Consider the following 113,186-nt stretch of genomic DNA (forward strand, 5'->3'; position numbering starts at 1 on the left):
CGCTGGCCGGCGCAGGCCAGTCCGGCGTCAGCCAGTTCATCCGACGAATGCCTCGCGATCCTGCTTGAGCAGGGTCAGCAACCACACCAGATCTTCCGGAAGCGGCGATTCCCAGCTCATGCGTTCACCGGTGGTCGGGTGATCCAGCTCGAGGAACCGCGCGTGCAGGGCCTGACGCGGGAAGTGCTTTAGGGATTCGACCATGGTCTGGCTCGCGGCCGGCGGAATGCGGAAACGACCGCCGTACGCCGGATCGCCGACCAGCGGGAAGTTAATGTGTGCCATATGTACGCGAATCTGGTGAGTGCGACCGGTTTCCAGCTTCACCCGTACATGGGTGTGGGAACGGAAGCGCTCCAGCACGCGGTAGTGGCTGACGGCAGGCTTGCCACCTTCCATCACCGCCATGCGCTGACGCTGCTGGCCGTGGCGGCCGATCGGGGCGTTGATCTTGCCGCCGGCGGTGACCACGCCGATCACGATGCACTCGTAGATCCGGCTGACGCTGCGGCTTTGCAGCTGGGCGACCAGTTTGGTCTGCGCCTGAATGGTCTTGGCCACCACCATCAGACCGGTGGTGTCCTTGTCCAGACGATGCACGATACCGGCGCGCGGGACATTGATGATGTCCGGCACGTGGTGCAGCAAGGCGTTGAGCAAGGTGCCATCAGCGTGACCGGCGGCCGGGTGCACCACCAGGCCGGCAGGCTTGTTGATCACCAGAATGTCGTCGTCTTCATAGACGATGTCGAGTTCGATGTCCTGGGCGACCCATTCACCCTGGGCCTCCTGCTCGGCAGTCAGCTCAAGGATGGCACCGCCATGAACGATGTCGCGCGGGCGGATGACCGCCCCGTCCACAGTCAGGCGACCTTCTTTGATCCAGGCGGAAAGGCGCGAGCGCGAGTGCTCGGCGAAGAGTTGGGCGGCGACTTGATCGAGGCGTTGGCCGCCCAATTCGGACGGCACCTCTGCGCGAAGTTCAATTTTATCGGACATGCTCGGACTGGGCGTCGGCTACAGCCTTTGGTTTCGGCTGCGCGCTTGTGGTTAAATACGGCGTCTTTTGCCCCGGGGCTTTTCAACGGGGCGCTCATCATAACAGGACGGCCCCGCCCAAGACAGCGGCCGTCATAGGGACGCAAGCCGCCATGCAAGTGAAACACCTGCTGCTGATCGCCATCCTCGCATTGACCGCTGCTTGCTCATCGAAGGAAGTCGTAGACGAAAACCTGAGTGAAGCCGAGCTGTACCAGCAGGCTCAACAGGACCTGGATAACAACAGCTACACCAGCGCCACAGCCAAGCTGAAGGCCCTGGAGTCGCGTTATCCGTTCGGTCGCTATGCCGATCAGGCGCAGTTGGAGCTGATCTACGCCAACTACAAGAACGCCGAGCCGGAAGCTGCAAAGTCCGCTGCCGAGCGTTTCATTCGTCTGCATCCGCAGCACCCGAACGTGGATTACGCCTACTACCTGAAGGGCCTGACTTCGTTCGACCAGGACGTCGGCCTGCTGGCGCGCTTCCTGCCGCTGGACATGACCAAGCGTGACCCGGGTGCCGCTCGTGACTCCTACAACGAGTTCGCCCAGCTGACCAGCCGCTACCCGAACAGCCGCTACGCGCCGGACGCCAAGCAGCGCATGATCTACCTGCGCAACCTGCTGGCCGCCTACGAAATCCATGTGGCCGACTACTACCTGACCCGTCAGGCTTATGTCGCCGCTGCCAACCGTGGTCGTTATGTAGTGGAAAACTTCCAGGAAACCCCATCGGTCGGTGACGGCCTGGCGGTGATGACCGAAGCCTATCAGCGTCTGCATCTGGACGAACTGGCGGCCACCAGCCTGGAAACCCTGAAGCTCAACTACCCGAACCATCCGAGCCTGCAGGACGGCCAGTTCGTACCTCGCGTTGCCGAAGCAGACAACCGCTCGTTCCTGAGCAAGGCCACGCTGGGCCTGATCGAATCCCGTCCGCCGCTGCCGCCGGGAGAAACCCGCGCCAACCAGGACGTGCAGAAACAGTTCCAGGATGCGAAAGACGCGATCCCGAACGAGCTCAAGCCGAAAGACGAAAACGGCGACGTGATCGAAGAGCCGGAACCGGAGTCGAGCGACAGCGATCGTTCCATCTTCAGCTACCTGACCTTCGGTCTGTTCGACTGATCACGTCGGTGATGCCAAAAAGGGAGATCTTCGGATCTCCCTTTTTATTGCGGCGTGTGATTGGGCTGTGCGCTCGTCGGGTCCTTGGCTAAACTGCCGAATCATTAGCCGAAAAGCCGCCCATCATGCTTCGTTTACTGTTCTGGATTGCCTTGATCGCCGCCGCTGTCTGGTTGTGGCGCAAATTCAATTCCCCCGCCTCGTCCGCCCGATCACCTCGCGAACAGGATGCCGCGCCGATGGTGCGTTGCGCCCATTGCGGCGTGCACCTGCCCCGCGACCGCGCGCTGAATCTTCAACAACAGTGGTATTGCAGCCAGGCTCACCTTGAGCAAGGCCCAGGCTCCAGTGAGCGCTGAGGCCGACAACGCCGACAGCAAACAGGCCCAGCGACTGCTGCGCCTCTATCATCTGTACCGTTTGAGTGTCGGCATCACCCTGGTGTTGCTGATCTCCAGCAACATGGACAACCGCCTGCTGAACTCGACCAACGACGAGTGGCTGCGCAATGGCAGCTGGTTGTACCTGGTGCTGAACATCCTGCTGGTGGTGTTCCTCGAGAACATCCGCCGCCCCGCCCAGTTGTTCGGCCTGGCACTGGTCGACATCCTGCTGCTGTGTGGCGTGTTCTATGCGGCCGGCGGCGTGGCCAGCGCGATCGGCAACCTGCTGATCGTCTCGGTGGCCATCAGCAACACCTTGCTGCGACGACGTATCGGTTTGCTGATCGCCGCCATCGCCACCCTCGGCATCGTCGGGCTCAGCTTTCTGCTGAGTTTCAGCCATCCCCTGAGCGCCAACGATTATCTCCAGGCCGGCACACTCGGCGCCCTGTGCTTCGCAGCGTCATTGCTGGTGCAAGGATTGATGCGCCGTCTGGAGGTCAGCGAGAACCTGGCCGAGCAGCGCGCCAGCGAAGTCGTTGGGCTCGAAACCCTCAACGCGCTGATCCTGCAACGCATGCGCACCGGCATTCTGGTGCTCGACGAACAGCGCCGGGTGCAACTGGCCAACCACAGCGCCAAGACCCTGCTGGGCCAGACACACCTTGAAGGCGAGTTGATCGACGAGCACTCGAGCGCATTGGTCGAGCGCCTGCAACTGTGGCTGAACAACCCGACGCTGCGCCCGCAAAGCCTGAAGATCGGCGGCAACGGTGTGGAGCTGCAACCGAGCTTCATTGCCCTGGAACAGAGTCCGAACCGCCAGACCCTGGTATTTCTCGAAGACCTCGCACAGATCGCCCAGCAGGCCCAGCAATTGAAACTCGCCGCGCTGGGCCGGCTGACCGCCGGTATCGCCCATGAAATCCGCAATCCGCTGGGGGCCATCAGTCATGCCGCGCAGCTGTTGCGGGAGTCCGAGGAACTCGACGGCGCGGATCGGCGTCTGACGCAGATCATTCAAGACCACTCCCAACGCATGAACCGAGTCATCGAAAACGTCCTGCAACTGTCCCGCCGCCAGCAGAGCGCACCGCAACGGCTGGATCTCAAGCCGTGGCTGGAGCAGTTCGTCAACGAGAGCCGCGAACAGGCCGGCGAGCGCCAGCACATTCACCTGCACATCGGTCCGGGGGACTTTCGCACGCTGATGGATCCTGGCCAGCTCACACAGATTCTCGACAATCTGTTACGCAACGGCTGGCGCCATAGCGCCCTTTTGCACGATCCGGCCGAGGTCTGGCTGACGCTGCTGATCGACCCCGAAAGCACGCTGGCCGTGCTCGAGGTGCAGGACAATGGCCCTGGCGTGCCGCTGGATCAGCAGGCTCACCTGTTCGAACCGTTTTTTACCACCAGCAGCCAGGGCACCGGCCTTGGGCTTTATCTGTCCCGTGAGCTGTGCGAAAGCAATCAAGCGCGCCTAGACTTCAAATCACGCCAAGGCGGCGGCTGCTTTCGCATCACCTTTGCTCACGGACGGAAACAAAGTTGAACACGAGCCCACGGCAAAAAATCCTCATCGTCGACGACGAGCCGGATATCCGCGAACTCCTGGAAATCACCCTGGGACGGATGAAACTCGACACCTTCAGCGCACGCAATCTCGCAGAAGCTCAGGCGCTGCTGCATCGCGAAACCTTCGCTCTGTGCCTGACCGACATGCGCCTGCCCGACGGCACCGGCCTGGAGCTGGTGCAGCACATTCAGCAACGTTATCCACAACTGCCGGTCGCGATGATCACCGCCTACGGCAGCCTGGAAACGGCGATCAACGCTCTGAAGGCCGGGGCCTTCGACTTCCTGACCAAACCGGTGGACCTGACGCGCCTGCGCGAGCTGGTCGGCTCGGCGTTGCGCATGCCGGCGCCGGGCAATGTCTGCACTTCGATCGACCGGCGGTTGCTTGGCGACTCACCGCCGATGCGCAACTTGCGCAAACAGATCGACAAACTGGCCCGCAGCCAGGCACCGGTCTATATCAGCGGCGAGTCCGGCAGCGGCAAGGAGCTGGTGGCCCGTCTGATTCATGAACAGGGCCCGCGCGCCAGCCAGCCGTTTGTGCCGGTGAACTGTGGGGCGATTCCTTCAGAGTTGATGGAAAGCGAATTTTTCGGCCATCGCAAAGGCAGTTTCAGCGGCGCAGTGGAGGATAAACCGGGGCTGTTCCAGGCGGCCCATGGCGGCACGCTGTTTCTCGATGAAGTGGCGGATCTGCCGCTGCCGATGCAGGTCAAGCTGCTGCGGGCGATCCAGGAAAAAGCCGTGCGCAGCGTCGGCGGCCAGCAGGAAACCGTGGTCGATGTGCGCATCCTCTGTGCGACGCACAAGGACCTCGACGCGGAAGTGGCTGCCGAGCGTTTTCGTCAGGACCTGTATTACCGGCTGAACGTGATCGAGTTGCGTGTACCGTCTCTGCGCGAGCGTCGCGAGGACATCGAAGCGCTGGCCGGCCATATGCTCAAGCGCCTGGCCAGTGGCACCGGGCAACCGGCGGCACGGCTCCATCCTCATGCCCTTGAAGCGCTGAAAAACTACCGTTTCCCTGGCAACGTGAGGGAACTGGAGAACGTGCTTGAGCGGGCGCACACCCTGTGTGAAAACCGCATGATCGAGGCCGAAGATCTACGTCTGATCGAAGGCAACGGCACCGCCGAAGGCGGTATTGCCGATCTCACCCAGATCGACAACCTCGAAGACTATCTTGAGAGCGTAGAGCGCAAACTGATTTTGCAGGCGCTGGAGGAAACCCGCTGGAATCGCACGGCGGCGGCGCAGCGGTTGAGTCTGTCGTTTCGGTCGATGCGCTACAGGCTCAAGAAGCTGGGCCTGGACTGAAGCCCGCTCCCACAGGTGTGGGAGCGGGTTTGCCCGCGAAGGCGATTATCAGTCGCCGGAAGAAAAACCGACTAGATCCGTCCGGCCGGTGCATACGGCGCTGGATCAATGATCGGCGCACGGCCCAGCATTACGTCGGCAAACAACTGACAGGACGCCGGCGCCAGCACCAGCCCATTGCGGTAATGCCCGCAGTTCAGCCACAGACCGTCAAACCCCGGAACCCGGCCAATGTATGGAATCCCTTCGGGTGAACCCGGTCGCAGCCCGGCCCAATGCCCCACCACTTCAGCCTCCACCAGCGCCGGCAACAACTCGACTGCCGATACCTTTAGGCTTTCCAGCGCGTTGTCAGTCGGGGTCTTGTCGAAGCCTTCGTGCTCCAGCGTGCTGCCGATCAGAATGTGTCCGTCACGGCGCGGAATCGCGTAGCGCCCCTTGGCCAGCACCATGCTCGGCAGGAAATCCGCCGCACACTTGTAGAGAATCATCTGGCCCTTGACCGGCTCCACTGGCAGCGAAAGATTCAGAGTCTTGAGCAATTCGCCGCTCCACGCGCCCGCCGTCAACACGATCTGATCGCCAGCGATCACACCGGTGGAAGTCTGCACGCCCACCACCCGTTCGCCTTCACGGACAAACCCGCTGACTTCGCACTGCTCGTGAATCGTTACATTCGGCAGCGCCTGCAACGCCGCTTTCAAAGACTTCACCAGTCGTGGATTGCGCACGTTGGCCACATCGGCCATATAGATCGCCCGGGAAAAACCACCACCGAGCACCGGCACCGCATCATGCGCCGCCGAGATATCCACAGCCCGCAACGGGCGGTTTTCCCGCGCAGCCCACGCCAACGCTTCGGCTTCGTCATCCAGATCCAGCCAGTACAGGCCGGTGGTGTGCACTTCGGGATCGACCCCGGTATCGGCAAAAAGTCGCTCGCCCAGCTGTGGATAAAAATCCTGCGACCAGTGCGCCAGTGCGGTGACGGCCGGGCTGTAGCGCCACGGGTACAGCGGAGACACGATACCGCCGCCGGCCCAGGACGATTCCTGGCCGACGTTCGAACGATCCAGCAGCACCACGCTGCCGACCTCGGAGGCGAGGTTGTACGCAGTGAGCAGGCCAATCACCCCGCCACCGACAATCACCACTTGCTGTTGCCTGGTCATGTTTGATCCAACCGTAAAAAAGACAGTGGGCGCAAAAGGCGCCCGAAATAATGCGGCTCAGCGGCCCCAGCAATCCTTGGTGGTCAGCCCGGTGGTCGCGTTGTTCATGCTTCTGACGCCAGTGTTGGTGAGGGTGAAATCCCCGCACTTGTCAGTGGCCATCGCCGTGCCGGTCTTGCGGGTCGCCGTCAGCAGGAAGGTCTGATCGGTGATCGTCGGCGTGATGGTGTAGAAATCGTTGCCGGTGCTCAACCCGGTGACACCGGTGTAGACGTTGTTCTTCGAATAGAAGCGCTCGAGGATCTGTGCCTGTTCCGACAAGTTGCTGACCACGTCGGCGCGGCGGCCCTTCTTCACATATTCGGTGAGGCTCGGATAGCCGATGGTGATGACGATACCGATGATCGCAATCACGATCATGATTTCGATCAGGGTGAAACCTCGGTTGGATCTGCGCATGCCTCGAACTCTCACTTACTGTATTTGTCGCCACATTATGCGACGGCTGCCGCCGCCGCCCTTTTCCACCAGGGTGGTGATGCCGCCACTGGAGTCGGTCTCGATCTTGCGTGTTGCACCGTTGACGATGGCGTTCAGGGTCGGGATACCGCCGGTGAACACCACGCCACTGGAGATCGTGTCGTTGCTGTCGACCACGCCATCGGCGTTGGTGTCGAGCACGGCGTAGTTGAGCATCTTACCGCTGAACGCATCGAGTTCGATCAGTTTGCCGGTACCGAAACTGGAACACGGGTCAGTGGTATCGACACTGGCCGTGGTGAACACAATACGCCCAAGCACCAGACTGGCCTGATTGATCACCCGTTCGCCGGTCAATGCGTTGTTGTACACCAGTGGCAGGTACCAGCCCTTCTCCGCCGGATAAGTCGTGTCGTTCTGGCTGGTGGTGACAAACTGCCCGGAACTGCCGGAGAACACGCCGGTAATCGCCTGAGCCTGCAAACTGCTGACCGTGATCTGGCCCGATCCGCCATCGGCATCCCACACCGAATAGAACGCCTGCAAATCCTTGTTGGTCTTGTCGGCGGTTTCGTTGAATTTACCGGTGCCGACGAAAATCTGTTTGCCGCCCAGAGCGTTGTCCGCCAGCAACGGCTGCGCGGTGATCGGCTGAGTTGCCCCGCCGGCCGTGGTGAACAGCGGCTTGCCGGAAAACGCCACGCCCCAACTGTCGGAAGCAGTGGCGCTCAGGTCGAACTTCCACAACCGTCCCTTCAAGTCACCGCCATACGCGGCTTGCACCACGTTCTGCGAATTGACCCGCAGCTTCACCGAGGACAAGCCATTGTTGGTTTCCGTACTGTCGATGACGATTTTCCTGATCAGCGAACCATCGCGAACATCCAGCACATACAGCGCCGCCACCCCGGAGTTGCTGCCGTAACCGTTGGCAATGAACGCCGCCCAGCGACCATCGGCCAAGCGTGCCACTTCCGGACGGGCATAGGCGTAACCCAGATCATTGAAAGCGTTGGAAGTGCTGGCGGCTGCCGGCGCGCTGACCTCCCACAAGGCGCGGATCACGTTGCCCGCCGAGGCGTCGAACAGCTGAAGCCCGTAGAAAGTCTTGCCACCGGCACCCGTACCGCCTATGGCCAGGGTTTTCCAGACCGTGCCGAATTGGGCATCGAATACACCGAGCTGACCATCCACCAGAAACTTGTGGCTGACGCCGTTGACGTAGTTCGGATCGGCAATCAGACGCAACGAGGGCAATACGCTGGACGGCATGTAGGCATAGCGCCGGGTACCGTTGGCCGAGTTGATGACGCTGACAAAACCGTCGTTAGCGTTCACCACCAGGCTGGCGTTCATGTTCGCAGCCTTGGTGGTCAGATAGGTGCTGTAGGTGGTGTCGCCGGCCAGATCGGAAGCGGTTTTTTCCGTGGGCGAAGCCAGTACAAGTGGCGAGTTGATGATGTCCCCAAGCAACACACTGCGCACTTTGAGCCCGGTCTTGTTGGTGCCCTTGCTCCATTCGACCAGGTCGATACCGCTGATGCCGGTGGGCAAACCCTGACTGAGAACAGTCTGCTGGGCCGGGGAGAAGTTGCCATAGGCCAGCGTTATCGCCGTGTTGCTCAGGGAATTCCACGACTGGTAGGTCGGCGCGGTGGCGCCAGGCACGATGGCGGTATCGGTGGTCCACTGCACGGCCGAGGTATTGACCGCCCCGGCGGAGGTAAAGCCAAACGACTTGATCGTGCCGCGCCAATCCTTCGGGTCATAGGTGGTCTGGTAAAAACTGCTGCTACTGGTCAGCGTGGTGCCGCTGGTCACACCCGCACCGCCGGAACCCGCCTTGGAGGTGATATCACTCAACGCCGAAGACAATGCGGCATTCAAACCGGCGCTGTCGGTCGCCTGGTAGTAGCGGCCCTGTCCGTAATCGGCGGCGTCCGAGAGCATGTCGTTGGAAGCGGTAAAACCCACGGTGTAGGTATTCATGTACTGCCGGGGAAAATCCACCGCATTCCAGCTCTTGCCCGCCGCGTCGGTTCCGGAGAAACGCATATCGATGTCGAAGGCGAACTTGGCGATATCGTCCAGATACAGCGTATCGCCCTCCCCGTCCCCGTTCAGATTGTTCCCGTCATTGTTGATGCCGTCCCAGTTCGGCAGGCGACTGCCGCCGAGCGGGTCGTTGCTCGGAAAGGTGCGGTCGTAAGTCGGCAGGCCGTCGGTGATAACCACCCCGTAGTTTTTCTGGCAGCGGTACTGGATCGGGCTGGTGTAAGTGCTCGGCGTGCTGTTGTAGTACGGCGCCATCCCGCGCATGTAGCGGGTGATTTCGTAATAGGTCTCGGCCAGAGGCGTGTTGGCCACCGCGTTCAGGCCGTTGATCGAGGAAATCAGTGCGTTGTAGTTGGTGTCAGCCTGAGCCTGGGTCACGCTACCGCTGACCGGTGACAGGTCGCTGATGGAGCGCGCAATGAAACCTCCATTGCCGGGGTTGTTGCTGGTGGCCGGGTTGAAGGTCGCCAGCCCCATGCGCAGGTTGCGGTTGCTGGTGACCAGTGCAGTGGAAACATTGCGCGCCACGTTGATCCGGTAATCGTTGGGAATCGCCCCGGTGGTGAAGTCGCGCGTGCCGTTGCTGATCGCCAGCCCGACCACATAGGAAATGTAATCGGCCGAATAGCGGGTGTTGCCGCTGCCTACCGGATCCGGCAATTTCAGGCAGAGTGGCGTCAGGCTGTTGTTGTAGAAGGCATAGGCGCCGCCGGAGCAGCCGGAGGTCGGCAGGCTCGACAGGAAGATCGTATCGCCGGTGATGGCAGTTGAGCTCAGGCACAGGCCGATGACCGCGTTGCACTGCCGGGCTGCCGTGCGATCCACGGTCGGATCAAAACCCGTCGCATAGATGATGCTGTTCATGCTGCCCGAGTCGTCGATCATCAACATCACGTTCGGCGGCACAGCCGCCGCGCTCAACAGCGGCGAATCGGACGGTGTAAAGGCATACGCCGGTGCAGTCAGATAAAGCCCGGTCAGCATGCCGAGCAACAGCGACAGCCATTTGAAGCGTCGCTCAGTACTTCGCATAGACACTCTCCACCACACTGCGCGAAGTGCCGGCGATGCCGACGGCCGTGACCCGGTACAAGGTCGCCGAAGTGTTGCTCGGCACGTTTACCGCCGTCAGGGTCGTGCCGATGTTCTGTACTCCGTAAAACCCGCTGCCGGCGGCGATCCAGGTCACGCCCGACGTGGAGTTGAGCCCCGCCGCACTGACCACCGAGGATTCCGCCGGTGGCGCACATTGGGTGGTGCTGGCGCACACTGCCAGCGTGTAGCCGTCCAGTTGCACCGCACTTTCGCCGATGCGCAGCGCCGCCTCGGCAGTCTGGAACGATTGATTGCGCAGGCTTACGCTGCCGGCCATTTTTTCCTGCAGGTTGGCACTCTGCATCGATGACAGGCCGATCACCGTCAGGAGCAGCAGAAACACCAGGCTGACCAGCAACACCATGCCGTCCTGGGACCGTCGCCGATGGAGAGAAACGTTCATCGCTCGCCCCTCACTGCAAGCGGTTGCGCAAGGCGGCAACCACGTTGAAGGTTTGATTGCGGACCCGATTGTTCGGATCAGTGAGGGTCAGGCTCAGGCGCACGCTGCGGATCCGCGCCGGATCACCGGGGTTGGCACTGTAGGTGGATGCCGCGACATCGGTTGCGGAACTCGCCAGACCGAACATCACAGTGAACGCACCGACGTTATTCACCAGCACTTGCTGGGCCGGATTACCGCTGCCGGTGCCCATCAGAATCTGGTTGTTGCTGAAGCTGTAGATCAACCGACGGATCGGAAACGCGATCTGCCCCGTCGCCGCAGCCCGTGCGCCGGTATAAGCGGTGGCGCTGTTGCGGCAATCGGACACCACGGTCCAGGTCGGCGTCCCGCCTGCACTGCCGACATCAGCCGTGACCAGGGTCAGCTTGAGATTGGCGTTGTCCCAGCTGATCGGCGCGATCTGAGCCGCCGTGAAATCCCCCGCCGAGCTGGAATCGGTAATCGTGCCCAGGCAACCGAACATGCCCACCATGCGCAGTTCCTGAATCATCTTGCTCAGCACGAACCGCGCATCTTCCTGCATGGCGGCCGCGCTGTTCTGGCTGACGTAGGTGTTTTTCGCCGCCAGAAAGATCTGCACCACGCCGAGCACCACGATCAGCCCCAGCGCCAGGGCCACCAGCATTTCGATCAGACCGAAACCCAGATTATGACGTTTCATGGCGCGCCCACCGGATCTACCGCGGCGCGACTGGTCAGGACAAAGCTGCGGGGCGCACTGGACGTATTGGCGGCGCGCGCGTCATTCCAGGTGATGGTGATGGTGTACACACGTTGATTGAGGGTGATGCTGCCGGTGGCGGTCGGGCCGCCGAAATTGACGATGTTGGTGGTGAAGTCGTAGAGATCCTGATCCCGGGCGACACTCAGGTTGCCCGTGGTGGGGGGTGTGACGGTGTAGTCGGCGCCCGAGTTGGCGCGGATCCGGTCCATCATGTCGTAGGCGATGAAACTCGCCTGGCTGGTCATCCGCGAGCTGTCGGTGTACTTCAGCGCATTGAGCTGAACCGCTGCCGCGCCCAGCAAACCGACCGTCAGAATCAACAACGCGACCAGCACTTCGATCAGCGTCATGCCCTCCTGTGCGTGCTTGCTCCCTGCCCTCATCCGCAACTTCCACCCAATTGAATTCTTCCGTTCAGACACACGTTCAGCGTCCTGCTTTGCGTTCCCAGCACGTAACTGATGACGACTGCCGTGGACGGCGCCGCCAGCCCGCCCAGATTGTTGAAATCCAGCGCGGTCACTCCAGAGGGTAGCGTCAGAGTCGCGCCGCTGCTCATCGCTGGAACAACCCGCAATACATTGGCCGAAGTGCCAGTACTGTCGTAGACCGCCAGCTCGCCGGCCCAGACGTTGCCGCCGGCACTCGGTCGCAAGCGGGTGGTGGTACCCCGGTTGATCGCCTCGAGCCTCGCGTAATTGAGGGCCCGTTGCAGGTCGCCGACTTCGGTGTCGGCCTTGCTGCCCTGCACCGAACGGGTGAACGCCGGCACCGCCATCGTGATCAGGATTACAAACACCGCGAGCGCCACCAGCAGCTCGATCAGCGTGAAACCTTTTGTACGATGATCCATCGATGCCCTCCGTTGCCGTCGGCTATACCTGTACAAACCTAGAACATTCGACCGGCATGCGCCGGTTGATTTACTGCGAACGGCGCACGGACTGCGTCGCTGTGCACAATCCAGGGAGGACGCGCACATGCCGCAACAGGGTTTCAGTCTGGTCGAACTGCTTATGGGACTGGCGATCGGCGCAATTGTTCTGTCGCTGGTCGGTCCGGCGCTGGCGGACTTCACCGAGTCAAACCGGCGCCAGCAGGCCGCACAGTCTTTGCTCGACGGCATCCGTAATGCCCGGACAATGGCCATCACGCGCAATCAGAGTGTGGTGATTCACGGCATCAACGGTGATTGGGGCCAGGGCTGGCGGATCATTCTGGATATCAGCGGAAAAGGGGCCGAAGACGCCGATAATCCATTGCTGATAGAGCAGGCGAGTGATGGAAAGATACCGATTGTCGGCAACTGGCTGGTGAGCCGGTACATACGTTTCAGTAGCCTGGGCCAGCCACTGGTGCCGGACCGGAAGTTTCAGGCGGGGACATTGCACCTGTGCTCGGCTCGCGAGCCGGTCAGCCAGCTCCAGGTGGTGCTGGCGGCAACCGGTCGCGTTCGCCTGACCAGCCAAAAGGCCGAACAGGCGCTGTGCCGAAAGGATAAAGCGATCAGATCGAGCGAACGCGCAGCTCTTTAGGCATCGAGAACGTGATGTTCTCCTCACGCCCGGCCAGCTCGTCGGCACCGGTGGCGCCCCAGGCCTGCAACTGCTGGATCACGCCACGCACCAGGACTTCCGGGGCAGAGGCGCCGGCGGTGATGCCGATGCGCTCGACACCGTCGAACCAGCTCTTTTGCAGGTCTTCGGCGCCATCGATCAGATAGGCCGGAGTGGCCATGCGTTCGGCCAGCTCACGCAGGCGGTTGGAGTTGGAGCTGTTCGGGCTGCCCACGACCAACACCACGTCGCATTCGTCCGCCAGTTGCTTGACAGCATCCTGACGGTTTTGAGTGGCGTAGCAGATATCGTCCTTGCGCGGCCCGCCAATGGCAGGGAAACGCGTACGCAATGCGTCGATCACTCGGCTGGTGTCATCCATGGACAGCGTGGTCTGGGTGACAAAGGCGAGTTTTTCGGGATTGCGCACCTGCAATTCGGCGACATCCTTCTCGTCTTCAACGAGGTAGATCGCGCCGCCATTGCTGGCGTCGTACTGGCCCATGGTGCCTTCGACTTCCGGGTGACCGGCGTGGCCGATCAGGATGCATTCACGGCCGTCGCGGCTGTATTTCGCGACTTCGATGTGCACCTTGGTCACCAGCGGACAGGTGGCGTCGAACACTTTCAGGCCACGGCCGGCGGCTTCGCTACGCACGGCTTGCGAGACGCCGTGGGCACTGAAGATCACGATGACGTCGTCCGGTACCTGATCCAGCTCCTCGACGAAGATCGCGCCACGACTGCGCAGGTCCTCGACCACAAACTTGTTGTGCACCACTTCATGACGCACATAGATCGGCGGCCCGAAAACCTCAAGGGCGCGGTTGACGATTTCGATCGCCCGGTCCACGCCGGCGCAGAAGCCACGGGGGTTGGCGAGTTTGATTTGCATGCTGTGCCTCGTGTCTTGCGCGCAAGAAATAGCGAAAACGTTGAAAAGCTAATGGGGTAGCGACGATTCGATTTGCTCGCGAAAGCGGTGTTTCAGACAACGTTTATGTTGAATGTCAGTCAGCATTCGCGAGCAAGCCGGCTCCCACAGGGATTCTGCTGTGTGACTCAGAGCGCTTTGACGTTGATGATCTCGACTTCAAAGGTCAGCGTCTTGCCAGCCAGCGGATGATTGAAGTCAACGGTCACTTGCGCGTCGTCGAACTCTTTCACCACACCCGGCAGCTCAGTATTGGCCGCATCGTTGAAGATCACCAGCAGCCCCGGCGACAGCTCCATGTCCACGAACTGCGAACGCGGGATGATCTGTACGTTTTGCGGGTTCGGCTGGCCGAAGGCGTTTTCCGGCTCGACGGTCAGCGTACGCTTGTCGCCGGCCTTGAAACCGAACAGCGCCGCCTCGAAGCCCGGCAGCAGGTTGCCATCGCCGACCTTGAAGGTCGCCGGAGCCTTGTCGAAGGTGCTGTCGACCGTGTCGCCGTTCTCCAGGCGCAATGCAAAGTGCAAAGTGACTTCCGTGTTCTGGCCGATGCGTTGCTCAGCCAATACCTGTTCAGTCATGAACGGCTTCTCCGGTTTTTTTACTTTTGAACATGTCCAGTGCCAGCATCACCGCGCCAACGGTAATCGCGCTGTCGGCGAAGTTGAACGCCGGGAAGTACCAGCGGTTCTGCCAATGCACCAGAATGAAGTCGATCACATGGCCCAGGGCAATGCGGTCATACAGGTTGCCCAGTGCGCCGCCCAGCACCAGCGCCAGCGCAATGGCCAGCCAGGTTTCGTTGCGGCCCAGGCGCTTGAGCCAGACCACCAGCACCGCACTGACCACCACCGCGATCAGGGCAAACAACCAGCGCTGCCAGCCGGAGCTGTCAGCCAGAAAGCTGAACGCAGCGCCGGTGTTGTAGGCCAGTGTCCAGCTGAAGTAATCAGGGATGATCACGATCTGCTGGAACATCTCGAGCTTGCCTTCGAAGTAAAACTTGCTGGCCTGGTCGATGACCAGAACCAGCAAGCTCAACCAGAGCCAGCTCAGCCGTCCGAAACGGCCAACGGCATTAGGCATAGTGACGAACCTCGCCGGCGCCATCGATGTTGTCCACGCAACGGCCGCAGATTTCCGGATGCTCCGGGTTCACGCCGACATCTTCACGGCAGTGCCAGCATCGGGCGCATTTCGGGAAGGCGGATTTGACGATCTTCAGCTTCAGGCCGCTGACTTCGGTGGCCACAGCATCGGCCGGAGCCTGCACGAACGGCGCAACAGTGGCCGTCGAGGTGATCAGGACGAAGCGCAGCTCATTGCTCAGCTTGGCCAGGTCGGCGGTCAGCGCGTCTTCGGCGAACAGCGTCACTTCGGCTTGCAGGTTGCCACCGACGGCCTTGGCCGCGCGCTGGATTTCCATCTCTTTGTTGACCGCCACCTTCACTTCCATGATGCGATCCCAGTACTCGCGACCCAGCTCGAAGCCTTCCGGCAGCTCGGTCAGGCCTTCGTACCAGGTGTTGAGCATCACCGACTCGTTGCGCTCGCCCGGCAGGTATTGCCACAGCTCGTCGGCGGTGAACGCCAGGATCGGCGCGATCCAGCGCACCAGCGCTTCGGAGATGTGGAACAGCGCGGTCTGGCAAGAACGACGGGCCTTGCTGTCGGCGCCGGTGGTGTACTGGCGGTCCTTGATGATGTCCAGATAGAAACCACCCAGCTCCTGCACGCAGAAGTTGTGGATCTTCGAGTAGACGTTCCAGAAACGGTATTCGCCGTAGTGCTCTTGCAGCTCGCGCTGCAGCAGCAGGGTACGGTCCACCGCCCAGCGATCCAGCGCCAGCATGTCTTCGGCCGGCAGCAGGTCAGTGGCCGGGTTGAAACCGGTCAGGTTGGAAAGCAGGAAACGCGCGGTGTTACGAATACGACGATAGGCGTCCGCGCTGCGCTGCAGGATCTGCTCGGACACGGCCATTTCGCCCGAGTAATCGGTCGAAGCGACCCACAGACGCATGATGTCGGCGCCCAGGGTGTCGTTGACTTTCTGCGGCGCGATCACGTTGCCCAGGGACTTGGACATCTTGCGACCGGACTCGTCCACGGTGAAGCCGTGGGTCAGCAGCTCGCGATACGGCGCGTGGTTGTCGATGGCGCAACCGGTCAGCAGGGACGAGTGGAACCAGCCACGGTGCTGGTCCGAACCTTCCAGATACAGGTCGGCACGCGGGCCGGTCTCGTGGCCCATCGGGTGTGAACCGCGCAGGACGTGCCAGTGCGTGGTGCCCGAGTCGAACCAGACGTCGAGGGTGTCGCTGATCTTGTCGTACTGCGGCGCTTCATCGCCCAGCAGTTCGGCAGCGTCGAGTTTGAACCAGGCTTCGATGCCTTCGACTTCAACGCGCTTGGCGACCTCTTCCATCAGTTCGACGGTGCGTGGGTGCAGCTCGCCGCTTTCCTTGTTCAGGAAGAACGGGATCGGCACACCCCAGTTACGCTGACGGGAGATGCACCAGTCCGGACGGTTGGCGATCATCGAGTGCAGCCGCGCCTGGCCCCAGGCCGGTACGAACTTGGTGTCTTCGATGGCTTTGAGCGAGCGCTGGCGCAGGGTGTCGCCGGACACCGGCTCCTTGTCCATGCCGATGAACCACTGCGCGGTGGCGCGGTAGATCAGCGGGGTCTTGTGGCGCCAGCAGTGCATGTAGCTGTGTTCGATGACGGTGGTGTGCATCAGCGCACCGACTTCGGTCAGTTTGTCGATGATGGCCGGGTTGGCCTTCCAGATGAACTGACCGCCGAAGAACTCCAGCGACGGCACGTAAACGCCGTTGCTCTGTACCGGGTTGAGGATTTCGTCGTTGACCATGCCGTATTTCTTGCAAGTCACGAAGTCGTCCACACCGTAAGCCGGGGCGGAGTGAACCACGCCGGTGCCGGCGCCCAGTTCCACGTAGTCGGCCAGATACACTGGCGACAGACGGTCGTAGAACGGGTGACGGAAGTTGATCAGTTCCAGCGCCGAACCCGGCGCAGTGGCCAGAATGGTGCCTTCGACGCCGTAACGGGTCAGGCAGGACTCGACCAGCTCTTCAGCCAGCACCAGCAGCTTGTCGCCGATGTCGACCAGCGCGTAGGTGAATTCCGGGTGAACGTTGAGTGCCTGGTTGGCCGGGATGGTCCACGGGGTGGTGGTCCAGATCACGATCGAGGCAGGTTTGCTCAGCGATGGCAGACCGAACGCGGCGGCCAGTTTGGCTTCGTCAGCGATCGGGAACGCCACGTCGATGGTCGAGGATTTCTTGTTCTCGTACTCGACTTCCGCTTCGGCCAGGGCCGATCCGCAATCGAAGCACCAGTTCACCGGCTTCAGACCCTTGAACACGAAACCGCCCTTGACGATTTCGGCGAGGGCGCGGATTTCACCGGCCTCGTTCTTGAAGTCCATGGTCTTGTACGGGTTGGCGAAGTCGCCCAGCACGCCGAGACGGATGAATTCGGACTTTTGCCCTTCGATCTGCTCGGTGGCATAGGCACGGCACAGTTCGCGGGTCTTGTCCGCGCCCAGGTTCTTGCCGTGGGTCACTTCAACCTTGTGCTCGATCGGCAGGCCATGGCAGTCCCAGCCAGGGACATACGGCGCATCGAAGCCCGACAGGGTCTTCGAGCGGATGATCATGTCCTTGAGAATCTTGTTCAGTGCGTGACCGATATGGATCGTACCGTTGGCGTACGGAGGGCCGTCGTGCAGGACGAACTTCGGACGATCCTTGCCAATCTCGCGCAACTTTCCGTACAGGCCAATACTGTCCCAGCGCTGCAGGATCTGCGGTTCGCGCTGTGGCAGGCCGGCCTTCATTGGGAAGGCGGTGTCCGGAAGGTTTAACGTGGCTTTATAGTCGGTCATTTAAGGCTCTTCATTAGCGATGGGCGCTAGGTGCGGCTAGTGCACGGGCGGCGGCGACATCCGCGCTGATCGCCGTTTTCAATGCCTCCAGGGAGGCGAAACGCTGCTCTTCACGCAGCTTCTGGTGGAAAACCACCGTCAGACGCCGGTCATACAGATCGCCGGCAAAATCTAAAAGATGGACTTCAAGGTGGGCCTTGCCATCACCTTGCACCGTGGGCCGTACGCCGATATTGGCGACGCCGGGCCAGGTCTTGCCGTCGATATCCACATCGACCAGGTAAACCCCTGTGATCGGCACGCGACGGCGTTTCAGTTGAATGTTCGCCGTGGGCGTACCCAACTGGCGGGCCAGTTTCTGGCCATGCAGCACGCGACCGGCAATCCGGTACGGGCGGCCAAGCAAGCGTTCGGCCAGAGCAAAATCGGCGGCGGCCAACGCGTTGCGCACCTGGGTGCTGCTGACACGAATCCCGTCCAGCTCGACGGTTTGCGCGGCTTCCACGGTAAAACCGTGAACCTGCCCGGCCTGCAGCAGAAAATCGAAATCGCCGAGGCGGTCGCAACCGAAGCGGAAATCGTCGCCGACTTCCAGATGCTGCACGCCGAGACCATCAACGAGGATGGTGTCGACGAATTCACTGGCGCTGAGCTTGCTCAAGCGCTGGTTGAACGCCAGGCACAAGACCCGGTCGACACCCTCGGCGGCCAGCAATTGCAGCTTGTCGCGCAACCGGGCCAGACGCGCCGGCGCGGTCTCCGGAGCAAAGAATTCCCGTGGCTGTGGCTCGAAAATCACCACGCAGCTGGGCACGCCCAACTCAAGCGCACGCTCACGCAGTCGGGCCAGAATGGCCTGGTGACCACGGTGAACACCGTCAAAGTTGCCAATAGTGGCGACGCAGCCCCGATGCTGGGGGCGCAGATTGTGGAGGCCTCGAACCAGCTGCATAACGCGCTTCTTGCTCATAAAGTGGCCGATTATAACCACACCCGACGGCCGACGACAGGCAACACCGTAACCCAAAGTGATCGAGCCGACAAAACTGCCGGCTCACGCCCGTCTTTCAAGGGTGAAACCTCAGCTCAACGCCTTGCGATTGAAGTCGCGCAGGCGGAAACCGAGCAGCAGCAACATGCCGAAATAAGCCACCACACCGGCAACCACCAAGGCACCCAGGCGCAGAAAGCGCTCCAGCATGTGGCCCTGATCCCACGCGGGCATGAAATGCATGCCGATCAACAGCACCACCGACATCACTGCCACCGCGACCAACAGCTTGAAACCGAATTTCAGCCAGCCCGGTTGCGGTAGATACATCTGCTGCTTGCGCAGTTGATAGAACAGCAGCCCGGCGTTCAGGCAGGCACCGGCGCTGATCGCCAGTGCCAGACCGGCATGGGCCAGCGGACCGATCAGCACCAGGTTGAACAGTTGAGTAACGACCAGGGTGAAGATTGCGATTTTTACCGGGGTACGGATGTTCTGTTGCGCATAAAAGCCCGGTGCCAGAACTTTGATCACGATAATCCCCAACAGACCGACAGAATAGGCAATGAGCGCCCGCTGGGTCATCTCCGCGTCAAACCCGCTGAACTGGCCGTACTGGAACAGCGAAACGGTCAACGGCTCGGCCAGAATCCCCAGCGCCAGCGCGCAAGGCAGCACCAGCACGAAGCACAGGCGCAGGCCCCAGTCGAGAATCCGCGAATATTCGTGGCGATCCTTGCTGGCGTAGGTCTTGGCCAGTGTCGGCAGCAGGATCGTGCCCAGCGCCACACCGAGCACACCGGACGGCAATTCCATCAAACGGTCGGCGTAATACATCCACGATACCGAGCCGGCTACCAGGAACGAGGCGAAGATAGTGTTGATGATCAGTGAAATCTGGCTGACCGAGACGCCGATGATCGCCGGCAACATCTGCTTCATCACCCGCCAGACGCCGGTATCACGCAGGTTCAGGCGCGGCAGCACCAACATGCCGATCTTTTTCAGATGCGGCAGTTGATAGAGCAACTGCGCCAGACCACCGACCAACACCGCCCAGCCAAGGGCCATGACCGGTGGATCGAAATAAGGTGTCAGAAACAGCGAAAATACGATCATGCTGACGTTGAGCAGGGTCGGCACGAACGCCGGCACCGAGAAACGGTTCCAGGTATTGAGGATCGCCCCCGCCAGCGAAGACAGGGAGATCAGCAATATATAAGGGAAGGTCACTCGCAGCAGGTCGGAGGTCAGCTGGAATTTCTCCGGCGTATCGGTGAAACCCGGCGCCGTGGCCCAGATCACCCAGGGCGCGGCAATCATGCCCAGCGCGGTGACCAGCGCCAGTACGAGTGTCAGCAGGCCGGAAACGTAAGCAATAAAGGTGCGGGTCGCCTCTTCGCCCTTCTGGCTTTTGTATTCGGCCAGGATCGGCACAAAAGCCTGGGAAAACGCCCCCTCGGCGAAAATCCTGCGCAGCAGATTGGGCAGTTTGAAGGCGATGAAGAAGGCATCGGTCGCCATTCCGGCGCCGAAGGTGCGGGCGATGAGCGTGTCGCGAACAAACCCGAGAATCCGGGAAAGCATCGTGATAGAGCTGACGGCGGCCAACGATTTGAGCAGATTCATTGAAGGAATGTGTGCCTGTCGATAAACAGCAGGCGAATAACGCGCCCACTTGTGCGATACTCCGCGCCGCAACAGCACAGAGCCAAAGCTCGCGAGTTTACAGGTCACACGCCGGAAAGAAATATCCCGTCGCACCACGCCTACCACTTAGCGGAACGTTTCAAGCGCCCTTGACAAGACTTCAACTCATCGGCATGATTCGCGGCCTATTTTGTTTGCTATTTCCTAAAAAGTCTTTCGAGGAGCTCGACGGTGGCCAACTCACCTTCCGCCAAAAAACGTGCAAAACAGGCTGAGAAGCGTCGCAGCCACAACGCCAGCCTGCGTTCCATGGTTCGTACCTACATCAAGAATGTAGTTAAAGCCATCGACGCAAAAGACGCTGAAAAAGCTCAAGCTGCATACGTTCTGGCTGTGCCAGTTATCGACCGCATGGCCGATAAAGGCATCATCCACAAGAACAAGGCTGCTCGTCATAAGAGCCGTCTGAATGGCCACGTCAAGGCACTGAAAGAAGCTGCCTAAGCGACGTAGTCATTAAAAAACCGACCTCAGGGTCGGTTTTTTATTGCCTGCGATTTGCCCCCACTCCAGCAAAACACAGGCAAAAAAAGAGGAGCCAGCCGGCTCCTCTTTGTTTACGCGCGATTAATGAGCCGCCGCCCACGGCAGAATCGGGATCGCCGTCACCGCATTCTGCGGACTGCCTTCGATCAGACGATCGCTGTAGACCAGATACACCAGCGTGTTGCGCTTCTTGTCGAGGAAACGCACCACCTGCATGGTCTTGAACACCAGCGAAGTGCGCTCCTTGAACACCTCTTCACCATCCTTCAACTCACCCTTGAAGTTGATCGGACCGACCTGACGGCAGGCAATGGACGCCTCGGCACGATCCTCGGCCAGACCCAACCCACCCTTCACGCCACCTGTCTTGGCGCGCGACAGGTAGCAGGTCACACCCTCAACCTTCGGATCATCGAATGCCTCGACCACGATCCGGTCGTTCGGGCCGACAAATTTGAACACCGTCGACACCTGACCGATTTCCTCGGCCGAGGCCAGCAATGGCAGCGCCATCAACAAGCCCAACAATCCTTTTGCCATGCGCATCGCGTTTTCCTTACACCAGAATCAGATTGTCACGGTGAACCAGTTCCGGCTCAGCCATGTAACCCAGCAAACCGACAATCGCATCCGACGACTGACCGATGATTTTTTGTGCTTCCAGCGCGCTGTAGTTGGCCAGGCCACGGGCAATCTCACGCCCGTCCGGCGCCACGCAAACCACCATTTCGCCACGACGGAAGCTGCCCTGAACCAGCTTGACACCGACCGGCAGCAAACTTTTATTGCCTTGGGACAAAGCGGAAACCGCGCCATCATCCAGCACCAGCGTGCCGCGGGTTTGCAGATGACCGGCCAGCCACTGCTTGCGCGCCGCGAGCATGCCGCGCTCGGGCGACAGCAACGTACCAATCCGCTCACCCGCCTTCAGACGGTCAAGCACACGCTCCAGACGCCCGCCAACAATGATGGTGTGCGCCCCGGAACGCGCCGCCAGCCGCGCCGCACGCAGCTTGGTCTGCATGCCGCCACGACCCAGCGCACCGCCAGTGCCGCCCGCCACTGCATCCAGCGTCGGATCATCGGCGCGCGCTTCGTAGATCAGCTGGGCGTCCGGATTATTGCGCGGATCGGCGTCAAACATGCCGTCGCGATCCGTCAGGATCACCAGCAGATCAGCCTCGACCAGGTTTGCCACCAGCGCTGCGAGCGTGTCGTTATCACCGAAGCGAATTTCATCGGTAACCACGGTGTCGTTCTCGTTGATCACCGGAATGACTTTCAGCTCGACCAGCGCACGCAAGGTGCTGCGGGCGTTCAGGTAGCGCTTGCGATCGGACAGGTCGTCGTGAGTCAGGAGAATCTGCGCAGTGTGCCGACCATGCTCGGCAAAGCTCGACTCCCAGGCTTGCACCAGACCCATCTGACCGATGGCTGCAGCAGCCTGGAGCTCGTGCATCGCACTGGGTCGAGCGGTCCAGCCGAGGCGACTCATGCCCGCCGCTACTGCCCCGGAGGACACCAGCACCAGTTCGACGCCAGCCTCATGCAGAGCCACCATCTGCTCGACCCAGACACCCATTGCTGCGCGATCCAGCCCCTTGCCATCCGCCGTCAGCAAAGCGCTGCCGATCTTCACGACCCAACGCTGCGCACCTGTCACCTTGCTCCGCATCATCTTCAACCTTAGCTTGAGGGCAGCGCGACCTGACACTGCCCGTAACGTTATTCGTGGTTCTTCGTGACCAACAATCGATTTCCGGATACTAAAACGCCGCTCGATTGAGCGGCGCTTAAGTTTACTGCAACGAATCAGTCACGCACGTAAATGATTTCCGGACCGTCTTCGTCATCCACATCTTCTTCGTCCCAATCATCCTCGCCGATGTCATGGACCGACTTCACGCCGCTGCGACGCAGGGCACGCTTGTCATCCAGCGCCTGCAACTGGGCACGGGCTTCGTCTTCGATGCGCTGATCGAGATCAGCCAGTTCTTCCTTGTAGGCCGGGTCATTGGCCAGACGATCGGCACGATCTTCCAGGTAACGCATGATGTCGCGCGTCAGGCGCTCGGTGCCTTCTTTGGCGATGGCCGAAATCACGTAGACCGGACCCTCCCATTGCAGGCGCTCAACGATTTCCTTGACGCGCTCTTCGTGCTCCTCCTCGAGGATCTGGTCGCACTTGTTCAGCACCAGCCAGCGATCACGCTCCGCCAGGGACGGGCTGAACTTGATCAGCTCGTTGACGATCACTTCAGCAGCGTCCGGCGCACTGCTTTCATCCAGCGGCGCCATGTCCACGAGATGCAGCAACAGACGGGTACGCGCCAGGTGCTTGAGGAAACGGATCCCCAGGCCGGCACCATCGGAAGCGCCTTCGATCAGACCCGGGATATCGGCGATGACGAAGCTTTTCCAGCGATCGACACTGACCACACCCAGGTTTGGCACCAGCGTAGTGAACGGGTAATCGGCAACTTTCGGCTTGGCAGCCGAAACCGAACGGATAAAGGTACTTTTACCGGCATTCGGCAGACCCAGCAGGCCGACGTCAGCCAGAACTTTCATTTCCAGTTTCAGGTCGCGCTGCTCGCCCGGCTTGCCCGGGGTCGTCTGACGCGGCGCACGGTTGGTACTGGATTTGAAACGGGTATTGCCCAGACCGTGCCAGCCACCCTGAACCACCATCAGCTTCTGACCGGATTTGGTCAGGTCGCCGATGACTTCCTGGGTAGCCGAGTCGATGATCGTGGTGCCAACCGGCACGCGCAGGATCAGGTCTTCGCCCTTCTTGCCGGTGCAGTCGGTGCTGCCACCGTTGGAACCGCGCTCAGCCTCGAAGTGACGGGTGTAACGGTAATCCACCAAGGTGTTGAGGTTTTCGTCGGCCATCATGAAGATGGAACCGCCGTCGCCACCGTCACCACCGTTCGGGCCACCATTTTCAATGAATTTTTCCCGACGGAAACTCATGCAACCATTGCCGCCGTCGCCAGCTTTTACGCGGATCGATACTTCATCAACAAACTTCATAACCAACGCCTCTCGCCGTACGGACGAGCCGAAAAACAATCAAGACATAAGACTCTTGCAAAAATGAGCGCAGCGACCCCAAACCACGACCTGCATCGCACGCCGGCAGCCCATACAAACAGCTTTGCAAGAGACTCACCCCACAAACGAAAAAGCCCCGTCGCAAGACAGGGCTTCTCCAGCACTCTCGCAGTTAGGCTGCGACAACGCTCACGTAACGACGACCGAAGGCGCCTTTTACTTCAAACTTGATCACGCCTTCGATTTTCGCGAAGAGGGTGTGATCTTTACCCATGCCAACGCCGTAGCCAGCGTGGAATTGGGTGCCGCGCTGACGAACGATGATGTTGCCGGCCTTGATGACCTGGCCGCCATACATCTTCACGCCAAGGCGTTTGGCTTCTGAGTCGCGACCGTTACGGGTACTACCACCAGCTTTTTTGTGTGCCATGAGTTCAATTCTCCTAGTGAGGAATTAGGCTGTATTAAGCCTGAATACCGGTGATTTTGATCTCGGTGAACCACTGGCGGTGGCCCATACGCTTCATGTGGTGCTTACGGCGACGGAACTTGATGATGCGGACTTTATCGTGACGACCTTGGGAGATCACTTCAGCCTTGACGGTTGCGCCAGCAACAACAGGTGCGCCGATGTTCACGTCGTCGCCATTGGCGACCAACAGAACGCGGTCAAAAGTCACGGATTCGCCAGTAGCGACTTCCAGTTTTTCGATCTTCAGGTATTCACCTTCAGCGACCTTGTATTGCTTACCGCCGGTAACGATTACTGCGTACATGGTATTTCTCCGATAATCCTGCTCACCCAGCTCTTTATAAGAAGAGGTATTGGCTGGCATGGCTGCATGGGGCTGGAACGGCCCAAGTGCAATTGCGTAAGGCAGGTGCTGCCCAGGAAGTTCAGGGTGCGCGATTGTACGCAAGCCTTCGAAGTCATGCAAGGGGCCGTCCATCGCGCCTTGACAGGCCCGGACGTGGGTCCTAGCATGCCGCGCAACCCTTCTGGAGCACCTGTCGCTGATGCAACCCCAAGCTTTCTACCGCGCGGTGGCGGACGATTTTAGCGCCGTCGACGGCATCATCAAGAAGCAGCTGACTTCCCGAGTGCCGCTGGTATCGAAAATCGGCGATTACATCACGTCGGCCGGCGGCAAACGCCTGCGTCCTTTATTGGTGCTGCTGTGTGGCAAGGCCCTGGGTCGCGAAGGCGACGACATGCGCCTGCTGGCTGCCACCATTGAATTCCTGCACACCGCCACCCTGCTGCATGACGACGTGGTCGACATGTCCGGCATGCGCCGTGGCCGCTCCACCGCCAACGCCATGTGGGGCAACGCCCCGAGCGTACTGGTCGGCGACTTCCTGTACTCGCGCTCGTTCGAAATGATGGTCGAACTGGGTTCGATGCCGGTGATGAAGATCCTGTCCCAGGCCACGCGCATCATCGCCGAAGGCGAAGTGCTGCAGCTGTCCAAGGTTCGCGATGCCAGCACCACCGAAGAAACCTACATGGAAGTCATCCGCGGCAAGACCGCGATGCTCTTCGAAGCCTCGACCCACAGCGCCGCGGCGCTGGCAGGTGCCACCGCCGAGCAGAGCGAAGCCCTGCGCACCTTCGGCGATCACCTGGGCGTGGCGTTCCAGCTGGTAGATGACCTGCTCGACTACAAGGGCGACGCCGAAACCCTGGGCAAGAACGTCGGTGACGATCTGGCGGAAGGCAAGCCGACCCTGCCGCTGATCTACACCATGCGCGAAGGCACGCCAGAGCAAGCCGCACTGGTACGCCAGGCGATCCAGAAAGGTGGGATCGAAGACCTGGAAAGCATCCGCATCGCCGTGGAAGCGTCCGGTTCGCTGGAATACACCGCGCAACTGGCCCGCGATTACGTGGCCCGTGCGATCAAGTGCCTCGACGCGCTGCCGGCCAGCGAATACCGCGATGCACTGGTTGAACTGAGCGAGTTCGCGGTCGCCCGCACGCACTGATCAGCATCGCGTCATCAAAAAACCGCAGCCTCCGATGGAGCCTGCGGTTTTTTGTTGCCTGCCATCGGCGGCTAAAACCCTATACAATGTGCGACTTTTAGCGATCCCCTCTCCAAGGAGCCTTAGTGAGCACGTTGCCACCCTGCCCGAAATGCAATTCCGAATACACCTACGAAGACGGCACCCAGCTGGTGTGCCCGGAGTGCGCCCACGAGTGGTCTGCCGGCGGTGAAGCCGAAGTGGCGTCCGATGATGCCGTGAAGAAAGATTCGGTCGGTAACGTCCTGCAGGACGGCGACACCATCACCGTGATCAAGGACCTGAAGGTCAAGGGCACCTCCCTGGTGGTCAAGGTCGGCACCAAGGTCAAGAACATCCGCCTGTGCGATGGCGATCACGACATCGACTGCAAGATCGACGGCATCGGCCCGATGAAACTCAAATCCGAGTTTGTCAGAAAAGTCTGAGTTTGCTGTCTTCCATCCCGCGCCCGCCGTGGGATGGAGCTTCACCCTCCCCCACGATCCCCAACAAATCCTCGCAATAGCCAAACGCCAGCCGTTTTGACCTTACGCAATCTTTACCCGCAAAAAATCACAAACCGCCAATAGGCACTTGCTATTTGACGAATAAGAATTATTCTCATTGAAACCTTTCAATGGAGATGAGACCCATGACTTATTTGATCGACGCCTGGCTGGATCGCCCGCACCCGTACCTCAGGATCCTGCATAGGGAAACCGGTGAGGTCTGCGCCGTACTGGAAGAAGAAGCCCTGCACGAATTGCAGGATCAAGGGGATCTGGACGTCAACGGCCTGAGTTCCAGCGAGCCATTGGTGCTCAAGGAGCTGGTGCGCAATCTGTTCCTGTTCTGCTATGCCCGGGCCTTGCGCCCGACCAGTGAACTGCACAACAAGATCGAAGTATGAGAACGGCGAAGAAACCCTGCACAAGCCACGCTTGTGCAGGGTAACGGGGGTTACAGAACGTCGAGCAGCTCGACGTCGAACACCAGAACGCTGTGCGGCGGGATGCTGCCAACGCCTTGAGCGCCGTAAGCCAGTTCGCTCGGCACGTACAGACGCCATTTGCTGCCGGCATTCATCAGTTGCAGGGCTTCGGTCCAGCCAGCGATAACGCCACCCACCGGGAATTCAGCCGGCTGGCCACGCTCGTAGGAGCTGTCGAATACAGTGCCGTCGATCAGCGTGCCGTGGTAGTGAGTACGCACGGTGTCTTCACGGGATGGCTTGGCGCCTTCACCCTGAGTCAGCACTTCGAATTGCAGACCGGAAGCCAGCGTGGTGATGCCGTCTTTCTTGGCGTTTTCAGCCAGGAACGCACGGCCTTCACCAGCGGCGGCTTCAGCCTTGGCAGCGGCTTCGGCTTGCATGATCTCGCGGATCACTTTGAAGCTGGCGGACAGCTCTTCCTGACCCACGCGGCTTGGCTTGCCGGCGAAGGCGTCAGTCAGACCGGCCAGGATGGCGTCCAGGCTGACACCCGGTGGCGGGTTGTCGCGCAGCTGGTCACCCAGTTGACGGCCGATGCCGTAGCTGACGCGGGTTTCGTCGGTGGACAGATTTACTTCGGACATGACACTGCTCCGCTGTGCGGACGGCCTCAGGACATGCCGTGCGTACACAGCGCGTCCCGGCGCGCCCGGAACCAAAAGGGCGAGCAGACTAGCACAGATGTTCCGGCATTGATCAGGCCCCAGGGCCTACAGCGCGGATCGCCAGGCCAGCGGCACCTTCAGGCTTTCTTCGGCACTGGCGCCAAGACCGCACATTTCATCGTGCACCGAGGTGTGCACCAGGTTGAACGGCAGCACCGGCAAGTCATGCAGCACATCCCGGGCATGCTCGACCGAACGCAGCGTCAGCATTTTCCCCTGTGCATCGCTCAGCGGGTACGCCGCGCCATGCATCCGGGCTTCGAGCAGATAGATTCCGCCTTCCATGGAGATCAGATTCAGTTCGTCGACCTTTCTGGCGACGGCAAACGCATTCAACTCTTGCAGGTTCATGAACGCACCTCATGCGGTGGCGAGCCTTGAGACCTACAGGGATATGCCTCGGCGCCACAAAGCACAAGCCACAAACGACACCGCCCGTCTGTTTCGCAACAAACGGGCGGTTTTGTTACAGCAATCGTCAGCTCATCAGTGCTTGGTGAGCTTGTCCAGGTAACCCATGGCAAACGCCGAGACCACGAAGGTCATGTGGATGATCACGTACCACATCAGGTGCTCGGGATCGACGTTCTTGGCGTCCATGAAGATCCGCAGCAGGTGGATCGAGGAGATTGCCACGATCGACGCCGCCACTTTCATCTTCAGCGACGAGGAGTCCATGGTGCCCAGCCAGCTGAGCTTCTCTTTGCCTTCATCGATGTTCAGTTCGGACACGAAGTTCTCGTAGCCGGAAATCATCACCATCACCAGCAAGCCGCCGACCAGCGCCATGTCGATCAACGACAGCAGCACCAGAATCAGCTCGGACTCGGCCATGGAGAAAACGTTGGGAATGACATGAAACACTTCCTGGAAGAATTTCAATGCCAGCGCCAGCAGCCCGAGGGACAGCCCGATGTAGATCGGCGCCAGCAGCCAGCGCGTGGCGTACATTGCATTTTCGATAAAGCGTTCCATTGACTCTCACACAAGAAGGGTTGAAATCGGCGGCGAGTATACCAGCCGCCCATGACAGCCAGAAACCGCCCGGAAATCCGCCACCTGCGTGTGTGTGTCAAAGTTTTTCTGCTAGTGTCCAAACCATTGACAGCCCAGCGACAGTGGACAGGACGACTGGAAAATGGATGTGCGATTGCCGATAACGACTGCCGGAATTTGCTTCGCCCTGTGGCTTGGCGGATGTTCGCCCGGCGATGAAAAGCATGCCGTCAGCCTTGAAGAAAAGACCGCCCAGTTCGAGCAATCGCTGGACGCCATCACCGATCCGAAACTCAAGGACGCCGTGACCGAACTCGGCGGTTCGCTGTTGCTGCTCGAACGCGCACAACAGAAGCTCGACAACAAACCGCCCCGGACCGAATACGGCGAAGACGCCCTCGGCGTACTCCGGCACTACCCGACACCCCAGGCACTGGTCGACACGTTCATCAATGGCCTGTTTGTGTTGCACAAGGATTCCAGCTCCGATTACCTCACCGATCTGCAACCGGTGTTCCCTTTCGTGCTCAACATCCCCGGCGGCTTTCTGTTCCCCCATGGCGTGGAATGGCAATCGGTAACCCTGAGCAACAAACGGGTCATTGCCTATCAGCCTGAATGGTCGGAAACCGATCCTGGCATTCAGCTGAGCCCGTCCAGCTCCAACGTCACCAATCCCGATGACCTGACCGTTACCTACCCGTTTATCGAAGGGTTGAATGTCGACAAGAAGAATCTGCCGCGCCCGGTCAGCCTGCAAGGCCAGGTAGAAGTCATCGCCCCGAAACGCCTGCACAGTTTCAATCTGGATAAAAAGGACGTCGGCCAGACCCGCTCCGACGGCAACCTCAGCGTGACCTTGCTGAAACTGGACACGCACTACGCCGAACTGGAGTTCAGCAACCAGTTGCCGCTCGCCCCGGAAGTCGCCAACACCCGGCTCAATCCGTTGATCGTCCAGGCCCGCGACTCGACGGGCCAGTATCTGGTGCGTGCCGGCGCCATCAACGAAAACCCCGAACAGGTGGCGTTCTACCAAAAGCAGCTGGCTTATCTGCAACAGCAGAAAGCCTGGAGCGAGGCGCTGGAAAAAAAACTGGACGATGAACAACGGGCCTTTGAGCAACAGCACCCGCGCCACTACAACAAGGTGTACTTCAACGGCCCGATCGACACCCTTGAAGTCAGCCTGCTGGATTTTTCCGAAGCGACCGTCACCCGCAAGGCGCTGGATCTGCCCGTGCGCGAGTTCGATCCGCACACCACGGAAAAAACCGTGCAGCCGCTCGACCTGCCGATCACCGTCTACGACGACCAGGCGCCCGACTGGCTCAAGGGTGCATCCCTGACAGAAGAACAGCTGAAAAGCGGCGTTCATATCCGCCAATCGGTCGAAGAACCAAGCGCCGCGCGCATCGAGTTCGACCACCGCAAAACCTTCAATGATGAAATGCTCGGCGACGACTTCAGCCCCGGCGAAAGCCCGGTGACGTTTTTCACTGAAAAACACAACGGCAAACTCGACGAGCCCATCGAACTGCCGCCCGAGGCATACCAGGTCGATCCGCTACAGGCGACCATCACCTACGACCTGAATCTGTTCCCGGAAACCCCGGCGATTGCCGTCGGCTCGATGCCGTTGTTCCTGGCCACAGTGGACAAAAAGGCTTATGAAGCCAAGGCCCTGCCCAAAGGTCTGGAAATCAGGAACAACGCCTTGGTGGTGGATTTGAAGCGATTCCCCGCCAACGAATGGCGATTCTTCGTCAAGGACGACAGCGGTCATTACCTGAAGCAGATTCTGTCGGTCAGTCACGACGCGAGCGCGGAAGGGCCGGCGTTATTCGGCGTGCATTATTTCTACGGCCATCCGACGCACGTGGAAACCTACCAGCGAACCGACCTCACCACCGTGCAATACGGCTTCGAGGTCAAACTCGACAAAGCGCAGACCCAGGGCGCAGCGCCCTGATCGGCACCGTTGATCGACGCTAATGGTCGAAAGTGCCGATGCTGCGTCCGCGTCCACCATTGATCTGTCGCAACTGCGCCTGCAGATGCAACGACCAGATCTGTGGATCATTGGCCAGTTCATAGCCGTGCATCGTCAGGCTTTCAACGATGGTGTCGAGAATCGACTCGGCGGCGATCGGCCCGTGAAACGGGCCCTGAGCCTTGATGGCGGAAGGTTGTTCACCGGCCATGCCGGCGGCGAAGAGCAGCGTCCACATGCCGTTATCGCCGGCCAACGGCTTGATGGCGCATTCGATACGGGTCACAAGACCCAGGCATTGACGGGTGAGGCAGAGGTTGCGCGACATGGCGGCGACCCTCGGTAAAGCCGGTGTTCAGCCCTTGCTGAAGAGCTGTTTCGATCCAGTGATACTGTCGATGTCCTTGAGCAGAGAATAGAAGAAAAGTCCGGCGCGCAAGCCGCACAGAACCAGAAGGCGCCGAATGGTCATTGTGTGAATATTGACGCCAGAGTGATGGCACTTTTGCTCGAAACTCATCCAAAACAAATGTGGGAGCGAGCTTGCTCGCGAAAGCGTTTTATCAGGCAACGTATTCGTAGACTGGCAGGACGCCTTCGCGAGCAAGCTCGCTCCCGCAGGGAACAACAGTAACGAGATCAGGCCGGTTTTGCCTCCGCCAGCGCCTCCTGCGCCAGTTCCTTCTCGGCCTCTTTCAGATCGTCTTCGCTGATCATCTCGGCAATCACTCGCAGGCGCTCCACCACCCGCGCATTGACGCTGCCTTCGGGGAATTCGCCTTCCTCGTTCGGCTCACCGGCCGGCTCGCCCACCAGCAGGCTCAACGCTTCATCGGCCTGACGCACCGCGTAAACGTGGAACTGCCCGGCACGCACCGCCGCCAACACCTTCTCGTCGAGCATCAGCGTGGCGACGTTGGCCTGCGGAATGATCGCACCCTGCTCGCCCGTCAAACCGCGCGCTTCGCAGAGACGGAAGAAGCCTTCGATCTTCTCGTTGACCCCGCCCACCGCCTGCACCTCACCGAACTGGTTGATCGACCCGGTGATCGCGAAGCACTGCTTGAGCGGGGTTTTCGACAACGCCGAAATCAGCGTGCACGCCTCGCCCAGCGACGCACTGTCGCCATCGACGTAGCCGTAGGATTGCTCCAGCGCGATGCTCGCGGAAATCGCCAGCGGGAATTCCTGTGCATAACGGCTGCCCAGATACCCGGTGAGAATCATCACGCCCTTGGAGTGGATCGGCTGACCGAGGTTGACCTCGCGCTCGATGTCGACGATGCCGCTGCCGCCCGGGTACACCGTGGCGGAAATCCGCGCCGGCACACCGAACGCCGAGTCGCCGACTTCAAGCACGGTCAAACCGTTGCATTTGCCGACCGCCGCGCCGTCGGTGTCGATCAGAATGATCCCCGCCAGCATGTCGTCGAGAATCCGCGCCGAGACACGACCGGTGCGGGTGGCCTTGGCCTTGAGCGCACGCTCGATGTGGCCGGCGTCGGTCATTTCATCGTTGGCCAGATGCCGGATGAAATCCGCCTCGCTGACCAGCTGGAACAGATCGCCGATCCGCGCCGACAAACGCCCCTGATGCTCGGCCAGGCGCGCACTGTAGGTCGCCAGACGCGCCACCGCGTCGGCGGTCAGCGGCGCCATGCCTTCTTCCGAAGTACGGGTTTTCAGCAACTGGGCGAACTGCTCCAGGCTTTCGTCGACCATCGGGATGTCTTCGTCGAAGTCCACCAGAACGCGGAACATCTCCTGGAAATCCGGATCGAGGTCTTGCAGCGTGTAATACAGCTGGCGCGCACCGATGATGATCACTTTGACCTGCAACGGAATGTGCTGCGGGTTGAGCGTCATGGTGGCGAAACGGCCCATTTCGCCCAGCGGCGACTCCATCTTCAGCTTGCGCGATTGCAGGGCGCGCTTGAGCGCATCCCATACGAACGGCTCGCCGAGCATTTTTTCTGCTTCAAGGATCAGGAAACCGCCATTGGCGCGGTGCAACGCACCCGGACGCAACTGGCGATAGGTGGTGTAGAGCGCGCCCTGATCGGTGGTGTATTCGATGCGACCGAACAGGTTTTCGTAGGTCGGATGCGGTTCGAACACCACCGGCGCACCGCCGCTGGCCGGATGACCGACCACCAGACTCGGCGCGTATTGCTCTTCCAGCAGCTTGCGCGCGACCGCGTCGGTCTTGCTGTCATCGACCAGTTGCTCGACCACGGTTTTCAGCAGATACACCTGCATCGCTTGCAGGTAACCACAGACGGCAGCGTTTTCCGCGTACTTTTCCGACAGCGGTGCGAGCAAGGGCTGCAAGGCCAGGGTGATGGTTTCTTCGTTGAGCTGACGCAGCTGGTTGTTCGACTCGCGCTTCCATTGCGGCAGGCTGGCGAGTTCTTCGTTCAGACGCTCTTCAAGGCTGGAAATATCGTCGTGAAAGCGTTCGCGCTCGGCTTCCGGCAACTGGGCGAATTCAGCTTCATCCAGCGCCTTGCCTTCGAGCATCGGGGTGAAAGCGATGTTGCTGCTGTCGCGATACAGGGCGACGTCTTTTTCCAGGGCCAGGCGCTCGATGACGTCCAGTGCCTTGTCGTAGCGCTGGTTGAAGGCGCGATCGATGGCGCTCTTCTTCTGCTGGTAGGACGGGTGCTCGAAAACCGCAGGAAAGGTCGCCAGCAGGTTGTCGATCAGGCCGTTGATATCGCCGATGAACGCAGCGGCGCTGCCGGACGGCAACTCCAGGGCGCGAGGTTCGCGCGGCTCATCGAAATTGTTGACGTAGACCCAGTCCGCCGGGGTCTGCAGGCGTTTGCCTTCGGCTTTCAGGTAGCGTTTGACGAACGAGAAACGGCCGGTGCCGGGCTCGCCCATGACGAATACGTTGTAACCGGGGCGTGGCATGGCCACACCGAACTGCAAGGCTTCGACCGCACGTTCCTGGCCAAGCACACCGCGAAAGGGCTCCAGATCATTGGTGGTAGTGAAGCTGAACTGTTCAGCGGAAAACGGACGGGTCAGCGCTTCGGGCGCTAGACGCAAGCTGGCAGCAACAGGATCAGGCATCGGGCTTCCTTAACAATCAGGCGGGGCAGATAGCGGCATTCTGGCGCTGCCCGTGCCCCACTGGCAAGGCGCGCCACACCACAAAGCATAGACAACCGGCCTGCCTGCACTCGGGCCCCGCCAAACCGGGGTTTATTCCAAATATTGTGCAAAAACTCACGGAACCCTCGGAACGTGCCTAAACTCCAAACTGCGCGGCTGGAACTAATACCGGCCCACTGGCTTCGTCTGGATCTGTTTCGTACAGAGCTTGGGGGCCAGAACCCTGTCCATTGGTATGCACATAAAGAGAACAAAGCTATGAAACGGATTCTTCTCGGTACTCTCTTCACCGCTGTATCCATCAACGCGATGGCGCAAGCTCCAGGGGGCCCGGATTGCGGTTGGGGCAACATGCTGTTCGAAGGTCAGCGTGGCACCCCGGCTCACTTCCTGGCATCCACCACCAACGGCACCTCCGGCAACGCCACCTTCGGCATGACGTCCGGCACCAACGGTTGCTCCACCAACGCTTCGCTGACCTACGGCGGCAAATCCTGGTTTGCCATGAATGGCATGATGAACGAGCTGTCCGAAGACATGGCAAAAGGCAACGGCGAAGCGCTGACGACCTATGCCGTGGTACTGGGCGTGGCGCCGGAAGACCGTGCGCACTTCGCCGCCGTCACTCACGAGCACTTCCAGCAGATCTTCAGCAAGGCTGACGTGACCGCCGAAGACGTGCATACCAACACCCTGGCCGTCCTGAAGGCAGACCCACGTCTGGCCAAGTACGCGACTCAGGCTTAAGCTCGACCCACCCGCTTCCTTCGGGAAGCGGGTTTTATTTTTTCGGCCCGCCCTCCTTGGGTCTTTGTTTCTTTCGACTTAAGTTGCCATTTATGCTCAAACGCCTTGCCTGGCTGGCGCTGTGTGTCTGCGCCCCGCTGTCCGCCGCGCCCCACATCGACCCTCAACGTTTGCAGCAACTGGCCAACGACCGTTTCTGGATTTCCCTCGGTCATTACGAAACCGCCAAACTCGGTGGCTGGCGCAGCTACGTCAGCGACAAAAAATTCTTCCTCGCCCCCGATGGCAACAAACACCCCGACCATGAACTGGCGGCCACCGTACAAGCGCTGTACGCCCCCGCCAGTCTCGGTGAGCAACACGCCCAGTGCGTCTACCCGGCGCGCACGCGCTGGCTGAAAGACCAGCTCAACCTGACCGACCTGCCGACGCCGGACTGCGCCGAATTCAAGAAGTGGTTCAAGGACGTCTCGCCCCACAGCGCGGTGATGATTTTCCCGGCGGCCTACCTCAACAGCCCGTCGTCGATGTTCGGCCACACCCTGCTGCGCATCGACCAGGCCGACGTGCAAAGCGACAAGACCTCGCTGCTCAGCTACGCGATCAACTTCGGCGCCTACATCGAAGGCTCGGACAACAGCATTCTTTACGCCTGGAAAGGCTTGATGGGTGGTTATCCGGGGCTGTTCGCGCTGGTGCCCTACCAGGAAAAACTCTCGGAATACCGCAGCCTGGAAAACCGCGACCTGTGGGAATACCAGCTCAATCTGACGCAAGTCGAAACCGCGCGGATGGTCGAACACGTGTGGGAATTGAAGCAGATCCAGTTCGACTATTTCTTCTTCGATGAAAACTGCTCCTATCGCCTGCTCGAACTGTTGCAGGTGGCGCGCCCGAGTCTGCGCCTGACCGAACAATTCCCGCTGACCGCGATCCCCACCGACACCGTCAAAGCGGTGAAGGAAGCCGGGCTGGTCGAGCACATTGAATATCGTCCGTCCCGCGAGCGCGAACTGCTCAGCCGTGCCGCCCCCCTGAGCGGCGAGGAACAGGAATGGGTGCTGAAAGTCAGCGCCGATCAACAGCAATTGCAGGATCCGACCTTCAAGGCCCTGCCCCGGGATCGCCAAGCGCTGATCATCGACGCGGCGTATCGGCTGGAACGCTACCGCGCCAACGGCCAGGAACGTGATCCGCAGCGGGCGCAGCGCAGTTTCGAATTGCTGCGGGCGATCAACAAGAACCCGGCGCCGGAGCTGCAAATTCCGCAACCGGGCCTGCCCGAAGACGGCCACGAATCGCGCACCTGGCAGGCAGGTCTCGGCACTCGCGGTGACCGCGCGTTCGGCGAGTACGGCTTGCGCATGGCCTATCACGACCTCAACGACAACGCCGAGAGTTTCCCCCTCGGCGCGCAGATCGAAATCCTGCAAATGAAGCTGCGCCAGTACGAAGGCAATCACTGGCAATTCCAGCAACTGGATCTGGCGACCATCCGCTCGCTGACGCCGCGCAACGCGCTGTTGCAGCCGCTGTCGTGGCAAGTCACCGGGGGTCTTGAACGTGTGCCGGGCAAGCATGACGACGAAACCCTGGTCAGCCACGTCAACGGTGGCGGTGGCGGAACCTGGGCGCTGGGTGACGATGTGCTGGGGTTCGCCCTCGGCACCGTGCGCGTCGAACACAACAATGATTTCGCCGAGTTCGTTTCTCCCGCAGGCGGTTTCAATACCGGCGTGTTGTGGAAGAACCCGCTGGGCAATCTCAGCGTGGAGGCCAAAGGCGATTACTTCTTCAATGGTGAAGTGCGCCGTAGCCTGAGTCTGAATCAGCAATGGGAGTTGTCGCGCAACCTCGGCCTGCGCCTGAGTGCCCAGCGTGAATTCAGCCACCTGGCCACACCGGAGACCGAGGTGATGCTGGAAGTGAAGTGGTATCACTACTGATCCCGAACATTTCCCTGAACCTGTGGGAGCGGGCTTGCCCGCGAATGATCAGTCAACAGAGATGTTGAGTCTGATGGCCTCATCGCGGGCAAGCCCGCTCCCACAGGGATCTCCACTGGTTAACGAATTACTTACAGGCCTTTCACCAAAGCCCGACGAATCATCTTCTAGACTTTCCCCATAAGCCGGAAAACCGGCCCGGGAGAGTGTGATGTGGCGGTGTGCGGTTTTTGCGGGTGTGTTGCTGTTGTTGGGTGGCTGTCAGAGCACCCACGAAGATTTGATTGCCAAGGGTTATCCACCGGCGTTCGCCGACGGTTTCGATGACGGTTGCATCAGCGGTCGTCAGGCGGCCGGTTCGATCAGCGGCGAGTTTCGCAAGAACGTGCCGCGTTATCTCAAGGACAAGCAATACGCCGAAGGCTGGAGCGACGGCTTCCGGCAGTGTCAGGCAATGCTGGAAAACAAGGATCGCGAACAGTATCGCAACGAGCACTGGGACGAACGCGAGCGCGCCTGGCAGCAGGAAAAGGATCAGGGTGCCGCGCGGGCTTATCGTTCGCAGTAGGTCGTTTCCAGACATCCGGCGAAACCTTTTGCCTGCGACCATGGCCCAACGGCTACAACAGGAGCCCATCATGAGTCGCGCTTTCGTCAACGAAGAGAACGCCGCTGCGCAAGCCGATCAGCCGGTCGAACGGCAGGTCAGCACCCAGCCCAATTACGTCACGCCGCAAGGGTTTGCCCAGTTGCAGGCCAAAGTCGCCGAACTGCAAACCCTGCACGCCGAAGAGGCCGCCAGGAGCGAACAGGCCGACAAGCAGCGACTGGCCGACCTCGAACGGGATTTGCGTTATTTCAATCAACGGGTCGCCAGCGCACAGGTCGCGCCCGTCCCGACCTCGACCGACAAAGTGCAGATCGGCAGTTGGGTGACCTACGCCGACGAACACAACACCGAGCGTCGGGTGCAATTGGTCGGCGAAGATCAGGCCGATGCGGCCAACGGCCTGATCAACTGGGCCTCACCGCTGGGCCGTGCGCTGCTTGGCGCGCGGCTCAACGACGAAGTGCTGTGGCAGCGCCCGGCCGGCGATCAACTGATTGAAGTGATCCGCATCGAGCGCTCGTGAACCCCGTTGCTTAAACCACGCCCTGGGCGAGCATCGCGTCGGCGACTTTGACGAAGCCGGCGATGTTCGCGCCTTTGACGTAGTTGATCCGGCCGTTTTCCTCACCGTAATGCACGCAGGCGTGGTGGATCGACTGCATGATCCCGTGCAGCTTGCTGTCCACTTCGCCACCCGTCCACAGCAGGCGCATGGCGTTCTGCGACATCTCCAGCCCACTGACCGCCACGCCGCCGGCATTGGAGGCCTTGCCCGGCGCGAACAGAATGCCGGCCTCGATAAAGATATCCACAGCCTCAAGAGTGGTCGGCATGTTCGCGCCCTCGGCCACGCAGGTGCAGCCGTTGCGCAACAATGTGCGGGCGGATTCGGCGTCGAGTTCGTTCTGGGTGGCGCAAGGCAGCGCGATGTCGCACGGCAGCGACCATGGCAGCTGACCGGCACGGAACTCCAGGCCGAAGGCGCAAGCCAGTTCGCTGATCCGCCCGCGCTTGACGTTCTTCAGTTCCAGCAGCGCCAGCCATTGCTCTTCGCTCAGGCCGGCCTCGCAGTACAGCGTGCCCTCGGAGTCGGACAGGGAAATCACTTTGCCGCCCAGATCCATCACTTTGCGAGCCGCGTACTGCGCAACGTTGCCGGAACCGGAGATCGCCACGCGCTTGCCTTCAACGGTTTGCTCGCGGCGCTTGAGCATTTCCTCGGCGAAGTACACGCAACCGAAACCGGTGGCTTCAGGGCGAATCAGGCTTCCGCCATAGGTCATGCCTTTGCCGGTCAGCACGCTGGTGAACTGATTGCTCAGGCGCTTGTACTGACCGAACAGAAAACCGATCTCCCGCGCACCGACACCGATGTCGCCGGCCGGCACGTCCACGTCGGCACCGATGTGGCGATACAGCTCGCTCATGAACGCCTGGCAAAAACGCATGACCTCGGCGTCGCTCTTGCCCTTCGGATCGAAGTCCGAACCGCCCTTGCCACCACCCATCGGCAGCGAGGTCAGGGAGTTCTTGAAGGTCTGTTCGAAGGCGAGGAATTTCAGTACGCCCAGGTTCACCGAAGGATGGAAACGCAAGCCGCCCTTGTACGGGCCGATGGCGCTGTTCATCTGGATGCGGAAACCGCGATTGACCTGGACCTTGCCTTGATCGTCGACCCACGACACCCGGAAAACCACCGCCCGCTCCGGCTCGCAGATGCGTTCCAGAATTCCCGAGGTCAGATAGTGCGGATTGGCTTCGAGAAACGGCCACAGGCTGCGCAGGACTTCTTCGACAGCCTGGTGGAATTCGGGTTGATCCGGATCGCGTCTTTTCAGACGGGCGAGGAAGGATTCGACGGATTCGATCATGGGAAAAGTCTCGGCAAATTTGTTGTCGTTGGAGGAGATTGAGCCGGACTGTAACAAACGACATGTACACAGCAACAGACAAAAATGTCGCATTTATGAAAACAAATAGTACACACGCTATAAAACAGTCTGCATTGCAGGCAAAAAAAAGCGGAGCCCGAAGGCTCCGCTTTTTCATGCAACCAACCTGTAATCAGGCCAGTTTCTTGTGGCGTACCCGGTGTGGCTGGGCCGCTGCTTCGCCGAGGCGCTTTTTGCGATCGGCTTCGTACTCGGTGTAGTTGCCTTCGAAGAACACCGCTTGCGAGTCGTCTTCGTACGCCAGGATGTGAGTCGCGACGCGGTCAAGGAACCACCGATCGTGAGAGATCACAATGGCGGCGCCCGGGAAGTCCAGCAGGGCTTCTTCCAGGGAACGCAGGGTTTCAACGTCGAGGTCGTTGGACGGTTCGTCGAGCAGCAGGACGTTGCCGCCCTCCTTCAGGGTCAGCGCCAGGTGCAGACGACCGCGCTCACCACCGGACAGGTCCTTGACGAACTTCTGCTGGTCGCCGCCCTTGAAGTTGAAGCGACCGACGTAAGTACGCGACGGGATCTCGTAGTTGCCGATGCGAATCTGGTCGGAACCGTCGGAGATCTGCTGGAACACGGTCTTGCTGCCGTCCAGGTCTTCGCGGCTCTGATCCACGCAGGCCAGTTGCACGGTTTCGCCGATCTCGATGCTGCCGGAGTCCGGCGTTTCCTTGCCCATCAGCATGCGGAACAGGGTCGACTTACCGGCACCGTTACCGCCGATCACGCCAACGATGGCGCCTTTAGGCATCGAAAACGACAGGTTGTCGATCAACACGCGATCGCCGTAGCCCTTGGTGACGTTCTTGAATTCGATGACCTTGTCACCCAGGCGCGGACCGGCAGGGATGTAGATCTCGTTGGTTTCCGAACGCTTCTGGAATTCCTGCGACTGCATTTCTTCGAAGCGTTGCAGACGAGCCTTGGATTTGGACTGACGGGCCTTGGCGCCTTTGCGCACCCACTCCAGTTCTTCCTTCATGGCTTTTTCGTGAGCCGATTGCTGCTTGGATTCCTGGGCCAGACGCTCGGACTTGGCTTCCAGCCAACCCGAGTAGTTGCCCTCGTAAGGAATGCCCGCGCCGCGGTCGAGTTCCAGAATCCAGCCGGCGACGTTGTCCAGGAAGTAACGGTCGTGCGTGATCGCGACCACAGTGCCCGGGAAGTCGTGCAGGAAGTGTTCGAGCCACGCAACGGAGTCGGCATCCAGGTGGTTGGTCGGTTCGTCGAGCAGCAGCATGTCCGGGGCGGACAGCAGCAGACGGCACAGGGCCACACGACGCTTTTCACCACCGGACAGGTGCTCGACCCTGGCGTCCCAGGCCGGCAGACGCAGCGCATCGGCGGCGACTTCCAGTTGACGCTCCAGGTTGTGACCATCGCTGGCCTGCAGGATCGCTTCGAGCTTGGCCTGTTCGGCGGCCAGCTTGTCGAAGTCGGCATCCGGGTCGGCGTAGGCAGCGTAGACCTCGTCCAGACGCGCTTGCGCATCCTTGATCACGCTGACCGCTTCCTCGACCACTTCACGTACGGTCTTGGTCGGATCCAGTTGCGGCTCTTGCGGCAGGTAACCGATGTTCAGTTCCGGCATCGGGCGCGCTTCGCCTTCGAACTCGGTGTCGACGCCGGCCATGATTTTCAGCAGCGTGGATTTACCCGAACCGTTGAGGCCGAGTACGCCGATCTTGGCGCCGGGGAAGAAAGACAGCGAAATGTTTTTCAGGATTTCCCGCTTCGGCGGAACAACTTTGCCCAGCCGATGCATGGTGAAGACGTATTGAGCCATGGAGAACCTTGGGTCAGTGACTGATGAATGATTGGAGCGCAGGCGATGCCCGGCCAGACCGATGCGCGTCGTTCACTTGACCACTTGATGGCCATCAATGCGTGCGCGCGGAAAAAGTCTGAGTCTAGGAGCTGGGCCAGACGCTGTTAAAACGTAACGAGCGAAGGAAAGACAAGGCGGAAACAGGCGAGGACGCGGAGTTTACGGGTTGTAAATGAGCAGTCCGAGCCTGTTTTCAACGCAGTATTTCCGAGCGCAGTAGTTTTAACAGTGTCTGGGCTCCCGCGTAACCGGCAAAGCTACCTTAATGACAGAAGGCAGTCCAGCCGAGTGGGGCTGGCACTTCGCCACAACTCAAGGCATGCTAGCCGCCCCTTGGGCGTCCGGCTTATAGTGCACGTCGCGCCAGTCCAGCCAGACCGCAGGATTACAGCTTGTCCAACGTCACTCCGCCAGCCTCTGTGAGCAGCACCCAACCGGCGCCCGGCTCGCCCCTGCGCGGAACATTGAAAGGCGCGCTGGCGACACTGGTGCTGATGCTGCTGGCGCTGCTGTTCTGGCAGTTGCTCGATCAACTGCACGAAACCCAGAAAAACCAGCGCCAGTACACCATCGACTACACCGCCGACCTCGCCGCTCAGGTCAGCCTGAACATGGCGCTGAACGCGCAGATCGCCCTCAATCTGCTACCGATCGTCGAACAGCCCCAGTCGGCCGACGAACAGCAGGCGCTGCTGCGCAAGCTTCAGCAATCGTTGCCCGACCTGCGCAGCCTCGCGCTGCTCACCCCGTCCGGAAAAATCCTCAGCGACAGCGCCACCGACAGCCACGACGCCGATTACCTCAGCGATCTGGTGCGCCGCAGCCGCGCTCAAGCCCATTATTTCAGTAACGCCGACGACGGTTCGGTAGTGCATCTGTTACTGCATCAGGCCAGCGGCAGCACGCGCGGTTACTGGGCGCTGCGCCTGACGCCGACCTTCTTCGACGCGCTGACCAAACAGGGCGACAGCGGTATCCGCCCGTTGTGGCTGGTGGAAAACCGCGTCAATCATCAGATCATCAGCCGTGACAAAGCCCTGCCGTCCACCAAGACCAGCACCCTGACCCCGGACGATCTGGCCAACAGCGTGCTGACCGTGCCGCTGAGCAGCAGCGACTGGCAACTGCGTGGCCTGTTCGACCGCCAGCATGTGCTCGAACAACTGCTGCCGGCATTCATCGGCAAATGCCTGCTGGGCCTGGCGCTCTCGCTGCTGCCGTTTATCGCATTGCTCAACATGCGTCGCCGCCAGCGCCAGGTGCATGAAGGGCGTCGGCGTTATCAGGATATTTTCGAAGGCACCGGCGTGGCGTTGTGCGTGCTCGATCTTTCGGGGCTCAAGCAGGTTTTCGAGAAAGCCCAGATCCAGACCAGCGACCAGCTCAAGGCCTGGCTCGACCAGCCGGCGCAGCGCCAGCAATTGCTCCACGAATTGCGGGTCACCGAGGTCAACCAGGTCGCGTTGCAACTGCTCAACGTCAATTCTTGCGATCACGCCTGGCAACTGTTGATCGACGGCCAGCCGCACAGTCAGTGCGCCATCGGCAATCAGGTACTCGACGCCGTGCTTCAGCAGCAAAAGCAGCTGGAACTGGAAATCAAACTGCCGGACATCAATGGCCGCGACCAGCACCTGTGGCTGGTGCTGCGCCTGCCTGAGGAGCAGCACGATTACAAAGCCGTGATCCTGAGCATCAACGACATTACCAGCCGCAAGCTGATCGAGCTGTCGCTGCTGGAGCGCGAAGGTTTCTGGTCGGACGTGGTGCGCACCGTGCCGGATCATCTGTACGTGCAGGATGTGATCAGCCAGCGGATGATTTTCAGCAATCACCACCTCGGCCAGACCCTCGGTTACAACCGCACCGAACTGCATCAGATGGGCGAGTACTTCTGGGAAATCCTCCTGCACCCGGAAGACGCCGACTATTACCACCGCTCGCGGCAGATGCAGCGTCACGCCGGTTACAGCCAGTTGTTGCAATGCCAGCTGCGCTTCCGTCATCGCGACGGCAAGTGGCGGCGTTTCGACATTCGCGAACAGGCGCTGGCGCGGGACAAGCACGATCAGGTCACGCGGATCATCGGCGTGGCCAAGGACATCACCGAGCAGATCGAAGCCAGCGAATCGTTGCGCGACAGCGAGCAGCGTTACCGGATGCTCGCCGAAAGCATCAGCGACGTGATTTTCTCCACCGACAGCAAACTCTCGCTGAATTACGTCAGCCCGTCGGTGCAGGCGGTGCTGGGCTATGACGCCGAATGGATTTTCCAGAACGGCTGGCAATCGACCATCGCTAACCCGCAGCAATTGAGCGGCATCTATCTCCTGATGGATCGGGTCAGCAAAGCGTTGGGCAAACCCGAGCAACTGGTGATTTTGCGTAGCCAGGTGCAGACCCAGTTGTTCCTGTTCGACTGCCTGCGCGCCGATGGCCGCAAGATCCCGATCGAACTGCGTCTGGTGCTGGTGTGGGACGAGCACGGTGCGTTCGAAGGCGTGCTCGGGGTCGGTCGCGACATCAGCCAGCAGCGCCGCGCCGAAAAAGACCTGCGCATGGCGGCCACGGTATTCGAGCACTCGACCTCGGCGATCCTGATCACCGACCCGGCCGGCTATATCGTCCAGGCCAACGAGGCGTTCAGTCGGGTCAGCGGTTACGCGGTGAGCGAGGTGCTCGACCAGTTGCCGAACATGCTGACCGTCGACGAACAGCAGGACGCGCACCTGCGCTACGTGCTCAAGCAGTTGCATCAGCACAGCACCTGGGAAGGCGAAGTCTGGCTCAAGCGCCGCAACGGCGAGCATTACCCGGCATGGGTGGGCATCACCGCCGTGCTCGACGACGAGGGCGACCTGGCCAGTTACGTGTGCTTCTTCAGCGACATCAGCGAGCGCAAGGCCAGCGAGCAGCGGATTCACCGCCTCGCCTACTACGACGCCCTGACCCACCTGCCGAACCGCACGCTGTTCCAGGATCGGCTGCACACCGCGCTGCAATCGGCCGAACGGCAGAAGTCGTGGGTGGTGCTGATGTTCCTCGACCTCGACCGTTTCAAACCGATCAACGACTCCCTGGGTCACGCGGCCGGCGACCGCATGCTCAAGGACATGGCGACACGGTTGCTGGCCTGTGTCGACGATGACGACACCGTGGCGCGGATGGGTGGCGACGAATTCACCCTGCTGCTGCAACATCGCTCCAGCCGCGAGATGGCGCTGAACCGTGCAATCCACGTGGCCGAGCAGATTCTCGCGAGCCTCGTTCGGCCATTCGTGCTCGAAGGTCGCGAGTTCTTCGTCACCGCCAGTATCGGCATCGCCCTGAGCCCGCAGGACGGCAACGAACTCAGCCAGCTCATGAAGAACGCCGACACCGCGATGTATCACGCCAAGGAGCGCGGCAAGAACAACTTCCAGTTCTATCAGGCCGACATGAACGCCAGTGCGCTGGAGCGTCTGGAACTGGAAAGCGATCTGCGCCACGCCCTCGAGCAAAACGAATTCGTGCTGTATTACCAGCCGCAGTTCAGCGGCGACGGCAAACGCCTGACCGGTGCCGAAGCCCTGCTGCGCTGGCGTCATCCGCGTCGCGGGCTGGTGCCGCCGGGAGATTTCATTCCGGTGCTCGAAGAACTCGGGCTGGTGGTGGACGTCGGCGACTGGGTGATCAGCGAGGCCTGCCGCCAGCTCAAGACCTGGCATCAGAGCCGCGTGCGCGTGCCGAAGGTTTCGGTGAACATTTCCGCCCGGCAGTTCTCCGACGGCCAGCTCGGTACGCGGATCGCCACGATTCTCAAGGAAACCGGCCTGCCGCCGGCGTGCCTTGAACTGGAGCTGACCGAAAGTATCCTGATGCGCGAAGTCAGCGAGGCGATGCAGATCCTTGCCGGTCTGAAGAACCTCGGCCTGAGCATCGCGGTCGACGACTTCGGCACCGGTTACTCGTCGCTGAACTACCTCAAGCAATTCCCGATCGACGTGCTGAAGATCGACCGCACCTTCGTCGACGGACTGCCGTCCGGCGAGCAGGACGCGCAGATTGCCCGGGCGATCATCGCCATGGCTCACAGCCTGAATCTGGCGGTGATCGCCGAGGGTGTGGAAACCCATGAACAACTGGACTTCCTGCGCGAGCATGGCTGCGACGAGGTTCAGGGCTATCTGTTCGGACGGCCGATGCCGGCGGGACGGTTCGAGGCGCAGTTCAGCAATGATGCGCTGTTCATGTTCGACTGAAGATCAGCGGCGCGATCTTCGCGAGCAAGCTCGCTTCCACAGGGATTGATGTCGATCACAAAATCGCGGGCCGGCCTCGGTTACTGTGCGACCCGGCTGGTCAGCGAAAAGGCCGGCACGGACGCCACATATCTGGTCATGAACGCCACTTGTCTGCGACATGATGTCGTTTCATATGCCATCCAAAACCCGTTGGGTTAGAATGCCCCCCTTTTCTGCCCCCGATCCTTGAGGACCGCCATGTTCAGCCGTGATTTGACTATTGCCAAGTACGACGCCGATCTTTTTGCCGCCATGGAGCAAGAAGCCCGGCGCCAGGAAGAACACATCGAGCTGATCGCTTCGGAGAACTACACCAGCCCAGCGGTGATGGAAGCTCAAGGCTCGGTTTTGACCAACAAATACGCCGAAGGCTACCCGGGCAAGCGCTACTACGGTGGTTGCGAGTACGTCGACGTTGTCGAGCAACTGGCCATCGACCGCGCCAAGGAACTGTTCGGCGCCGACTACGCCAACGTTCAGCCGCACGCCGGTTCCCAGGCCAACGCCGCTGTTTACCTGGCCCTGCTGTCGGCCGGCGACACCATCCTGGGCATGAGCCTGGCGCACGGCGGTCACCTGACCCACGGCGCCAGCGTTTCCTCCTCCGGCAAGCTGTACAACGCCATCCAGTACGGCATCGACGCCAACGGCCTGATCGACTACGACGAAGTCGAACGCCTGGCTGTAGAACACAAGCCAAAAATGATCGTGGCCGGTTTCTCTGCCTACTCCCAGGTTCTGGACTTCCCGCGCTTCCGCGCCATCGCCGACAAGGTTGGCGCCTACCTGTTCGTCGACATGGCTCACGTGGCCGGTCTGGTCGCCGCTGGCGTCTACCCGAACCCGGTTCCGTTCGCTGACGTCGTGACCACCACCACCCACAAGACCCTGCGCGGTCCACGTGGTGGCCTGATCCTGGCCAAGGCCAACGCCGACATCGAGAAGAAGCTGAACTCCGCGGTATTCCCGGGCGCCCAGGGTGGCCCGCTGGAGCACGTGATCGCCGCCAAAGCGATCTGCTTCAAGGAAGCACTGCAGCCTGAGTTCAAGGCTTACCAGCAACAAGTGGTGAAAAACGCCCAGGCCATGGCCGGCGTGTTCATCGAGCGCGGTTTCGACGTGGTTTCCGGTGGTACTGAAAACCACCTGTTCCTGCTGTCGCTGATCAAGCAGGAAATCTCCGGTAAAGACGCCGACGCCGCTCTGGGCAAAGCGTTCATCACCGTGAACAAGAACTCCGTGCCAAACGACCCACGCTCCCCGTTCGTCACTTCCGGCCTGCGCTTCGGTACTCCGGCTGTGACCACTCGCGGCTTCAAGGAAGCGGAGTGCAAAGAGCTGGCTGGCTGGATCTGCGACATCCTGGCTGACCTGAACAACGAAGCGGTGATCGACGCCGTTCGTGAGAAAGTCAAAGCCATCTGCAAGAAACTGCCGGTATACGGCGCTTAATCGCGACGTTAAACCCGCAGCATGAAAAACCGGCCAGTGATGGCCGGTTTTTTTTCGCCTGCGAAAAAGTTTTCCACACCAAATGGCTCAAGGTCGGGGCCTGGCGCCGAACTGGTCAGACCGGTCATGCCAATTCGTCATTTTTCACTTGCGATCCGCGAAAAACAGCGCCTAGACTGCACCCGCACTGGACATACCGGTAAGACCACAATAATTAAGTCCTGAATCCGATGCGCCCCGCGCAAGGCAGCCAGGACACCGACCAGGATTCCTCCCATGCTCAGATGGTGCTCGCGTTCAATCTTTCTTCAAGTGGTTCTCGGACTGGTGCTCGGCATCGTCTGCGGGCTGACCCTCCCTGAATACTCGGCCCAGCTCAAACCGCTCGGCGACGGCTTCATCAAACTGATCAAGATGCTCATCGGCCTGATCGTGTTCTGCGTGGTGGTCAGTGGCATCAGCGGCGCCGGCGACCTGAAGAAGGTCGGGCGCATCGGCCTCAAGTCGGTCATCTACTTCGAAGTGCTGACCACCATCGCCCTGGTGATCGGTCTGGTGTTCGCCTTCAGCACCGGGATCGGCAGCGGCGCCAACATCCATCTGGAGCAACTTTCCGCCGCCGACATGGGCGACATCGCCGAGCGCGGCCAGCACATGCACACCACCACTCAGTTCCTGATGGACCTGATCCCGACTTCGGTGCTCGGCGCTTTCGCCGATAACAACATCCTGCAAGTGCTGCTGTTTTCGGTGCTGTTCGGCAGCGCGTTGAATCTGGTGGGCGAAGCGGCTTCCGGGATCTCGCGGCTGATCAACGAACTGAGCCATGTGATCTTCCGGATCATGGGCATGATCGTACGTCTGGCACCGATCGGCGTGTTCGGCGCCATCGCCTTCACCACCAGCAAATATGGCCTCGATTCGCTGCAACACCTGGGCAGTCTGGTCGGTTTGTTCTACCTGACCTGCATCGCCTTCGTCGCGTTGATTCTCGGTCTGGTGATGCGTCTTTCCGGCCTGCGCATGTGGCCGTTGCTCAAGTACCTGCGTGAAGAGTTGCTGATCGTCATGGGCACCGCGTCCTCCGACGCCGTGCTGCCGCAGATCATGCGCAAGCTTGAACATCTGGGCATCGGCAGCTCGACCGTCGGGCTGGTGATTCCTACCGGTTACTCGTTCAACCTCGACGGTTTTTCGATCTACCTGACCCTGGCCATCGTGTTCATTGCCAACGCCACCGGCACGCCGCTGGCCATGACCGACCTGCTGACGATTTTGCTGGTGTCGCTGATTACCTCCAAAGGCGCCCACGGCATTCCCGGTTCGGCGCTGGTGATTCTCGCCGCCACGCTGACGGCCATCCCGGCAATTCCGGTGGTCGGTCTGGTGCTGGTACTCGCCGTGGACTGGTTCATGGGTATCGGCCGGGCGCTGACCAATCTGATCGGCAACTGCGTCGCCACCGTGGCCATCGCCCGCTGGGAAAAGGACATCGACGTGCAACGGGCGAACAAGGTGCTCAACGGCGAGCAGGGCTATAACTTTCAGCCGAGAAAAACGGTCGCTCAAGCGGCGGCCAAAGAATTCTGAATGAGCGCCGTGCCTGCGCCAATGCAGGCACGGCTCATGGAGCGAACACGTGATTACTACATCAACCGTCGTCAACTCAGTGGTCGAAAAACTCCGGGCCGCCCTCGCCCGGGGTCAGTGGCGCTCCGGCGAGATGCTGCCGGGCCAGCGTGAACTGGCCGAACAACTGGGTATCAGCCGCCCGAGCCTGCGCGAAGCAGTGATCGTGCTGGAAACCCTCGGCCTGGTGCGCTCGATGCCGGGCAAAGGCGTGGTCGTGCTGGACGCTCAGGCCGGTGACAGTCAAAGCCACGACAGCGCTGTGGCCGGCGCCAGCCTCGAAGACGTGCTGCAACTGCGCTACACCCTTGAACCGTTCATTGTCGGTCTGGTGGCGCAGTCGATCAGCAGCAAGGAAGTCGGGCAATTGCGCCTGACCCTGATGGACATGCGCGAAGCCCTCGAAGCGGGCGACAGCGAAGCCGGGGTCAGTGCCTACATCGCCTTCCACGAAGAACTGTTCACCCTGACCTCGAACCCGATTTTCCAGAGCGTGGTGCAACAGACCAGCAACGCCCTCAAGCAAAGTGCCGAAGTGCTGCGCAATTCACCGGAGCACCTGGCCGAACGCCTTGAAGAAAACGAAGCCGTGGTGCGCGCGATCCGCAGCAAGAACAGCGCACAGGCCAGTGCCGAAATGCGCCGGCACATCCTGCGTGAAGGCCAGCGGATGGGCATCGCGCTGAATATTCCGGATGACAACCTGAGCCACTGAAACGCCTCACACTGGAGACCGGCCATGAACAGTCTTGCCACGCCGTCGAACCCTCGCCCGACCTCGGCGCCCCTGCCCTTCTCCCGCCTGCACGCGCCGGTGGACGACCTTTATCCGCGCCTGCTCGACGCGATCCTCGAACAACGCCTCGATACCGCCAGCCGTTTCACCGAAGAAAGCCTGAAGCAGATGTTCGGTGTCAGCCGCGCTGATGTGCGTCGGGTGCTGACCCAGTTGTCCCACGAACAGATCATCGTGCTGCGGGCCAACCATCGACCGCGAGTGGCCGCGCCGGACGCCGAGCAGACACGTCAGGCGCTGCACGCCCGGCGCCTGACTGAAAACACACTGGTGCGATTGGCTTGTCAGCATGCGCAGGCTGAAGATCTGAAACGCCTGCGCGCCCTGATCGAGCGTGAGCGCCAGGCTGTGGATAAAGATCGACGCGGTGCGGCGATTCGTCTGTCCGGGGAGTTCCATTTGCAACTGGCGAAGATGGCCGGGAATGCACCGCTGGCGCATTTTCTCGGCACACTGGTGCCGCTGACCTCACTGGCGATTGCGCGATGCGGCAAGCAGACGCACAGATGTTGCGCGTGGGAGGAACATCTGGCGTTGGTTGAGGCGGTGGAGCGGAGAGATATTTCAAAAGCCGGCATGCTGATGATTCAGCATCTGGATCATCTTGAGCAGACGTTGCTGGGTTCAGCTCTTGAGCAATGCGTTGTCGGTTAGATCGCCATCGCGAGCAAGCTCGCTCCCACATTGAATGGCATTCCTCCTGACAGAATGCGATCTATTGTGGGAGCGAGCTTGCTCGCGAAGAGGCCCTTCCAGTCTCCACAAATTCAGTTCTGCTTTGCAGCCACCCGAGCAAACCCCGCCCGAATTTTCTCTTCCGGCAAATCATCGGCGATAAACACGATCACGCTTTCCCGCGCCTCGCCCTCGGCCCACTCGGTGTCCCAGTCGAAGCCGTAGAGTTTCAGCACGCCCTGAAACACCAGCCGACGATCTTCGCCCGCTATGTTCAACACGCCTTTGTAGCGCAGCAATTGCTTGCCGTGCTCTTCCAGCAGTTCATTCATGAATTCGCTGAGCTGATCGATATCCAGCGGCTGATCGGTACGCAGCACCAGACTGGAAATCCGGTCGATGGACGGCGCCTTGCTCACCGGCCGCAGACTCACCCCGCCGCCGAGATCGGCATTCAGATTGAAACCGCGCACATCGAGCAATTCAGCCAGATCGATGTTGCCGTGTTCGACCACGCGAATCGGCGCACGACGGTTGATGCGGGTCAGGCGTTCGCTGAGCGCAGTGAACGCTGCCTCGTCCACCAGATCGGTCTTGCTCACCAGCAAGCGGTCGGCAAAACCGATCTGCGCCTGGGCGATGGTCTGGGTCAGGTGCAACTCGGCATGAGCTGCGTCGACGAGAGTGATGATGCCGTCGAGCAAATAGCGCTCGCGCAATTCTTCGTCGATGAAAAAGGTCTGTGCCACTGGCGCCGGGTCAGCCAGGCCGGTGCATTCAATGACCAGGCGATCGAAAGCGATTTCGCCGCTGTCCAGCCGTTCGAGCAGCAGGTACAGGGCCTTGGTCAGATCGGTGTGAATGGTGCAGCAGACGCAGCCGTTGGCCAGGGTCATGACTTGCACCGGCTCGTCGCCGAGCAATTGGGCGTCGATGCCGGCGTCGCTGAATTCGTTTTCGATCACGGCGATTTTCAGGCCGTGCTCGGCTTTCAACAGGTGGCGCAGCAAGGTGGTCTTGCCGGCGCCGAGGAAACCGCTGAGCACCGTTACAGGTATTGGAGAAGACAACATCGATCCCCTTCACAAAATTGATGAACAACACAAAACAAATGTGGGAGCGGGCTTGCTCGCGAAGGGGTCGTGTCAGTCGACATCATTGCTCAATGACACACCGCTTTCGCGAGAAAGCCCGCTCCCACAGTTGGGGACTACATCAACCGAAGGCTGTCAGATCAACAGCACTTCGGCCCACCCTTGCCACCGTAACGGGCTTCCTGACGTTCACGAAAGAACATCTCGTAGCTCATCACCGGCTTGTCCGGGTGTTTGGTCTGCATATGCTCGACGTAGGTGTCGTAGTCGGGCATGCCGACCATCAGGCGCGCGGCCTGACCGAGGTATTTACCGAGGCGACTCAGGTCATTGAACATGCTGCAATCCTCTGGTTACGCGTCCGGCAGGGCCTGGAATGGCGATTCTTTGTCCGTACGCTCTTTTTTGCCCCAGGCGGCGATGCCGACCTTGAGCGCGTAGAACAGGATGCTGAATACCACGAACAGGAACAGCGCGGTCAGTGTTGCGTTGGTGTAGGCGTTGAAGATCACGTGCTGCATCTGCTCGACGCTCTTGGCTGGTGCGAGCACCTGGCCTGCGGCCAGCGCATCGTTGTACTTCTTGGCCAGCGACAGGAAGCCGATCGCCGGGTTGGCGTCGAACAGCTTGATGAAGCCCGCCGTCGTGGTGCAGATCAGCAGCCAGGTGGCCGGCAGCAGGGTGACCCAGATGTAGCGCTGGCGCTTCATCTTGATCAGAACCACGGTGCCGAGCATCAGCGCGATACCGGCCAGCATCTGATTGGAGATACCGAACAGCGGCCACAGGGTGTTGATACCACCCAGCGGATCGATCACCCCCTGATACAGCAACCAGCCCCACATCGCCACACAACCGGCGGTGGCGATCAGGTTGGCAGTCCAGGATTCGGTACGTTTCAGTGCGGGTACGAAGGAACCGAGCAGGTCCTGCAGCATGAAGCGACCGGCGCGGGTACCGGCATCGACAGCGGTCAGGATGAACAGCGCTTCGAACAGGATCGCGAAGTGGTACCAGAACGCCATGGTGTTTTCACCCGGCAGGACACTGTGCAGGATCTGCGCGATACCGACCGCCAGGGTCGGCGCACCACCGGCACGGGCCAGAATGGTGGTTTCGCCGATGTCATGCGCTACGGCTTGCAGGGCATCCGGGGTAATCGCGAAGCCCCAGTTGCTGACTGCAGTCGCTACAGCCACCACATCACCGCCGACCACGGCAGCCGGGCTGTTCATGGCGAAGTAAACGCCTGGCTCGATCACCGAGGCCGCGACCATGGCCATGATGGCCACGAACGATTCCATCAGCATGCCGCCGTAACCGATGTAACGGGCGTTGGTTTCGTTATCCAGCAGCTTCGGCGTGGTGCCGGACGAGATCAGCGCGTGGAAACCCGATACCGCACCGCACGCGATGGTGATGAACAGGAACGGGAACAGGCCGCCCTTCCATACCGGGCCGGTGCCGTCGACGAACTGGGTCAGGGCCGGCATTTTCAGCTCGGGCATGGTCACCAGGATGCCGATCGCCAGGGCGACGATGGTACCGATCTTGAGGAAGGTGGAGAGGTAGTCACGCGGGGCAAGGATCAGCCACACCGGAAGAACGGCGGCGACGAAGCCATAACCGATCAGCATCCAGGTGATTTGCACGCCGGTGAAGCTGAAGGCCTTGGCCCAGACCGGATCGGCGGCGATCTGCCCGCCCAGCCAGATAGAACCGAGCAGCAGCAAGACGCCGATGACCGAAATCTCGCCGATGCGGCCCGGACGGATGTAGCGCATGTAGATGCCCATGAACATCGCGATCGGGATGGTCGCCATTACGGTGAAGATGCCCCACGGGCTCTCCGCCAAGGCTTTCACCACGATCAGCGCCAGCACCGCGAGGATGATGATCATGATCAGGAAGCAGCCGAACAGGGCGATGGTGCCGGGGATGCGGCCCATTTCTTCACGCACCATGTCGCCCAGGGAACGGCCGTTGCGACGGGTGGACATGAACAGGACCATGAAGTCCTGCACCGCGCCCGCCAGCACCACGCCGGCGATCAGCCACAGCGTACCGGGCAGATAGCCCATCTGCGCCGCCAGTACCGGGCCGACCAGCGGCCCCGCGCCGGCGATGGCCGCAAAGTGGTGACCGAAGAGAATGTGTTTGTTGGTCGGAACGTAGTCCAGACCGTCATTGTTGAGCACGGCGGGGGTGGCCCGACGCGGATCGAGTTGCATCACATTGTTAGCGATGAACAGACTGTAGTAACGATACGCAACCAGATAGATGGCCACGGCGGCGACCACAATCCACAAGGCGTTGATCGCCTCGCCTCGGCGCAATGCCACTACGCCCAGGGCGCACGCTCCTACGATTGCCAGCAGCAGCCAGGGTAAGTGGCGTAGCAGGCTATTATTATTTTTCATTTTATTATTCCAGCCAGGGTGGACAAGAAAGACAGCCACCCCGAGTTTAGCGCTACTGGCGGCAAAGGCCATACCCCGACATTGGTCTGACGCCCCGCCGTACTGGCAGCGCTCGATGAGGCGGGTCTATAGTCAGCGTACTTTCAAGAGGATTGCGCCATGAGCGAGCGTCGCCGCTTCAAACGTATTGCGTTCGATGCCAAGACCGAATTGAGCCAGGGCGAGTACATCTGGCCGGTGAAATTGATCGACCTGTCGCTCAAGGGCCTATTGATCGAAAAACCGGAACCGTGGCTGGGGGATGAAACGCAGGACTTTAACGTCGACATTCATTTGAGCAACGACATCGACATTCAGATGGATGTGCAACTGGCGCACGACGATCATGGCCAACTGGGTTTCCAGTGCCGGCACATCAGTCTGGAATCGATCCAGCGCCTGCGACGCCTGATCGAACTCAACCTCGGGGATGAGGCCGAGCTCGAACGGGAGCTTGGCGCGTTGATGGAGCTCTGATTACTCGAACAACGAGTCCAGCGCCTGCTCCAGCCGCGTCACCGCTATGATCTGCAACCCTGCCGGCGCTTCCTTCGGCGCGTTGCCCTTGGGCACGATCGCGCGCTTGAAGCCGTGCTTGGCGGCCTCCTTCAGACGCTCCTGACCGCTCGGCACCGGGCGCACTTCGCCGGACAGACCGACTTCACCGAACACCAGCAAGTCGTGGGGCAGCGGACGATTACGCAGGCTCGACATGACGGCGGCCATCAACGCCAGGTCGGAGGCGGTTTCCAGTACTTTCACCCCGCCGACCACGTTGAGGAACACGTCCTGATCGTGGGTCGGAATGCCGCCATGACGATGCAGAACAGCCAACAACATCGCCAGACGATTCTGGTCCAGACCCAGGGTGACTCGACGCGGGTTGGCCAAGTGACTGTCATCCACCAGCGCCTGGACCTCCACCAGCATCGGCCGGGTGCCTTCCCACGTCGCCATGACCACGCTGCCCGGGACTTCTTCCTGAGCACGTGTGAGAAAAATCGCCGAAGGGTTGGAGACTTCTTTCAGGCCCTTGTCGGTCATGCCGAATACGCCGAGTTCATTGACCGCGCCGAAACGGTTTTTCACCGCCCGCAGCAAACGCAACCGACCGTCGGATTCGCCTTCGAAATACAGCACGGTGTCGACCATATGCTCCAGAACGCGCGGCCCTGCGAGCGCGCCTTCCTTGGTCACGTGGCCGACCAGGAAAATCGCCGTACCGCTTTGCTTGGCGTACCGCACCAGCAGTGCCGCACTTTCGCGCACCTGGGACACGCCACCCGGTGCCGATTGCAGTTGTTCGGTGAAGATCGTCTGGATCGAGTCGATCACCATCACCTTGGGCTTTTCCTGGCGGGCGGTGGCGATGATGGTTTCGATGCAGGTTTCGGTCATGACCCGCAATTGATCCTGGGGCAGGCCCAGGCGACGGGCGCGCATGGCAACCTGTTGTTGGGATTCTTCGCCGGTGACATACAGCGCCGGCATGTTCTTGGCGAGGTTGCACAGGGTCTGTAACAGAATCGTCGATTTGCCGATGCCAGGATCACCGCCGATCAGTACCACCGAACCGTCCACCAGGCCACCGCCGAGCACTCGGTCGAGTTCGCCGGAGGCTGTGGAAAAACGTGGAATTTCTTCGATGCTGACTTCGGCCAGGGTCTTGATCTGGGCCTGCTGCCCGGCCCAGCCGGTGCGTCCGCTCGGAGCGGCGGCACCGCCGCTCTCGACCATGGTTTCGGTCAGGGTATTCCAGGCGCCGCATTCGCCGCACTGCCCGGCCCACTTGGGAAAGGTTGCGCCGCACTCGGTGCAGCCGTACATGCGCTTGGCCTTGGCCATCTGAACCCCCGGCAAAAACCGCGATGATAACGCAGCCATCACCCATCAGCGCGGCGCACCGGGACAGATTTCTCCGCCGGCCAGACGCGCGACGGTGCTGCCGGTCAATTGCCGGAAATTGAAAGATCTCGCCGTCACTCGACCAACTCAAGAGAATCGAAATCAAACTTGGACAAGTCTTGCGAATTCAAAACTTGAATGTACAAGTTCTATTTGAAAGTTTTCCTTGTAAATATTTGTTACCAATTGTCAGTCACACTTCTGTAATTCCGGCCCTCAACTTGCACAACTTGTTGCGGATACCCTGCAAACTTTTCCAGTGAAACTTCAAATAGTGCAAATCGCCTTTGTTATTGACCAATCTGTAGGCATGCACACTGCTCCCGTCCACCTCCCGATAACGGGCTGGTGCCCCTGAGTTGGAATACAACTGGATCAATGTGCGGGTGGTTTCGGTACATGGGAGAAGAAGTCGCCGACCGCCAGACCGTTGTCACGGGCAGCGGTGTAGCGTTCACGGAAAAGGTCAATAAGCTGGCGACCAATACACCAACGCTGCGCGGAATAAACCCCTGAATAAAGTGTGGAATTAACTTCAGATTCCTTTGTTTTTGAGGCGCATCCAGGTGCGCCAGACACAGGCCAGGAGCTCGGTTCGCCACACCTGAGAAAGATCGCTACGCCGTGATTGAACGTTTTTTCTTCAGGATCAGCCGCTTGCAGCGTATTCCGCGCGCGATTGGTGGCACTTTGCAAACTAATCGAGAATTGATGTGTCGATAAAAACGGGCTTTGTAAGAAGGTGTTACGCGCAGGACGCGTTATGCTGATTTACACTGCGTACACCAAACTCATCTGTAACAAGGAAATAACTATGGGCGTGCTCAGCGAGTTCAAGGCCTTCGCGGTCAAAGGCAATGTGGTCGACATGGCCGTTGGTATCATCATCGGCGCAGCCTTTGGCAAGATCGTTTCGTCGTTCGTCGGCGATGTAATCATGCCGCCAATCGGCCTGCTGATCGGCGGGGTGGATTTCAGTGACCTGGCCATTACGCTGAAAGCCGCCGAGGGCAGTGCCCCTGCGGTGGTGCTGGCTTACGGTAAATTCATCCAGAGCGTTCTTGATTTCGTGATCGTCGCCTTCGCGATTTTCATGGGCGTCAAAGTCATCAATCGCTTGAAGCGCGAAGAAGCCGTGGCGCCTACCTTGCCGCCGGTACCGACCAAGGAAGAAGAACTGCTGGGCGAGATCCGCGATCTGCTGAAGGCCCAGAACAACCGGCCTTGAAGACTGAAACGGCGCCTGAGGGCGCCGTTTTCTTACCAGTAGTTTTCCACCGCTACCTGCCCCGGTCGCCGAGTCAGGCTCAAGGCCATGCCGCGTTGCTTGAGCAAGGCCCGGGTGTCATCGATCATCTGTGGATTACCGCAGAGCATGACTCGCGAATGCGCCGGCGTCAGCTCGACGCCTGCCATCCTCTCCAGCTCGCCATTTTCGATCAGCGTGGTGATGCGCCCGTTGAGAGCGCCGGCATACGGTTCACGGGTGACCACCGGAATAAACTGGAATTTATGAGCATATTCAGTCAGATAGTCGCGCTGCGTCAGCTCGGCAATCAGCTGCTGATAGGCCAGTTCCCGAGCTTCTCGCACGCTGTAGACCAGGATGATTCGTTCAAACTTCTCCCACACCTCAAAGTCCTGAAGGATCGACAGAAACGGCGCCACCCCCGTTCCTGTGGATAACAACCAGAGATCGCGGCCATCAATGAAGCGATCCAGCGTCAGATATCCAAAGGCCTGGCGCTCGATCAGCAAGCTGTCGCCCGCCTTCAGCCGGCTCAGTTCGCTGGTGAATTCGCCGCCTGGTACCACGATGGAGAAAAATTCAAGAAACTCGTCGAACGGCGAAGACACCATCGAGTAGGCGCGCCACACCGTGCTGCCGTGCTCACGAGTGACTCCGATCCGCGCGAATTGCCCGGCGCGGAAACGGAAACCGACATCCCGCGTGGTACGAAGGGTAAACAGGTTCGGGGTCAGCGGTTGAACATCGAGCAATGTCTGACGGCTGTATTTTTCGCTGCTGGCTGTCATTGGGTCACTCCATCAACAAGGACCCGATTGTCACGCATTAATCAATATTGAAACACTGACAGTTTGTAATGGCATGCAATAGTGTCACTGCTCTAAAAAATCTAATTAACTCAAAAATCAAAGATGATTAAATGATTTCTGACATATAGATATTTTTTAGATATTCCAATTAGACACCCCGCCCAAGAACAAAAAAAACTAAACGGCTACGTAGGAAGCGTCCTACACTCCAATCCGTGCTGAATAAATTGGATCCAACAACCAGCACCCCAGCGTTTTTTGGAGAAGAGCCAAAATGGAAAGGTGGAAGGAATTTCAGATTGAACAACTGACGCGCGCGAAGGAAATCGAGAATGCTTTCCCGATTTTGAAAAATTTTGCCAACAATATTGGCTTCCAGTTTTGTGGCATTACAATATCGCGGCCTGCCTCTCAATCTTTTAAACCGTTTTGCATCAATAACTTCACGCCTGAATGGAACGCAGAATACGAAGAAATTTACAGCATTGATGATCCAATAACAGCATATTGCTATCAGTCTATGTTGCCATTTCTCTGGAGCAGAAAAGCGTTCTCAAAGGCCCCCCTCATGTGGAGCGCGCTTCAAAATCATGGAATGGGACATGGCTGGTCGCAGTCGTATCACAACGAAGAACATGGCGTGTGCTGCACAATCAGCCTGGCAAGAACCCATTGCGAAATTTATGCCCTTGAGTTGTATAACGAATACGGAGTGTTGCAATACGTCTTGCAGCATTTGAGTGAGTTGTTCGTCACTGCCCTCCCGCCAATGCCGGCCAAACCACCACCCGTGCGATTGTCCATACGCGAGATCGAGATCGTCAGGCTGTGTGCCTTGGGCAAGACCGCCTGGGAAATCGGCCAGATTCTGAATGTAGCCGAACGAACCGTGAACTATCACATCAAAAACCTGATCATCAAGTTCAATACCTGCAACAAGATTTCAGCCGTCATCGCCGCCGCCAAGGCCGGATATCTCTAGATCAATCTCGAACACCGCCCTGAAATCAGACGAGTATTACCAACAAAAAAAACGTACCATTTGCAGCCTTCCTGAGTGATGTCGCAGGTCTTTCGCGCCGCTGTCCACTCGGTCGGTTCCGCCGCACGATACCCTGAGCCGCGGGACACCCCTCGATTACCCAGAGTCCCCGCCCCATGCCTTTGCTCGATACGCCCTTCGCCCAGCTTGATCTGATCCGCCAGCCCGAACAGCAGAACGAACCGCTGCAAGCTTTCGATGCGGCTGACGAATACCTGCTCAATCATCTGGCCGAACAGAATCTGCCGGCGGATACCCGAGTATTGGTGCTCAACGACAGTTTCGGCGCGCTGGCCATCAGCCTCGCAGGCAAAGTGCAGATCAGCACCAGCGGTGATTCGTTCCTGGCGTTTCAGGGGCTGGAAAAAAACCTGCTGCGCAATGGCCAGGTGTTTGATGCTCTCCGAGGCGTTCCCGCCAGCGAACCATTGGTCGGGCCGTTCGACCGGGTACTGATCCGCGTACCGAAAACCCTGGCGCTGCTGGAAGAGCAATTGATTCGCCTGCAAGGCCAATTGGCACCCGGTGCGCAAGTGGTAGCAGCGGCGATGGTCAAGCATTTGCCCCGCGCCGCCGGTGATCTTCTGGAGCGCTACATCGGGCCGGTCCAGGCTTCGCTGGCAGTGAAGAAGGCGCGCTTGCTGATTGCCACGCCCGAGGCCAAGGCACCCGCCGTCTCGCCCTACCCGACCCGTTATCGCCTCGACGAGCCGGCCATCGAACTGCTCAACCACGCCAACGTGTTCTGCCGTGAAGGGCTGGACATCGGCACCCGCGCCTTCCTTCCGCATCTGCCAAAAAACCTCGGCTCGGCACGAGTTGCCGACCTAGGCTGCGGCAACGGCGTACTGGCCATCGCCAGCGCCCTGCAAAACCCCGAGGCGTATTACACGCTGGTGGACGAATCGTTCATGGCCGTGCAATCCGCCGCCGAAAACTGGCGTGCGGTGCTGGGCGAACGTGAAGTGATCGTGCGCGCCGGCGACGGTCTGGCCGGGCAGCAAGCGCAATCGCTGGACGTAGTACTGTGCAACCCGCCATTCCATCAGCAACAGGTGGTTGGCGACTTCCTCGCCTGGCGCATGTTCCAGCAGGCCCGCGAAGCGCTGGTGGTTGGCGGTGCGCTGTACATCGTCGGCAACCGTCATTTGGGTTATCACAGCAAACTGGCGCGGCTGTTCCGGGGCGTCGAGCAAGTCGCGGCCACACCAAAGTTCGTGATTCTCAAGGCGCGCAAATAATCCGGGCAAAAAAAACCCTCCGGTCGGAGGGTCAAGAATCCGTGCCGCAAGGCAACGGGATGGGAAGTCTCAATGCGTGGTCAGGCCTGCTGCATTCATGAACATGCGCATCAGGCTGGCGACGATAAACAATGCGCCGACGCTGCCGACCCAAATCATTGCCAACCAGCCAAGCCGCTGCCACAGCGGCTTTTTTTCGGCTTCTTCAATGTCGTGCAGGGAATGTTTGCCGGTCATGCTTGCATCCTCCGGTTTAGGGGAGATGGCGCCGCTCTCGGCGCCATCGTGATCACGCCTAGTGATAACCGTCTTCGTGGGTGACCTTGCCGCGGAACACGTAGTAGCTCCAGAAGGTGTAACCCAGGATGAACGGGATGATGAACAGCGTGCCCACCAGCATGAATCCCTGGCTTTGCGGCGGTGCGGCGGCGTCCCAGATCGAGATCGACGGCGGCACGATGTTCGGCCACAGGCTGATGCCCAGACCGCTGTAGCCGAGGAAGATCAGCACCAGGGTCAGCAGGAACGGCATGTAGTTGGCATTGCGTGCCACCGCGCGAATCAGACCGTACATCGTCACCAGCACCAGAATCGGCACCGGCATGAACCAGAACAGGTTCGGCATGCTGAACCAGCGCGTCGCAATTTCCGGGTGGGCCAGCGGCGTCCACAGACTGACGATGCCAATCACCGCCAACAGCACGAAGGCCAGCGGACGCGCCAGGTCATGCATCTGTTCCTGCAGCTTGCCTTCGGTCTTCATGATGAGCCAGGTGCAGCCGAGCAACGCGTACGCCACCACCAGCGCGGCGCCGCAGAACAGCGTGAACGGCGTCAGCCAGTCCAGTGAGCCGCCGGCGTATTGCCGGTTGACCACGGGCAAGCCATCGATGAACGCGCCCAGCGCCACGCCCTGGAAGAACGTCGCCGCCACCGAACCACCGATGAATGCCTTGTCCCACAAATGACGCTTGTCGTCCTTGGCCTTGAAGCGGAACTCGAACGCCACGCCGCGGAAAATCAGCCCGATCAGCATGAAGATCAGCGGCAGGTACAGCGCCGACAGCACCACCGAATAGGCCAGCGGGAACGCGCCGAACAACGCCGCGCCGCCCAGTACCAGCCAGGTTTCATTGCCGTCCCATACCGGGGCGACGGTGTTCATCATTACGTCCCGGTCGGTCTTGCCGGGGATGAACGGGAAGAGAATCCCGATCCCCAGGTCGAAACCGTCCATCACCACGTACATCATGATCCCGAAGATGATGATCACGGCCCAGATCAGCGGAAGATCAATACCCATGACTCAAATCTCCTTGGTCAGGCTGCGGTCGTGTTCGGCGCCATCGTCGTCGGCAGCGGACAACGGACGGGCCGGCGTGCGTTTCTGGCCAGGGCCACCTTCGTTGGTTTCCTTGCCTTCGTCGGTTTTCGGTCCTTTGCGCACGAGGCGCATCATGTAGCCCAGCCCCGCACCGAACAGCGCGAAATACACCACCACGAACATGATCAGCGTGATGCTCATCTGCATGAAGCTGTGGTTGGAGGACGCATCCGCCGTGCGCATCAGCCCGTAGACCACCCACGGCTGACGACCGATTTCAGTGGTGAACCAGCCCGCCAGGATCGCGATCAGGCCGGACGGCCCCATCCACAACGCCAGGTACAGGAACGGCCGCGACGTGTAGAGCGTGTCGCGCTTGCGCAGCCACAGGCTCCAGAGGCCGGTGAAGATCATCAGGAAACCGAGGCCGACCATGATCCGGAACGACCAGAACACGATGGTCGAATTCGGCCGGTCTTCAGGCGGGAATTCCTTGAGCGCCGGCACCTGCTTGTCCAGCGAGTGGGTCAGAATCAGGCTGCCGAGGTACGGGATCTCGACCGCGTATTTGGTTTTCTCTTCCTTCATGTCCGGCCAGCCGAACAGGATCAGCGGCGTCGCCTCGTTGCCGACGTTTTCCCAGTGGCCTTCGATCGCAGCGATTTTCGCCGGCTGGTGCTTAAGGGTGTTGAGGCCGTGGAAGTCACCGATGACCGCCTGGATCGGCGCAACGATCAACGCCATCCACATTGCCATCGACAGCATGGTGCGAATCGCCGGGTTGTCCTTGCCGCGCAACAGGTGCCAGGCCGCCGAGGAGCCGACGAAGAACGCCGTTGCGACGAACGCGGCAGTCGCCATGTGCATCAGGCGATACGGGAACGAAGGGTTGAAAACGATTGCCAGCCAGTCGGTTGGAATGACCTGCCCGTTGACGATCTCGAAGCCCTGCGGGGTCTGCATCCAGCTGTTGGAAGCGAGAATCCAGAAGGTCGAAATCAACGTGCCGATGGCCACCATCACCGTGGAGAAAAAGTGCAGGCCGCGCCCGACCTTGTTCCAGCCGAACAGCATCACGCCGAGGAAACCGGCCTCAAGGAAGAACGCCGTGAGCACTTCATACGTCAGCAACGGCCCGGTAACGGAACCTGCGAAGTCCGAGAAGCGGCTCCAGTTGGTGCCGAACTGGTAGGCCATGACCAGGCCCGAGACCACGCCCATGCCGAAGTTGACGGCAAAGATCTTCGACCAGAAATGGTAGAGGTCACGGTAGGTGTCGTTGCGGGTTTTCAGCCACAGGCCTTCCAGCACCGCGAGATAGCTCGCAAGACCGATGGTGATCGCCGGGAACAGGATGTGGAACGAGATGGTGAACGCGAACTGAATTCGGGCGAGATCCAGGGCCTCTAAACCGAACATAAGCTTTCCTCTATCAGATAACGGTTCCAGGACTGGCGGCCTTGAACCACTGCCCCCACGGGTATGGAGTGCGGCGAACTCGGATTCGTTCTTCTTTTTACAGGCATCGCGACGCAGGGAGTCTGCCGACGGGTCCGCGATCATCTCCACGAAGGGTCTTGATCTGGATCAATCAACGTTGAAAGAGTAGTCCCATTTCCGACGGAGAACCGCGTGGTCTTTTGCCGCGTGACAAGTTGCCTCACAGCCCTGGCAACGCCGCGAAACATCCTTGGCCACGTACTCTCGGAAAAATCGATGTCTGGCTAACTAAATTTTCTGTCATAGCAACTTCCTGTTACAGACTGGTGATAATCTCGCGATTCCCCTCGATCAAGACCGGCCCGCAAATGCCCAGCCAAGAGCCCTTGCTGTTACGTCACCACCGTCCCTTTCTTGCTTTCTGGTTTGCCCGGATCTTCACCGCCAGCGGTTTTCAAATGCTCACCGTGGCGATCGGCTGGAACCTCTATCAACTGACCGGCAACGTGCTCGATCTGGGTCTGGTCGGGCTGGTGGAATTCGCTCCACGTGTATTGTTCATGCTGCACACCGGCCACGTTGCCGATCGCTACGATCGGCGCAAGGTCGCGGCGATCTGTCAGTCGTTGCAAGCCTTGATCGCTCTGGCACTGGCCATCGGCAGCGCCACCGACCATGTCACCCGGGAAATGATTTTTATCCTGGCGTTCCTGCTGGGCGCCGCGCGCTCCTTCGAAATGCCGACCACCCAGGCGCTGCTGCCGAGCATCGTGCCCGGCACGCTGTTCCCACGGGCCGTCGCTGCCGCGCAGTCGGCGCAGCAATCGGCCACCATCGTCGCCCCGGCGCTTGGCGGTCTGCTTTATGCCTTCGGCAGCGTTTGGGTCTATGGCCCCACCGTCGTTCTGTACGTCATCGCGTGTACCTTGATGCTCAACCTGCCCGCGCGGCAAACACCGCTGAACAAAGGCAAGGCGACACTGGATTCGTTGCTGGCGGGGATTCGCTTCATTCGCAGCCGCCCGGACATTCTCGGGGCGATTTCGCTGGACCTGTTCGCGGTGCTGCTCGGCGGTGCAACGGCCCTGTTGCCGGTGTTCGCCAAGGACATTCTGCTGACCGGGCCGTGGGGATTGGGATTGCTGCGCTCGGCGCCGGCGGTCGGGGCGTTGATGATGTCGTTGTTTCTGGCGCGGTTTGCCGTTGAACGCAACGTCGGTCGCGTGATGTTCACTGCCGTCGGCGTATTCGGTGTCGCCACCATCGCGTTCGGTCTGTCGACTTCGTTCTGGTTCTCGTTGGCGGTGCTGGTGGTGCTCGGCGCGGCGGACATGATCAGCATGGTGATCCGCGCCTCGTTCGTGCAACTGGAAACCCCGGATGAAATGCGCGGCCGGGTCAGCGCCGTGAACGGCCTGTTCATCGGTGCCTCGAACCAACTGGGCGAATTCGAATCCGGCCTCACCGCCCACTGGTTCGGCACCGTACCGGCAGTGGTGATGGGCGGGATCGGTACGCTGGTGGTAACCGGGACCTGGATCAAACTGTTCCCGACCCTGGCCAACCGCGACCGAATGCATGTGCCGGTGGAAGAGGTGAAGGCTTAGCTGCACCGCTGCCACCTGCGGAATAAACCCGCCAAGCATAATCAGCTCGAAAAGATGCGGTACATAGATACCGCATTGAGTGTAATGTATCGCCTTACACTCGCTTCATGATCAAATCCTTTCAGCACAAAGGCCTTCGCGGCTTCTATGAAACCGGTTCGACTCGCGGGATTCGTGCCGATCACGCTAAACGGCTGTCGCGCATGCTGCAGTTCATGGATCGGGCCGCCGTTCCGGGGGATCTGGATCTTCCCGGTTGGCGTCTGCATCCACTGAAAGGGGAGCTTTGCGAATACTGGTCACTCAGTGTGTCCGGGAACTGGCGGGTTATCTTTCGATTTGCAGGGTCGGATATCGAACTGGTTGATTATCTGGATTACCACTGACAGGAGGCAGGCTCATGCCCATGCACAACCCGCCACACCCCGGTGAAACACTGCTGATGGATGTATTGCCGGAGCTTGGTATCAGCGTCACCGAATTGGCTCGGCATCTTGGATTCGCTCGTCCCCACCTTTCTCGTGTCCTGCACGGGCATGCGCCGATCAGCCCGGATCTGGCCGTCCGTCTGGAACGCGCGGGGATTGGCAAGGCTCGTATGTGGCTAGGCGTTCAAACCGATTACGACCTTTGGCAAGCCGAGCACCGTGAGCAGCCAGCCATTCAACCAATCGCTGCTCACGCCTGACGCTCTCAGGCCAATAACTCCCCCGCCACCTTCGCTCTGACGGCCTTGCCCGCCAGTTGCTCGACCAGTGTCAGGGCGAACGCCAGTGCTGCGCCGGAACCCTGGGCGGTGATGCAATTGCCGTCGACCACCACCGGTTGATCGACAAACGTGCAACCGGAGAGGTTATGGCTGGTGGCGGGCAGGCAGGTCATGCGGCGTTGACGCAATCCACCGAAGCTTTGCAGCGCGATCGCCGGGGCTTCGGCGATCGCGGCGAACAGGCGTCCGGCGCTGGCTTGATCCTTGAGCAATTGTTGCAAGGGCTGGTGGGCGGCAAGGTGTTGTGCGCCGACCGCGCCACCGGGCAGGACGATCAGGTCGAAGGTCTGGGCCAGCACATCAATGAGCATGCCGTCGGCAGTCAGGCGCGTGCCTCGGGCACAGGTCAGCATGCGCCGGCCCTCGATACTGGCCGCCACCACTTCGACGCCGGCGCGGCGCAGCACGTCGATCAGGGTTACGCATTGCAGATCATCGATGCCCTCGGCGAGGGTAATCAGGGCTCTAAAGGTCATGGGCGCCATCCGCTGGGTGATCTTTAAAGCGTAGTCAGCTTTGCCCTGCCTTGGTCGGCGACAGCCGTTACTTGATGTAAAGCTGGGTCGACATCGTGTTGCGCGGGGCGTTGATCGACGTGTTGCTGAAGGTAAAGGTGCCTTCCTGACGGGCTGCCAGATCGAAGGTGTACAGCGAACCGACGGTTTTCGCACCTGGCGTACATTCGGTCAGGTTGCCGTTATCAAAAGCACAGACCGGGCTCCGGGTGCCGTTCACTTCGAAACCGTCCAGCGCTGCCTGAGGCTGGCTCTGGCCGTAGCCGATTTCCAGCACATAGACCTTGATGCCCGGCGCGCTGTGATCGCAACGGGTCTGCACCTGGCCATCGGTAATGTCTTCGAGCCCGCAGGACGACGACTGAACCTTGATGACTTTCACCTCGCTCAATGGCGGCGCCGATGCCGCAAGTGCCGCCGATGCAGCGGCCAGCAGCAAGGCCATCAATCCAGCGCTCTTCATCCAACCCTTGGTCATGCGATCCATCCCCGAAAAAACAGCGCGCAGTATGGCGTACTTGGCCGTGGTGCAAAACTTCGCCGACGATCGACACCAACATCCGCCATCTTCCTCACGCTGCTGGTATGATGCGCGGCTTTTTCCGGCCCACCACAATTTTCCAGGCGCTTGCGACGGTCTGTGCTTTGCTGTTGAGGTCGATACATTCACGGCGCCACGCGCGCCACGGGGAGCAGACATGCTGGAAAGGCTGTTTCAACTCAAGGCACACAACACCAACGTGCGGACCGAGATTCTGGCGGGCGTCACGACCTTCCTGGCCATGGCCTACATTCTGTTCGTCAACCCGAGCATCCTCGGCGAGACCGGCATGGACAAAGGCGCGGTGTTCGTCGCCACGTGTCTGGCAGCCGCCATCGGCTCCACGGTCATGGGCCTGATCGCCAACTACCCGATCGCCCTTGCGCCAGGCATGGGTCTGAACGCCTTCTTTACCTACACCGTCGTGCTGCACATGGGCCATACCTGGCAAGTGGCGCTGGGCGCGGTGTTCATTTCGGCCGTGTGCTTCTTCCTGCTGTCGATCTTCCGCATCCGTGAATGGATCATCAACAGCATTCCGCTGCCGCTACGTTCGGCGATTGCCGCCGGTATCGGCCTGTTCCTGGCGCTGATCGCCCTGCACAACGCCGGCATCGTGGTCGGCAACCCGGCGACCATGGTCGGCCTCGGTGACCTGAAACAACCGGCCCCGATCCTAGCCACCCTCGGTTTTGCCCTGATCGTTGCCCTTGAAGCGCTGAAAGTGCGCGGCGCGGTGCTGATCGGCATTCTGGTGGTGACCATCGTCTCGATCGTAATGGGCTTCACCCCGTTCGGCGGCGTGACGTCGATGCCACCTTCGCTGGCCCCGACGTTCCTGCAACTGGACATCAAGGGTGCGCTGGACATCGGTCTGGTCAGCGTGATTTTCGCCTTCCTGTTTGTCGACCTGTTCGACAACTCCGGTACCCTGATCGGTGTCGCCAAGCGCGCCGGCCTGATGGGCAAGGACGGCCACATGCCGAAGATGGGCCGTGCGCTGATCGCCGACAGTACCGCTGCGATGGCCGGCTCGCTGCTGGGCACCTCGACCACCACCAGCTACATCGAATCCGCTGCGGGCGTGAGTGCCGGCGGCCGCACCGGCCTGACTGCTATCGTCGTCGCGATCCTGTTCCTGCTGGCGCTGTTCTTCTCGCCACTGGCCGCCAGCGTACCGGCGTTTGCCACCGCGCCGGCGCTGCTGTTCGTCGCCGTGCTGATGACTTCGGGCCTGGCGGAAATAGACTGGGAAGACATCACCGTCGCCGCGCCGGTCGTGGTCACCGCTCTGGCGATGCCTTTCACCTATTCCATCGCCAACGGCATCGCCTTCGGCTTCATCGCCTGGACTGCGATCAAACTGCTGTCCGGCCGCGCCCGTGAGCTGAACCCGGCGCTGGTGATCCTGTCGATTCTGTTCGTGATCAAGCTGGGTTGGTTCAACGCATGACTTTTGATTCCCAGGTCTACGCCGCACAACTCGAAGACAAGGTCACGCGCCTGCGTGACCTGCTGGCCCCGTTCGATGCGCCGGAGCCAACGGTGTTCGATTCGCCGCTGCAGAACTTCCGCCTGCGCGCCGAATTCCGCCTGTGGCGCGAGGGCGGTGAGCGGCACTACGCGATGTTTTCCCAGGACGACAAACGCACGCCGATCCTCATCGAAGAGTTCCCGATCGCCAGCCTGCGCATCAACCAGTTGATGCCGCAATTGAAAGCGGCCTGGCAGGCCAGTGCAGCGCTGAGCCACAAGCTGTTTCAGGTGGAGTTTCTGACCACCCTGGCCGGCGACGCGATGATCACCCTGTGCTACCACCGTCCACTGGACGAACACTGGCACGCGGCGGCCACCAAGCTGTCGGCAGACCTGGGCGTCAGTATCATCGGTCGCTCCAAGGGCAAGCGCGAAGTGCTCGGCCTCGATTACGTGGTCGAGAAACTCGACGTCGGCGGTCGCACCTTCAGCTATCGCCAGCCGGAAGGTGCGTTCACCCAGCCCAACGGCACCGTGAATCAGAAAATGCTCAACTGGGCATATGAAGCACTGGGCGATCGCAGCGACGATCTGCTGGAGCTGTATTGCGGCAACGGCAACTTCACACTGCCGCTGGCAACACGCGTGCGCAAAGTGCTGGCCACCGAAATCAGCAAGACCTCGGTCAACGCTGCGTTGAGCAACCTGGCTGAAAACGCTGTGGACAACGTTACGCTGGTGCGCCTGTCCGCCGAAGAGCTGACCGAAGCCCTGAACGAAGTTCGTCCGTTCCGTCGCCTGCACGGCATCGACCTGAAAAGCTACGAGTTCGGCAGCGTGTTCGTCGACCCGCCACGGGCCGGCATGGATCCGGACACCTGCGAGCTGACCCGTCGCTTCGACAACATCCTGTACATCTCCTGCAACCCGGAGACCCTGGCGGCCAACATCGCCCAGTTGCACGACACGCACCGCATCACTCGCTGCGCGCTGTTCGACCAGTTCCCGTGGACTCACCACATGGAATCCGGTGTGCTGCTGACCCGGCGTTGATCGCAGGTGCAGATACGAGAAAGCCGTCCTCATCGACGGCTTTTTTGTACCTGCTCACGGCACCGGATCGATCTTGCGCGGGCGCCCGCCCTTCCTGCCGTTGGCCCGTGCGGCTTCAGCTTTCGCGGTGCTGCTCTGGCGGCCATTACGGGAGGCGATCACCGAAGCGGCCATGGCCATCAATGGCTGACTGGCGGAGATCATGCCGGCGATGGAAACCTGCAGGTCCTTGCCGTCGTGGCAAAGGGCGGTGCCGGCGAAGCCTACGTTCAACCCGCTGAAGTCTTCGGGTTCGAAATCATCGAATTCACGGTAGAGATTCACTGGCAGCAGCACGCCACTGTCGTCCTCGAAGCGAATCACCAGACACGGTTTCTCAAAGGCCACCGACACGGCTTGCAGGCTGCTGCGTCGGCGCACGCCACCACGGTCGACCGCTTCGTCCAGACGTTTTTCGGTGACGGGCCGATCCGCGTGCAGCGTGGCTTTGACTGTTTTCATAATTCTATTTCCACTCCTTCGTTGGCGCCGACCAGGGCCAACAGGGTTTTGTTGACCTCAGGCTCGTAATGCGCCGATCCGATCCTGAAACTCGTGCTGGTGACCTCCCGCAGCACCGCCACCTGATTCGACTGCCCGTCCCACCACTGATTGTCGAGGCAGGCGGTGCGCAATCGAGTCCACCAGATCCAGCGCGCCCGCCGCAGATGATCGGTTTCACGCAGCGACTGGCGCAGCCCTTCAAGCAGGCTGACCGGCGGTCGATGCGACAACGGCACCACATCCCACAGTTCAACGCCGTTGTGCCAGAAACTGAATTTGAAGCGGGCGCTCCAGGCGCCCGCATCCACATGTGCGTGGGGCGGACAATGTTCGTCATGCAACATGATCACCACTGACAGTCCTTTGTAACTGCATACCTTCATGCTACCCATCCGTTAGGTTTAAAAGTTTCAACACTTGCCATTCCCTGGCAAATCCGACCACCGGCGCCCAGGCCTGCGGCAGCCGCTACCTTTCGAGCCTAGTGCGGGAGCCGCAAAAGCCCCGCGCAAAATGGTAAGCAGTTCTTTCGCAGCGACCGCGTATTTGCTACATACGAAGACTCATTCCCCGGTGTAATCAATCATGCAGCGACACTTCGACGATCTTCAGCTGGGCAGCATCGAGTTGTTTTGCCTGGCCGCCGAGTGCGGCAGTTTCACCGGTGCGGCGCAGGCGGCTTCGGTGACGCCGGCAGCGGTGAGCCGCTCGGTATCACGCATGGAAGAACGCCTGGGCGTACGGTTGTTCGCGCGCACCACCCGCAGCGTGAAACTGACCGACAGCGGCCGGCGCTATTACGAAGAATGCCGTCAGGCACTGACGCAACTGGTGGAGGCGCAACGGGAAGTCATGGGCCGACAGCAGGAACCGTCCGGCACCCTGCGTATCAGTATTCCTACGACCTACGCCCATCACCGGATCCTGCCGCTGCTGCCTGCCTTTCGTGCGCGATTCCCGCAGGTGAAAGTCGACATGCACATCAGCAATCGCAACATCGACTTCGTCGGCGAGGGTTACGACATGGCGATCCGTGTGCGAGCGATTCCAGACTCAGGCCTGATCGCCCGCCATCTGGAAGACGCGGCGCTGGTGATGGTCGCCAGCCCCGACTACCTGAAACGTGCCGGCACGCCGCAGACCCTCGAAGACCTCGAACAGCACGAGTGCATCCAGTACGAACTGCCCAGCAGCGGGCGGCGGATCACCTGGCTGTTTTACGACGAAGACGCGCCACGGGAAATCCTCGCCGAGGGCAATTTCTGCTGCTCGGACGATGTGCTCGGTGGCGTGACCCTGGCCAGGCACGGTGCCGGGTTGTTCCAGACCTATCGCTTTATCGTCGAAAAGGAACTGGCCGACGGCTCGCTGATTGAAGTGCTCAAACCCTACAGCGGACGCTCGCGACCATTCACCTTGCTGTACCCGCAGAATCGCCACATGCCGCTGCGTGTCAGGGCTTTCATCGATTTTCTGGTCGAGCAGTTGCCGCACTGAATCTCGCCTGTGTGCGATCACCGCACACAAAACCGGGCTGTCGATGCAGAGCAATTGATTAAAGTAACCATCTAGTACAATTTAACTCCACAGGTCGAAAACTCGGCCCAAGCCAAAAACAATAAGTGGAGTTTGCCTCATGCCCCCTATCGTTCTGGTGCTCAACGGCCCGAACCTGAACCTGCTCGGCACCCGTGAACCGGCGACCTACGGTCACGAAACCCTGGCCGACATCTCAGCCCTGTGCGGGCGCGCCGCTGAAGAGTTCGGCCTGGCCGTGGAGTTTCGCCAGACCAACCACGAAGGCGAACTGCTCGACTGGATTCACGGCGCCCGCCAGCGCTGCGCCGGCATCGTCATCAACCCGGCCGCCTGGACACACACTTCGGTCGCGATCCGCGACGCCCTGGTCGCCAGCGAATTGCCGGTGATCGAAGTGCACCTGTCCAACGTCCACGCCCGCGAGCCGTTCCGTCATCACTCGTTCGTCTCGGCCATCGCCACGGCGGTGATGTGCGGCTTCGGCAGCCACGGCTATCGCCTGGCCCTGGAACATTTCAGCCAGCGGCTGAAGGGGCGATCCGCATGAATCGCAACAACGTGATACTCGCCGGACTGATCGGCGCCGGCATCCAGGCCTCCCGCACCCCGGCCCTGCATGAGCATGAGGGCGACGAACAGGGCCTGCGTTACCTGTACCGGCTGATCGATCTCGATCAACTGCAACTGGACAGCAACGCCCTGCCCGACCTGCTGCTGGCCGCCGAGCGGATGAACTACACCGGGCTGAACATCACCTTCCCTTGCAAGCAGGCAATCATCCCGCTGCTCGATGAATTGTCCCCGGAAGCCCGAGGCATCGGTGCCGTGAACACGGTGGTGCTGAAGGACGGCAAGCGCGTCGGCCACAACACCGATTGCCTGGGTTTCGCCGAAGGTTTTCGTCGCGGCCTGCCAGACGTCGCCCGCGAACGTGTAGTCCAGATGGGCGCTGGTGGCGCAGGCGCGGCAGTGGCCCACGCCTTGTTGAGCGAAGGCGTACAGCAACTGAGCATTTTTGATGTGGACATGGAGCGCGCCGAATGTCTGGCCGACAACCTCAACCAGCATTTTGGTGCCGGTCGAGCCGTGGCCGGACATGATCTGGCGAGCACGTTGAGTCGGGCCGACGGCCTGGTAAACACCACGCCGATGGGCATGGCCAAATTACCCGGCATGCCCGTGCCGGCGGCATTGTTGCGACCCGAGTTGTGGGTAGCGGAGATCGTGTATTTCCCGCTGGAAACCGAACTGCTGCGCAACGCCCGCGCCCTGGGTTGCCGAACCCTGGATGGCGGCAATATGGCGGTGTTTCAGGCAGTGAAGGCGTTTGAGCTGTTCAGCGGCAGGGTGCCGGATGCGCGACGGATGCTCGCGCATTTTCAAAGCATGAAAGGTTGAATCGCACCTCTGCTCCCTGTGGGAGCGAGCTTGCTCGCGAACGCTTACCGTCAGCCAATAAATGTGCTGTCTGACACACCGCTTTCGCGAGCAAGCTCGCTCCCACAAAGGGCGCCGTCACGCCTGCAAGTAGCGCAGTACCGACTCGCAAATCATCTCGCGATGACGCTGCTTGATGCTTTCGTCCGGCAGGTCGATCTGAAAGATCTCACCGAACGTGTGACGGTTCGACACGCGATAGAAGCAGAACGAACTGATCAACAGATGCACGTCCAGCGCGTCGAGCCCGGCGCGGAAAACCCCTTCTTCAGCACCACGGCGCAGAATCTCGCCCAGGGAATCGAGGATGGTGTTGTTCATCGCCTTGATCGCGTCGGAACGCTTCACGTACTCGGCGTTGTGGATGTTTTCGATGCTGACGATCCGCACGAAATCGACGTTGCGATCGTGGTGATCGAAGGTGAATTCCACCAGGCGCCGGATCGCCTCCACCGGCGGCAACTCGGCCAGGTGCAGGCGGTTTTCGGTGTTGCGGATATCGCCGTAGAGCTTCTCCAGCACCTCGACATACAACTGCTCCTTGCTGCCGAAGTAGTAATAGATCATGCGTTTGGAGGTGTGGATGCGCTCGGCGATCGCGTCCACGCGAGCACCGGACAGCCCCTGCTGGACGAACTCGACGATCGCCTCCTGGAGGATGTTCTCGCGGGTTTTTTCCGGGTTGTTCTTGCGACTCTTGCGCGGCTCTACCGCTGCTGAAACGGGGGCTGCGGAAAGTTCTGAAGTCATTGTCATTGCGGGCTCACGGCCATCACTGCACAGGCTGGCGATTATGGGCTGCGCGGCACAGTGAAGGAAGCCGCGCGACCCGGGTTTAATCCCGCGTTTACGAATTTCCTACAACTTCGCCTGGCGAACTGCGCCACTGCGTGATTTGGCCATCGCCGCCAACCGCACCGCAACGTTGGCCGCGCCGTAACCGGCATAACCGTTCTTGCGCTGGATGATCTCGAAGAAGAAGCGCCCTTCGAACGGCTCGGTATAGACGTGAAACAACTCGCCACCCTGAGCGTCGCGGTCATACAGCACGTTGTAGTACGCCAGCTCGCTGAGGAATTCGTCATCGAAATCGAAACGCGCCGCGAGGTCGTCGTAATAGTTCAGCGGGATGTCCAGCAGCGGCACCCCCGCCTCTTTCGCCCGGCTGACTTCGGCGAAGATATCGTCGCAATCGAAGGCGATGTGATGCACCCCGGAGCCGCGATAACTCGACAGCGCGTGTGAGATCGCCGTGTTGCGGTTCTCGGAAATGTTCAGCGGCAGACGGATCGAACTGTCGCGGCTGCGCAGCGCGCGACTCTTCACCAGCCCGTACGGATCCGGCAGCACCACTTCGTCATCGGCCTCGAAATCCAGCAGGCTCTTGTAGAACAGCACCCAACTGTCGAGGCTGTCTGCAGGCAGCGCCATGGCCATGTGATCGATGCGCTTGAGGCCGCCACGCGCCACTGCATCCGGCAGCAGATTGAAGTCGGTGCCATAGACATCCGCCTCCTGATCCACCAGATAAATCAGGCTGCCGTCCGGCGCACGCACCGCCGCCAGTTCCAGCTCGTTGGGGCCGACCAGTCCGCGATATGGCTGACCTTTATAGGCGACAGCGCGGGCCAGCGCGCTGGCGCTGTCCTTGACCCGCACGGCAGTGGCGCACAGCGACGGGCCGTGAGCCTCGAAAAAACTGTGGCCGAACGAATAGGGTTCGGAGTTGAGGATCAGGTTGATATCGCCCTGACGCAACAGGCTGACGCTCTTGGAGCGATGCTGGCCGGCCTTGACGAAACCCAGCCGTTCCAGCCAGTTCGACAGCTTGGCGCCGAGGGCTTCGTCGACGGCGAACTCCAGAAACTCGATGCCGTTGTATTCGCTGGCCTTCGGCGTTTCGAAGAGGATTTCGCGGTTATCCACAGGACGGATTTCCTGCTCCAGACGCTGGCGGGTTTTCTCCTCCAGGTACAGCAGCGAACGCAGACCGTCAGCGGCATTGGCCCGAGGCGGCGCGGCGCGGAAGCCGTCGTTGAAGATTTCCAGCGACAGCGGCCCGGTGTAGCCGCTCTGGATGATGGGTGCGAGGAAGCCCGGCAGATCAAACTCGCCCTGCCCCGGGAAGCAGCGGAAATGCCGGCTCCACTCCAGTACGTCCATCGCCAGGATCGGCGCGTCGGCCATTTGCACGAAGAAAATCCTGTCGCCGGGAATCTCGGCAATCGCCCGCGGATCGCCCTTGAGCGACAGTGTGTGGAAACTGTCGAGCAACACGCCGAGGGCCGGATGATCAGCCTGACGCACGATGTCCCAGACCTGTTGATAAGTGTTCACATGACGGCCCCAGGCCAGCGCTTCATAACCGATGCGCAGTCCACGAGCGCCGGCGCGCTCGGCCAGCAGACGCAGGTCGTCGATGAGGATCTGTTGATCGCCGATACTGTCGGGGGAGGTATTGCTGCAGACCAGCACCAGGTCGGTGCCCAGTTCCTGCATCAGGTCGAACTTGCGCTCGGCCCGCTCCAGATTTCGCTCCAGACGATCGCGGCGGCAGCCTTCGAAATCACGGAACGGCTGGAACAGGGTGATGGCGATTCCAAGGTCGGCGCACATCTGCCGGATTTCCCGGGGACTGCCGTCGTAATACAGAAGATCGTTCTCGAAAATCTCCACCCCGTCGAACCCGGCGGCGGCAATGGCTTCGAGTTTTTCCGGCAGGGTTCCGCTCAAGGAGACGGTGGCAATGGATCGCTGCATGTTTCAACTCCCGGTGGAGATGTCGGCTACGGAAATTGCGCCGCTTTTATAGAGTGAGCGAATTATTGGTCCCGGTTTTTCATTGAGCAATTTAAACTGTACTACCCGGTTAGTTTTGCGTGCGATTATCGAACACAATGCCGGTTTGGCGAATTGACGATTTTTCGCCCACTGCCCAACATCCGTCTCACCTTGAGTCCGGAACTGAACCACCGGTCGCAGCGTGCACAACAAAAGCACACCAAATAACAAATCCAAAAACGGGTGGAACACATGATTCCTTCACAGACTTCCCGCATGGCTCCGGCCATGAGCACTGCCACGGGTGGCATCGGCGACAAGATCCGCGGCGCCATGGCCGTCGGCAAGACCCGTTGGGGCATGCTGGCGCTGGTGTTTTTCGCCACCACCCTGAACTACATCGACCGCGCCGCCCTCGGCGTCATGCAGCCGATCCTCGCCAAGGAAATGAGCTGGACGGCGATGGACTACGCCAACATCAACTTCTGGTTTCAGGTCGGCTACGCGATCGGCTTCGTGCTGCAGGGAAGGCTGATCGACCGGGTCGGCGTCAAACGCGTGTTCTTCTGCGCGGTGCTGCTCTGGAGCCTGGCCACCGGCGCCCATGGTCTGGCGACCTCGGCGGTGGGCTTCATGGTCTGCCGGTTCATCCTAGGCCTGACCGAAGCGGCCAACTACCCGGCCTGCGTGAAGACCACGCGCCTGTGGTTCCCGGCCGGCGAGCGCGCCGTGGCCACCGGCATCTTCAACGCCGGTACCAACGTCGGCGCGATGTTCACCCCGATGCTGCTGCCGCTGATCCTTCACGTGTGGGGCTGGCAGGCCGCGTTCCTGTGCATGTCGGCACTGGGCGGGATCTGGCTGCTGTTCTGGGGCCTGAAGTATTTCAACCCTGAAGATCACCCGAGCGTGAAGCAGTCGGAGCTGGACTACATTCAGAAAGAAGTCGAACCGGAACAGGCCCGCGTACCGTTCTCGCGAATCCTGCGCATGCGCGGCACCTGGGCCTTCGCCCTCGCCTACGCGCTGACCGCGCCGGTGTTCTGGTTCTACCTGTACTGGCTGCCGCCATTTCTCAATCAGCAATACAACCTGGGCATCAACGTCACCCAGATGGGCATTCCGCTGATCATCATTTACGTCACCGCTGACTTCGGCAGCGTGGGCGGCGGGATTCTGTCTTCGTTCCTGATCGGTCGCGGCATGAACTCGATCAAGGCGCGGCTGCTGTCGATGTTCCTGTTCGCCTGCTGCATCATCGGCGTGGTGATGGCTGCCGGATCCGCCAACCTGTGGATCGCCGTCGCCGCCATCTCCCTGGCCATCGGCGCGCATCAGGCCTGGACTGCCAACATCTGGAGCCTGGTGATGGACTACACGCCCAAGCACATGATGAGCACGGTCTTCGGTTTCGGCGGCATGTGCGCGGCGATCGGCGGGATGTTCATGACCCAGATCGTCGGCCACATCCTGACCGTCACCAACAACAACTACACCGTGTTGTTCACCCTGATCCCGGCGATGTACTTCATTGCCCTGACCTGGATGTACTTCGTGGCACCGCGCAAGATTCCTACCGTTACCGAGTAACCTGCCCTTCCTTGTGGGAGCGAGCTTGCTCGCGAATGCGGACTGACATTCAGCACTGACGTTGAATGACACACCGCCTTCGTGAGCAAGCTCACTCCCACAGTGTTTTTCAGCGCCGGCTCTGCTGCCACGCTGCCGCCAGTCCGCTGCAACAGATCACCGCAATCCCGATCACCGTCATCAGGGTCGGCGTGTGCGCAAACAGCAACCAGCCCAACAACCCCGCGAACACGATCTGGCAATAACCGAACGGTGCCAGCAGCGCCGGCGCGGCATGGCGGAACGCCTGGGTCAGAAACAGGTGTGCGGTCATCCCGCAACTGCCCAGCGCCAGCATCAACAACCCGTGCCCCAGGCTTGGCACCTGCCAGAAGAACGGCACCAGCGCACTCATCACCAGCGTGTTGCACAACCCGGCAAAAAAATTACTGGTGGTCGGGCTGTCGACTTCCGAGAGTTTGCGGGTGAGCAACTGATAGAAGCAGAAAAACAGCGCCGAACAGAACGGCAAGAGAATCGCCGGAGTAAACAAGTCACCGCCCGGATGGACGATGACCAGCACACCGACGAACCCGCACACCACCGCGATCCACTGACCGCCCGTCACCCGTTCCTTGAGCAGCGGTACCGACAGCGCCGTCACCAGCACCGGCGCAAGAAAGTTGACTGCCGTGGCCTCGGCCAGCGGGATGTACAGCAACGCCGTGGTGAAAAACAGGCTGGTGCCCAACAGGCACAACGCCCGCGCCAACTGCCATAACGGGCGTTTGGTGCGCAGCACACGCAGCCCGGACTGCGGCAGGAAAATTCCCGCCATCAGCAGCGTATGCACCAGATACCGCGCCCACACCACCATGACGATCGGATAAAAACCCGAAAGGTATTTCGACAGCGCGTCGTGGCTGGAGAACAGGAAGGTTGCCACGACAATCAGCAAGATCCCCTTGAAGGGTTGGTTGACACCGGAAAGCGGAGTGCTGACGGTCATTGGCTCTCTCTGAATAAAAAATAAACGGTGACGAGGACGCAGTTGCCCTCGCCCCTTGAAGCAGACTTAAAGCCGGGCCAACAATTCCCGCGTCCGGTCGATTGCCATTTGCGCCCGCCGCAAACCACTCACGCCTTGCTCCAGCAATTTGACCGTAGGAATTTCCAGACTCAGGGGAAGGTTAGCCGCAAGACTGTGCAACAAGCCGATCAAGTCACAATCGCCCTCGCCGGGAAACCGTCGTTCATGGCGGGCCTGACGCAAGATCTCGGCCATGTCCGCCGGCCTCGGCCCGGCCACATCGCACAACTGTGCATAGCGCAGCCGCGAGGCCGGCACACCGGCCAGATCTTCCAGCCGCGATCCGGAACGGTCGAAGTGAAACGCATCGACCAGCACCGCCCCATTTTCGCGCCCGGCATTGTCGACGATGCGCAACGCCTGTTCGAGATTGCGCGTATCGGTCCAGGGCATGAACTCCAGATGAGGATGCAGACCGTACGGCGCCGCCAGATCGCAGAGTGTCGCAAAATGATCGGTGAGTCGCTGTTCGTCGGGGTCGTTGCCGGCGACCAGCAACTCGCTGGCACCGAACTCCGCGCCGACGCTGAGCAGCTTCTCGAAATCCGCAACCACTGTCTGCGGTTTCAAACGCAGGATTTCCACGTCGAGCACGCCAATTCCGGTGTCACGCAAACGCGCCAGCGTCTGACGCCGCAAATCGCCATCGGCTACCAGCGCAAAGTGATATTCCTCTGGCGTCGCCGGCTCCAGACGCAGACCGACATGGCTGTACCCGGCACGGGCGGCGACCTCGACCATCTCGGGTGGCGAGAGCTCCAGCACGGTCAGGCTGGCCAGGGACAGAATTCGCTCGCTCATGGCCGCGCCTCGGCCAACTCGGGTGACGTAGCGGAGCGAATGCCGATTCGAAGGGGCGAGTTCAAGGGGCGATCCTCTTGTGATTGTTGTGGGAAAAGTCACTCCCGCAACAATTTAGAACCCGGTTCCAGATTCTCCCACCCGCCCGACTGAAAAGTGGGCGAACAGCGCACAACATTGTTTAAACGAACAACTCCGACGCCAGGCTGGCCGCCGACAACTCCTCGGTAAACGTCAGCAACAGCGGCGCCAGTTCATGCAACCGCGCCCCCGGCATTCGGGCGCTCGGCCCGGCGATACTGAGCACGCCAATCACCCGGCCATCGGCGGGATGTTTCACCACGGCGGCAATTGCCGAAGTGCCCACCGCCGAACTTTCCTCTACACAGGCATAGCCCTGTTCCCGGGCGACGCGCAGGCGTTCGAGCAGTTCAATATTGGAGCGCGGCGCATTGGGCCCGATATCCGCCGGCACTTCCGCACCCTGGCGCTCGACCAGCGACAACGCTTCGGCGTCGCTCATGCACGCCAGCCATGCATGGCCCGACGCGGTGTAAAACAGCGGCGCATCGCGGCCCATGTCCGGGTCGTAACGCAGGCCGATACGGGCACCCTGGGCCTTGGCGATCCAAGTCTGGCGCTCGCCGTCGATCACCCCCAGGCGCACCAGTTCACCGGTTTCCTGAGCCAGGCGATCGAGCACTGGTTGCACAATGTCGGCCCCGCTGCTGGACAGGTACTGAAAGCCCATCGCAACCAGTTTGGTCGACAGGTGATAACGCAACGTCTCCGGGTTCTGCCGCACGTAACCCAGACGGATCAGCTCGGCGAGCAGGCGGTGCGTCGCGCTCTTCGGAATGTCCAGTTGATCGGCCAGCGCCTGCATCGGCAGCCCGCGCGGATCACTGGTAAGGCTTTCCAGCACGCTGAAAACCCGTTCGATTTGACTGCCGGCCATGGTGCGCTCTCGGTGAAATTTCGCCGATTCTAGAAGACATCCCGAGGAATGCGAAATCTGGAACCCGGCGTCCGATAACCGCCCACTTTGCGCGTCAGTCGGTTGATCTGCTTCGCCCGCGCTGGTTATTTTCTGGAACCCGATTCTAAAAATAATTGATTACTGGAGCCTTTCCTGATGCCTGCCCTTCCCGATATCGACTGCGACGTTCTGGTGGTTGGCTCCGGCGCCGCCGGTTTGTCAGCTGCCGTGACCGCCGCCTGGCATGGCTTGAAGGTCATCGTGGTGGAAAAGGATCCGGTGTTCGGCGGCGCCACCGCATGGTCTGGCGGCTGGGCGTGGGTGCCGTGCAATCCGCTGGCCCGGCGCGCCGGGATCGTGGAAGACGTGGAATTGCCGCGCACTTACCTACGCCACGAACTCGGCGAGCACTACGACCCGGCCATGATCGACGCCTTCCTTGAAGCCGGCCCACGCATGGTCGCGTTCTTCGAACAGCACACCGCGCTGCAATTCGCCGACGGCAACGCCATCGCCGACATCCACGGCGAAACTCCGGGTGCCGGTACCGGTGGACGTTCGGTAATTGCGGCACCCTATGACGGACGAAAGGCCGGACGCCTGCTCAAGCGTCTTCGTACAACGATGCGCGAAACATCGTTCATGGGCATGCCGATCATGGCGGGTGCGGACCTGTCGGCGTTTCTCAATCTGACTCGCTCGTTGTCGGCGGCCTGGCACGTGACCCGACGCTTCACCCGCCATCTGCTGGACCTGGTGCTGCACGGCCGGGCGATGCAACTGGTCAACGGCGTGGCGCTGGTGGCGCGGCTGGCGAAATCCGCCGAAGACCTCGGCGTACTGCTGTGGGAATCGGCGCCGGTAACCGAACTGCTGCGCGACGAATCACGCATCACCGGCGCTCGTGTGAACACCGCGAAAGGCCCGGTCAATGTCCATACCCGCAAAGCCGTGGTGCTCGCCGCGGGCGGATTTGCCAATGACGTCGAGCGGCGCAAAGCGCTGTTTCCCCGCACGCCCACCGGCCATGAACATTGGGCGTTGCCTCCGCTGGCCGTCAATGGCGATGGCCTGCGACTGGGTGAAATCGCCGGAGGCCGGGTCAACACCGATGTGGCCTCACCAGTGGCCTGGGCGCCCGTCTCGCAAGTGCCGCATTCCGACGGCAGCATCGGCCATTTCCCACACATCATCGAACGCGGCAAACCGGGGATCATCGGCGTACTGCGCAACGGCCAGCGCTTCGTCAACGAAGCCAACGGCTATTACGACTATGTCAGCGCCATGGTCGCCGCCGCCCCCGAAGGTGAAGAGGTTGCGTCCTGGCTGATCTGCACCCGCGCCTTCCAGCGTCGCTACGGGCTCGGCATGTCTCGGCCGTTTCCGGTTCCGGTGTCAGGCTTTATCCGCAGCGGCTATCTGAAAACCGGAAATACCCTTGACGAATTGGCCACTGCTTGCGGCATCGATCCGGATGGATTACGCGCCACTCTCCATGACTACAACCACCATGCCCGTCACGGCGAAGATCCGCTGTTCGGTCGCGGTTCGACCCCGTACAACCGCAAACAGGGCGACCCGGCGCAAAAACCCAACCCGTGCGTGGCGCCTATCGAACAAGGCCCGTTCTACGCGGTGAAGGTGCAGCCGGGCTGCTTCGGCACCTTCGCCGGGCTCAAGGTCAATCCGCACGCGCAAGTGCTCGACGCCAATGACCTGCCTATCGCGGGGCTTTACGCGGCGGGTGGCGACATGGCCAGCATCATGGGCGGGCACTACCCGGCGGGCGGGATCAACCTCGGCCCGGCCCTGACTTTCGGTTACGTCGCAGCCCGGCACATGGCGGGCACCTGACCCGGCGAAAGAAAACCGCCGGCGAATTGAATTCCCGGCGCCCGCGCTCGTCAATAACAGGCCCGACCTCGTCACCCCGAGGCCGGGCCTTTGTGCGTGTGTGCGAATAGACGGACGACCGGACTGGCGCCACACTCACACACCAGCAACACTCATCACCACGATCAGACAGAGGATTCCCACATGCTATGGAAAAAAGGCCGACGCAGTGACAACGTCGTCGATGCCCGTGGCGATGACATGGGCGGTGGCGGCGGCATGCGCTTCGGCGGTGGCAAGGGGCTGAGCCTCGGGGCGATTCTGCTGATCGTCGGTATCGGCTGGATCACCGGGCAAGACCCGCTGCAGATCCTCGGCCAGCTCACCGGGCAGATGACCGAACAATCGGCCCCCACTTCGCAAACCCGTCAGGCACCGCCGGCCAACGATGAACAGGCCGAATTCGTGCGCTCGATCCTCGGTGACACCGAGGACACCTGGGGCGCGATCTTCCAGCAGGCTGGCCGGCAATATAAGGACCCGACTCTGGTGCTGTTCAGCAACCGGGTCAATTCCGCCTGTGGTCTGGCGACCTCGGCCACTGGCCCGTTCTATTGCCCGGCGGACCAGAAGGTCTATCTGGACATGACGTTCTTCCAGGAAATGGCCCAGCGCTTCAAGGCCGCCGGCGACTTCGCCCAGGCCTACGTGATCGCTCACGAAGTCGGACACCATGTGCAGACGCTTCTCGGCGTCTCGGCAAAAATTCAGACAGCCCGCCAGCAAGGTCGGCAGATGGAAGGTGACGGCGGTCTGCTGGTCCGTCAGGAATTGCAGGCCGATTGCCTGGCCGGAGTCTGGGCCTACAACGCTCAAAAGCGTTTGAACTGGCTGGAACCGGGCGACATCGAAGAGGCCTTGAACGCGGCGAACGCCATCGGTGATGATCGCCTGCAACAACAGGGTCAGGGCCGTGTGGTGCCGGACTCGTTTACTCACGGTACGTCGGCGCAAAGGGTGCGCTGGTTCAAAACCGGATTCGCCCAGGGCCAGGTCGGCCAGTGCGATACCTTTGCGGCGAAAAACCTGTAAATGCATAAATGGCTGTTGGCTTTACTGTTCATCGGCGGCACCGCCCAAGCGGCCGGCGTCGACGCAATCAGTCCCGGGCGCCTGCAATTGCAGGCCGGCGAAATGGCGGTGGGCATCGGCCCGGCGCCGGCCAAAATCGAGCGCGTGCTGATCGTCATTCATGGCCGTCTGCGCAACGCCGAGACCTATCGCAAAAGCGGTGAAATCGCGGCGGAACTGGCCGGGCAAACCGCCAACACCCTGGTAATCGCCCCGCAGTTTCTCAACGAAAGCGATGTGTCGCTCTACTCGTTACCCGCCAGCGTGCTGCGCTGGCAAGGCAACGACTGGATGGGCGGCGGATTATCCACAGGGCCGAAACCGCTGAGCTCCTACGCTGCACTGGACGAAATCGTCGGGCGGCTGAGCGATCGCAAGCAGTTTCCGGACGTGAAGCAGATCGTGATCTTCGGTCATTCCGGTGGCGCGCAGGTGGTGCAGCGTTATGCACTGCTGGCTCAGGAACAACCGGCGCTGAAGACCGAAGGCATTCGCTTGCGCTACGTGGTCGCCAACCCGTCGTCGTACGCCTACTTCAATGAGCAGCGCCCGGTGGCCTTCGATCATGCGAAGTGTCCGGGTTTCAACCGCTGGAAGTACGGTCTGATGGATCCGCCGATCTATTCGGGTGGGCAAACGCCCGCGCAGCTTGAAGGCCGTTACGTCAAACGCGAGGTGATTTATCTGCTGGGCCAGCAGGACACCGACCCGCAACACCCGGCGCTGGACAAAAGCTGCGCCGCCAAAGCCCAGGGCGCTTATCGACTGGAGCGCGGCAAGCTGTTTTTCGGTTACTTGCTGCGTCGTCACCCTGAAGGGGTCAATCAGCGCCTGATCGAAGTGCCCGGCGTCGGGCATGACGGCAACGGCATGCTGACCTCGCCGGAAGGCCAGAAAGCCCTATTCGAACAATAAGTCTGGTGTGGCTTGATCTGGCCCCATCGCCGGCAAGCCAGCGATGGGACCCGCTCCGACAATCCATGAGTCAAGCGAACAACATCCGCCGCAACTCGACACAATCCTTCGCATGCCAGTCCGTCAACTCCGGCCACGGATTGTCCGGCAGGTTCACCAGCACCGTGTGGGTGCCCGCCGCCCGGCCGCAATCAAGATCAAACCGGTAATCACCGACCATCACCATCTCGCTCGCCGACACTTGCCAGGCATCGGCCAGTTTCAGCAGGCCCTCGGGATGCGGTTTTGGCTGTGCTTCATCGCGGCCGAGCACATCCTCCACCGCGAAGCAGTCGGCCAGGCCGATGGCCTCCAGCGTCACATGGGCCAGCTCCCGCGCATTGCGGGTCAGGACGCCGAGACGATAACCGCGCGCGTGCAGGTCGCGCACCAGTTCCACCGCACCGTCTGCCGGGGTCGAGCCGAGCGCCAGATCGCGCTCATGCTCCAGCAGCCAAGCGTGTTTCGCCGCCGCTTCCTCGGCGGGCAGCGCCGCGAGGTGGGTGAGGATGTCGTCCTCCGGCGGGATCGAAAGCGCCACGCGGATCGCCGCGAAGTCGTGCACGGCGACGGTCAGGGTGCCGTCCATGTCGAACACCCAGTGCCGCACATCCGCCAGATTCATGCCCAGTCCTTGCGATGACGGATCAGGCCTTCCTGGGTCACCGAAGCCACCAGTTGCCCGGCGCGGTTGAACACGCTGCCACGGGAGAACCCGCGAGAGTTGCCGGCCCACGGGCTGTCCATGGCGTAGAGCAACCAGTCATCGGCACGCAGATCATTGTGGAACCACAGCGCGTGGTCGAGGCTGGCGACCTGCATGTCTTTCTGCCAGACCGATTTGCCGTGGGGCAACATCGAGGTGGTCAGCAGACCGAAGTCCGAGGCATAAGCCAGCAAATATTTGTGCAGCGCCGGGATGTCGGCCAATGCGCCGTCGGCACGGAACCACACGTATTTGATCGGATCCGCCGGTTGCGGGTTGTACGGATCTTTTTCGGTGACCGGGCGCACTTCGATCGGTTTCGGGCACAGCAGCTTTTCGCGCATGTGCTCCGGGATCAGGTGCGCGCGTTGCTGGGTCAGTTCCAGCTCCGATGGCAGGTTTTCCGGGCCGACCACTTGCGGCATCTGGCTCTGGTGTTCAAAGCCTTCTTCGTCGTACTGAAACGAAGCGCTGCAGGTAAAAATCGGGTGGCCCTTCTGGATCGCGGTCACCCGGCGGGTGCTGAAACTGCCGCCGTCACGCACGCGGTCAACCGAGTAGACCACCGGCAACTTGGCATCGCCCGGACGCAGGAAATAACCGTGCATCGAATGCACATGACGCGCTTCTTCAACGGTCTGACTGGCCGCCGACAGCGACTGGCCGAGCACCTGGCCGCCGAACAACTGGCGAAAGCCCAGATCCTGGCTGCGACCACGGAACAGATTTTCCTCGATCGGTTCGAGGGTCAGCAGATCCACCAGATCTTCCAACACTTGGCTCATTCAGACTCTCCTCACACAAAGCAATGCCGCGCAGTCTTGGCTGCGGCGGGGGATTCAGGTTCTGGCCCGGCCCCTCAGGGTGCCGGCCATTGTAAACGTCCGCGCCTGCTTATCCATGCAAGGTTTCCAGCCACTGCTCCCTCGTGATGCGGTACAACACATGCCGCCGTAACGGGTGACCTTCCGCGAGACGCGGGTGGTCGAAATCATCCTGCGGGGCGTGGTGCATGCCGATCGCCTGCATGACTTTCTGCGACGGCAGATTGGTCTCGCTGGTGAACGACACCACTTCATTCAGCGCCACCCGGTCAAAGCCGCAACGCAGAGCGGTCCACGCCGCTTCGCTGGCATAACCCAGGCCCCAGTGTTCCTTGGCCAGGCGCCAGCCGATTTCCACCGCCGGGGTGAACGGCGCATCGAAGCCGACCACGCCGAGCCCGGTAAAACCGATGAACTCGCCGCTGTCCTTGCGCTGCAGCGCCCACAGGCCATAACCGTGCTCGGCAAAATGCCCGCGCACCCGACCGATCAGCGCGGCGCTTTCCAGCCGGCTCAAGGGCGCGGGGAAGTAGCGCATCACCTGCGGGTCGGCGCACATCGCCGCAAACGCCGGCAAATCCTCGTCCTGCCATTGGCGCATCAGCAGCCTTGCGCTTTCCAGCTCCAGTATCGGTTCCATCCTGCCCCTCCGCTTGATGCCGCCAGTCTACATCGCTGTTAGGCTTTGCACTCTTTCCTGCAGCCTCTATGAATAGTCCACCATGCCGTTGCCGCTGATCTACCACGAAGACTACAGCCCGGAATTTCCGGCGGATCACCGCTTCCCCATGGACAAGTTCCGCCTGCTGCGCGATCACCTGGTGGCCAGCGGCCTCACCCGCGATGAAGACCTGCTGCGCCCTGAACTGTGCCCGGCCGACATTCTCGCCCTGGCCCATGACCGCAGTTATATCGAACGCTACATGAGCGGCGAGTTGTCTCGCGAGGACCAGCGGCGCCTCGGCCTGCCATGGAACGAAGCCCTGGCCCGACGCACGGTGCGGGCCGTCGGCGGTTCGATTCTGGCGGCTGAGAAAGCGCTGGAACATGGTCTGGCCTGTCACCTGGCCGGCGGCACCCATCACGCCCATTACGACTACCCCGCCGGCTTCTGCATCTTCAATGACCTGGCGATCATCAGCCACTACCTGCTGCAAAGCGGCCGGGTGAACCGGGTGCTGATCTTCGACTGCGACGTGCATCAGGGCGACGGCACTGCGCGGATTCTGCACGACACCCCGGAAGCGATCACCGTTTCCCTGCATTGCGAAAAGAACTTTCCTGCACGCAAGGCCGAAAGCGACTGGGACATTCCGCTGCCCAACGGCATGGGCGACGCCGATTACCTGAAAGTGGTCGACGATGCGCTCAACTACCTGCTGCCGCTGTATCAACCGGATCTGGTGCTGTATGACGCCGGCGTCGACGTGCACAAGGACGACGCCCTCGGTTACCTGCAACTGACCGACGAAGGCGTTGCCGCCCGCGATGAAAGCGTGATGCGCCATTGCCTGGGCCGCGACATCCCGGTGGTCGGAGTGATCGGCGGCGGTTACAGCAAGGATCGCCACGCCCTGGCGCGCCGCCATGGCATCCTGCATCACAGTGCGCAGCGCGTCTGGCAGTCATCGGGTTGTCATTGAGTTGTGCTGCGTTACCCACAATGGCTGTGGAACGGCCTGTGGATAACCTGAGCGAAAGGGACTACAGCCCAAGCTGAACATGGCCTGCAGCGCGCTGGTTGTTTTTTGATCAGGCCTTTCGATCATCACAAATCCCTGTGGGAGCGAGCTTGCTCGCGATGGCGTCAGTACATTCAACATTTAACTGAATGACTCACCGCTTTCGCGAGCAAGCTCGCTCCCACCCGGTTTCTGCGCTGTTAGAATGCGCGCCATATTTCGTCAGACCGCAGCGCACGCCATGACCCAGATTCACGCCACCTATCCCGCTCACGTCGCCATCATCGGCGGTGGTCCCGCCGGCCTGATGGCCGCCGAAGTGCTGAGCCAGGCCGGAGTCCGCGTCGACCTGTACGACGGCATGCCCTCGGTAGGCCGCAAGTTCCTGCTGGCCGGGGTCGGCGGCATGAACATCACCCATTCCGAAGCCTGGCCGGCCTTCCTCTCGCGCTACGCCGAACGCGCCCCGAACATCGCCCCGCTGCTGCGCGCGTTCGACGCCGATGCGCTGTGCCGGTGGATTCACGAACTGGGCATCGAAACCTTTATCGGCAGCTCCGGCCGGGTGTTCCCCACCGACATGAAAGCCGCGCCATTGTTGCGCGCCTGGCTCAAGCGCCTGCGCGACAGCGGCGTGGTTATCCACACCCGCCACCGCTGGCTCGGCTGGGATGAAAACGGCGCGTTGCGCATCGACAGCCCGGAAGGCGTGAAAAACCTCACCCCCGACGCCACCCTGCTCGCTCTCGGCGGCGGAAGTTGGTCGCGACTGGGCTCCGACGGCGCGTGGATGCTGGCGCTGGAGCAACGCGGCGTAGGCCTGGCGCCATTGCAGCCAAGCAATTGTGGCTTCGAGGTGCAGGCCTGGAGCGAATTGATGGTCAGCAAATTCGCCGGCGCACCGCTGAAAAATATCGCCATCGGTTTGAACGATGATGTTCCTCGCCTTGGCGAATGCGTGATTACCGCGACCGGCATCGAAGGCAGTCTGATCTATGCGCTGTCGGCACCGATTCGTGAAGCGATCAATGTGCACGGAGCAGCGACTGTTCACATCGACCTGCTGCCCGGCCGGCCTGTGGATAAATTGCAGGCGGCGTTGAGCAAACCGCGGGGTTCGCGCTCGATGGCCAAGCATCTGCACAGTCAGGTCGGAATTGATGGGGTGAAAGCGGCGTTGTTGCGGGAGCTCACTGATGCTGCGACGTTTGCCGATCCGGCGCTGTTGGCCAGGGCGATCAAGGCGTTGCCGCTGATGCTGGTGAAAACCCGACCGCTGGACGAGGCGATCAGCAGTGCTGGTGGCGTGACATTCGAGGCGATGGATGAGCGCTTGATGCTCAAGGCGTTGCCGGGGGTGTTTTGTGCGGGGGAAATGCTGGATTGGGAAGCGCCGACTGGGGGGTATCTGCTGACGGCGTGTTTTGCCAGTGGCCGGGCGGCCGGAGCTGGAATGCTGGACTGGTTGAAACAGCGTAACTGATCGTTCCCGCATGGCGCGGGAACGATCCGATCTGACGCTTAAGGCTTACGCTTGCGCGGCCCGGTGTTGAACACCGGCACCTTGCGCACAGGCTTGATCGAAGGCTCCGGCGCCTGAGTCTCGCCGCTGTCCACCCACTTGCCCAGATTGCGCTTGCCACCGCCGCCACCGGAAGCTTTCGGCTTCTTCGGTTTTTTCGGCTTCTTGATCACCTGGCCACTGGCATCGGTGTCCGGCACACGGTGCTCGGGCACGAAATCTGGCTCGACCTCACGCTTCAACGTACTGCGGGTCAGCATCTCGATCGCCGACAACATGTTCACTTCATCGGCACACACCAGCGAGATCGCCTGACCAGTCGAACCCGCGCGGCCAGTGCGGCCGATACGGTGAATGTAATCCTCGGCAACGATCGGCAGATCGAAGTTGACCACCAATGGCAGGTCTTCGATATCCAGACCACGGGCCGCCACGTCGGTGGCCACCAGAATCTGCACTTCGCTCATTTTGAAACGGTCCAGCGCCCGCTGCCGGGTCGCCTGCGGCTTGTCGCCGTGGATGCCGTCGGCGTTAACGCCCAGACCTTGAAGTTTTTCGACCAACGCATCCACACCGTTGCGAGTCTTGGCGAACACCAGCACCTGCTTCCACTTGTTCTTGCGCATCAGGTGCACGAACAGTTCCGGCTTGCGCTTCTTGTCCACCGTGACAATCCACTGCTTGACGGTATTGGCGGCCACGTTGCGCGGGCTGACTTCGATGCTCAGCGGATCGTTGAGCATCTGCCCGGCCAGCAGGCGGATGTCATCGGAGAAGGTCGCGGAGAACAGCAGCGTCTGACGTTTTTTCGGCAACGCGCGGTAAATGTTCGCCAGCTCTTCGGAAAAGCCCAGGTCGAGCATGCGGTCGGCTTCGTCCAGCACCAGGGTCTGCAACTGGTTGAACTTGAGCGCGTTCTGACGGAACAGGTCGAGCAGACGGCCCGGAGTGGCGACCAGCAGATCAACGCCGCCGCGCAGCTTCATCATCTGCGGGTTGATGCTGACGCCGCCGTACACCGCATAAGTGCGCAATGGCAGGTTTTCAGCGTACTGGCGCACGGCTTCGTGGACTTGTTCGGCCAGTTCGCGGGTCGGCACCAGAATCAGCGCGCGAACCGAGTTGGCAGCGACTTTCGGCCCTTCCATCGCCAGCAATTGCAGCAGCGGCAAGGCAAAACCGGCGGTCTTGCCGGTCCCGGTCTGGGCCGCGGCCATCAGGTCGCGACCGGCCAGCACCGCCGGAATGGCTTGCGCCTGCACCGGCGTCGGGGTCTGGTAGCCGAGCTTCTCGAGGGAGCGCAGCAAGGGTTCGATCAGGCCAAGGTTGGCGAAAGTCATGGGAGTACCGTAGGAATAAATCAGAGCAAGTGTGCGATGGCGCGCAGTTTACCCTAATTCGCACGCTGCTCCGTCGGAATGGCCGTCGCTGGGGCTGCTGACTCGCTGACCACCGGCAGCTGCCGTGGGCGGCGCCACTGCGGCAGACCGATCAGCACCACCGCGCCGATGATCACCAGCATCGCCAGCGCCTCTTCGATGCCGATGGTCTCGCCGACAAACACAATCCCCAGCAACACCGCCACCGCCGGGTTCACATAGGCATAACTGGTGGCCGCCGCCGGGCGAACGTTTTTCAACAGATACATGTAGGCGTTGAAGGCGATGATCGAGCCGAAGAAGATCAGGTACGCCAGCGCCAGCCAGCCTTCCAGCGGCGGCATGGCTTGCAGGTGTTCGCCACTGGCCGCGCTGCCGATCAGCAGCACCGCACCGCCCACCAGCATTTCCACGGCACTGGCCATCGCGCCCTGGGGCAATGGCAGGTGTTTGCTCCACACCGAGCCGAACGCCCAGCTCGCCGCGGCAAAAATCAGCAGCGCCGCGCCCAGCGGGCTCGATTGCAGGTTGGAGCCCATGTTGAGCATCGCGATGCCGATAATCCCCATCGCCACCCCGGCCCATTCCAGACGGGTGTTGCGCGCCCCCCAGAAATAACCGCAGAGCAAAGTGAACAGCGGCACCGTCGCCACCGCCAGCGCAGCAACACCCGATGCCACGCCGCTGTGTTCGGCCAGCGTCACCGCGCCGTTACCGAAACTCAGCAACAGAATCCCGATGATCCCCGCCGCTTTCCACTGCGCCCAGGTCGGCGCCGGTGCCCCGCGCCAGCGCAGGAAGGCGTACATCAGAGTGCCGGCAATCACGAAGCGCACGCCGCCGAGCATCAGCGGCGGCCAGTATTCGACACCGATGCGGATCACCAGATAGGTCGACCCCCAAATCACGTACAACGCAAAAAACGCAGCGATCAACGGCAAGGAAAAACGGCGCAGGGCAGACATGGGCAACTCGAAAGTCAGATTCAGGGGATTGGTTATTCTAGAAAGGCCAACCGCTAAAAATAAGTTACAAAACCTGTTTATAGCGCCGGTACACTTTTGAAAACACGGATATCGACGGCCGAAACCGCGATTTCGAAAGTCTGCCATTTTCAGGAGTCCGACCTTGGACAAATACGACCGCATGCTGCTCAGCGCCCTGCTCGAAAACGGTCGCGCGTCCTACGCCGACCTCGCCCGCAAAGTGAACCTCTCCGCCCCCGCCGTCGCCGAGCGCGTGGCCAAACTCGAGGCCAGCGGCGTCATCACCGGCTACTCGGCCAAAGTCGACATGGCCAGGCTCGGCCTGCCGATCCAGTGCGTCATCGAACTGCGCCTGAACCAGCACGGCAATCCGAAGGTGTACGAGGAGCTGATCAGTATCCCGCAACTGACCGAATGCCACCGCGTCACCGGCGACCCGTGCGTGATCATGCAGGCCGCCGTGGGCTCGATGACCGAGCTGGAAGAGCTGATCAACCGGCTGGCGAAATTCGGGTTCAGCAAGACGTCGATCGTGTTGTCGAGTGCGATAGAGAAGCGGGTGCCGCTGGGGCATATCGAGGGCAACGGAAAGTAACCTTCCCGTCCCGCTCGTTCCCACGCTCTGCGTGGGAATGCCTCAACGGACGCTCTGCGTTCGGCTTTGGAAGGGACGCGGAGCGTCCCGGGCTGCATTCCCACGCGGAGCGTGGGAACGATCAACAGGGAAATGTGTTTGCCTGAAAATCAGCGATAGCGCTGGAGGTGTTCGCCGACTTTAGCGGCCGGCACTTTCTGCAACTTGCACAGCAGTTCGTGCGATAGCTCCCGCACGCCGTGCTTGTGCCGCAGTTCATCCGCCAGATGCGCCAGCAAATTCGCCGCCATCTCCGCATCCGCCATCGCCCTGTGCGCCTGACCGGTATGCGGCAACCGGGCAAACGTGGTGAGCGTGCCGAGCTTGTGGTTCGGCGCCGCCGGCATCAGACGACGGGCCAGCAGCAGCGAGCAGGCGAAGTTCTGCAGGCGGGTGCGTTTGATCCGGCCCAGTTCGAAGTCCCAGAACTTCTGGTCGAACGCGGCGTTGTGCGCCAACAGCGGCGTGCAGCCGACGAATTCGTTGACTTCGTTCATCACCTGTTCGGCCGACGGCGCGGTGCGCAGCATGGCGTTGCTGATGCCGGTGAGTTGTTCGATAAAGGCCGGGACGCGTACGCCGGCGTTCATCAGGCTCTGGTAACGCTCGACGATGCGGCCGTTTTCCAGCATGACCACGGCGATTTCCGTGGCCCGGCAACTGCTGCTCGGCGAGATGCCGGTGGTTTCAAAGTCGATGACTGCAATGCGTTCCAAACCGGGTGGTACTCCGTCCAGATCAATTCTTGAGCAGGGCTCAGTTTTTCAACAGCAGCGCGCCTTCGATCGGCACGTAACGGCTGGCGGCGCGGATCAGCGAGTTGGCGGTCAGGCCGGGAACGCCGTAGGCCACCGCTTGCACGCCGTGTTTGTTGATGATGCGTTCGAGCAGCATGTCGAAATCGCCGTCACCGGAAGCCAGGACGATTTCGTCGACGTGGTCGGCGGCGTCCATGATGTCGAGGGTGATGCCCACGTCCCAGTCGCCCTTGGCCGAGCCGTCGCTGCGCTGGATGTAGGGTTTGAGTTTCACGGTGAAACCGAGGTTGCGCAGGATCTGCTGGAACTGCTGCTGTTTGCTGTCGCCCCGGTCGATGGCATAGGCGTAGGCCTCGACGATCTGCCCGTGCTGGCTGACATCCGCCCACAGCGCCGCGTAGTTGAAGTGGCAACCATAGGCCTGACGCACGGTGTAGTAGAGGTTCTGCACATCGGCGAACACTGCGATTTTTTTCACCGGAATTCCTGTGAGCGCTGACGCGCATGAGCCGGATCAGGCACCAGGCCCGAAAAAGGCGCCCAGTATGCCAGCCCGAAGGAAGGTTCCGCGAATAATCGGCCCGGGGCGCTCAGGCGCCCCGGACGAATGGTGAGAAGACTTGTCCCTGTGGGAGCGAGCTTGCTCGCGATAGCAATGCTTCAGTCGCCGAAAACATCGGCTGAACGGACGCCATCGCGAGCAAGCTCGCTCCCACAGGTCAATGTCACGCCCTGGAAGACGGATCAGACGAAGGAATCGTCGTCATCGAAGAACGATGAGTTGTCATCGCTGTAGTCGGTGTCGGCAAAGCCGCCCTGGTCATTACCCCAGGAGTCGTTGTTGGCCATGCGCTGGTCATCGCCCCAGCCATTGCTGCTCTGGTCATTGACCTGAGCCGGCTCTTCCTTGATGACTTCGACGATTTCCTGCGGCTGCTGGTTGTGATGGAACAGGCTGCTGATACCTTGTGCCAGCATCACGCCACCCGCCACGCCGGCAGCGGTTTTCAGGGCGCCGCCGAGAAAGCTGCTGCCGGCCGCCGGGGCTGCTTGCTGCTGGCCATAACCCGGTGGTGGCGCGCCGAAGTTCTGTTGCGGCGCGGGCGCACCGAAGTTCTGCTGCGGTGCCGGCTCCCGCCAGCCGCCGGAGGATGTCGGGGCGCTCTGGGTCGGCGCCGGGCGCGAGCTGCTGCCACCGAAGATGCTCGACAGGAAGCCACCGCCGCTGGAGGCCGGCGGCGCGCTCTGCGCCTTGGCCGATTGCAGTTCGGCCTGCAATTGCTTGACCTGTTGAGTCAGTTGCTTGTTTTGTTCGTCGAGGCTCTTGAGGGCAGCCTCCTGCACCAGAATCGCCTGGGTCATGAAATAACCTGCGGCCGGCTGGCGCGTCAGGTGTTCCTTGATCCGCGCCTCAGCCTGGGCGTCGCGCGGGGCTGCCTCCGTTTCGGCCTGCTGCAGCCGGGAAAACAGTCCATCGATCAGGGTTTGTTCTTCGCTGTTCATGGCGACCTCGTAGATTGCCGGGGATAACGTTGCCCTCGTCCACGTCGGAGGAGGCGCCCCTCTGTAATGGAGGCAGCAACAGAATGTTTCAATAACCTTTACCGAACGTTTACGTTTGCGCAGCGAAACGGATCATCGGTTAAAGTGAGCCACTGTTTTTGACCTGCGATACCGACTGATGAATGCCTTCGATGTGCTGCGCGACTCCCTGTATTTCTTCAAACGCAATCTGGGCCGGATCGTCCAGTTGTGTCTGCCGCTGGTGATTTTCGAAGCCGCGCTGCAACAGGTGGTCGACCATGCCAGCGACCCGGACGGTTACTCGGCCATCAGCGTGATCGTCGGCCTGCTGGTGTATCCGTTGTACACCGCCGCGCTGATCCTGTTTCTCGATGCCCGCACCCGCGGCGAATCCCCGCAAACCCGCGATTTGCTGGCGATGGCCGCTCGCCTGTGGCCGCGCTTTGCCGTTCTTACTGCGCTGAACACGTTGCTGATCCTGCTCGGACTGTCGCTGTATTTCCTGCCGGGGCTGTGGCTGATGGTCACTCTGGCTTTCGGTGAATACCTGCTGGTGCTGCGCGGTTATGGTCCGTTGCAGGCGATGAAGGAAAGCCTGCGTCTGAGCCGTGGGCATTTTCTGCGGATTCTGGTGTGCATCCTGTGTGTGATGGGGCCGCTGTGGTTGCTCAAGGGCCTGACTTTGCAGGTCTATCCCGATCCGCAGAATCCGTTGATCGCAGTGCTGATCGACAGTGGCCACAGCTTCCTGCAACTGTTCACCAGCGTGGTGCTGTTCCGCCTGTTCATGCTGATCAGCGAATTGCCCGACAAACGTGACGGAATGGTCTGACCGCTCGGCGCTTGGGTGACGCGGCAGGTCTCGGGTATGCTCGGGACCACTTCCGTATCGCTACAAGCCGAGCCATGACCCGTCTACTGCGCTACATCCTGTTGCCCCTATTGCTCGCCTCCGCCCTGATCGGCACGCTGATCTACAGCCTGACCTGGCGCCCGGACGCCCGGGAAACCCTGCCGGTCAGCTGCACCGGGCAACCGCCGACGCTGGTTCCCGGCCAGGCTTTGAAGGTCATGACCTGGAACGTGCAATACCTGGCCGGCAAGCGCTACGTGTTCTGGAATGATCTGGCGCAAGGCGATGACGAAGCCCCGACCCCGGAAGACATGGCATTCAGCCTCGATGAAGTGGCGCGGGTGATCCGCGACGAACAGCCCGACGTGGTGCTGTTGCAGGAACTCGATGACGGCGCCAAGGCCAGCGACTATCAGAACCAGCTCAAGCTGTTGCAGGAGCGCCTGACCGACCTCTACCCGTGCAGCGCTCACGCCTTTGACTGGAAGGCCGATTTCGTCCCGGATCCGCACATTTTCGGCAGCGTCGGCCGGCAACTCGCCACCCTCAGCCGCTACCGCATCGAACACGCCGAACGCCTGCAATTGCCGGTGCAGCCGGCGAACATCATCAGCCGTCAGTTCAAGCCGAAAGACGCCTTGCTCGCCACCACTCTGCCGCTCAGCGATGGCGGGCAACTGGTGGTGTTCAACACCCATCTGGATCGCGCCACGCAGCCGGACGACACCTTGCAGGCACAGGTGACAGCGGTGGCCAAGGTCCTCGACAAACACGAAAGCCAAGGCACGCCGTGGCTGATCGGTGGCGACTTCAACCTGTTGCCGCTCGGCCAGTACCGGCGTCTGCCGGTCGAACAGCGCACGCCCTACGCCGTGGACAGTGCGCTGCACCTGTTGTGGGACAGATACCCGATGATCCCGACCAACAACGAAGCCGGCGGCATCGACCGAGCCAAATGGTTGACCCACTACCCCAACGATCCCGGCCTGAATGGTCCGGATCGCACGGTCGATTACCTGTTCTACAGCCCGAAGATCAAACGGGTCGAAGCCACGGTGCGGCAGGACGATACCTTGCGCATTTCCGATCATTTGCCGGTGATTGCGAAGTTCCTCCTGCCACCCAACTGACCTCAATGAGCCTCTTCGAGATCGTCGTGCAACAACCCGAAGATCTGCCGTTTCATGTCGATGAACGAGCGCTCCATCACCATGTCCAGCGTGCGCGGACGTTCGATCGGCACATCGAGAATCTGCTTGATCCGCCCAGGCCTGGCGCCCATCACATACACCCGATCGCCCAGCAGGATCGCTTCGTCGATGTCGTGGGTGACGAACAGCACGGTCTTCTTGCTGTTGCCCCACACCCGCAATAACAGTTGCTGCATTTGCAGACGGGTCTGGCTGTCGAGGGCGCCGAAGGGTTCGTCCATCAGCAGGATCTGCGGGTCGTTGGCCAGGGCCCGGGCAATCGCCACCCGCTGCATCATGCCGCCGGACAACTGCTTGGCGTAGTTGTCGGCAAATCCCGACAGGCCGACTTCGTGCACATAGTGATCGACGATCTCCTTGCGTTTCGCTGCCGGCATGCCCCGGCGCTTGAGGCCGAACTCGACGTTCTGCCGCACGGTCAGCCACGGGAACAGCGTGTAGCTCTGGAACACCATCCCGCGATCCGCGCCGGGGCCCTGCACTTGCTGACCGCCGACGTAGATTTCGCCGGACGTCGGCTCGGCCAGGCCGGCGGTGAGGTACAGCAGGCTCGACTTGCCGCAGCCCGATGGCCCGACCAGCACCGCGAACTGCTGATCCGGCACTTCGAACGACACTTCTTCAAGCGCGGTGAAGGTTCCGCCGCCGGGCTTGGTGTAGCGCAGGCTGACCTTGTCCACCTGCAACCTTGGCGCAGCGTGTGCCGGTACAGCGACCGGCTCGATGAAACGACGGTTGGCAGCGGTTACTGAGCCCATGCGGTAATCCTCAAACGCAAGAAGCGAAACAGTTGATCGGTGACCAGGCCGAGCAGGCCGATGATCGCGATGGCGAGAAAAATCACATCCACCTGAAAGCCGCGCATGGCCTTGAGACTCAAGTAGCCGAGGCCGCTGGACGCGGCGACCAGTTCGGCGACCACCAGATAGGTCCAGGCCCAGCCCATGGTCACCCGCAAGGTGTCGAGCACGCCGGGTAACGACGCCGGGGCGATCACATGCAGCACCGCGTCACGCCGGTTGGAGCCGAGGGTGTAGGAGGCGTTGATCAAGTCCTTTGAGATGCCTTTGGACACGTCGGCGATCATCACCAGTTGCTGGAAGAACACGCCGAAGATGATCACCGACACCCGTTGCTCCAGACCGATGCCGATCCACAGAATGAACAGCGGCACGAACGAGGTCACCGGCAGGTAGCGGATGAAGTTGACCAGCGGTTCGAGGAACGCCTGGACGATGCGGAAGCTGCCCATCAGCAAGCCCAGCGGCACCGCCACCAGCGACGACACGATGAAACCGACCATCACCACTTCGACACTGGCCCAGACATGCTGGCCAAGAGTGCCGTCGCGGCTGAGGCGCACCGCCGCTTCAACCACCGCGCCGGGCGTGGGCAGGAACATCCCCGGCACGATGCCGCCGTAGGACAACCCGGCCCACAGGCCGACCAGCAACACCCAGGCCAGACCGCTGGCGCTCCACACCACCGGCACCGGCAATCCGGTCTTCGGCGTGATGCAGCGGCTCAGCCATGAATTGCGCTTGAACATGACCAGTCTCCTAGAGCGGGCTGACGAAACGGTTATCCACCAGATCGTCGTTGCTGACGTTGTAGGGCTTGCCCTGCAATTCGCTGGCGGTTTCGTTGGCCAGTTTGATCAGCGGTGCGCTGTCACCCGGCGCGCCCGGTTTGCCCAGCAACTTCTCGCTCATGGCCTGATCGTAGAAGCGCACGCCTTGCGCGGCGGCGGCCAGTTCCTTCGGATCGGACAGGTAACCGCCGACGCCCTTGGCCATGATTTCGTAGGCTTTCTCTGGATGATCCTTGGTGTACTGCACGGCTTTGTAGAGACCGGCGACCAGCGCCTTGACGTCTTCCGGCTGCTTCTCGATCACCGTGCAGTTGAGCGCCACCACATCGACGATCACCCCCGGCGTACTGCTGCTGTCGATCAGCACCTTGCCCTGCTGCTTGTCGCGCACCATCGACAGATGCGGTTCCCAGGTCACGGCGGCCGGCACGCGACCGGCGATGAACGCGGTGGCGGCATCGTCGGCGGTCATGTTCTGTACGGTGATGTCGCTCATGCTCATGCCGTTCTTTTTCAGCAGGTACGAGAGCCAGAACTGCGAGGTCGACCCTTCGTTGACGGCCACGGCCTGGCCCTTGAGCTCTTGCAGGCTCTTCACGTTTTTACCCACCAGCACGCCATCGCCGCCATGACTGTCATCCAGCGCCGCCACGGCCTTGAAGCAGAACTGCGGACGGTACTTGAGCACTTCATCAATGGTCGAAGCCGAGCCGGACAATTGCCCGGACGCCTGGGCGGCCATGTACATCGATGCCTCTTCGACCACCGGCAATTCGACGGTCAGGCCGTTTTCCTTGAAGTAGCCCAGATCCTGAGCCAGGTACAGAGTGCCGTAACCGACCCACGTGGTATGGCCGATCGACAAGGTGCCGGCCTGAGCGGCGGTGACACAAAGGGCGGAAATCGCCAGAGGACATGCAAGACGGGTAAACAAGGACTTGTTCATGGAGCACTCCCAACGCTGTTGATTTAGTTGTCATGGGCAGTACGGCCAGCCGTGGTGTCGCGATTGCACGCTGCGGTCTCTGTCGGACTCTGGCGGGCAATGCCCTGGCTGGCGAAATCGATGTTGACCCAGGCTTGGCGTCAGGAAAACGAGGAAATAGTTAGACGCGAACGATGAAAAAACTGGGTAGTGCGCACCGCGAAAGGGCGCGGCGGGCGGGGGTGCCCGAGGTGGGTGCAGATTGGGAAAAAGTCTGGCGGAGATCGTTCCCACGCTCTGCGTGGGAATGCAGCCCAGGACGCTCTGCGTCCCATTCGAGAGCTGGAACGCGGAGCGTCCCTTGAGGCATTCCCACGCAGAGCGTGGGAACGATCAGGACACGGAACGAGCGATCCGGGGGGTTAGAGGCGACCGTATTCCTGCGCCGTACGATCCAGCGCTTTCAAGGTCTTGCCCACCAGCTCGTCAATCTCTTCACGGCTGGCAATCAACGCCGGCGCCATGATCATCCGCCCCAGGGTCGAGCGAATGATCACTCCCTCTTCAAACCCGATCGTGCGGCAGCGCCAGGCGATGTCGTTTTCATTGGCAAAGCGTTTGCGCGTGGCCTTGTCTTCCGCCAGTTGCAGCGCCGCGACCATGCCCGTGCCCTGAATGTCACCTACCAGCGGATGATTGCCGAACACCTCGCGCAGACACTGTTGCAGGTACGGGCCGATGTCATCCTTGACCCGCGTCACCACGCCTTCATCGCGCAAGGCCTTGAGGTTGGCAATCGCCACCGCTGCCGCCACCGGGTGCCCGGAATAGGTCAGGCCGTGGGCGAACACGCCGCCCTGCTCCACCAGCACGTCGGCCATTTTCTTCGACAGGATCAGGCCACCCATCGGGATGTAGCCGGAGGTCAAACCCTTGGCGATGGACAGGGTGTCCGGCTCGAAACCGAAGTATTCGTGAGCGAACCATTCGCCGGTACGACCGAAGCCGCCGATCACTTCATCGGCGCACAACAGCACGTCGTACTTGCGGCAGATGCGCTGGATTTCCGGCCAGTAGCTTTCCGGCGGGAAGATCATCCCGCCCGCGCCCTGGAACGGTTCGGCGATGAAGCCGGCGACCTTGTCGGCGCCCAGTTCGAGGATCTTCGCTTCCAGCTGCTGCGCCGCCCGCAGGCCGAATTCCGCCGGCGTCAGGTTGCCTTCATGAGCGAAGAAGTACGGCTCGTCGATGTGCGCGATATCGGGAATCATCCCGCCCATTTCGTGCATGAACTTCATGCCGCCGAGGGCCGTCGCCGCGAGGGTCGAACCGTGGTAGCCGTTCCAGCGGCCGATCATGACTTTCTTCTCGGGCTTGCCCAGCACCTGCCAGTAACGGCGCACGGTACGGATCAGCACCTCGTTGGCCTCGGAGCCGGAGTTGGTGTAGATCGCGTGGCTGTAGTGCCCCGGCAGCAGGCTGAACAACAGCTCGGAGAGCTCGATCACCTGCGGGTGGGTGGTGTGGAAAAACATGTTGTAGTACGGCAACTGCTCCAGCTGCCGGCTCGCCGCCGCGTTCAGGTCTTTTCGCCCGTAACCGAGGTTGGTGCACCACAGCCCGGACATGCCGTCGAGGTAGCGCCGACCGTCGTTGTCCCACAGGTGCAGGCGATCACCGCGCACCATCACCCGTGGGCCTTCGTCGTTGAGGGCCTTCTGGTCGACGAACGCATGAATGTGGTGCGCTGCATCGGCGGCCTGGTAGTCGCGGGTTTCACGTGAGGTGGTCATCGCCGGATCTCCTTTTTTGTTGTGAGCGGCTGTCATGAGCGCAGTTGAAACCAGGTGGTTTTCAACTGGGTGTATTTGTCGAACGAGTGCAGCGACAGATCGCGGCCGAAACCGGATTGTTTGCCGCCGCCGAACGGCACGGTCACGTCCAGCGCATCGACGCTGTTGACCGACACCGTACCGGCTCGCAATTGCCGCGCCACTCGATGGGCGCGGTGCAGATCGTCAGTCCACAGCGACGCCGCCAGACCGTAGACGCTGTCGTTGGCCAGTTGCAAGGCGTGGGCCTCGTCATCGAACGCAGTCACCGCCAGCACCGGGCCGAACACTTCTTCGCGAAACAGGCTCATGTGCGGCTGCACGTCGGTGAAAATCGTCGGCTGAACGAAGTTGTCCGAGCCGTTGAAACTCAGCTGCCGCCCGCCGCAGACGCGGGTCGCGCCTTCACGCTCGGCCTGATGAATGAAGCGCAGAATGCTTTCGGTCTGACGGGTATCGACGATCGCCCCGGCTGCACTCGCCGGGTCCAGCGGATCGCCCGGCTGCCAGCGCTCGGCCTGAGCCTTCAGTCGCTCGACGAACTCATCGTGAATCGAGCGCTCCACCAGCAATCGCGAGTTGGCCGAGCAGACTTCGCCCTGATTGAAGAAGATCCCGAACGCGGCTTTCTGCGCCGCCAGATCCAGATCCTTGCAGTCGGCAAACACCAGGTTGGCACTCTTGCCGCCGCACTCCAGCCACACCTGCTTGAGGTTCGACTGCGCGGAATACTGCATGAAATATTTGCCGACCTGAGTCGAGCCGGTGAACACCAGACAATCCACATCCGGGTGCAGGCCCAACGCTTTGCCGGCCTGTTCGCCGAGACCCGGCAGCACGTTCAATACGCCGGCCGGTAGCCCGGCTTCCAGCGCCAGCTCGGCCAGACGCAAGGCGGAGAACGGCGATTGCTCGGCAGGTTTGAGGATCACCGAGTTGCCCGCCGCCAGCGCCGGTGCAAGTTTCCATGCGGCCATGTCCAGCGGGAAATTCCACGGCACCACGGCGGCGACCACGCCCAGCGCTTCGCGGGTAATGGTCGCCAGCACGTTCGACGCACTGGGAGCGACCTGATCGTAGAGTTTGTCGAGGCTTTCGGCGTACCAGCGGAACACCCCGGCGGCGCCCGGCACGTCGATGTTGTAAGCGTCCGTCACCGGTTTGCCCATGTTCAGCGAATCGAGCAGGGCCAGCTCTTCGCGATGGGCCAGAATCAGATCCGCCAGCCGCAGCAGCACTTGCTTGCGCTCGGTCGGTGAACGCCCGGCCCACGTGCCAGCTTCGAACACCTGTCGCGCATTCTGCACCGCCGAGTCGACATCCTTTTCACCGCACGCGGCGACGTCTGCCAGAAACTGGCCGGTGGCCGGGTTGATCGCGGCAAAGGTCTGCCCCGATTGCGCCGCACGCAGTTTGCCGTCGATCACGGCCTGGTACGGATAGCTCAACGCAGCGGCCTTGCGCTGCCAGTCTGCAAGCTCGAACACGGTGGTTGCTCCTTGGACTTTTGTTCTTTTGTAAACAGTGCGGGATCGATAGTCGCTCAGGCCCGCGCGCGCTAAAACCAGTAAAAATGTCTTCGCAGACAATAAAAAAGGTAACCAGCCGACAGCCCCTTCGCGCGCGTATGGGGCTATTGTTCAGGGACAAAAAAAACCGCTGACAGAACGGAGGCCGGCGGCTTACAAATTGCTTGGATGTGAAATCCGTTCGCTTTGAGGTTCACCGTGGCCGCTTACAACCTGCGTCAGTTGAAATACTTCATCACTACCGTCGAATGCGGCAGCGTCGCCGAAGCGTCGCGCAAGCTGTACATCGCGCAACCGGCGATTTCCACGGCAATCAAGGGGCTGGAAGACAGCTTCGGCGTGCAACTGCTGATCCGCCATCACGCTCAGGGCGTGTCTCTGACACCGAGCGGCGCGCGTTTTTTCCGCAAGGCCCAGGAACTGCTGCGCATGGCCAAGGAGTTCGAACAGAACGCCCTCGCCGACAACGATGTGGTGGCCGGGCAGATCGATATCGGCTGTTTTGAAACGGTGGCGCCGCTGTATTTGCCGCAACTGATTGCCGGCTTCTCGGCGCTCTATCCGGGGGTGAAAATCCGCATCCGCGACGGCGAACAACAGGAACTGGTGCAGGGCCTGACCTCGGGCACCTTCGACCTGGCAATCCTGTACAAGCACGACCTCGACGCCACCATCGAAACCGAGCCCTTGATGCCGGCCCAGCGGCCTTACGCGTTGCTCCCGGCAGATCACCGCTTCGCCCAGCTCAAGCAGGTTTCGCTGCGGGACTTGTGCCTGGAACCGATGATCCTGCTCGACGTACAACCGAGCCGCACCTACTTCGTCAGCCTGTTCGAAGAACTAGGCCTGTCGCCACGCATCGAGTTCAGCTCGCCCTCGATCGAAATGGTGCGCGGCATGGTCGGCCAGGGCTTCGGCTTCTCGATCCTGGTCACCCGCCCACATTCGGAATGCACCTACGACGGCAAGAAAGTCGTGTGCGTCGACATCGTCGAAGACGTCACCGGTTCAGGCCTCGTGGCGGCGTGGCTCAAGCGCGGACAACTGACCAAACCGGCGCAGTTGTTTGCCGATTATTGTCGGGAGCAGCTGACGGCGAAGGCTGGTCGCTGACCCTCACGTACCGCGCGGTTTGGCTCGTGCAGTGGCTTCGGCCACCAATGGGTCATCCGGCCAATAGTGTTTTGGATACCGCCCCTTCAGATCCTTCTTCACCTCGGCATAGGTGCTGCGCCAGAAGTTGGCCAGATCCTGCGTCACCTGAACCGGGCGCCGAGCCGGGGATAGCAGGTGCAGCTTGACCACTTGCCGGCCGCCAGCAATGCGCGGTGTGTCGGCGAGGCCGAACAACTCCTGCAAGCGCACGGCGAGAATCGGTGGTTGCTCGCTGTAGTCGAGGCGAATCGACGAGCCCGACGGCACGCTCAGGTGATGCGGTGCCTGTTCGTCGAGCTGCTGCGGCAGTGGCCATGGCAGCAGATTACGCACGATGCTCGACAGGTCGAGGTTGGCGAAATGGCTGAGGCGCGAGACTTTGCCCAGATAAGGCATCAGCCAGTCTTCGAGGGTTTTCAGCAGCGTCGCGTCGCTGACATCCGGCCATTGACTGTCGCCCCTGGCGTCCAGATCGAGCTGGCGCAACAGCGCGACTCGCGCCTGCCATTGGCGCAGTTCCGGGGTCCACGGCAGCAGTTCCAGACCTTTGCGCCGCACCAGATTGACCAGCGCCTGGCTGCGGGCGTTTTCGTCGAGACCGGTCAGTGGTTCGCGGCTGAGGATCAGTTCGCCAACCTTGCGCTGACGCTCGGCGCGCAACACGCCTTCGCGTTCGTCCCAGTCCAGTTGATCGACGGTGTGCACCTGTTCGGCCAGCACCGAATCGAACAGCACCGGATCGAAATCCGCCGCCAGATAAATCCGTTCTTCACGTTGACCTTGGCGGCTGCCGAGGTCGGCGATGACGGTCCACGGCTCCTTCATAAGGCTGTCGGCTTCGGCGAACAACGCCGCGCGGCCGTTGGCCAGACGATATTCGGCACCTCCGGCACGCCGCTGCTGGGCGACGCGATCCGGGTAGGCCAGTGCCAGCAAGGCGCCGAGCCAGCGTGGATGATCGGGATCGCTGACCGGTTCGCTCGGTTGCCCGCGCAGGTAGCCACGATATTGCCGCGCCAGTTGCCGGGCGCGCTGCACGCCGCCTTGGGCACCGCGCGCCGCACGTTCTGCGCCGGACAGCAGCGCCAGACGACTGTGCAGATCCGCTCCGGCGCCGCGCAAAATGTCGCGCTCACCGAGCAACGCGGCAACGTCGCACGCCATGTCCGCCAGCCCCAGCGCCTGACCGCGCAACAGCAAATGGGCGATGCGCGGATGGGCCGGCAATTCAGCCATGGCCTGACCATGACGGTTGAGACTTTCACCGTCCAGCGCACCGAGGCGCTGCAACAAATCCTGAGCCTGTGCATACGCGGCGGCTGGCGGTACGTCGAGCCAGATCAGATCACTCGGCGCCACGCCCCAGCGTCCGAGTTGCAAGGCCAGCCCGGCCAGATCCGCCGAGAGGATTTCCGCACTGCCATAAGCCGCCAGTTGTTCGTGCTGATCCTGCGACCACAGGCGATAACACACGCCCGGCTCCAGACGCCCGGCCCGGCCCGCGCGCTGGGTGGCACTGGCTTTGGAGATACGTTGAGTGTCGAGGCGAGTCATGCCGCTGCCCGGATCGAAACGCGGCACCCGCGCCAGCCCGGCGTCGATTACCACGCGCACGCCGTTGATGGTCAGGCTGGTCTCGGCGATGTTGGTGGCCAGCACCACTTTGCGCTGGCCAGCGGGCGCCGGGTCGATGGCGGCGCGTTGCGCATTCAGGTCGAGTTCGCCGTGCAACGGACAGAGCAGGATGTCGCTGCGCTCACCGATGGCGTCCGACAGTTGCTGATGAACACGCCGGATTTCCGCCTGCCCCGGCAGGAACACCAACAGGCTGCCGGCTTCATCGTGCAGGGCTTCGAGTACCGTTTGCGTAACGCGTTGATCGATGTATTCGCCCGGCTGGAACGGCCGGCCCCAGCGCATCGTCACCGGGAACATCCGGCCTTCGCTGCGCAGGATCGGCGCGTCGTCGAGCAAGCCGGCCAGACGTTCTCCCTCGAGGGTGGCGGACATCAGCAGAATCTTCAGCGGCTGTTCAGCTCGAAACAGCTCGCGACCGTTCAGACTGAGGGCCAGCGCCAGATCGGCGTCGAGGCTGCGCTCGTGGAATTCGTCGAAGATCAGCAGACCCACGCCCTCCAGCGCCGGGTCGTCCTGCAAGCGCCGGGTGAGGATGCCTTCGGTGACCACTTCGATGCGCGTGTCGGGGCCGACCTTGCTGTCGAGGCGGATGCGATAACCGACGGTTTCACCGACCTTCTCGCCCAGCTCGCTGGCCAGCCGTTCCGCCGCTGCGCGGGCGGCCAGCCGACGCGGTTCGAGCATCAGAATGGTCTGCCCGTTCAACCACGCTTCATTGAGCAGGGCCAAAGGTACGCGGGTGGTTTTACCTGCGCCGGGCGGTGCTTCGAGCACGGCTTCATGGCGTGTCGCCAACGCTTCACGCAGGGCGGGTAAAACTTCATCGATTGGCAAAAAATTCATGCTGGCTCCCAAACAGAGGGCCGAGTATAACGGCGAACTGCCAGGCGTTCGTCAGGGTCTTAATTTCACACGATGACGCTTCGTTAACAGATGACTCAGGAGATTCCCATGCGCTTACCTTTTCGCCTGATCGGCGGTGTACTGGTTGCCACCCTGCTCACCCAGATCACTGCGTGCGGTTCGATTTTCTATCCCGACCGGCGCGGCCAGATCGACGGCAAGATCGACCCGGCGATTGCCGTGCTCGATGCCGTGGGCCTGTTGTTCTATATCCTTCCCGGCGTAATCGCGTTCGCCGTGGACTTCGCCACCGGCGCGATCTATTTCGAACCGGGCCACACGGCGCAAGTCGATCCGGCCAAACTCAAGCAAGCCATCGGCCCGGAGGGCCAGGTCGATAACCTCAAGTTGCAGGCTATTCTCGAAACAGAACTGGGCCGCAACCTGCCGCTGGACGACCCGCGCCTGATCCGGCACAAGGGCAGCACCCAGCAACTGGCGATGTTCGGCCTGCAACCTGCCGCATAAGGAATCGACGCCCCCATGACCACAAGCACCGAACACGCCCGCCTGCTGCGGCTGGCGACCCGCGCCTCGGTGGCGGTGGCCTGTACGCTGATCATCGCCAAAGCCATCGCCTGGTGGCTGAGCGGTTCGGTGAGCATGCTCGCCGGCCTCACCGACTCGGCCCTCGATGGCATCACTTCGTTGCTCAATCTGCTGGCAGTGCATTACGCGCTGCGCCCGGCGGATGACGATCATCGTTATGGCCACGGCAAGGCCGAATCCTTGGCGGGCATGGCGCAAGCGCTGTTCATCGGCGGCAGTGCGGTGCTGATCGCGTTCCAGGCTTATGAGCGCTTGAACAATCCTGAACCGCTCGGCGCGCCGTGGTTAAGCATCGGCGTGATCCTGTTTTCCCTGCTTCTGACGGCGGCGCTGTTGATGTTGCAGCATCGGGTAATCAAGCAGACCGGCTCCAACGCGGTGCGGGCGGACTCGCTGCATTATCGTTCGGACCTGTTACTCAACGGCAGCATTCTGATTGCGCTGGTGATGGCCGGATTGGGGTTCGAGCAACTGGATGCGTGGTTCGGTCTGGGAATCGCGGGGTACATTTTGTGGAGCGCGATCCAGATCGCCCGGGAAAGTTTTTCGGTGCTGATGGATGAAGAGCTGCCGACGGATGTCAGTCAGCACATGCTCGAACTGGCGTGCGGCGTGCCGGGCGTGTTGGGTGCGCACGATTTGCGCACGCGGATTTCCGGCAATCACTGGTTCGTGCAGTTGCACCTGGAATTGCCGGGGGAGCTGACGCTGTCAGTCGCCCATGGCATCAGCGATCAGGCCGCAGATGCCATTCACAAAGCCTACCCAAAGGCCGAAGTGCTGGTGCACGCCGACCCGCAGGAAGTGGTCAAGGCCGCCCGGGCTCAGTAGTTGACCTGATAGCCGCGACTGCTCAGGCAATTGCCCTGGGCCTGGCGGTAGGCCTGCACCACTTCGGGCGCCGGTTGATAAGTCGCGGTGCGCGGGTTGAAGCCGCTCTGCTGCACCGCGTATTGATAACACTCGTAGCCATCGCGCTGAACCTGCTCCGGTGACTGACCGTTGGCCGGATACGCCTCCACGTCATAACCATTGCCGGTCGGCTGCGGTGGCTGCTGTACCGGCGGCTCGACCACCACGTAATCCTGGGTCGCTTCCTGATAGGCATAGTACGAGCCGGCAGCGAGGAACAGCAGCGAACCGCCGATCCATACCTCACGGGCGTAATCCGGCAGGTACTGAATGCGAATCCCGCGCGGCGGCTGAACCACGATGTAGCGCGGACCTTGCGGGCGATACCAGTAGCCGCCGGAGTAGAAATAGTCCTGGCCGCGATACGGCACGCGGTATTCACGATCCGGGAAACGGTCGATCACATGGCCCGGCCGGTATTGCGGGCCCGGCCCCCAGCCATTGCCATGCCCGTCAGGGCGACCCGGCCAGCGATTGTCATTGGGGCGGCCGGTCTGCCAGCTCTGGTGATAGCCGTTCTGCGGGCGCTCGTCGCGGTAGTAGCCCTGACGGGGTTCCTGGGTCTGGCGCACGGTGTCGGGACGCGGCTGGATCGGCAGGTCATTGGCCGGCAGTTGCGGCGGCGGTGGCGGCTGGCGTACCGGGTTGGGATTGTAGGCCGGACGTGGCTGATTCTGATTCTGCCACTGGCCATTGTTCGGTTGGCCGTGGTTCTGCTGGCCGTTGTGCTCGAACTGGCGGCTGTTGTCGCCACGAATAATGTCGTTGTTCTGCCGCTGCGGATTGTTCTGACCGTGCGGCTGATTGCCGCCGCCATGTCCCTGATTATTGCCCTGATGCTCCGGCCCGCGTCCGCCGCCGTCGGGGCCGCGATTCTGCGGCTCATCCGCCAGCGCTTGCGCACCGATACTCACACACAGCAAACCAACACTGGCCAGACGCCAGATGCGCGACTTCATGAAATTCCTCACTGCGGGCCAGAGCCTGTAATAGAAGGTCTTGTAGCTAAGACCGGGGACGAGCACACCGGGTTCTGCTACAGGTTATCAGTCACGTCATTTATTTATTGAGCGAGATGGGCCAAATCGCGGGCAAGAAAAAAGGGAGACCCGTCGGCCTCCCTTTCAGAGAACTTCGTCCTGGCTCGACGCTTTTGACGTCGGCTCACCTCACGCCGTCTTCTGGACAGTGTGCAGCTCGGGGGCCGGCACAACCCCGGTGGGGGTGGCGGCCGCGGCGGGCCGGATTGGGCGGGCCGCAGTGGACTGTGTTACCGAGCAGTGATTCTGGTGATAAGGATAGGCGCGGAGCCGCGACAGATGATTGCGAAGATTGCTCAAATAAACACCACTTGCGCAATTTTTAACCCTGGATAGATAATCCGCCGCAATAGTTAAGACAAAGGACCGTTTGATGAGCAAACTCGACCGTTACGACCTCAGTATTTTGGCGGAATTGCAGCGCGACGCCCGCATCTCCAACCAGGAACTGGCCGAGCGCATCGGTCTGTCGCCCTCCCCGTGCTCGCGCCGGGTCAAGCAACTGGAGGACGACGGCTACATCTCCCGCCAGGTCGCTCTGCTCGATCGCAAGATGCTCGGCTTGAGCCTGACCGCCTACGTGCTGATCGGCATGGACCGGCACACGCCGGAGCGTTTCGAGAACTTCGAAGCGGCGATCCGCACCTTGCCGCAAGTGCTGGAATGCAGCCTGGTGACTGGCGTGGATGCCGACTATCAGCTGAAAGTGGTGGTGCCGGACATGGATCATTATCAGAAACTGCTGCTGGGGCACCTGACACGGATTGAGGGCGTGACCAGTGTTCGGTCGAGTTTTGTGCTGAATCAGGTGCTCAACAGTACCGAATTGCCGCTGACTCATCTGCGCAGCTGAAATCGCCTTCGCGAGCAAGCTCGCTCCCACATTTAAAATGCATTTCCCTGTGGGAGCGAGCTTGCTCGCGAAGAAGCCGGTGCAGGCGACGAATAACTGCGGCACACCGACGCAGGTCAATGCTGCGTCGTTCGCCGCTGGCGTATACTCCCGGCCGCCCTTTTAGCCGCATGCGTGCCGGAGATGCCCGATGGATCCAGCAGTATTTGAAGAGTGGATGATGACCGGACTGGTCAGCATCCTGATCATTTTCATGGGTTTCATCGTCTGGGATCTGGCGAAGAAGTCCAAGGCCGGGCGTTTCGGCTCGTTCATTCTGTTCTTCGTGCTGGGCCTGGGCGTGGCCGCGTTCATCATCAAGAGCGTGGTGATCGGCCTGATCGAATCCGGCGCCTTATAAGCGCGCCGGCACTTCTTTCCATTGGCCCTGATCGAGCCCTTCGATCGTCCAGTCACCAATCCTGACCCGCACCAGCCGCAACGTCGGCAGCCCGACCGCCGCCGTCATCCGCCGCACCTGACGGTTGCGTCCTTCGCGAATCACCAGTTCCAGCCACGTTGTGGGGATGGTCGCGCGAAAGCGTACCGGTGGGTTGCGCGGCCACAGCTCGGGCTCATCCAGTTGCCGCGCTTCGGCGGGCAAGGTCATGCCGTCATTCAATTCGACGCCGTCACGCAGGCGCTGCAACTGCTCGGCCGTCGGCACGCCTTCGACTTGCACCCAATAGGTTTTCGCCAGTTTGTGCCTGGGGTCGGCGATCCGCGCCTGCAACTGGCCGTCGTTGGTCAACAGCAGCAAACCTTCGCTGTCACGATCCAGCCGTCCTGCCGGGTAAATGCCCGGAATGTCGATGTAATCCTTGAGCGTCGCCCGCCCATCTGCGTCGCTGAATTGCGTCAGCACATCGAACGGTTTGTTGAACAGGATCAGCTTCGGCTCGGCGGGCGGTGCCTTGGCCACACGGCGCGGGGCTGAAGTGGACGGCTTCGCGCCGGGACGGCGGGAAGGTGGACGCGGGGGACGGGACATAAGTGAGAAGACATTTAGCGATCAGGGCTGACAATGCTAGTGCCCCGACCGCCAAATGACCACGACAAACCGTTAGCGGAACGGCGGCTCGTCGAAGCTGCGCAGTTTGCGCGAGTGCAGCGAGTTGAGTTCGGTGCGTAGCAGGTCCACCGCTTCGATGCCGATCTTCAAGTGCTGGCTGACCGCACGCTCGTAGAACGCGTTGGCCGAACCCGGCAGCTTGATTTCACTGTGCAGCGGTTTGTCCGAAACGCACAGCAACGTGCCGTACGGCACCCGCAGACGATAACCCTGGGCGGCAATGGTGCCGCTTTCCATGTCCACCGCCACGGCGCGGGACAGGTTGATCAGCGGTCGCTCCTGTGCCCAGCGCAATTCCCAGTTACGGTCGTCGTAGGTCAGCACGGTGCCGGTGCGCAGACGCTTTTTCAGCTCCTCGCCTTTTTCGCCGGTGATGTTGGCCGCCGCTTGCTGCAACGCCAACTGCACCTCGGCCAGGGCCGGGATCGGAATGTTCGGCGGCACCACCCGGTCGAGAATCCCGTCGCGACGCATGTAGGCGTGAGCCAACACATAGTCGCCGATGGTCTGCGACTGACGCAGGCCGCCGCAATGCCCGATCATCAGCCAGCAATGCGGGCGCAGCACGGCCAGATGGTCGGTGATGTTCTTGGCGTTGGACGGACCGACGCCGATGTTGACCAGGGTCACGCCGTGGCCATCGCTGGCGATCAGGTGATAGGCCGGCATCTGGTAGCGGTGCCAGACCACACCGGCGGCAATGGCCGAGGCTTCGCCATGATCCATGCCTTTTTCGATGATCACGTTGCCCGGCAACACCATGCGTACAAAACGCGGGTCACGGCGCAGTTGCTCCAGACCGTGGACGATGAACTGGTCGACATAACGGTGGTAGTTGGTCAGCAGGATCCACGGCTGCACATGGCGCCAGTCGCTGCCGGTGTAGTGCACCAGACGACGCAGCGAGAAGTCGACGCGGGCCGCATCGAACAGCGCCAATGGCAACGGATCGGTGTTTTCCCAGTCGTAGAGCCCGTCGGCGATGCCATCGGTGGCGGCAGACAGGTCGGTACTCGGGAACACTCGCGCCAGCACGGCAGCGGTGACACCGGAGCCGGCCAGCTCATCGCCCTGCTCGACCACGTACGGATAGGGAATGTTCTGCTCGCTGACCCCGACTTCCACCGTCACGGTGAAGTCGTGCATCAGCGGCGTGAGCTGTTCCAGCAGGTATTTGCGAAACGCCGCAGGGTGGGTGACGGTCACGCTGTAGGTGCCCGGCAACTGCACCTTGGCGTAGGCGCGGGTGGTCTGCGGGACTTCGCCCTGGCAGTGGTAGGTCAGACGCAGTTCGGGATAACGGAACAGGGAACGTTGCTCGGCGTCGGGCTCGACGCGATCCTTGAGGTAACGCTTGAGCGCCGAGTTCAGCGCCGTGGTGGCCCGCTCATGCAGCTCGGCGAGACGATCCACGGCCTGTTCGGCGGTTTGAACGACAATAAACGCTTCGGTCACGATCAGCTTCCTGTGTTCTGACTTGCAGAGCTTCATCTTGCCTGCATCGTGGCGTCACGGAAACAGTGGCGTTGTGGCAATTCATCAATCTGACAGGTACAAGCGGGCCTGTGGGAGCGGGCTTGCCCGCGATGAGGCCATCCCATTCACATCGATGTTGACCGACAGGCCGTCATCACTGGCAAGCCAGTTCCCAGAAGGCCTTTCGGTGCCTGGAAATTGCCGTCAGAAACCTTGCGGCGTCGAGCGGGCAACAATGGCTTCGACATCCAGCCCACGGGGCAACGCGCCGTAGACCCGCCCGCCTCCGCTCAGACGACTGGCAATGAACGCATCGCTGACCGCCGAATTCCCGGCCTCCAGCAGCAACTTCGCTTGCAGCCCGAGGGCAATGTCTTCGGTCAGTTGCCGCGCGCGGTACTGAATGTCGCTGGTGTCCTTGAACTGCGCCTGCAATTGCTGAATGTGCGCAGCCAGTCGCTTGTCGCCATGGCCGTCGCCCAACTCGCTGAACAACACATCAAGCACGCCCGGCTCTTTCGACAACGCCCGCAGCACATCGAGGCATTGCACGTTGCCAGAGCCTTCCCACGTCGAGTTCACCGGTGCCTCGCGGTACAGCCGCGGCAGGATGCTCTCCTCGACATACCCGGCGCCCCCCATGCATTCGGCGGCTTCGTTGATCATTCCCGGCGCACGTTTGCAGATCCAGTATTTGCCCACCGCCGTCACCAGCCGGGCGAACTGCGCTTCATGGCGATCATTCAGATGATCCAGCGCCTTGCCCATGCGCAGGCTCAACGCCAGCGCGGCTTCGCTTTCCAGCGCCAGATCGGCCAGCACGTTCTGCATCAGCGGTTGCTCGCTGAGCAGCTTGCCGCCGACTTTGCGGTGGGCGCAGTGATGGCTGGCCTGGGTCAGCGCCTGCCGCATCAGCGAGCTGGAGCCGACCATGCAGTCAAAACGGGTCATCGCCACCATCTCGATGATCGTCGGCACGCCGCGCCCTTCCTCACCGACCATCCACGCCAGTGCGCCTCGGAATTCCACTTCGCTGGAGGCGTTGGACTGGTTGCCGAGCTTGTTTTTCAGGCGCTGGATATAGAACTGATTGCGCGTGTCATCCGGGCGATGGCGCGGCAGCAGGAAGCAGGTCAGGCCCTTGTCGGTCTGCGCCAGCGTGAGGAATGCATCGCACATCGGCGCCGAACAGAACCACTTGTGGCCCACCAGTTCATAAGCCTGACCGGGGCCGCTGGCGCCTACTGGATAAGCCTTGGTGGTGTTGGCCCGCACATCGGTGCCACCCTGTTTCTCGGTCATCGCCATGCCGATGGTGACACCGGCCTTGTGGGCCATGCCGACATTGCGCGGATCGTATTCGGTGGCGAGGATTTTCGGCAGCCATTGCTCGGCCAGATTCGGTTGTAAACGCATCGCCGGCACGCTGGCGAAAGTCATGGTCAACGGACAGCCACTGCCGGCTTCGGCCTGGCTGTGCAGGTAGGTCATGGAAGCGCGGGCAACATGGGCGCCGTCCTGTGGATGAGCCCAGGGCAACGACGTCAGGCCATGTTCGATGGCGGTGCGCATCAGCTCGTGATACGCCGGATGAAATTCCACCAGATCGATGCGATGACCGTAGCGGTCATGGCTGGCGAACACCGGTTTGTTCTGATTGGCGAGGAACCCGGCCTCCATCAGCGGCCCGCCCGCCAGCGCGCCGTAGGCGTCGATCCGCGACTCGGCCCAGCCGGCGCCGAACCGCCGCGACCACTCCTGCAACGGCAGGTCGATGCGGTACAGGTTGGTGCCGTCCAGCGACGGTGGCTGGTTGGTGACTTCGTGGGTTTCGGCGAACTGATGCAGGTTCATGACGGGGCTCCTTGATCGGCCAGAGCTTCAGTTAAGCACCGCCCCCGAATCGATCAAAGTGTCATATCGGCCTAAATGCCGGCGCTTTCACCCTATCAGCAACTCAATACCCGTCGCTGCATTGCGACCTGCAGATCCTCGAATTTCACCGGTTTGTTCAGATAATCGATGGTGCCACCCGACGCGCAATGCTCTCGATCCGCCCCCAGCGCGATCATGAACACCGGCAGATGGGCGCATCCCGGCAGGTCACGAATCTGGCAGCACAGCGATGCTCCGTCGAGCGGCGGTAGCTGGCAATCGATCAACACTGCATCGAAGCGCTCGCGCTGCAAACAGTCTAGTGCCGCCACGCCGTGGTCGGCAGTGCGCACCCGGAAACCGAGCTTGAGCAACATGCCGCGCATCACCAATTGGTTGACACTGTTGTCGTCCACCAGCAGCACGGTGCAATCCTGCGGCGCGCGCTCGGTGTCACGACTGAACGCAGGCACGGCTTCCACTTCCGGCAACTCAAACTCGACATCCAGCTGAAAACGGCTGCCGCGCCCCGGTTCGGAGCGGTGTGTGAGCTTGCCACCGAGCAGTTCCACCAATTGACGGCAAATCGCCAGACCGACGCCCAGCCCGCCGTATTCGCGGGTCATCGAACCATCGAGCTGGAAGAATCGCTGATACAGCGTGGCCTCGCCCAGATCGGTAAAACCGATACCGGTGTCGATCACCGCGAAGGACAGCGCCAGGCGATTGTCCGTCGACGGTTTGCCGGTGACCCGCAAGGCCAGCCCG

Annotated in this window: 108 protein-coding genes and 1 pseudogene (2 of these 109 cut by a window edge); 45 read left to right on the forward strand and 64 right to left on the reverse strand. The window is 61.0% G+C overall.

The window, feature by feature from the left end; translation table 11 throughout:
- Together pgeF and rluD are read right to left on the reverse strand one after the other, a co-directional pair.
- Positions 1 to 40, reverse strand: partial view of a peptidoglycan editing factor PgeF gene (gene pgeF / locus CAF79_RS08965; RefSeq protein ID WP_085697518.1) — the beginning only. Its footprint begins 695 nt before the window's first position; the window shows 40 of its 735 coding nt (coding positions 1-40); its start codon is at positions 38 to 40; its stop codon lies off the left edge, out of view.
- Positions 37 to 999 carry a 23S rRNA pseudouridine(1911/1915/1917) synthase RluD gene (rluD, locus tag CAF79_RS08970; protein ID WP_011335991.1) on the reverse strand — a complete coding sequence of 321 codons (963 nt, stop codon included), beginning with the start codon at positions 997 to 999 and terminating at the stop codon, positions 37 to 39. Before rluD ends, pgeF begins: the two co-directional genes overlap by 4 nt.
- 152 nt (positions 1,000 to 1,151) lie before the next feature.
- Between rluD and CAF79_RS08975 the strand changes: the two genes are divergently transcribed.
- From CAF79_RS08975 to CAF79_RS08990, 4 genes are all read left to right on the forward strand, one after another.
- A complete protein-coding gene (locus CAF79_RS08975; RefSeq protein ID WP_085697519.1) occupies positions 1,152 to 2,168 on the forward strand; it encodes an outer membrane protein assembly factor BamD in 1,017 nt (338 codons plus the stop codon).
- A gap of 125 nt (positions 2,169 to 2,293) precedes the next feature.
- Complete coding sequence (locus CAF79_RS08980) at positions 2,294 to 2,527, forward strand: PP0621 family protein (RefSeq protein WP_085697520.1); 234 nt, start codon at positions 2,294 to 2,296, stop codon at positions 2,525 to 2,527.
- Positions 2,517 to 4,106, forward strand: coding sequence for an ATP-binding protein (locus tag CAF79_RS08985; RefSeq protein ID WP_085697521.1), 1,590 nt, complete (start codon positions 2,517 to 2,519; stop codon positions 4,104 to 4,106). The genes CAF79_RS08980 and CAF79_RS08985 overlap by 11 nt, the downstream gene beginning before the upstream one ends.
- Positions 4,103 to 5,449, forward strand: a complete 1,347-nt coding sequence (locus CAF79_RS08990) for a sigma-54 dependent transcriptional regulator (protein WP_085697522.1) — start codon at positions 4,103 to 4,105, stop codon at positions 5,447 to 5,449. The genes CAF79_RS08985 and CAF79_RS08990 overlap by 4 nt, the downstream gene beginning before the upstream one ends.
- A 71-nt stretch (positions 5,450 to 5,520) precedes the next feature.
- Here the strand turns inward: CAF79_RS08990 and thiO are convergent, their stop codons facing one another.
- From thiO to CAF79_RS09025, 7 genes are read right to left on the reverse strand one after another with little or no spacing between them, the layout of a single operon-like run.
- The gene (gene thiO / locus CAF79_RS08995; RefSeq protein WP_085697523.1) at positions 5,521 to 6,621 is read right to left on the reverse strand and encodes a glycine oxidase ThiO; all 1,101 of its coding nucleotides are present in this window, start codon (positions 6,619 to 6,621) and stop codon (positions 5,521 to 5,523) included.
- A 57-nt stretch (positions 6,622 to 6,678) separates the two neighbouring features.
- Positions 6,679 to 7,080, reverse strand: a complete 402-nt coding sequence (locus tag CAF79_RS09000; protein ID WP_039771691.1) for a type IV pilin protein — start codon at positions 7,078 to 7,080, stop codon at positions 6,679 to 6,681.
- A 15-nt stretch (positions 7,081 to 7,095) separates the two neighbouring features.
- Positions 7,096 to 10,188 (reverse strand): pilus assembly protein, encoded by a 3,093-nt coding sequence (locus CAF79_RS09005; protein ID WP_085697524.1) that lies wholly within the window; start codon positions 10,186 to 10,188, stop codon positions 7,096 to 7,098.
- Complete coding sequence (locus CAF79_RS09010; protein ID WP_085697525.1) at positions 10,175 to 10,654, reverse strand: PilX N-terminal domain-containing pilus assembly protein; 480 nt, start codon at positions 10,652 to 10,654, stop codon at positions 10,175 to 10,177. The genes CAF79_RS09005 and CAF79_RS09010 overlap by 14 nt, the downstream gene beginning before the upstream one ends.
- A 10-nt stretch (positions 10,655 to 10,664) precedes the next feature.
- On the reverse strand, positions 10,665 to 11,378 hold the full coding sequence (locus tag CAF79_RS09015) for a PilW family protein (protein WP_085697526.1): 714 nt from the start codon (positions 11,376 to 11,378) through the stop codon (positions 10,665 to 10,667).
- Positions 11,375 to 11,824: a type IV pilus modification protein PilV gene (gene pilV / locus CAF79_RS09020; RefSeq protein ID WP_085697527.1), complete on the reverse strand. Its 450-nt coding sequence runs from the start codon at positions 11,822 to 11,824 to the stop codon at positions 11,375 to 11,377. The genes CAF79_RS09015 and pilV overlap by 4 nt, the downstream gene beginning before the upstream one ends.
- Positions 11,821 to 12,294, reverse strand: coding sequence for a GspH/FimT family pseudopilin (locus CAF79_RS09025; protein WP_085697528.1), 474 nt, complete (start codon positions 12,292 to 12,294; stop codon positions 11,821 to 11,823). The genes pilV and CAF79_RS09025 overlap by 4 nt, the downstream gene beginning before the upstream one ends.
- Before the next feature lie 127 nt (positions 12,295 to 12,421).
- Here CAF79_RS09025 and CAF79_RS09030 point away from each other — a divergent pair, with 127 nt between their 5' ends.
- On the forward strand, positions 12,422 to 12,976 hold the full coding sequence (locus tag CAF79_RS09030; RefSeq protein ID WP_085697529.1) for a GspH/FimT family pseudopilin: 555 nt from the start codon (positions 12,422 to 12,424) through the stop codon (positions 12,974 to 12,976).
- Here CAF79_RS09030 and ispH read toward each other — a convergent pair.
- The 6 genes from ispH to murJ form a co-directional block, all read right to left on the reverse strand.
- A complete protein-coding gene (gene ispH, locus CAF79_RS09035) occupies positions 12,948 to 13,892 on the reverse strand; it encodes a 4-hydroxy-3-methylbut-2-enyl diphosphate reductase (protein WP_007963828.1) in 945 nt (314 codons plus the stop codon). The two genes, CAF79_RS09030 and ispH, sit on opposite strands and share 29 nt — an antisense overlap.
- Before the next feature lie 167 nt (positions 13,893 to 14,059).
- Positions 14,060 to 14,497 (reverse strand): FKBP-type peptidyl-prolyl cis-trans isomerase, encoded by a 438-nt coding sequence (gene fkpB, locus CAF79_RS09040; RefSeq protein ID WP_170929719.1) that lies wholly within the window; start codon positions 14,495 to 14,497, stop codon positions 14,060 to 14,062.
- 7 nt (positions 14,498 to 14,504) lie between these two features.
- Positions 14,505 to 15,017: a signal peptidase II gene (gene lspA, locus CAF79_RS09045; RefSeq protein WP_085697531.1), complete on the reverse strand. Its 513-nt coding sequence runs from the start codon at positions 15,015 to 15,017 to the stop codon at positions 14,505 to 14,507.
- A complete protein-coding gene (gene ileS / locus CAF79_RS09050; RefSeq protein ID WP_085697532.1) occupies positions 15,010 to 17,841 on the reverse strand; it encodes an isoleucine--tRNA ligase in 2,832 nt (943 codons plus the stop codon). Before ileS ends, lspA begins: the two co-directional genes overlap by 8 nt.
- A gap of 13 nt (positions 17,842 to 17,854) precedes the next feature.
- Positions 17,855 to 18,793, reverse strand: coding sequence for a bifunctional riboflavin kinase/FAD synthetase (gene ribF / locus CAF79_RS09055; protein WP_085697533.1), 939 nt, complete (start codon positions 18,791 to 18,793; stop codon positions 17,855 to 17,857).
- A gap of 129 nt (positions 18,794 to 18,922) precedes the next feature.
- Positions 18,923 to 20,461: a murein biosynthesis integral membrane protein MurJ gene (murJ, locus tag CAF79_RS09060; RefSeq protein ID WP_085697534.1), complete on the reverse strand. Its 1,539-nt coding sequence runs from the start codon at positions 20,459 to 20,461 to the stop codon at positions 18,923 to 18,925.
- Between the two features lie 252 nt (positions 20,462 to 20,713).
- On the opposite strand from murJ, the gene rpsT reads away from it, so the two are divergent.
- Entirely contained in the window at positions 20,714 to 20,986 is a 273-nt protein-coding gene (gene rpsT / locus CAF79_RS09070; protein ID WP_003228351.1) for a 30S ribosomal protein S20, read from the forward strand.
- Positions 20,987 to 21,109: 123 nt separating this feature from the next.
- On the opposite strand, the gene CAF79_RS09075 is transcribed toward rpsT, so the two are convergent.
- The 5 genes from CAF79_RS09075 to rplU all read right to left on the reverse strand — a co-directional run bounded on the left by CAF79_RS09075 (position 21,110) and on the right by rplU (position 24,861).
- On the reverse strand, positions 21,110 to 21,574 hold the full coding sequence (locus CAF79_RS09075; protein WP_085697535.1) for a CreA family protein: 465 nt from the start codon (positions 21,572 to 21,574) through the stop codon (positions 21,110 to 21,112).
- A gap of 10 nt (positions 21,575 to 21,584) precedes the next feature.
- Positions 21,585 to 22,703, reverse strand: a complete 1,119-nt coding sequence (gene proB, locus CAF79_RS09080; protein WP_045121906.1) for a glutamate 5-kinase — start codon at positions 22,701 to 22,703, stop codon at positions 21,585 to 21,587.
- Between the two features lie 137 nt (positions 22,704 to 22,840).
- Positions 22,841 to 24,064: an Obg family GTPase CgtA gene (gene cgtA / locus CAF79_RS09085; RefSeq protein WP_085697536.1), complete on the reverse strand. Its 1,224-nt coding sequence runs from the start codon at positions 24,062 to 24,064 to the stop codon at positions 22,841 to 22,843.
- A 193-nt stretch (positions 24,065 to 24,257) separates the two neighbouring features.
- Entirely contained in the window at positions 24,258 to 24,515 is a 258-nt protein-coding gene (gene rpmA / locus CAF79_RS09090) for a 50S ribosomal protein L27 (protein WP_003228360.1), read from the reverse strand.
- A gap of 34 nt (positions 24,516 to 24,549) precedes the next feature.
- On the reverse strand, positions 24,550 to 24,861 hold the full coding sequence (gene rplU, locus CAF79_RS09095) for a 50S ribosomal protein L21 (RefSeq protein ID WP_003228361.1): 312 nt from the start codon (positions 24,859 to 24,861) through the stop codon (positions 24,550 to 24,552).
- A gap of 241 nt (positions 24,862 to 25,102) precedes the next feature.
- On the opposite strand from rplU, the gene CAF79_RS09100 reads away from it, so the two are divergent.
- From CAF79_RS09100 to CAF79_RS09110, 3 genes are all read left to right on the forward strand, one after another.
- Positions 25,103 to 26,071, forward strand: coding sequence for a polyprenyl synthetase family protein (locus CAF79_RS09100; protein WP_007950962.1), 969 nt, complete (start codon positions 25,103 to 25,105; stop codon positions 26,069 to 26,071).
- 125 nt (positions 26,072 to 26,196) lie between these two features.
- Complete coding sequence (locus CAF79_RS09105; protein WP_007950963.1) at positions 26,197 to 26,538, forward strand: zinc ribbon domain-containing protein YjdM; 342 nt, start codon at positions 26,197 to 26,199, stop codon at positions 26,536 to 26,538.
- A gap of 206 nt (positions 26,539 to 26,744) precedes the next feature.
- Positions 26,745 to 27,002 carry a hypothetical protein gene (locus CAF79_RS09110; RefSeq protein ID WP_085697537.1) on the forward strand — a complete coding sequence of 86 codons (258 nt, stop codon included), beginning with the start codon at positions 26,745 to 26,747 and terminating at the stop codon, positions 27,000 to 27,002.
- A gap of 50 nt (positions 27,003 to 27,052) precedes the next feature.
- Here CAF79_RS09110 and CAF79_RS09115 read toward each other — a convergent pair whose 3' ends face one another.
- From CAF79_RS09115 to CAF79_RS09125, 3 genes are all read right to left on the reverse strand, one after another.
- Positions 27,053 to 27,670, reverse strand: coding sequence for an FKBP-type peptidyl-prolyl cis-trans isomerase (locus CAF79_RS09115; protein ID WP_085689724.1), 618 nt, complete (start codon positions 27,668 to 27,670; stop codon positions 27,053 to 27,055).
- Between the two features lie 126 nt (positions 27,671 to 27,796).
- Positions 27,797 to 28,102 (reverse strand): DUF6482 family protein, encoded by a 306-nt coding sequence (locus tag CAF79_RS09120; protein ID WP_085689722.1) that lies wholly within the window; start codon positions 28,100 to 28,102, stop codon positions 27,797 to 27,799.
- A 135-nt stretch (positions 28,103 to 28,237) separates the two neighbouring features.
- Entirely contained in the window at positions 28,238 to 28,726 is a 489-nt protein-coding gene (locus tag CAF79_RS09125) for a TIGR00645 family protein (protein ID WP_085689720.1), read from the reverse strand.
- A gap of 163 nt (positions 28,727 to 28,889) precedes the next feature.
- Between CAF79_RS09125 and CAF79_RS09130 the strand changes: the two genes are divergently transcribed.
- Complete coding sequence (locus tag CAF79_RS09130) at positions 28,890 to 30,719, forward strand: hypothetical protein (protein WP_085697538.1); 1,830 nt, start codon at positions 28,890 to 28,892, stop codon at positions 30,717 to 30,719.
- A 19-nt stretch (positions 30,720 to 30,738) separates the two neighbouring features.
- Here CAF79_RS09130 and CAF79_RS09135 read toward each other — a convergent pair whose 3' ends face one another.
- Together CAF79_RS09135 and CAF79_RS09140 are read right to left on the reverse strand one after the other, a co-directional pair.
- Entirely contained in the window at positions 30,739 to 31,068 is a 330-nt protein-coding gene (locus CAF79_RS09135) for a hypothetical protein (RefSeq protein WP_007950969.1), read from the reverse strand.
- Between the two features lie 311 nt (positions 31,069 to 31,379).
- Complete coding sequence (locus CAF79_RS09140) at positions 31,380 to 33,818, reverse strand: Lon protease family protein (protein WP_085697539.1); 2,439 nt, start codon at positions 33,816 to 33,818, stop codon at positions 31,380 to 31,382.
- A gap of 300 nt (positions 33,819 to 34,118) precedes the next feature.
- Between CAF79_RS09140 and CAF79_RS09145 the strand changes: the two genes are divergently transcribed.
- The 4 genes from CAF79_RS09145 (at position 34,119) to CAF79_RS09160 (ending at position 37,686) form a co-directional block, all read left to right on the forward strand.
- A complete protein-coding gene (locus tag CAF79_RS09145; RefSeq protein ID WP_007950971.1) occupies positions 34,119 to 34,607 on the forward strand; it encodes a DUF3015 domain-containing protein in 489 nt (162 codons plus the stop codon).
- Between the two features lie 92 nt (positions 34,608 to 34,699).
- Entirely contained in the window at positions 34,700 to 36,553 is a 1,854-nt protein-coding gene (locus tag CAF79_RS09150) for a DUF4105 domain-containing protein (RefSeq protein WP_085697540.1), read from the forward strand.
- Positions 36,554 to 36,764: 211 nt separating this feature from the next.
- Entirely contained in the window at positions 36,765 to 37,121 is a 357-nt protein-coding gene (locus CAF79_RS09155; protein WP_007950973.1) for a hypothetical protein, read from the forward strand.
- A gap of 70 nt (positions 37,122 to 37,191) precedes the next feature.
- Positions 37,192 to 37,686 (forward strand): GreA/GreB family elongation factor, encoded by a 495-nt coding sequence (locus CAF79_RS09160; protein ID WP_085697541.1) that lies wholly within the window; start codon positions 37,192 to 37,194, stop codon positions 37,684 to 37,686.
- Between the two features lie 10 nt (positions 37,687 to 37,696).
- On the opposite strand, the gene gdhA is transcribed toward CAF79_RS09160, so the two are convergent.
- Positions 37,697 to 39,034, reverse strand: a complete 1,338-nt coding sequence (gdhA, locus tag CAF79_RS09165; RefSeq protein WP_085697542.1) for an NADP-specific glutamate dehydrogenase — start codon at positions 39,032 to 39,034, stop codon at positions 37,697 to 37,699.
- A gap of 193 nt (positions 39,035 to 39,227) precedes the next feature.
- Positions 39,228 to 40,892 (reverse strand): energy-dependent translational throttle protein EttA, encoded by a 1,665-nt coding sequence (ettA, locus tag CAF79_RS09170; RefSeq protein WP_085697543.1) that lies wholly within the window; start codon positions 40,890 to 40,892, stop codon positions 39,228 to 39,230.
- A gap of 434 nt (positions 40,893 to 41,326) precedes the next feature.
- Between ettA and morA the strand changes: the two genes are divergently transcribed.
- The 5 genes from morA to CAF79_RS09195 all read left to right on the forward strand — a co-directional run bounded on the left by morA (position 41,327) and on the right by CAF79_RS09195 (position 49,748).
- On the forward strand, positions 41,327 to 45,175 hold the full coding sequence (morA, locus tag CAF79_RS09175) for a cyclic di-GMP receptor MorA (RefSeq protein ID WP_085697544.1): 3,849 nt from the start codon (positions 41,327 to 41,329) through the stop codon (positions 45,173 to 45,175).
- A gap of 240 nt (positions 45,176 to 45,415) precedes the next feature.
- Entirely contained in the window at positions 45,416 to 46,669 is a 1,254-nt protein-coding gene (gene glyA / locus CAF79_RS09180) for a serine hydroxymethyltransferase (protein WP_085697545.1), read from the forward strand.
- Positions 46,670 to 46,945: 276 nt separating this feature from the next.
- On the forward strand, positions 46,946 to 48,259 hold the full coding sequence (locus tag CAF79_RS09185; RefSeq protein ID WP_085608708.1) for a C4-dicarboxylate transporter DctA: 1,314 nt from the start codon (positions 46,946 to 46,948) through the stop codon (positions 48,257 to 48,259).
- A 49-nt stretch (positions 48,260 to 48,308) separates the two neighbouring features.
- Positions 48,309 to 49,013: a FadR/GntR family transcriptional regulator gene (locus tag CAF79_RS09190; RefSeq protein WP_085697546.1), complete on the forward strand. Its 705-nt coding sequence runs from the start codon at positions 48,309 to 48,311 to the stop codon at positions 49,011 to 49,013.
- A 24-nt stretch (positions 49,014 to 49,037) separates the two neighbouring features.
- Positions 49,038 to 49,748, forward strand: coding sequence for a GntR family transcriptional regulator (locus CAF79_RS09195; RefSeq protein WP_085697547.1), 711 nt, complete (start codon positions 49,038 to 49,040; stop codon positions 49,746 to 49,748).
- Between the two features lie 113 nt (positions 49,749 to 49,861).
- Here CAF79_RS09195 and yjiA read toward each other — a convergent pair whose 3' ends face one another.
- From yjiA to CAF79_RS09210, 3 genes are all read right to left on the reverse strand, one after another.
- The gene (yjiA, locus tag CAF79_RS09200; RefSeq protein ID WP_170929715.1) at positions 49,862 to 50,842 is read right to left on the reverse strand and encodes a GTPase; all 981 of its coding nucleotides are present in this window, start codon (positions 50,840 to 50,842) and stop codon (positions 49,862 to 49,864) included.
- A gap of 161 nt (positions 50,843 to 51,003) precedes the next feature.
- The gene (locus CAF79_RS09205; protein WP_003228401.1) at positions 51,004 to 51,201 is read right to left on the reverse strand and encodes a YbdD/YjiX family protein; all 198 of its coding nucleotides are present in this window, start codon (positions 51,199 to 51,201) and stop codon (positions 51,004 to 51,006) included.
- A gap of 15 nt (positions 51,202 to 51,216) precedes the next feature.
- Positions 51,217 to 53,283: a carbon starvation CstA family protein gene (locus tag CAF79_RS09210; RefSeq protein ID WP_085697548.1), complete on the reverse strand. Its 2,067-nt coding sequence runs from the start codon at positions 53,281 to 53,283 to the stop codon at positions 51,217 to 51,219.
- A 159-nt stretch (positions 53,284 to 53,442) separates the two neighbouring features.
- On the opposite strand from CAF79_RS09210, the gene CAF79_RS09215 reads away from it, so the two are divergent.
- Positions 53,443 to 53,799 carry a PilZ domain-containing protein gene (locus CAF79_RS09215; RefSeq protein ID WP_085697549.1) on the forward strand — a complete coding sequence of 119 codons (357 nt, stop codon included), beginning with the start codon at positions 53,443 to 53,445 and terminating at the stop codon, positions 53,797 to 53,799.
- Here the strand turns inward: CAF79_RS09215 and radA are convergent, their stop codons facing one another.
- Together radA and CAF79_RS29425 are read right to left on the reverse strand one after the other, a co-directional pair.
- Positions 53,800 to 55,167 (reverse strand): DNA repair protein RadA, encoded by a 1,368-nt coding sequence (radA, locus tag CAF79_RS09220; protein ID WP_085689697.1) that lies wholly within the window; start codon positions 55,165 to 55,167, stop codon positions 53,800 to 53,802. It abuts the gene before it with no gap.
- Between the two features lie 146 nt (positions 55,168 to 55,313).
- A pseudogene (locus CAF79_RS29425) lies at positions 55,314 to 55,641 on the reverse strand (catalase); the annotation flags it as partial.
- Between the two features lie 400 nt (positions 55,642 to 56,041).
- Between CAF79_RS29425 and mscL the strand changes: the two are divergent.
- Positions 56,042 to 56,455 (forward strand): large-conductance mechanosensitive channel protein MscL, encoded by a 414-nt coding sequence (mscL, locus tag CAF79_RS09230; protein WP_085697550.1) that lies wholly within the window; start codon positions 56,042 to 56,044, stop codon positions 56,453 to 56,455.
- Positions 56,456 to 56,487: 32 nt separating this feature from the next.
- On the opposite strand, the gene CAF79_RS09235 is transcribed toward mscL, so the two are convergent.
- Complete coding sequence (locus CAF79_RS09235; protein ID WP_085697551.1) at positions 56,488 to 57,264, reverse strand: ferredoxin--NADP reductase; 777 nt, start codon at positions 57,262 to 57,264, stop codon at positions 56,488 to 56,490.
- Positions 57,265 to 57,559: 295 nt separating this feature from the next.
- On the opposite strand from CAF79_RS09235, the gene CAF79_RS09240 reads away from it, so the two are divergent.
- Both CAF79_RS09240 and CAF79_RS09245 read left to right on the forward strand, forming a co-directional pair.
- Positions 57,560 to 58,267: an autoinducer binding domain-containing protein gene (locus CAF79_RS09240; RefSeq protein ID WP_085697552.1), complete on the forward strand. Its 708-nt coding sequence runs from the start codon at positions 57,560 to 57,562 to the stop codon at positions 58,265 to 58,267.
- Positions 58,268 to 58,443: 176 nt separating this feature from the next.
- The gene (locus CAF79_RS09245) at positions 58,444 to 59,568 is read left to right on the forward strand and encodes a class I SAM-dependent methyltransferase (RefSeq protein WP_085697553.1); all 1,125 of its coding nucleotides are present in this window, start codon (positions 58,444 to 58,446) and stop codon (positions 59,566 to 59,568) included.
- A 69-nt stretch (positions 59,569 to 59,637) separates the two neighbouring features.
- Here CAF79_RS09245 and CAF79_RS09250 read toward each other — a convergent pair whose 3' ends face one another.
- From CAF79_RS09250 to CAF79_RS09260, 3 genes are read right to left on the reverse strand one after another with little or no spacing between them, the layout of a single operon-like run.
- Positions 59,638 to 59,805: a DUF2474 domain-containing protein gene (locus CAF79_RS09250; protein ID WP_007950992.1), complete on the reverse strand. Its 168-nt coding sequence runs from the start codon at positions 59,803 to 59,805 to the stop codon at positions 59,638 to 59,640.
- Positions 59,806 to 59,863: 58 nt separating this feature from the next.
- Positions 59,864 to 60,871, reverse strand: a complete 1,008-nt coding sequence (gene cydB, locus CAF79_RS09255) for a cytochrome d ubiquinol oxidase subunit II (protein WP_085697554.1) — start codon at positions 60,869 to 60,871, stop codon at positions 59,864 to 59,866.
- Between the two features lie 3 nt (positions 60,872 to 60,874).
- On the reverse strand, positions 60,875 to 62,311 hold the full coding sequence (locus CAF79_RS09260; protein WP_085697555.1) for a cytochrome ubiquinol oxidase subunit I: 1,437 nt from the start codon (positions 62,309 to 62,311) through the stop codon (positions 60,875 to 60,877).
- A 389-nt stretch (positions 62,312 to 62,700) separates the two neighbouring features.
- On the opposite strand from CAF79_RS09260, the gene CAF79_RS09265 reads away from it, so the two are divergent.
- The 3 genes from CAF79_RS09265 to CAF79_RS09275 all read left to right on the forward strand — a co-directional run bounded on the left by CAF79_RS09265 (position 62,701) and on the right by CAF79_RS09275 (position 64,627).
- A complete protein-coding gene (locus CAF79_RS09265; protein WP_085697556.1) occupies positions 62,701 to 63,939 on the forward strand; it encodes an MFS transporter in 1,239 nt (412 codons plus the stop codon).
- Positions 63,940 to 64,046: 107 nt separating this feature from the next.
- Positions 64,047 to 64,325, forward strand: a complete 279-nt coding sequence (locus CAF79_RS09270; RefSeq protein WP_085697557.1) for a type II toxin-antitoxin system RelE/ParE family toxin — start codon at positions 64,047 to 64,049, stop codon at positions 64,323 to 64,325.
- Between the two features lie 14 nt (positions 64,326 to 64,339).
- Complete coding sequence (locus CAF79_RS09275) at positions 64,340 to 64,627, forward strand: HigA family addiction module antitoxin (RefSeq protein ID WP_045121630.1); 288 nt, start codon at positions 64,340 to 64,342, stop codon at positions 64,625 to 64,627.
- Positions 64,628 to 64,632: 5 nt separating this feature from the next.
- Here CAF79_RS09275 and CAF79_RS09280 read toward each other — a convergent pair whose 3' ends face one another.
- Together CAF79_RS09280 and CAF79_RS09285 are read right to left on the reverse strand one after the other, a co-directional pair.
- Complete coding sequence (locus CAF79_RS09280) at positions 64,633 to 65,184, reverse strand: DJ-1 family glyoxalase III (protein ID WP_085697688.1); 552 nt, start codon at positions 65,182 to 65,184, stop codon at positions 64,633 to 64,635.
- A 67-nt stretch (positions 65,185 to 65,251) separates the two neighbouring features.
- Complete coding sequence (locus CAF79_RS09285) at positions 65,252 to 65,701, reverse strand: DUF4879 domain-containing protein (protein WP_085697558.1); 450 nt, start codon at positions 65,699 to 65,701, stop codon at positions 65,252 to 65,254.
- Between the two features lie 220 nt (positions 65,702 to 65,921).
- On the opposite strand from CAF79_RS09285, the gene CAF79_RS09290 reads away from it, so the two are divergent.
- Both CAF79_RS09290 and trmA read left to right on the forward strand, forming a co-directional pair.
- The gene (locus CAF79_RS09290) at positions 65,922 to 67,217 is read left to right on the forward strand and encodes an NCS2 family permease (protein ID WP_085697559.1); all 1,296 of its coding nucleotides are present in this window, start codon (positions 65,922 to 65,924) and stop codon (positions 67,215 to 67,217) included.
- Positions 67,214 to 68,293, forward strand: coding sequence for a tRNA (uridine(54)-C5)-methyltransferase TrmA (gene trmA, locus CAF79_RS09295; RefSeq protein ID WP_085697560.1), 1,080 nt, complete (start codon positions 67,214 to 67,216; stop codon positions 68,291 to 68,293). Before CAF79_RS09290 ends, trmA begins: the two co-directional genes overlap by 4 nt.
- Before the next feature lie 54 nt (positions 68,294 to 68,347).
- On the opposite strand, the gene CAF79_RS09300 is transcribed toward trmA, so the two are convergent.
- A complete protein-coding gene (locus CAF79_RS09300; protein WP_085697561.1) occupies positions 68,348 to 68,794 on the reverse strand; it encodes a hypothetical protein in 447 nt (148 codons plus the stop codon).
- Positions 68,791 to 69,219, reverse strand: coding sequence for a DUF4160 domain-containing protein (locus tag CAF79_RS09305; protein WP_085697562.1), 429 nt, complete (start codon positions 69,217 to 69,219; stop codon positions 68,791 to 68,793). The genes CAF79_RS09300 and CAF79_RS09305 overlap by 4 nt, the downstream gene beginning before the upstream one ends.
- 202 nt (positions 69,220 to 69,421) lie before the next feature.
- On the opposite strand from CAF79_RS09305, the gene CAF79_RS09310 reads away from it, so the two are divergent.
- The 3 genes from CAF79_RS09310 (at position 69,422) to CAF79_RS09320 (ending at position 71,773) form a co-directional block, all read left to right on the forward strand.
- Complete coding sequence (locus CAF79_RS09310) at positions 69,422 to 70,333, forward strand: LysR family transcriptional regulator (protein ID WP_085697563.1); 912 nt, start codon at positions 69,422 to 69,424, stop codon at positions 70,331 to 70,333.
- Positions 70,334 to 70,472: 139 nt separating this feature from the next.
- Positions 70,473 to 70,922 carry a type II 3-dehydroquinate dehydratase gene (gene aroQ / locus CAF79_RS09315; RefSeq protein WP_064382130.1) on the forward strand — a complete coding sequence of 150 codons (450 nt, stop codon included), beginning with the start codon at positions 70,473 to 70,475 and terminating at the stop codon, positions 70,920 to 70,922.
- Positions 70,919 to 71,773, forward strand: a complete 855-nt coding sequence (locus tag CAF79_RS09320; RefSeq protein ID WP_085697564.1) for a shikimate dehydrogenase — start codon at positions 70,919 to 70,921, stop codon at positions 71,771 to 71,773. Before aroQ ends, CAF79_RS09320 begins: the two co-directional genes overlap by 4 nt.
- A 117-nt stretch (positions 71,774 to 71,890) precedes the next feature.
- Here the strand turns inward: CAF79_RS09320 and CAF79_RS09325 are convergent, their stop codons facing one another.
- Positions 71,891 to 72,568, reverse strand: a complete 678-nt coding sequence (locus CAF79_RS09325) for a TetR/AcrR family transcriptional regulator (protein ID WP_085697565.1) — start codon at positions 72,566 to 72,568, stop codon at positions 71,891 to 71,893.
- 102 nt (positions 72,569 to 72,670) lie between these two features.
- Positions 72,671 to 74,572, reverse strand: a complete 1,902-nt coding sequence (quiC, locus tag CAF79_RS09330; RefSeq protein WP_085697566.1) for a 3-dehydroshikimate dehydratase QuiC — start codon at positions 74,570 to 74,572, stop codon at positions 72,671 to 72,673.
- 273 nt (positions 74,573 to 74,845) lie between these two features.
- Between quiC and CAF79_RS09335 the strand changes: the two genes are divergently transcribed.
- Complete coding sequence (locus tag CAF79_RS09335; RefSeq protein ID WP_085687864.1) at positions 74,846 to 76,183, forward strand: MFS transporter; 1,338 nt, start codon at positions 74,846 to 74,848, stop codon at positions 76,181 to 76,183.
- Positions 76,184 to 76,292: 109 nt separating this feature from the next.
- Here the strand turns inward: CAF79_RS09335 and CAF79_RS09340 are convergent, their stop codons facing one another.
- From CAF79_RS09340 to CAF79_RS09350, 3 genes are all read right to left on the reverse strand, one after another.
- The gene (locus CAF79_RS09340; RefSeq protein ID WP_085697567.1) at positions 76,293 to 77,171 is read right to left on the reverse strand and encodes a DMT family transporter; all 879 of its coding nucleotides are present in this window, start codon (positions 77,169 to 77,171) and stop codon (positions 76,293 to 76,295) included.
- A gap of 66 nt (positions 77,172 to 77,237) precedes the next feature.
- The gene (locus tag CAF79_RS09345) at positions 77,238 to 78,053 is read right to left on the reverse strand and encodes a sugar phosphate isomerase/epimerase (RefSeq protein ID WP_085697568.1); all 816 of its coding nucleotides are present in this window, start codon (positions 78,051 to 78,053) and stop codon (positions 77,238 to 77,240) included.
- Between the two features lie 181 nt (positions 78,054 to 78,234).
- The gene (locus CAF79_RS09350) at positions 78,235 to 79,011 is read right to left on the reverse strand and encodes an IclR family transcriptional regulator (RefSeq protein WP_085697569.1); all 777 of its coding nucleotides are present in this window, start codon (positions 79,009 to 79,011) and stop codon (positions 78,235 to 78,237) included.
- A gap of 177 nt (positions 79,012 to 79,188) precedes the next feature.
- Here CAF79_RS09350 and CAF79_RS09355 point away from each other — a divergent pair, with 177 nt between their 5' ends.
- From CAF79_RS09355 to CAF79_RS09365, 3 genes are all read left to right on the forward strand, one after another.
- Positions 79,189 to 80,886, forward strand: a complete 1,698-nt coding sequence (locus CAF79_RS09355; RefSeq protein WP_085697570.1) for an FAD-dependent oxidoreductase — start codon at positions 79,189 to 79,191, stop codon at positions 80,884 to 80,886.
- A 183-nt stretch (positions 80,887 to 81,069) separates the two neighbouring features.
- Entirely contained in the window at positions 81,070 to 81,957 is an 888-nt protein-coding gene (locus tag CAF79_RS09360) for a neutral zinc metallopeptidase (protein WP_085697571.1), read from the forward strand.
- Entirely contained in the window at positions 81,958 to 82,911 is a 954-nt protein-coding gene (locus tag CAF79_RS09365) for a hypothetical protein (protein WP_085697572.1), read from the forward strand.
- 70 nt (positions 82,912 to 82,981) lie between these two features.
- On the opposite strand, the gene CAF79_RS09370 is transcribed toward CAF79_RS09365, so the two are convergent.
- The 3 genes from CAF79_RS09370 to CAF79_RS09380 all read right to left on the reverse strand — a co-directional run bounded on the left by CAF79_RS09370 (position 82,982) and on the right by CAF79_RS09380 (position 85,120).
- The gene (locus tag CAF79_RS09370; RefSeq protein WP_085697573.1) at positions 82,982 to 83,575 is read right to left on the reverse strand and encodes an HAD family hydrolase; all 594 of its coding nucleotides are present in this window, start codon (positions 83,573 to 83,575) and stop codon (positions 82,982 to 82,984) included.
- Positions 83,572 to 84,441 (reverse strand): acyl-CoA thioesterase II, encoded by an 870-nt coding sequence (gene tesB, locus CAF79_RS09375; RefSeq protein ID WP_039771793.1) that lies wholly within the window; start codon positions 84,439 to 84,441, stop codon positions 83,572 to 83,574. The genes CAF79_RS09370 and tesB overlap by 4 nt, the downstream gene beginning before the upstream one ends.
- Before the next feature lie 109 nt (positions 84,442 to 84,550).
- Entirely contained in the window at positions 84,551 to 85,120 is a 570-nt protein-coding gene (locus CAF79_RS09380) for a GNAT family N-acetyltransferase (protein WP_085697574.1), read from the reverse strand.
- Between the two features lie 82 nt (positions 85,121 to 85,202).
- Here CAF79_RS09380 and CAF79_RS09385 point away from each other — a divergent pair, with 82 nt between their 5' ends.
- Together CAF79_RS09385 and CAF79_RS09390 are read left to right on the forward strand one after the other, a co-directional pair.
- A complete protein-coding gene (locus tag CAF79_RS09385; RefSeq protein ID WP_085697575.1) occupies positions 85,203 to 86,123 on the forward strand; it encodes a histone deacetylase in 921 nt (306 codons plus the stop codon).
- Positions 86,124 to 86,403: 280 nt separating this feature from the next.
- Complete coding sequence (locus CAF79_RS09390) at positions 86,404 to 87,645, forward strand: TIGR03862 family flavoprotein (protein WP_085697576.1); 1,242 nt, start codon at positions 86,404 to 86,406, stop codon at positions 87,643 to 87,645.
- Between the two features lie 38 nt (positions 87,646 to 87,683).
- Here the strand turns inward: CAF79_RS09390 and CAF79_RS09395 are convergent, their stop codons facing one another.
- Together CAF79_RS09395 and yedA are read right to left on the reverse strand one after the other, a co-directional pair.
- Positions 87,684 to 89,024 (reverse strand): DEAD/DEAH box helicase, encoded by a 1,341-nt coding sequence (locus tag CAF79_RS09395; RefSeq protein WP_085697577.1) that lies wholly within the window; start codon positions 89,022 to 89,024, stop codon positions 87,684 to 87,686.
- Between the two features lie 53 nt (positions 89,025 to 89,077).
- Positions 89,078 to 90,028, reverse strand: a complete 951-nt coding sequence (gene yedA, locus CAF79_RS09400) for a drug/metabolite exporter YedA (protein WP_085697578.1) — start codon at positions 90,026 to 90,028, stop codon at positions 89,078 to 89,080.
- Positions 90,029 to 90,191: 163 nt separating this feature from the next.
- On the opposite strand from yedA, the gene CAF79_RS09405 reads away from it, so the two are divergent.
- Positions 90,192 to 90,644, forward strand: coding sequence for an Lrp/AsnC family transcriptional regulator (locus tag CAF79_RS09405; protein WP_085697579.1), 453 nt, complete (start codon positions 90,192 to 90,194; stop codon positions 90,642 to 90,644).
- A 149-nt stretch (positions 90,645 to 90,793) separates the two neighbouring features.
- On the opposite strand, the gene CAF79_RS09410 is transcribed toward CAF79_RS09405, so the two are convergent.
- From CAF79_RS09410 to CAF79_RS09420, 3 genes are all read right to left on the reverse strand, one after another.
- Positions 90,794 to 91,399 (reverse strand): PolC-type DNA polymerase III, encoded by a 606-nt coding sequence (locus CAF79_RS09410; RefSeq protein WP_085697580.1) that lies wholly within the window; start codon positions 91,397 to 91,399, stop codon positions 90,794 to 90,796.
- Between the two features lie 40 nt (positions 91,400 to 91,439).
- Positions 91,440 to 91,919 carry an NYN domain-containing protein gene (locus CAF79_RS09415; protein WP_007958730.1) on the reverse strand — a complete coding sequence of 160 codons (480 nt, stop codon included), beginning with the start codon at positions 91,917 to 91,919 and terminating at the stop codon, positions 91,440 to 91,442.
- Between the two features lie 266 nt (positions 91,920 to 92,185).
- Entirely contained in the window at positions 92,186 to 92,944 is a 759-nt protein-coding gene (locus CAF79_RS09420; protein ID WP_085697581.1) for a DUF2076 domain-containing protein, read from the reverse strand.
- Positions 92,945 to 93,122: 178 nt separating this feature from the next.
- Here CAF79_RS09420 and CAF79_RS09425 point away from each other — a divergent pair, with 178 nt between their 5' ends.
- Both CAF79_RS09425 and CAF79_RS09430 read left to right on the forward strand, forming a co-directional pair.
- Positions 93,123 to 93,797: a YciC family protein gene (locus CAF79_RS09425; RefSeq protein ID WP_085697582.1), complete on the forward strand. Its 675-nt coding sequence runs from the start codon at positions 93,123 to 93,125 to the stop codon at positions 93,795 to 93,797.
- Positions 93,798 to 93,871: 74 nt separating this feature from the next.
- Positions 93,872 to 94,948, forward strand: a complete 1,077-nt coding sequence (locus CAF79_RS09430) for an endonuclease/exonuclease/phosphatase family protein (RefSeq protein WP_085697583.1) — start codon at positions 93,872 to 93,874, stop codon at positions 94,946 to 94,948.
- 2 nt (positions 94,949 to 94,950) lie between these two features.
- Here the strand turns inward: CAF79_RS09430 and CAF79_RS09435 are convergent, their stop codons facing one another.
- From CAF79_RS09435 to CAF79_RS09460, 5 genes are all read right to left on the reverse strand, one after another.
- Positions 94,951 to 95,787, reverse strand: coding sequence for an ABC transporter ATP-binding protein (locus CAF79_RS09435; RefSeq protein WP_085697584.1), 837 nt, complete (start codon positions 95,785 to 95,787; stop codon positions 94,951 to 94,953).
- Positions 95,775 to 96,578: an ABC transporter permease gene (locus tag CAF79_RS09440; protein WP_085697585.1), complete on the reverse strand. Its 804-nt coding sequence runs from the start codon at positions 96,576 to 96,578 to the stop codon at positions 95,775 to 95,777. The genes CAF79_RS09435 and CAF79_RS09440 overlap by 13 nt, the downstream gene beginning before the upstream one ends.
- A 10-nt stretch (positions 96,579 to 96,588) precedes the next feature.
- Positions 96,589 to 97,566 carry an ABC transporter substrate-binding protein gene (locus CAF79_RS09445; protein ID WP_085697586.1) on the reverse strand — a complete coding sequence of 326 codons (978 nt, stop codon included), beginning with the start codon at positions 97,564 to 97,566 and terminating at the stop codon, positions 96,589 to 96,591.
- A gap of 401 nt (positions 97,567 to 97,967) precedes the next feature.
- The gene (locus tag CAF79_RS09455; RefSeq protein ID WP_085655018.1) at positions 97,968 to 99,338 is read right to left on the reverse strand and encodes an aspartate aminotransferase family protein; all 1,371 of its coding nucleotides are present in this window, start codon (positions 99,336 to 99,338) and stop codon (positions 97,968 to 97,970) included.
- Between the two features lie 32 nt (positions 99,339 to 99,370).
- The gene (locus CAF79_RS09460) at positions 99,371 to 100,864 is read right to left on the reverse strand and encodes an aldehyde dehydrogenase (RefSeq protein ID WP_085697588.1); all 1,494 of its coding nucleotides are present in this window, start codon (positions 100,862 to 100,864) and stop codon (positions 99,371 to 99,373) included.
- A 240-nt stretch (positions 100,865 to 101,104) separates the two neighbouring features.
- Here CAF79_RS09460 and CAF79_RS09465 point away from each other — a divergent pair, with 240 nt between their 5' ends.
- Complete coding sequence (locus tag CAF79_RS09465) at positions 101,105 to 102,019, forward strand: LysR family transcriptional regulator (protein WP_085697589.1); 915 nt, start codon at positions 101,105 to 101,107, stop codon at positions 102,017 to 102,019.
- Positions 102,020 to 102,022: 3 nt separating this feature from the next.
- Here the strand turns inward: CAF79_RS09465 and hrpB are convergent, their stop codons facing one another.
- Positions 102,023 to 104,542 carry an ATP-dependent helicase HrpB gene (gene hrpB / locus CAF79_RS09470; RefSeq protein WP_085697590.1) on the reverse strand — a complete coding sequence of 840 codons (2,520 nt, stop codon included), beginning with the start codon at positions 104,540 to 104,542 and terminating at the stop codon, positions 102,023 to 102,025.
- 108 nt (positions 104,543 to 104,650) lie between these two features.
- Between hrpB and CAF79_RS09475 the strand changes: the two genes are divergently transcribed.
- Together CAF79_RS09475 and CAF79_RS09480 are read left to right on the forward strand one after the other, a co-directional pair.
- Positions 104,651 to 105,070 (forward strand): polyribonucleotide nucleotidyltransferase, encoded by a 420-nt coding sequence (locus CAF79_RS09475; RefSeq protein ID WP_085697591.1) that lies wholly within the window; start codon positions 104,651 to 104,653, stop codon positions 105,068 to 105,070.
- 15 nt (positions 105,071 to 105,085) lie between these two features.
- The gene (locus CAF79_RS09480) at positions 105,086 to 105,982 is read left to right on the forward strand and encodes a cation diffusion facilitator family transporter (protein ID WP_085697592.1); all 897 of its coding nucleotides are present in this window, start codon (positions 105,086 to 105,088) and stop codon (positions 105,980 to 105,982) included.
- Here the strand turns inward: CAF79_RS09480 and CAF79_RS09485 are convergent.
- The gene (locus tag CAF79_RS09485) at positions 105,976 to 107,022 is read right to left on the reverse strand and encodes a DUF6515 family protein (RefSeq protein ID WP_085697593.1); all 1,047 of its coding nucleotides are present in this window, start codon (positions 107,020 to 107,022) and stop codon (positions 105,976 to 105,978) included. The genes CAF79_RS09480 and CAF79_RS09485 overlap by 7 nt on opposite strands.
- A 454-nt stretch (positions 107,023 to 107,476) precedes the next feature.
- Between CAF79_RS09485 and CAF79_RS09490 the strand changes: the two genes are divergently transcribed.
- Positions 107,477 to 107,956: an Lrp/AsnC family transcriptional regulator gene (locus CAF79_RS09490; RefSeq protein WP_007909658.1), complete on the forward strand. Its 480-nt coding sequence runs from the start codon at positions 107,477 to 107,479 to the stop codon at positions 107,954 to 107,956.
- 190 nt (positions 107,957 to 108,146) lie between these two features.
- A complete protein-coding gene (locus CAF79_RS09495; RefSeq protein WP_003228500.1) occupies positions 108,147 to 108,356 on the forward strand; it encodes a DUF2788 domain-containing protein in 210 nt (69 codons plus the stop codon).
- On the opposite strand, the gene CAF79_RS09500 is transcribed toward CAF79_RS09495, so the two are convergent.
- The 4 genes from CAF79_RS09500 to CAF79_RS09515 all read right to left on the reverse strand — a co-directional run.
- The gene (locus CAF79_RS09500) at positions 108,351 to 108,917 is read right to left on the reverse strand and encodes a pseudouridine synthase (RefSeq protein WP_170929720.1); all 567 of its coding nucleotides are present in this window, start codon (positions 108,915 to 108,917) and stop codon (positions 108,351 to 108,353) included. The genes CAF79_RS09495 and CAF79_RS09500 overlap by 6 nt on opposite strands.
- Positions 108,918 to 109,058: 141 nt before the next feature.
- A complete protein-coding gene (amn, locus tag CAF79_RS09505; protein ID WP_170929717.1) occupies positions 109,059 to 110,558 on the reverse strand; it encodes an AMP nucleosidase in 1,500 nt (499 codons plus the stop codon).
- A 189-nt stretch (positions 110,559 to 110,747) separates the two neighbouring features.
- Complete coding sequence (locus CAF79_RS09510; protein WP_085697595.1) at positions 110,748 to 112,397, reverse strand: acyl-CoA dehydrogenase family protein; 1,650 nt, start codon at positions 112,395 to 112,397, stop codon at positions 110,748 to 110,750.
- A gap of 95 nt (positions 112,398 to 112,492) precedes the next feature.
- Positions 112,493 to 113,186 carry the final stretch of a hybrid sensor histidine kinase/response regulator gene (locus tag CAF79_RS09515; protein WP_085697596.1) on the reverse strand. It continues 1,655 nt past the right edge of the window, so 694 of the gene's 2,349 nt are visible here — the last part of the coding sequence; the start codon falls outside the window, past its right edge — the gene reads right to left on this strand; the stop codon is at positions 112,493 to 112,495.

The organism is Pseudomonas sp. B26(2017) (assembly GCF_002113045.1).
Taxonomy (GTDB): domain Bacteria; phylum Pseudomonadota; class Gammaproteobacteria; order Pseudomonadales; family Pseudomonadaceae; genus Aquipseudomonas.

Bases quoted from the DNA above. Each gene is read 5' to 3' on its own strand.
- rluD (WP_011335991.1), bottom strand. From the start codon at position 999: ATGTCCGATAAAATTGAACTTCGCGCAGAGGTGCCGTCCGAATTGGGC.
- CAF79_RS08975 (WP_085697519.1), top strand. From the start codon at position 1,152: ATGCAAGTGAAACACCTGCTGCTGATCGCCATCCTCGCATTGACCGCT.
- CAF79_RS08980 (WP_085697520.1), top strand. From the start codon at position 2,294: ATGCTTCGTTTACTGTTCTGGATTGCCTTGATCGCCGCCGCTGTCTGG.
- thiO (WP_085697523.1), bottom strand. From the start codon at position 6,621: ATGACCAGGCAACAGCAAGTGGTGATTGTCGGTGGCGGGGTGATTGGC.
- CAF79_RS09000 (WP_039771691.1), bottom strand. From the start codon at position 7,080: ATGCGCAGATCCAACCGAGGTTTCACCCTGATCGAAATCATGATCGTG.
- CAF79_RS09005 (WP_085697524.1), bottom strand. From the start codon at position 10,188: ATGCGAAGTACTGAGCGACGCTTCAAATGGCTGTCGCTGTTGCTCGGC.
- CAF79_RS09010 (WP_085697525.1), bottom strand. From the start codon at position 10,654: ATGAACGTTTCTCTCCATCGGCGACGGTCCCAGGACGGCATGGTGTTG.
- CAF79_RS09015 (WP_085697526.1), bottom strand. From the start codon at position 11,378: ATGAAACGTCATAATCTGGGTTTCGGTCTGATCGAAATGCTGGTGGCC.
- pilV (WP_085697527.1), bottom strand. From the start codon at position 11,824: ATGAGGGCAGGGAGCAAGCACGCACAGGAGGGCATGACGCTGATCGAA.
- CAF79_RS09025 (WP_085697528.1), bottom strand. From the start codon at position 12,294: ATGGATCATCGTACAAAAGGTTTCACGCTGATCGAGCTGCTGGTGGCG.
- CAF79_RS09030 (WP_085697529.1), top strand. From the start codon at position 12,422: ATGCCGCAACAGGGTTTCAGTCTGGTCGAACTGCTTATGGGACTGGCG.
- ispH (WP_007963828.1), bottom strand. From the start codon at position 13,892: ATGCAAATCAAACTCGCCAACCCCCGTGGCTTCTGCGCCGGCGTGGAC.
- lspA (WP_085697531.1), bottom strand. From the start codon at position 15,017: ATGCCTAATGCCGTTGGCCGTTTCGGACGGCTGAGCTGGCTCTGGTTG.
- ileS (WP_085697532.1), bottom strand. From the start codon at position 17,841: ATGACCGACTATAAAGCCACGTTAAACCTTCCGGACACCGCCTTCCCA.
- ribF (WP_085697533.1), bottom strand. From the start codon at position 18,793: ATGCAGCTGGTTCGAGGCCTCCACAATCTGCGCCCCCAGCATCGGGGC.
- murJ (WP_085697534.1), bottom strand. From the start codon at position 20,461: ATGAATCTGCTCAAATCGTTGGCCGCCGTCAGCTCTATCACGATGCTT.
- CAF79_RS09075 (WP_085697535.1), bottom strand. From the start codon at position 21,574: ATGCGCATGGCAAAAGGATTGTTGGGCTTGTTGATGGCGCTGCCATTG.
- proB (WP_045121906.1), bottom strand. From the start codon at position 22,703: ATGCGGAGCAAGGTGACAGGTGCGCAGCGTTGGGTCGTGAAGATCGGC.
- cgtA (WP_085697536.1), bottom strand. From the start codon at position 24,064: ATGAAGTTTGTTGATGAAGTATCGATCCGCGTAAAAGCTGGCGACGGC.
- rpmA (WP_003228360.1), bottom strand. From the start codon at position 24,515: ATGGCACACAAAAAAGCTGGTGGTAGTACCCGTAACGGTCGCGACTCA.
- rplU (WP_003228361.1), bottom strand. From the start codon at position 24,861: ATGTACGCAGTAATCGTTACCGGCGGTAAGCAATACAAGGTCGCTGAA.
- CAF79_RS09100 (WP_007950962.1), top strand. From the start codon at position 25,103: ATGCAACCCCAAGCTTTCTACCGCGCGGTGGCGGACGATTTTAGCGCC.
- CAF79_RS09110 (WP_085697537.1), top strand. From the start codon at position 26,745: ATGACTTATTTGATCGACGCCTGGCTGGATCGCCCGCACCCGTACCTC.
- CAF79_RS09115 (WP_085689724.1), bottom strand. From the start codon at position 27,670: ATGTCCGAAGTAAATCTGTCCACCGACGAAACCCGCGTCAGCTACGGC.
- CAF79_RS09120 (WP_085689722.1), bottom strand. From the start codon at position 28,102: ATGAACCTGCAAGAGTTGAATGCGTTTGCCGTCGCCAGAAAGGTCGAC.
- CAF79_RS09125 (WP_085689720.1), bottom strand. From the start codon at position 28,726: ATGGAACGCTTTATCGAAAATGCAATGTACGCCACGCGCTGGCTGCTG.
- CAF79_RS09130 (WP_085697538.1), top strand. From the start codon at position 28,890: ATGGATGTGCGATTGCCGATAACGACTGCCGGAATTTGCTTCGCCCTG.
- CAF79_RS09135 (WP_007950969.1), bottom strand. From the start codon at position 31,068: ATGTCGCGCAACCTCTGCCTCACCCGTCAATGCCTGGGTCTTGTGACC.
- CAF79_RS09140 (WP_085697539.1), bottom strand. From the start codon at position 33,818: ATGCCTGATCCTGTTGCTGCCAGCTTGCGTCTAGCGCCCGAAGCGCTG.
- CAF79_RS09145 (WP_007950971.1), top strand. From the start codon at position 34,119: ATGAAACGGATTCTTCTCGGTACTCTCTTCACCGCTGTATCCATCAAC.
- CAF79_RS09150 (WP_085697540.1), top strand. From the start codon at position 34,700: ATGCTCAAACGCCTTGCCTGGCTGGCGCTGTGTGTCTGCGCCCCGCTG.
- CAF79_RS09155 (WP_007950973.1), top strand. From the start codon at position 36,765: ATGTGGCGGTGTGCGGTTTTTGCGGGTGTGTTGCTGTTGTTGGGTGGC.
- CAF79_RS09160 (WP_085697541.1), top strand. From the start codon at position 37,192: ATGAGTCGCGCTTTCGTCAACGAAGAGAACGCCGCTGCGCAAGCCGAT.
- gdhA (WP_085697542.1), bottom strand. From the start codon at position 39,034: ATGATCGAATCCGTCGAATCCTTCCTCGCCCGTCTGAAAAGACGCGAT.
- ettA (WP_085697543.1), bottom strand. From the start codon at position 40,892: ATGGCTCAATACGTCTTCACCATGCATCGGCTGGGCAAAGTTGTTCCG.
- glyA (WP_085697545.1), top strand. From the start codon at position 45,416: ATGTTCAGCCGTGATTTGACTATTGCCAAGTACGACGCCGATCTTTTT.
- CAF79_RS09185 (WP_085608708.1), top strand. From the start codon at position 46,946: ATGCTCAGATGGTGCTCGCGTTCAATCTTTCTTCAAGTGGTTCTCGGA.
- CAF79_RS09195 (WP_085697547.1), top strand. From the start codon at position 49,038: ATGAACAGTCTTGCCACGCCGTCGAACCCTCGCCCGACCTCGGCGCCC.
- yjiA (WP_170929715.1), bottom strand. From the start codon at position 50,842: ATGTTGTCTTCTCCAATACCTGTAACGGTGCTCAGCGGTTTCCTCGGC.
- CAF79_RS09205 (WP_003228401.1), bottom strand. From the start codon at position 51,201: ATGTTCAATGACCTGAGTCGCCTCGGTAAATACCTCGGTCAGGCCGCG.
- CAF79_RS09210 (WP_085697548.1), bottom strand. From the start codon at position 53,283: ATGAAAAATAATAATAGCCTGCTACGCCACTTACCCTGGCTGCTGCTG.
- CAF79_RS09215 (WP_085697549.1), top strand. From the start codon at position 53,443: ATGAGCGAGCGTCGCCGCTTCAAACGTATTGCGTTCGATGCCAAGACC.
- radA (WP_085689697.1), bottom strand. From the start codon at position 55,167: ATGGCCAAGGCCAAGCGCATGTACGGCTGCACCGAGTGCGGCGCAACC.
- mscL (WP_085697550.1), top strand. From the start codon at position 56,042: ATGGGCGTGCTCAGCGAGTTCAAGGCCTTCGCGGTCAAAGGCAATGTG.
- CAF79_RS09235 (WP_085697551.1), bottom strand. From the start codon at position 57,264: ATGACAGCCAGCAGCGAAAAATACAGCCGTCAGACATTGCTCGATGTT.
- CAF79_RS09240 (WP_085697552.1), top strand. From the start codon at position 57,560: ATGGAAAGGTGGAAGGAATTTCAGATTGAACAACTGACGCGCGCGAAG.
- CAF79_RS09245 (WP_085697553.1), top strand. From the start codon at position 58,444: ATGCCTTTGCTCGATACGCCCTTCGCCCAGCTTGATCTGATCCGCCAG.
- CAF79_RS09250 (WP_007950992.1), bottom strand. From the start codon at position 59,805: ATGACCGGCAAACATTCCCTGCACGACATTGAAGAAGCCGAAAAAAAG.
- cydB (WP_085697554.1), bottom strand. From the start codon at position 60,871: ATGGGTATTGATCTTCCGCTGATCTGGGCCGTGATCATCATCTTCGGG.
- CAF79_RS09260 (WP_085697555.1), bottom strand. From the start codon at position 62,311: ATGTTCGGTTTAGAGGCCCTGGATCTCGCCCGAATTCAGTTCGCGTTC.
- CAF79_RS09265 (WP_085697556.1), top strand. From the start codon at position 62,701: ATGCCCAGCCAAGAGCCCTTGCTGTTACGTCACCACCGTCCCTTTCTT.
- CAF79_RS09270 (WP_085697557.1), top strand. From the start codon at position 64,047: ATGATCAAATCCTTTCAGCACAAAGGCCTTCGCGGCTTCTATGAAACC.
- CAF79_RS09275 (WP_045121630.1), top strand. From the start codon at position 64,340: ATGCCCATGCACAACCCGCCACACCCCGGTGAAACACTGCTGATGGAT.
- CAF79_RS09280 (WP_085697688.1), bottom strand. From the start codon at position 65,184: ATGACCTTTAGAGCCCTGATTACCCTCGCCGAGGGCATCGATGATCTG.
- CAF79_RS09285 (WP_085697558.1), bottom strand. From the start codon at position 65,701: ATGACCAAGGGTTGGATGAAGAGCGCTGGATTGATGGCCTTGCTGCTG.
- CAF79_RS09290 (WP_085697559.1), top strand. From the start codon at position 65,922: ATGCTGGAAAGGCTGTTTCAACTCAAGGCACACAACACCAACGTGCGG.
- trmA (WP_085697560.1), top strand. From the start codon at position 67,214: ATGACTTTTGATTCCCAGGTCTACGCCGCACAACTCGAAGACAAGGTC.
- CAF79_RS09300 (WP_085697561.1), bottom strand. From the start codon at position 68,794: ATGAAAACAGTCAAAGCCACGCTGCACGCGGATCGGCCCGTCACCGAA.
- CAF79_RS09305 (WP_085697562.1), bottom strand. From the start codon at position 69,219: ATGAAGGTATGCAGTTACAAAGGACTGTCAGTGGTGATCATGTTGCAT.
- CAF79_RS09310 (WP_085697563.1), top strand. From the start codon at position 69,422: ATGCAGCGACACTTCGACGATCTTCAGCTGGGCAGCATCGAGTTGTTT.
- aroQ (WP_064382130.1), top strand. From the start codon at position 70,473: ATGCCCCCTATCGTTCTGGTGCTCAACGGCCCGAACCTGAACCTGCTC.
- CAF79_RS09320 (WP_085697564.1), top strand. From the start codon at position 70,919: ATGAATCGCAACAACGTGATACTCGCCGGACTGATCGGCGCCGGCATC.
- CAF79_RS09325 (WP_085697565.1), bottom strand. From the start codon at position 72,568: ATGACAATGACTTCAGAACTTTCCGCAGCCCCCGTTTCAGCAGCGGTA.
- quiC (WP_085697566.1), bottom strand. From the start codon at position 74,572: ATGCAGCGATCCATTGCCACCGTCTCCTTGAGCGGAACCCTGCCGGAA.
- CAF79_RS09335 (WP_085687864.1), top strand. From the start codon at position 74,846: ATGATTCCTTCACAGACTTCCCGCATGGCTCCGGCCATGAGCACTGCC.
- CAF79_RS09340 (WP_085697567.1), bottom strand. From the start codon at position 77,171: ATGACCGTCAGCACTCCGCTTTCCGGTGTCAACCAACCCTTCAAGGGG.
- CAF79_RS09345 (WP_085697568.1), bottom strand. From the start codon at position 78,053: ATGAGCGAGCGAATTCTGTCCCTGGCCAGCCTGACCGTGCTGGAGCTC.
- CAF79_RS09350 (WP_085697569.1), bottom strand. From the start codon at position 79,011: ATGGCCGGCAGTCAAATCGAACGGGTTTTCAGCGTGCTGGAAAGCCTT.
- CAF79_RS09355 (WP_085697570.1), top strand. From the start codon at position 79,189: ATGCCTGCCCTTCCCGATATCGACTGCGACGTTCTGGTGGTTGGCTCC.
- CAF79_RS09360 (WP_085697571.1), top strand. From the start codon at position 81,070: ATGCTATGGAAAAAAGGCCGACGCAGTGACAACGTCGTCGATGCCCGT.
- CAF79_RS09365 (WP_085697572.1), top strand. From the start codon at position 81,958: ATGCATAAATGGCTGTTGGCTTTACTGTTCATCGGCGGCACCGCCCAA.
- CAF79_RS09370 (WP_085697573.1), bottom strand. From the start codon at position 83,575: ATGAATCTGGCGGATGTGCGGCACTGGGTGTTCGACATGGACGGCACC.
- tesB (WP_039771793.1), bottom strand. From the start codon at position 84,441: ATGAGCCAAGTGTTGGAAGATCTGGTGGATCTGCTGACCCTCGAACCG.
- CAF79_RS09380 (WP_085697574.1), bottom strand. From the start codon at position 85,120: ATGGAACCGATACTGGAGCTGGAAAGCGCAAGGCTGCTGATGCGCCAA.
- CAF79_RS09385 (WP_085697575.1), top strand. From the start codon at position 85,203: ATGCCGTTGCCGCTGATCTACCACGAAGACTACAGCCCGGAATTTCCG.
- CAF79_RS09390 (WP_085697576.1), top strand. From the start codon at position 86,404: ATGACCCAGATTCACGCCACCTATCCCGCTCACGTCGCCATCATCGGC.
- CAF79_RS09395 (WP_085697577.1), bottom strand. From the start codon at position 89,024: ATGACTTTCGCCAACCTTGGCCTGATCGAACCCTTGCTGCGCTCCCTC.
- yedA (WP_085697578.1), bottom strand. From the start codon at position 90,028: ATGTCTGCCCTGCGCCGTTTTTCCTTGCCGTTGATCGCTGCGTTTTTT.
- CAF79_RS09420 (WP_085697581.1), bottom strand. From the start codon at position 92,944: ATGAACAGCGAAGAACAAACCCTGATCGATGGACTGTTTTCCCGGCTG.
- CAF79_RS09425 (WP_085697582.1), top strand. From the start codon at position 93,123: ATGAATGCCTTCGATGTGCTGCGCGACTCCCTGTATTTCTTCAAACGC.
- CAF79_RS09430 (WP_085697583.1), top strand. From the start codon at position 93,872: ATGACCCGTCTACTGCGCTACATCCTGTTGCCCCTATTGCTCGCCTCC.
- CAF79_RS09435 (WP_085697584.1), bottom strand. From the start codon at position 95,787: ATGGGCTCAGTAACCGCTGCCAACCGTCGTTTCATCGAGCCGGTCGCT.
- CAF79_RS09440 (WP_085697585.1), bottom strand. From the start codon at position 96,578: ATGTTCAAGCGCAATTCATGGCTGAGCCGCTGCATCACGCCGAAGACC.
- CAF79_RS09445 (WP_085697586.1), bottom strand. From the start codon at position 97,566: ATGAACAAGTCCTTGTTTACCCGTCTTGCATGTCCTCTGGCGATTTCC.
- CAF79_RS09455 (WP_085655018.1), bottom strand. From the start codon at position 99,338: ATGACCACCTCACGTGAAACCCGCGACTACCAGGCCGCCGATGCAGCG.
- hrpB (WP_085697590.1), bottom strand. From the start codon at position 104,542: ATGAATTTTTTGCCAATCGATGAAGTTTTACCCGCCCTGCGTGAAGCG.
- CAF79_RS09475 (WP_085697591.1), top strand. From the start codon at position 104,651: ATGCGCTTACCTTTTCGCCTGATCGGCGGTGTACTGGTTGCCACCCTG.
- CAF79_RS09480 (WP_085697592.1), top strand. From the start codon at position 105,086: ATGACCACAAGCACCGAACACGCCCGCCTGCTGCGGCTGGCGACCCGC.
- CAF79_RS09485 (WP_085697593.1), bottom strand. From the start codon at position 107,022: ATGAAGTCGCGCATCTGGCGTCTGGCCAGTGTTGGTTTGCTGTGTGTG.
- CAF79_RS09490 (WP_007909658.1), top strand. From the start codon at position 107,477: ATGAGCAAACTCGACCGTTACGACCTCAGTATTTTGGCGGAATTGCAG.
- CAF79_RS09495 (WP_003228500.1), top strand. From the start codon at position 108,147: ATGGATCCAGCAGTATTTGAAGAGTGGATGATGACCGGACTGGTCAGC.
- amn (WP_170929717.1), bottom strand. From the start codon at position 110,558: ATGAAGCTCTGCAAGTCAGAACACAGGAAGCTGATCGTGACCGAAGCG.
- CAF79_RS09510 (WP_085697595.1), bottom strand. From the start codon at position 112,397: ATGAACCTGCATCAGTTCGCCGAAACCCACGAAGTCACCAACCAGCCA.